Here is a 110,335-nt window from a genome sequence, read left to right as displayed (position 1 = left end):
CCGAGTCGATTCCCAAAAGGTTTACGCCGCGCAGCAGAAAGGGAACCACGGTGGCTGGCAGCGCCGCGCCGCCAGCCAGCCCGACTGCTGCAACCGAGGCGCCGTATTTCATCTGCCCCAGTACCCGGGCCAGCATGGCACCACCGACAGCATCTACGCAGCCCGCCCAGGTTTCGCTTTCCAGCGGGCGCTTGGTGGTCTCGTTGATCTCCTCACGGGCGACGATCTGGGTCGCACCCAGAGAATTCAGGTAGTCCGCGGTTTCGGGGCGGCCGGTCACACCTGCGACTTCATATCCCAGGTTTGCCAGAATCGCGGTGGCAACAGAACCGACACCGCCGGCTGCCCCGGTAACCAGGACCGGACCATGGCCGGGTTCCAGCCCATGATCCTCCAGCGCCATGACAGCCAGCATAGCGGTGAAGCCTGCTGTGCCCACGGCCATCGCCTGACGGCTGTCCAGCCCCTGAGGCAATGGCACCAGCCAATCGGCGCGCACGTTGGCCTTCTGGCTGTAGCCGCCCCAGTGGGCCTCGCCCACGCGCCAGCCGGTCAGCACCACCCTGTCGCCACGCTTGTAGCGGTCATCAGATGACGCCTCGACGGTGCCGGCAAAGTCGATCCCCGGCACGTGCGGGTATTTCCGCACCAATCCGCCACCCGGGCCTATGCACAGCCCATCCTTGTAATTCACGGTGGAGTACTCCACCGCCACGGTCACCTCGCCCGCTGGCAACTGATCCAGGCTGATCTGCTCCACCGCGGCAGAGGTCTTGCCGCTGTCTTCGTCCTTGTTCACCACCAGTGCATTGAACATCTTGCCATCCTTTCCTGTACCGCAAACCAGATCCCTTGTTCATCTGGCCGCCAATATCCCGAGGAAGCCGCAGCGGGGCAGCCCCCCTCGGGTGTTTCACATCAGCGCCAGAATTTATCCTGAACTGTAGCAGGCCGCATCCCTGCCGGGGTCTCGACTTCCAGCGCGGTGCCCGGTGCCCAATGAGACCGGCCGACCATACCGATCGCCGCGTTCACTCCGAATTCAGGCGAAAAGATTGCCGACCCAATCGCCCCGACCCGTCGGCCATCGGCATACAGCGGCCAGGCGTCCAGGCAGGGCGGGATCTCTCCACCGATCAGCAGCGGGCGGATCTGTCGGGCGGGGCCGTTTGCGGCCTGCTCTGCTAGGGCTGCCTTGCCGATGTAGTCCTCGGGTGAATTGCAGAATTTGCCAAGACCGCATTCATAGGGCGTGTTTTCGCGGGTCATGTCATTGCCGTAGCTCAAGAGCCCGCTTTCGATCCGCTCGATCGCGTTCGGGCAGCCTGCTCGCACATTCAGGTCTGCGCCGGCCGCAAACAGCGCGTCCCACAGCGGCATCCCCAGTTCGCCGCCTTCGACATAGACCTCGAAGCCGCCCTGTTTGGACCACCCGGAGCGCGCCACCACCAGTTCCACTCCCCGGAAGGCCAGACGCTTGTAGCGGAAGAAGCGGATATCGCGCACCGCGTCGCCAAAGACTCGGGCCATCAGATCGTCCGCCTTGGGACCTTGCACTGCCAGCGGCGACACGTCGGGCTCCACTATCTCCACGTCGAACCCTTTGGCGATGGCAATGCCCAACGCGAACTGCAGCAGGTCGCCGTCGGCAAGCGACAGCCAGTAGTGGTCCGCTGCCAGTTTCACGGCCACAGGGTCGTTCAGCATCCCCCCGTTCTGATCTACAGTCGGCACGTAGTAGCACTGGTCATCCGCCATCTTGTCCATGTCGCGCGGGCTGATCAGTTTCATCAGCCGCAGCGCGTCCGGCCCCTTGATACTCACTTGGCGCTCGCAGGCCACATCCCAGACCTGCACGTGCTCTTTCAGGTGGGCGCAATCGTACTCCAGGCTGTCGAACACCGTGGCCAGCAGCATGTGGTTATAAACCGTGTAACCCCTTACGCCCGCGGCCTCTACGCCGGGGGAAAAGGGGGTGCGCCGGATGCGGCGGGAAGGAAATATGCTTGCCATGCTCAAGTCTCCGTTTGAGCGTTTCCGAAAAGTGGCTGCACGCGGCAAAACTGATGCCGCAAAAGCCCGCGTACAGAGGTTCCAAGCATTGCCCTCCCCCGACTCAAGCCTTAGGCTCTAAATGTCAGACTTTTAAATGTCAGACAAATGATTTCTTGCCGCCACCGCCCCGGCGCAGCACATTATCAGGACCAAAGGCATGAAAATTGACCCCAAAAGCTCCGCCGATTTGTCGGTTCAGATAGCCCAGGCCATTAAAGATGCCATCATCTCGGGCGAATTGATCGTGGATGAGCGGCTGCCGTCGGAGGCGGAGTTGTCGGACCATTTCCAGGTGTCCCGCCCGACGGTTCGCGAGGCACTGAAGCGGCTGGCGGCGCAATCGCTGATCCGCACCCAGCGCGGCGCCTCCGGCGGGGCCTTTGTGAACCGCTTGAGCTTTGAGGATGCCTATGCGCAGCAGGTCACCACCTCGACCCTGCTGCTGAGCATGAATGAAGTGAGCTTTGATACCGCCTGCGAAGCGCGTTATGCACTGGAGCGCGCCTGCGCGCCGCTGTCGGCAGAGCGCCGCAGCGCTGACCACCTTGCCACCATGCGGGCGGAGATTTTCCGCCAAGGCCAGCCAGGGCTGACGGACGTGGCCTTCTGCGCCTCGGATGTGGCTTTTCACCGGGCGCTAGTGGACGGGGCCCGCAATCCGGTGCTGTCCTACCAGTTGGCAGGCGCAGTGGAGGCGATGCAGCCGTTGATGAATATGGTCACATTTACGGCACGGGACCGCGCCGTGATTACTGGGCTGCACAGCCGTATCGCCGATGCCATCGAGACTGGCGACGGCAATGCAGCCGCTGCAGGGCTGAAGGATCTGGAGAACGAGACCCGCAAGCTGGCGGCCGATGTCTTTGCTGCCCGGGCGGCAAAGTAGGAACTGCTAATCCATGAACCGGGTGTCCCCAAGCATGGTCAATTCCGGCTCCGCCCTCTCCCCCGATAATTGGCTGCGCGATATCTTTGCCTGCAAGGCGGTGCGGAACGGCCAAGATTCCTGTGAGGAGTTTCGGGCCGCAGCGGGTCCCGCAATAGCCGGTTTGCCGCGCCGGAAAACTGGCCGGAATCTTCGCAGGATTCCGGTTCCCCCTTTGCAACCGCCCATAAGCCGACTATATGACTTCTGTTCCCATGAGGAACTATGGACATAAACGCGCTCGTAATAAGCGGATCGGACCCGGGGGCGGTACCCGGCGGCTCCACCAACATCCTTCGTTTGGGGATCATGGGGCCGAAACAGGATCGACGGACGTCTAAAGGGGTTTGCTTTGTCTCGGCGGGGTGCCACCGTACCGGCCCAAACAGTACAATTGCAAACGACAATCGTGCTCCGGTTGCTCTGGCTGCGTAAGCAGTTCGAGGAATCGAAATCTAAGCCCTTGCGCCTAGCCGCGTAAGGCGGGGTTCGCAGGTACCTGGCAACAGAAACCTGCACTTTACCTTTCCCCGGATATTATGATTGTTTGACGCAACCGGATGCAGCCGCGATTTTGGCCAGACACCGGCTCCCTGAGGGTGAACAAGACCAAAACCGCCAGCACACTCCACGTTTCGCCGCGCCGGGCATCCCCGGCGGACAGCCCGGCTCAGCCTTCTGCAGAGGGATACCCGAACATGTCGGCACCGTTCGACCCGGATGGCCGCACAGACCTGCCGCTGACAAGTCTTCTGCATTTCTGGTTTCAGGAGGTCTGGTGCAATGGCAACCTTGATGCCGTCGACGAGGTGATGACTGCAAAAACAGTGATCTCGGGCGCGGTCTCAGCCCTCGCCGAGCCGGAATGCGACTACAGCGAGGTGGTCGCCGCCCTGCGTAACCTATTGGGCCCCATTTATGTGACTTTCAGCCATGCGATGGAAACCCGTGACTGGGTGTCGGTCCGGCTGCAGGTTGATACCAGCGATCCCAAAGACGGACACAGCTTTCAGATTACCGGGCAAGTGATGGCACGCGTGGAGGACGGCAAGATCGCCGAGCTGCATTCCAACATGGATTATTTCAAGATGTTCGAGCAGCTTGGCCAGCTCCCGCCTGAGGCAATGGCCATATGCATGACCGGGGAACGGCTGCGGTAGCCTCCGCCTGCACATACTTGACAATAAGGGGGCAAACGCGCTTGTAAAGGCTTATGGGGAGAGACGCGAACGCCCCGTGAGGCGACAGCCCAAGGTTCGCATGTTAACCTTGCTCGCGAGGAGACATGCTCATGGCTGCCCCGAATGAAATCACCCCCGCCCAGCTGCTGCGCCTGATTGGCACACCGAACGCGCCGGTTCTTGTGGACCTCTGCACCGATGAAGACTTTGCCGCGGATCCCTATTTGATCCCCGGCTCCTACCGGCACCCGCATACCGCAATCGAAACCCTCAAGGCGCGCCTCGGCGGGCGGCGCTGCGTTGTGATCTGCCAGAAGGGCCTGAAGCTGTCGCAAGGCGCAGCTGCCTGGCTGCGCAGTGACGGGATCGAAGCGGAGTATCTGCAAGGCGGCATGTACGGCTGGCGCGATCTGCAAGGCGCGCCGCGGATCCCGGCCGGCGCTCTGCCTGCGCCTGTTGACGGCAGCACCCTGTGGGTGACCCGCCACCGCCCCAAAATCGATCGTATTGCCTGCCCCTGGCTGATCCGCCGCTTCGTTGACGCCCAGGCGCGTTTCCTGTTCGTGTCGCCATCCGAAGTTGCTGGGGTTGCAGAGCGTTTCGGCGCCACTCCCTTTGATGTCGAGGGGATGTTCTGGTCGCACCGCGGAGCGTTTTGCACCTTTGATACAATGCTGGATGAGTTCGGCCTCAGAACCCCGGCGCTTGACATCCTGGCCCGGGTTGTGAGAGGCGCCGACACCAACCGGCATGATCTGGCCCCCGAGGCAGCAGGGCTATTGGCCCTCTCGGTTGGTCTATCGCGCCAGTACAAGGACGACCATCAGCAGCTTGAGGCGGGCATGACACTATATGATGCGCTTTACCGCTGGGCCCGCGACGGGCGAGGCGAAGGCCACGACTGGCCCGCGGACCGCAAAGCATGATCCAGCCTTCCTGGACGGAGATGTTCCGTGTCTTCGGGCGCATCGGCGTGCTGAGCTTCGGCGGCCCTGCGGCGCAGATCGCAGTGATGCACAAGGAACTGGTGGAAGACCGTCCCTGGCTGAGCGAGGAGAGCTTTCTTCGCGGGCTCAGTTTCTGCATGCTGCTGCCGGGACCTGAGGCGATGCAGCTGGCGACCTATACAGGCTGGCGGATGCGGGGCACCGCAGGCGGGTTGCTGGCGGGCCTCTTGTTTGTGCTGCCGGGGGCGGCAGTGATTGCAGCGCTGGTCTGGCTCTATGCGCAATTCGGCACCCTGCCCGCGGTCCAGTCTGCCTTCCTTGGGGTGAAGGCAGCGGTGGTTGTCATCATCGTTCAGGCGTTGCGCCGGCTTTCCGGCAAAGCGCTGAAACATCCGCTGGACTGGGGGCTGGCGGGGTTTGGCTTTGCCGCCCTGTTCCTGCTCAACCTGCCATTCCCGCTTGTGGTGCTGGCCGCCGCCTGCATCGGACTGGTGCGCAAGGACGGGAGCATGACTGCAGCGGTCCACACCCCGCCTGCCCGAAATGGTAGCACGCTGCAATCCATCCTTGTCTGGGGCGCCTTGTGGCTGATGCCGCTGATCGCTCTGTCTCTGGCGGGGGCGGCGTTCCTGGCCGATATCGGCTGGTTCTTCTCAAAACTGGCGGTGGTGACTTTTGGCGGCGCCTATGCGGTGCTCGCCTACATCAGCCAGACCGTGGTCACCCAATTCGGCTGGATCAGCGCGGGCCAGATGATCGACGCGCTGGGACTGGCGGAAACCACCCCCGGCCCGCTGATCCTGGTCACCCAGTTTGTTGCCATGCTGTCCGGCCTGCAGGAGGGCGGTTTCGGGTTGTTTTTGGCGGCCGGGGCTGTGGCGCTTTGGGCCACCTTCATGCCCTGCTTCCTTTGGATTTTTGCCGCGGCGCCTTACGTGGAGCGCATCGCCGCGCACCCTCGCCTGGGGATGGCGCTGAAGGCGGTAACTGCCACGGTTGCCGGTGTCATTCTGAACCTGTCGGTGTGGTTCCTGATGCATGTGGCCTTTGCCGGAACCCGGATCATTGAGACCGGTATCCTGCACATTCCCGCACCCGTCTGGAGCAGCATGAACACCCCGGCAGTGCTGCTGGTTCTGCTTGCCCCGCTAGCGGCCTTAGCAGTGCGCGGCAATATGCTGCTTTTGCTGGCGGCGATGGCAGCAGCAGGTCTGGCCGTTGCAGAATTCCCGTTTGCAATCAGCTGACTGCGGCCTGTCGCCGGCCTTCCCCTGCGGCAAAAATAATTGAGCAGCCCACAAGGCTGCTCTTTTGTTTCCGGCAGAATCTCCTATGCTTAACTACAAATGAACAAAGGGTGACTGCATGTCCCGTGAAATCGACTATGGCAACCTGATGCACTCCGCCATGCGCGGCCTGATCCGGACCGTGCTGCAGGACGTCTCTGAAAACGGATTGCCCGGCAACCATCACTTTTTCATCACCTTCGATACCGCCCATCCGGACGTCGAACTGGCGGACTGGCTGTCCGACCGCTACCCCGGCGAAATGACCGTGGTCATGCAGCATTGGTTCGACAATCTGACCGTCGACGAAGATGGTTTTGCGGTTACGCTGAATTTCGGCGACTCGCCTGAGCCGCTCTACATCCCCTACGATGCAATCCGCACTTTTGTGGATCCGTCGGTGGAGTTCGGGCTGCGGTTCGAAAGCGCTGATGAAGACGCAGACGGCTATTCCGCGGAACCGGACGCTGAAGACGAACCGGTCAGCACCGAAGCGCAGCCGGAACCCAAGAAAAAGGATGCGGATGTGGTTTCGCTCGACAGTTTCCGCAAATAGGGTCCCCTTCCGGCAGCCAGATTAGGCAGCCCGCGGGCTGCCTTTTTGTTTTGCGGACAAATGAAGGCCCCTAGTGCCGGGCAAGGAAGGTCTGCAGCTGCCGCTGCGGCTCTCCGTTCAAACGGGCAGTATAGACCAGATCGAGCCCGCCCTCGGCGAGGGTCCGGTCGTATTGCTGCATCTCATAGTCACCGTTCGGATGTATGAACAGAGAGAAAACAGTCAGCGTGCCGCCAGTGATACGCCCCCAGACAAAGGGCTCGCCTTCCATTGGATCCAGCGGCACTGAATGGCCAAAGACATTTCGCGTCATGGCAGCGGAGTAGACACCATTGCGCCCAGTCTTTTGGAACTCGATCTCGTAAGTTTTGGACTTCCTGCGGCCGTCGTCCTTTTCCGTGGTCGAAGTCCATTTGATGGTAAACCCTTTTTTCATCTCACGGATCACCACGCTCATGTCGCGCGGATCGGTGTCACCGTCGGCCTTGACGATTTCGACACTGCCGGAATACTCGCCAACAAACTGGGAAATTCCAGCGGCAAGCCCCTGCCCGGCTGCAAGCAAAAGAATACCGCAGGCGGCAATCAGCCCGGCAAATGCTTTCAGTGACAGTTCAGGACACAAGCGGATCAGCACATTCATTTCCTTTCCGGATACAGCATATCCTGTTCCCCGCAGCTAAAGAATAGCATGATAGCACGCATTGACACATGCGGGGTTGCGCCAATTCACCACTATACCTTGCGGCCCTTTTGGCTATGCTGCGCGCAACTGGCCAATTGCGCCACAGTCCGGCACAGGCTAGACGGCATACAATCGCATACTCAACGGAGAGACAGACGGATGTCCGCAACCCGCACCGAAACCGACAGCTTTGGCCCGCTTGAAGTCCCGGCAGAGAAGTACTGGGGCGCGCAGACACAGCGCTCGATCATGAATTTCCCGATCGGCTGGGAAAAGCAGCCTGTGGCCATCGTGCGCGCGCTTGGCGTGATCAAGAAAGCCTGCGCCATGGCCAACAAGGCCTCCGGCAAAATGGACGCGAAAATCGCCGATGCGGTGATCCAAGCAGCCGGTGAAGTGATCGAGGGCAAGTTCGATGACAACTTCCCGCTCGTCGTGTGGCAGACCGGTTCCGGCACTCAGTCCAACATGAACTCCAATGAGGTGATCGCCAACCGCGCAATTGAAATCCTGGGCGGTGTGATCGGCTCCAAGGATCCTGTCCATCCGAACGATCACTGCAACATGGGTCAGTCCTCCAACGACACCTTCCCCACAGCAATGCATATCGCCACCGCAATGTCCGTGCGCGACGTGCTGGTGCCGGGTCTGACCAAGCTGGCGGAAGGGCTGGAAGCCAAGGCGGAAGAGTTCAAGGACATCATCAAGATCGGCCGCACCCACACCCAGGACGCGACCCCGCTGACCCTGGGCCAGGAATTCGGCGGCTACGCGCATCAGATCCGCCAGGGTCTGGCCCGGGTCGAGGCGGCAATGCCCGGCATTTATGAACTGGCCCAGGGCGGCACCGCGGTGGGCACCGGGCTCAACACCCAGAAGGGCTGGGGCGAGACCGTAGCCGCCAATATGGCCGAAATCACCGGCCTGCCCTTTGTATCCGCCCCGAATAAGTTCGAGGCGCTGGCAGCGCATGACGCCATGGTGTTCCTGTCCGGCGCGCTCGCGACCATCGCGGGCAGCTGCTACAAAATCGCCAACGACATCCGCTTCCTCGGCTCCGGCCCGCGCTCCGGCCTGGGCGAGCTGATCCTGCCGGAAAACGAGCCCGGCTCCTCGATCATGCCGGGCAAGGTGAACCCGACCCAGGCAGAGGCGCTGACCCAGGTGGCAGCACATGTGATGGGCAATGATGCAGCGATCAAGTTTGCAGGCTCGCAGGGCCATTTCGAACTGAACGTCTACAACCCGATGATGTCTTACAACCTGCTGCAGTCGATCCAGCTCTTGGGCGACGCCGCGGGCAGCTTTACCGAGCGGATGCTGAACGGCATCAAGGCCAACGAGCCGCGCATTGACAAGCTGATGAAGGAGTCGCTGATGCTGGTCACCGCACTGGCACCGACCATCGGCTATGACAACGCAACCAAAGTTGCCAAGACCGCACACAAGAACGGCACCACGCTGAAAGAAGAGGCGATTGCGCTGGGTTTTGTGGACGAGGCGACCTTTGACGCCGTGGTCCGCCCGGAGCAGATGATCGGACCCAAGGACTGATGGGCAAGCCGGTCAATCTGAACCGGTACAGGAAGGAAAAGGCGCGGGCCGAGAAGAAGGCCCGCGCAGACCAGAACGCCGTGACCTTTGGGCGGACCAAGGCAGAAAAGGACCTGGACAAGGCGCGCAACGCACAAGAGGTCAAACGCCTGGACGACCACAAGCGCGACGAATGAATTCCCGCCCCAAGAAGCATTCCCTGACCTTGCGCGGGCACCGGACTTCGGTGTCTCTGGAGGACGACTTCTGGGACGCATTCCGCGAGATCGCAGCCCGGGAAGGCAGGGCAATCAATGACTTGGCGGCAGAAATTGACGAGACCCGCGGCGAGGACTGCGGCCTGGCGTCCGCCATCCGGCTGTTTGTGCTGCGGCGGTTAAGGACACGTTAACCACAATCCCGCACAGTTCCTGCATGTCACAATTGTTTCGCACAGTTTCCCCTGAATTGTGGATGCAGCAGATCTTTGATGTGAAATCCGCCCGCCAAGGCGGTGTGGTCCGGCGCAAACTGCGGGATGTCGAACGCAACGTTGGCCTGGCAAAGCTGCAAAACGAAGTACAGCGCCGTGGTTATCATGCGGTATTGAACGGTAAACAGGTTGTCATCTTCTGCAACAACGAGCCCGTCCGCTTTCTGTGCTGACGCCAAAGTTTTCTGAAAACTTTGGCCAAAACTTTTCAGAAAAGTTTTGGCTAACGCTTCGACAATTTCAGCCAGATGCCATTTTTCGACCGCACCGTCAGATGCGCCACGGGCACCGGCGCCTTGCCAGCCACCGGTTCTATGCGGAACCGGCGCAGGATCATCGACAGGATCAGCGGCCCCTCCACCATGGCAAAGCCTGCGCCTGTGCAGACCCGGGCGCCTGCCGAAAACGGGATATAGGCCTCCCGCTGGCATTGCTTGCCGTTCTCCGTCTCCCAGCGCGCAGGGTCGAACCCGTCCGGGTTCTCCCACAGCCGCTCGTGCCGGTGCAGGTGCCAGGGGCTGAGGACCATCTGCGCGCCCTTCGGCACTGTGCGGTTGCGAAAGTGCTCGGGACAGGTGGCCTCGCGCACCATCATCGGCACCGGCGGGTAGAGCCGCAGGGTTTCGCGGAACACATCGCGGCTTATCTTCAGCTTCGACACCGCAGTAAAACTTTCATCTTCCAGAACCGAGGCTTCTGCCGCCACCTTCTCTTGCCACTCGGGGTAGAGCGCCATCAGGTAGAGCGCCCAGGCCAAAGCGGAGGCGCTGGTTTCATGCCCGGCGAGGAAGAAAATCGCCACCTGATCAACCATTTCAGCGGTGTCAAAGGTGCTGCCGGTTTCCGGGTCCTGGGTTGTCATGATCTTGGTTGCCAGGTCATCCGGCTCCCTGCCCGCCTCGATCGCTGCCATCCGCTCGGCCGTCAGCTGCGCGATCAGTGCCCGGATCGTCTCTGCGTTCCGGCGGGTGCCGCGGCGGAAGAACCGCGGCATCCAGCGCGGCAGCGGCACAAACGCGGCCAGGTTCAGCAACGGCTGGCTGCGCTGATAGTCGCGGAAGCGGGTAAAGACCTGTCCCGCCACCTCATGTTCGATCGGGATTGAAAATAGCGTCCGGAAAATCACATCTGCTGCTGCATGCGAGGTTTCCTCCTCGATCTCAACCGGCCCCTGCCGTCCTTCCAATCGGGATACAGCAGCCTCTGCCGCCGCACGCATTGCTGGAAAGGTGTCCTTCAGCCTGCCGCCTTCAAAGGCCGGGTCAATGATCCGCCGCTGCCGCTTCCAGGCCTCGCCATTGGTCAGGAACACCGAATTGCCAAGCAAGGGCTTCAACCCCTCGGCGATGCGGTCCGACTTTGGAAAATCATCCGGACGCTCCTTCAGCAGAAGCTTCACAAGATCCGGCTGGTTTACAAGAAAAGAGCGAAAGAACGGCGTTCGGAACTCCGCCATCCAGGCGCGGTAGAGCTTGGCGGGCTGCGCCGAGAGGATGTCCTGGCGGAACAATTTCACATAGCGCCATAGCGACACCCGGTCAGGCCGCGCGGATGGTTTCGGAGGCTTCACTTGGGTCATTCAGCGGCAACCGACGTGAACTTGGAAACCGGAAAGTCTATGCGCGACCGCGAAGGCTTGCGGTTCCCGTAGCGGTCTGCCAGCGTCAGCGGCCCGGCAGTGATACGGAAATAGTCATAGTCGCCGGGCTGGTCAAAGGCGCAGAGATACTGGAAATGCAGGCGGAAGAAGCGCCAGCGCAGCTGTTTCCAGCGTTCCGGGCTAAGGGTTTGGGTGAAGGCTGCGGAAAACACCAGCGGCCAGCGCTTACCATCAGGCGCCACGCCACTGACGGCCACCGGGTCACAGAGGGCAAAGGCGCAGCCATCGCCCGGTGCCGTGACATCCACCCAAGCAAGTTCCTTGCGCTGGCACAGGTACTTCAGATCGGCCCGCAGCCGCCGCGCCCGCGGCAGGAATGAGACCATCGGTACAACCTGTCCCAATGTCAGAAAGCCCAAGGCTGGCCGTTCCGGCGGCAACCCTTCCCGAATTAGATCAGCGAGCACCGACACCCCCAGATGCGCGCCCGAGGAATGGCCAACAATCAGCACCTCCTCCAGGCCCTCATCCTGCAAAGCTTCTGCAATTAGGGCTCGGAACTGGCCCATCCGGGCTTCCATCTCCGGCGCGATTGCACCACGGGTGGCAGCAGTATGCGCGTAGTCATGCATCAGGTAATAGGCAAAGAACTTGCCATCGCGCTTCCTGAACCAGCTAAGCAGCGCATAGCCCGCGCCTAGGCCCAAGGCCCAGCCGGGCAGCCAGGCAAAAGTGCCGTTCATCCCCACAGCGCCGGCAGCGAGACCATAGGCATGGGCCACACCCAAGGCCAGCAGCAGAGCCAGCAGCGCCTGCAAGAGCAGCATTCCCACCGGGTAGAGCGCCGCAATCACCGGCCCCTTGCGCAGCCTCATCAGCCGCCTGAGCGCACCGGTGGAGATGTAGATCCAGGCGGTGCTCAAGAGCTGCCAATAGGTGCCGGGGATGGTCGCCTCCATGCTGCCGCGCACGATGTCGGACCAGACCAGAACTTCGATATCCGCCCCGGTCCGCTGCCCGTCCATCTCCGCTTCAACATGCCAGCCATAGGGACCTTTGGTCCGTTTCGGGGATAGCGTCAGGCTGTAGCCAGAAATCTGCGCCTGCGCGGCGCCTTCCTTGCGGTAAAGCTCCCGGTAGCGGCGCGGGTGAATCGGGTCATAGCCGGGGATGTAGAACACCCGGCGTTTGCGCACCTGCTGGGGGTTGGAACCGATGTGAGCCACGCTGTCCTGCTTTGACGTTTCAAGGGCAGATTAGCAGCGCAATCCGGCAAGAGTAAGGCCGGGAGGGGCAAAGAAAAAGGGGCCCGAAGGCCCCTTGGAAATCCCGGGCTCAACCCAGTGCTGCCAGCGCCGGGAAGGTCTCCAGCAGCCACCAGGAGAAGGTGGTGAACAGGCCGGTGACCAGCATGATGCCGACGAACAGCAACAGGCCGCCCATCGCCTTTTCGATCAGCCCCATGTGGCGCTTCATCTTGTTCATCAGCGTCATCGAGCGGTTGAGGAACATTGCTGCCAGCATGAACGGCACGCCCAGGCCCGCGGCATAAACACCCAGCAGAATGGTGCCGCGGCTGACCGAAGCCTCTGACGCCGCCAGCGACAGGATCGCGCCCAGCTGCGGGCCGATGCAGGGTGTCCAGCCGAAGGCAAAGGCCAGCCCCAGAACATAGGCGCCCAGGGCGGAGCCGCCGGATTCGCCGGCCTCCATCCGTGCCTCACGGTCAAGCAGCGGAATGCGGAAGACCGACAGGAAGTGCAGCCCGAAAATGATCACCACGACTCCTGATACTTGCGCGAAAAGCTCTTGATTCTGCAGCACAAACGCGCCGAAAGCGGACGCCGTGAAGCCCAGCAGCAGGAACACCGTGGACAGCCCCAGCACAAAGAAGAGTGCGGCAATGACAGCCTTGCGCCGGGCGGCAACCGTGCCCTGCATCTCGCCGATGGTAACGCCGCTCATATAGGCCAGATAGGGCGGCACGATCGGCAGCACGCAAGGTGACAGGAAACTGATCACGCCGCCCAGCAGCGCCACCAGCATGGCAGGGAGCAGCCCTGCGTCGATGATCTCGATTCCAAACATGTCACAACACTTATGTCAGCAGGCGGCCAACGTCACGGGGACGGCTGGTCACATCCTTGTGGACAGCATGAAACATCCCCCTTATCTGAACACCATGAGCGAGATCAAAGAGACCCTTGATGCAATCGGGCTGCTGTGCCCCCTGCCCGTCCTGAAGGCGCGCAAGCGGCTGAAATCGCTGCAGCCCGGCCATGTGCTGCAGCTGCTGGCGGACGACCCGGCGGCGGTGATCGACGTGCCGCATTTCTGCAATGAGGCAGGGCATGAGTTCCTGGGCCACAGCGAAGGCGCAGGCCATCAGATCTACCTGATCCGAAAAGGCCGCTAGGCCGCGAATCTCTCCAGCGCCCGCAATTGGCGGCGCCGGAATTCTGCGAGAATTCCGGCTCGGAAAGCACGTGTTTTCCGGGCCGTTTCCCGCGCCGGGAAACGGTGTCCCGCACGCTGCCGGCAATTGCCGGATCGGTGGCAGTCTTGAATGAAAAAGGCAGGCCTGGTGGCCTGCCTTTTCCCTGGATCATGTGCCGGGCTCAACCGCCCATCGACCACCAACCGCGGCGTTTCGGCTTGGGCGGGGCTGCGGGTTCCGCCTCAGCCGCGGCGCCAGCCATGGCAGGCTCCGGCTGCTTTTCCTCTTCCGCAGCGACGGGTTCCGGCTGGGCTTCTTCAGCAGCGGCAGGCTGATCCTCTGCTGCTTCCGCAGCGGGTTCTTCAGCAGGCTGCTCTTCAGCCGTTTCAGCTGCTTCCGCAGGCTCCTCAGACGGTGCGGCATCTTCCGCAGCGGCCGCTTCTTCTGCCGGAGCGGTCTGTTCAGCTTCCGCAACGGGTTCTGCGTCCTGGGCGGCGGGTTCCTCCGCACTGTCTGCAGCCGCATCAGCCGCCTGTTCTGCCGTCTCCTCAGCCGGAGCCTCCGCAGCAGCCTCTGCCACAGGCGCTTCGGCAGCTTCAGCCTCGGCCGGCGCTTCCTCGGCGGCGGCTTCGGAGCCTTCAGCAGCAGCCGCGGCCTCTTCGCTGGTTTCCTCGGCTTCCGCCTCAACCTGCTTGGCCTTCGGCTTGCGCGAACGGGACCGGGTGCGGCTGCGCGAAGGTTTCTTCTCCTTCACCTCTTCCGCGGCAGGCTCTTCCGCGTCAGCGGCAGCTTCCTGCGCCTCGGCAGCCTCTTCCTTGGGCTGGTCCTGGTCTTCGGAGGTCTCTTCGCCGTTTTCGCCAGCCTGGGCCTGATCGCCCGCGCCGGACTTGCGGCGGCGGCGGCGGCGGCGCTTGCGCTTGGGCTTGTCGTCCTGCTGCGCAGCCTCTTCGGCGGCCTCTGCGGCAACAGCGTCCTCTTCCTCGTCCTGCTGCGCCTCGTCAGCGTCCACCTGATCCATGATCGAGGTGTCAACCGACACCACCGGAGCAGTGGCCGCAGGCACGGTGCGCGACGCGGTCTTGAACTTCTCCAGCACGAAGTCCGGGCTGACCAGATGCGGATCGCCTTCGATACGCACGGACAGGCCGTAGCGCGCCTCGATCTGGGCGATGTGCTCGCGCTTCTGGTTCATCAGGAAGTTGGCGATGGAGACCGGGCAGCGCACCAGCACTTCGCGCGAGCGGCGGCGGGTGCCCTCTTCCTCGATCTGGCGCAGGATCGACAGCGCCATCGAGTCATCGGAGCGGATCAGGCCGGTGCCGTGGCAGTGCGGGCACGGCGCGGTGGTCGCCTCTATCATGCCGGGGCGAAGGCGCTGGCGCGACATTTCCATCAGGCCGAAACCGGAGATCCGGCCCACCTGGATGCGGGCGCGGTCGGTCTTCAGCTTGTCCTTCATGCGCTTTTCGACGGCGGCGTTGTTCTTGCGCTCGTCCATGTCGATGAAGTCGATGACGATCAGGCCGGCAAGGTCGCGCAGGCGCAGCTGGCGCGCCACCTCTTCGGCGGCCTCCAGGTTGGTCTTGAGCGCGGTTTCCTCGATCGAGCCTTCCTTGGTGGCGCGGCCGGAGTTCACGTCGATCGCCACCAGCGCCTCAGTGACGCCGATCACGATGTAACCGCCGGATTTCAGCTGCACCGTCGGGTTGAACATGCCTGCCAGATAGCTTTCCACCTGAAAGCGCGCAAACAGCGGCAGCCCGTCCTGGTAGTGTTTCACGTTCTTGGCATGGGACGGCATGATCATTTTCATGAAGTCCTTGGCGATGCGGTAGCCGCGGTCGCCTTCTACCAGAACCTCGTCGATCTCACGGCTGTAGAGGTCGCGGATCGAGCGTTTGATCAGGTCGCCCTCTTCATAGATCTTGGCCGGCGCGATGGATTTCAGCGTCAGTTCGCGGATCTGCTCCCACAGGCGCTGCAGGTATTCATAGTCGCGTTTGATCTCGGACTTGGTGCGCTTGGCACCGGCGGTGCGCACGATCAGGCCCGCGCCGGTCGGCACGTCCAGCTCGGTTGCGATGTCTTTAAGTTTCTTGCGGTCGGCAGCGTTGGTGATCTTGCGGGAGATGCCGCCACCGCGGGCGGTGTTGGGCATCAACACGCAGTAGCGCCCGGCCAGCGACAGGTAGGTGGTCAGCGCTGCGCCCTTGTTGCCGCGCTCTTCCTTGACGACCTGCACCAGCAGCACTTGGCGCACCTTGATCACTTCCTGAATCTTGTAGCGGCGCGGACGCGGCTTGCGCGGCGGACGGATGTCCTCGCTGTCGTCCTCGTCGGCAACCGACTCGATGCTCTCATCCTTGGTCGCGGCATCAGCGCGGCCCGGCTTGCCTTCGTCGTCGCTGTCTTCAGCGTCATCTTCGGCTTTTGTTTCTTCAGCGGCAATCTCGGCATCCGCCGAAGCGGTTTCCGCCTCTGCCTCCGCTTCGCCTTCGCCGGTTGTTTCCGCCACGGCTTCCTCAGCCGGAGCCTCTTCAGCCTCCGGGACCTCTGCAGCGGCAGTCGTCTCTTCCGTCTCCGGTGCGGCTTCCGAAGCGTTGCCCTCTTCCGGCTCTTCCACCGGGGTCTCGGCGACACGTTCCATCGGCGAGGAGCCTTCCGGCACCTCGGCCAGCTCAGCCGGAACATCTGCAGCTTCAGAGCTGTCGGTCAGGTCGATCGTTTCCATACCGGCGATTTCGCCGGTGGCCGCGTCAGAGGCTTCGACCTCCTTGGTTTCCACGGCATCCTTGGACGATGCCTTGGCCGCCTTGGCAGAGGACTTGGAGCGGCGCGAGCGCTTGGGCTTGGCCGGTTTCTCTTCCTCGTCCTCATCGCGGGCGCGCATTGCCTCGGCATAGGCGCGCTCTTCCTCCATCAGGGCCTCACGGTCCGCAACGGGGATCTGGTAGTAATCCGGGTGGATTTCCGAAAACGCCAGAAAACCATGGCGGTTTCCGCCATAGTCCACAAAGGCCGCCTGCAGAGACGGTTCGACGCGTGTTACTTTTGCGAGGTAGATGTTGCCAGCGAGCTGGCGTTTGTTTTCGGATTCAAAGTCGAACTCCTCAACCTTGTTTCCATCGACCACCACAACGCGGGTCTCTTCCGCGTGGGTGGCGTCAATAAGCATCTTCTTTGCCATGGGTCCTTGGTGCACCTGCCCTGTGCGCCCGCAAGCCTTCTGCTTCCAGGCGGCCGCGCGCGTTTCGGGTGGTGTCTTGTCAGGGCGATCTTGGACGGCGCGGTGCAGCAGGTGGTCCCGGGTTCGATGCCCGGCCTTCCTGCCTCAGTGCTCTTCGCTCTCGCGCGCGTCATCGCGGTTCTTCTCCGGCAGACGGGGTCTGCCCGTGCCTGCCTTGTTATCCCTGCACCGGTGATAATTCCGGCTTGGGCGCTAAACTGCCCCCTTAGTTCAAGAGGGCCAATCGGTCAGGCTGCAGCTTTCTCGGATCGTGCCGGACAAAAGCCGAAGCCAGCGAAACTCATCAGAACGGGCGGAACCATTTGCTGAACTTCAGCCCGTTGCGCCAGCATAAGGCCTGTGGATAGGTAATGACAATGGACATTCGTCACCACCGGGCCTGAAAATGCAAACGGCCTGCCCTTATCAGGCAAGCCGTTATTTTCAGGTTAGTTTTCCAATCCACTCCGGCTCCAGACGCGAACTACGCCGCAGAAAACCCTGTTTCTCGGGCGGCTTCCCGCCAAGGGGAAGGGCTTGGGCCAGACGTCAGGCCAGGTAGTCGGACCGTTGCAGGCCGTATTTCGCCATTTTCTCGTTCAACGTCCGGCGCGGCAGGCACAACTCGTCCATCACACTGGCGATCGAGCCCTTGTGGCGGCGCATTGTGTTGTCGATCAGCATCCGCTCAAATGCTTCCACGTACTCCTTCAGCGGCTTGCCTTCCGTTGTCATCACCGGCTGCATCTCCTCGTGATCGGACATCAGAAGCGATGCGATGGTGCCGGAACCGCGGCGTGACTGCAGCACCGCGCGTTCGGCAATGTTGATCAGCTGGCGCACGTTGCCCGGCCAGGGCGCCTGCAGCAGCTGTGCGGCCTCCTGGGCACTCACCTGCGGCGCGTCACAGCCGTATTCCTCGGAGAACTGCTCAGAAAGACGGGTGAACAAGGTCAGGATGTCCTCGCCGCGCTGGCGCAGAGGCGGAACAGTGATGCGCAGCGCCGCCAGACGGTAGAACAGGTCCGGGCGCAGCGCGTCCTCGCAGGTCTTGCCTGCCTCCTGCAGGTTAGAAATGGCGATGATCCGGGTTTCAGCCGGGGTGCCCTGCTCGTTGATCACGCTCAGCAGCTTCGCCTGCAGGGTCTCAGACAGTGCGTCGATGTCTTCCAGCACCAGGGTGCCGCCGCGGGCTTCCTCAATCGCAGGCAGCATGCTGTCCTCCGGCAGCATCGGCCCGAACAAGCGCTTGGCCAGCGCTTCCTCTTCCAGAGCAGCGCAGGAAATCAGCACGAACTTTTTGCCTGCCCGGCTGCCGACCGCGTGCAGCGCGTGCGCGACCAGCGTCTTGCCGGTGCCGGTTTCGCCGTCAATCAGCACATGACCGTCGGCCTGGCCAAGATCCAGGATGTCCTCGCGCAGGCGCTCCATAACCGGACTTTGGCCGATCAGCTTTTTCATGATCTGGCCGCCGTCCGACAGTTCGCGCCTCAGCACCCTGTTGTCGAGCGTCAGGCGGCGTGCTCCGGTGGCGCGCTTGGCAAGCTCTGACATGCGGTCCGGATTAAAGGGCTTTTCCAGGAAATCGAAGGCACCAACGCGCATCGCCTCCACCGCCATCGGCACGTCGCCGTGGCCGGTGATCATGATTACCGGCAGCGCGCTATCGCTGCCCATCAGCTTCTTCAAAAACTGCATGCCGTCCATGCCCGGCATCTTGATGTCTGAGATCACGATGCCCGGGTAATCGGGGCCGAGCACCTTCAGGGCCTCTTCAGCGCTGGAGAAGGTTTCCGTGTCATAGCCGGACAGCGCCAGCCACTGGCTGATCGACTGCCGCATATCCTGTTCGTCGTCCACGATCGCGATTTTCATAGCCTGGGCCATGCGCGTTCACTCCTAATTACTCCGTGCTGCCTATTCGGCAGCTTCTATACCGTCCACCAGGACCGGCAATTGCATTTCAAAGACCGCACCGCCGTTCTGTCCGTTGCGTGCGGTCAGCCGCCCCCCAAGGTCGTTGACGATCCCCGAAGAGATAGCAAGCCCCAATCCAACCCCGTCGCCGGGCTGCTTGGTGGTGTAAAAAGGCTCAAACAGGTTGTCGAAGTCCTTGATACCCATCCCATTGTCGCGCACCGAGAGGGTCGCGGTCTCGCCCGCCGCCAGCAGGATTTCCACCTCCGGGTCCTCCACGGATTTGGTGGCGTCCAGCGCGTTGCGCAAGAGGTTGACCATCACCTGCTCCAGCCGCATCCGGTCGCCCATCACCATAACAGGTTCTTCCGGCAGGATACGGGTAATTTTCACGTGCCGCTGGCGCAGCTGCGGCTCCATCATCGACAGGCTGGAGGCCAGCGCATCACCCAAGTTTACAGGGCTGAAAGCATCGCCGCCCTTGCGGGCATAGGATTTCAGCTGGCGGGTAATCGCGCCCATCCGCTCAATCAGGTCATCAATGCGCCCAAAGGAGGCCAGCGCCTCATCCGGACGGTTGCGGTTGAGCAGCAGCCGGGCACCAGCCAGGTAAGTTTTCATCGCAGCCAGGGGCTGGTTCAGCTCATGGCTCACAGCCGCCGACATTTCGCCGAGAGCTGCCAGCTTCGAGCTTTGCGCAAGGCTCTGTTCAGCCACAGCGAGGGTCTTTTGCATACGCTCACGCTCGGCGATTTCCCGCTGAAGGCGAGCATTCAATACGCGAAGCTCTGCCGACTCGCGCTGGAACAGCGCCATGCGCAACGCGGTCTTGCGGCTGAGCGCATAGAAGGCCAGTGCCAGAAGGATGGCGAATCCCATGATTTCCAGCGCCAGTACCGCATTTACCCGTTCGCGGACGGATGAATAGGTGGTGAAGGTGGCCATGCGCCATCCCTGGAACGGGACGCGGGTTTCCAGCCGCATCACGGCTTCGCCCTGCAGGTAGGCATCCGGCGGCAGCGCCGTCCAGTCGGTGGTGGCGCGGATCGCCCGCTGGATGGCCCCTTCGGGTGTTTGCAGGGTCAGGGCGTCGGCCTCCTGCAACCCGCGCCACCGCGCCTCTGTTGCCAGGATGATATTGCCGGTGCTGTCGGTGACCAGAACCGCATCCGAGATCCCGGCCCAGGCGCGTTCGAACTTCTGCAGGTCGACCTCAACAACAATCGCCCCCAGCACCCCCGTCGCGTCGATCACACGGCGGGAATAGGTGAACCGGTACCCGCCCACTTCCCTTGGGATGACGGAAAACACTGTCGACTTTGCCCGCACCGCATCGACGAAATAAGCGGCGTTGCGGTGGCTCTCCCCCAGCCGGTTGCGGTCAGTTGCCGCCACCGTGCGGCCATCCTGCGCCAGCAGCATGATTGATGCGGCACCGATTTCATCAACAAAGGAAATCAGCCGCTGGGTGGACAAGGAGAAGTCGCTGGACTGAAGGGCTGAGATCAGCGTCTGGTCGCGGGCCAGCAGCTGCGGCACGATGGCGTGCTGGCGCAGCTCGCTCAGCAGGTTGCCGGAGTACAGCGCCAGCCGCAATTCCGCGCGGTTACGGGTGCTTTCGGTGAATCTGTGAGTCAGCGCCCGGTTGGTGGTCCAGACCGTGACCGCAGCCACAGCCATGAACAAAACAAGAGCCAGCCGCGCCCGCCACGAAATCGTGCGGGATCCTGACTTGGACTTGCCCTGGGTCATAGTAGAGCGCGGAGCGGTCATAAAGACACCCTATGACCGCCGCCGCATATCCTCAAGTCACGCAGCGGTGACCATCCCCGCCAATGCGCGGAAGACTGCCGCACCGTCGGTGCCGCCATGGCCCTCGTCCGCAGCCCGCTCCGGATGCGGCATCATACCGAGAACACGGCGGTTTTCCGACAGGATGCCGGCAATATCCGCTACCGACCCATTCGGATTTTCTTCGTATGTAAAGGCCACGCGATCCTGGTCCTGCAGCGCCTTCACGGTCTCTGCATCGGCAAAGTAATTGCCGTCGTGGTGGGCAATCGGCACGCCGATCACATCACCTGCATTATAGCCTTGGGTAAAGACGCTCTCGGAGGTCGCTACCTTCAGGTTCACGGTGCGGCAGATATACTTCAGACCTGCATTGCGCAGCAATGCGCCCGGCAGCACGCCGGTTTCGGTCAGGATCTGGAAGCCGTTGCAGACGCCAATCGCATAACCGCCGCGGTCCGCATGCTCGATCACTGCCTTGCAGATCGGGGACTGGGCCGCGATTGCGCCGCAGCGCAGGTAATCGCCATAGGAGAACCCGCCCGGCACGCCGACGATGTCCACACCCTCGGGCAGCGTGCTGTCCTTGTGCCAGACCATCGACACGTCGAAACCGGCCTGCTCAAACGCCACCGCCAGATCGCGGTCGCAGTTCGAGCCCGGGAAAACAACAACCGCCGCCTTCATCAGGCCATCTCGATGCTGTAGGATTCGATCACGGTGTTGGCCAGCAGCTTCTCGCACATCGCGGTCACGTCTGCCTCGGTGGCGCCCTCTGCCAGATCCAGGTCAATCACCTTGCCCTGGCGCACGCCTTCGACCTTGTCAAAGCCCAGAGCGCCAAGCGCGTGGCGCACAGCCTCGCCCTGCGGATCCAGAACCCCGTTCTTCAGCATCACATGCACCCGTGCCTTCATCGCATTATCCCTCAGGTTTTCGATGGCGAAGCCCTGCCGGGCTTCATTTTTCCAAAAATGCTCAAAGACCCGCGGCGCGGCAGGCGCTGCGGGTCCCTATCTCAGTTCACCAGCGTCGGCTTGCCCGGAGCAGGCGGATTGTTCGGCATTACACCCAGGCGGCGCGCGACCTCAGAATAAGCATCCGTCAGGCTGCCCAGGTCGCGGCGGAACACGTCCTTGTCCAGCTTCTGCCCGGTCTTGATGTCCCACAGGCGGCAGCTGTCGGGGCTGATCTCATCCGCGATCACCAGGCGCTGGAAGTCGCCCTCGTAAATCCGGCCGATCTCGATCTTGAAGTCGACCAGGCGGATGCCGACGGCCAGGAACACGCCGGACAGGAAATCATTCACACGCAGCGCCAGGCTCAGTATGTCGTCCATGTCCTGCTGGCTGGCCCAGCCAAAGGCGGCGATATGCTCCTCGGTGACCAGCGGGTCGCCCAGGGCGTCGTCCTTGTAGCAGTATTCCACCACCGGGCGCGGCAGCTGGGTGCCTTCGTCGATGCCCAGGCGCTTGGAGATCGAGCCGGCCGCATAATTGCGCACGATCACTTCCAGCGGAATGATCTCGCAGCTGCGCACCAGCTGTTCGCGCATGTTGAGGCGCTTCAGGAAATGGGTCGGCACGCCGATTTGCGCCAGCCCCAGCATGAAGAACTCGCTCAGGATGTTGTTCAGGACACCCTTGCCCTCGATCACGTCGTGTTTTTCGGCGTTGAAGGCGGTGGCATCATCCTTGAAGTACTGCACGATGGTGCCGGGCTCGGGGCCCTCATACAAAGTCTTGGCCTTGCCTTCGTAAATCTTCTTGCGACGCGCCATTGGGAACCTTTCGGGTCAATGCCGGGAATCCGGCCCTGCGATGTGCCGCTCTCATAGTGCAAGGGGGCCTCAGCCGCAAGCGTGCTGCAGTGCCAGGGTGAACGCCACCCCAGCTAGGAGCCGCAACGTCTGGTGCCCGGAGGATGGACCACMCCCCGCCACTCCGCTTGCACTGCTGTACAAGGGTCTAACCGAACACAATTTTTTCTTGCCCTAAGCTGCTATCATGCTCCTATCTTATATAGGGGTGCAACAGGTTTAATGAGGACGCGATATGACGACATTTGACGAGCGCGAGCAGGCCTTTGAAGCGAAGTTCGCGCATGATGAGGAGATGCAGTTCAACGCGCAGGCCCGCTGCAACAAGCTGCTGGGTCTGTGGGCTGCTGGCCTCCTGGGGCTCGGCAGCAAGGACGCCGAAGCCTTTGCAGGTAAAATTGTAGCGGCGGATCTGGAAGAAGCTGGCCACGAGGATGTTGTTCGCAAACTGGAAGGCGAGCTGCAGGGAAAAGCTTCTGCCGATGAGATCCGGGCGAAACGCGCGGAGCTGCTGCCGGAAGCCAAGGACCAGATACTGAGCGAAGCCGGCTGAGACTCTTTAGCCGTCTTCCACAAACCGCATTAGCTTTTTGTTTGCCGGCATTGCCGGAAACTCCGCCGGTCGCGGCGGCAACCGCACGGTATCATGACGCAATCTGCCGCATACCGCCATCTTTGCGGCAGCCGCGCAGCGCTCTCATAATGAAGATGAAGAAAATGAAATTGCCCTTGCCAGCGTAGCGTGAGACAGGGGAAGCAGACGAATTTGCCGCCCGGCGCGCCGGGGCGGCCTGCTGACACGGAATCCAACTGATGACAAACACCTTCAAACAGCTGCTGGACACCAACGACGTGCTGCTGGCGGATGGTGCGACCGGCACCAACCTGTTCGCCATGGGCCTGCAGTCCGGCGACGCCCCGGAGCTGTGGAACGTCGATGAGCCCAAGAAAATCCTGGCGCTGTACCAGGGGTCGGTCGATGCCGGCAGCGACCTGTTCCTGACCAATAGCTTTGGCGGCACCGCCGCGCGCCTGAAATTGCATGACGCGCAGGGCCGCGTGCGCGAGCTGAACCGCATCGCCGCCGAACTTGGCCGCGAGGTTGCTGACAAGGCAGAGCGCAAGATCGCCGTCGCCGGCTCCGTCGGACCGACCGGTGAAATCTTCGAGCCGGTCGGCGAAATGTCCCATTCCCTGGCAGTTGAGATGTTCCACGAGCAGGCCGACGCCCTGAAGGAAGGCGGCGCCGACGTGCTGTGGCTGGAAACCATTTCAGCGCCGGAGGAATTCCGCGCCGCCGCCGAGGCCTTCAAGCTGGCAGACATGCCCTGGTGCGGCACTATGAGCTTTGACACCGCAGGCCGGACCATGATGGGCGTGACCTCCTCGGACCTGGCCCAGTTGGTGGAAGAGTTTGAAAACACGCCGCTGGCCTTTGGCGCCAACTGCGGCACAGGCGCCTCCGACATTCTGCGCACCGTGCTCGGATTTGCGGCCCAAGGCACTGAGCGCCCGATTATCTCCAAGGGCAATGCCGGCATCCCGAAATATGTCGACGGCCACATCCACTACGATGGCACCCCGGAACTGATGGGCGAATATGCGGTGTTGGCCCGTGATGCAGGCGCCAAGATCATCGGCGGCTGCTGCGGCACTATGCCCGATCACCTGCGCTCCATGCGCGATGCCTTGGACAGCCGCCCGCGCGGCGAGACGCCGGCGCTGGAAAAAATCGTCGAGGTGCTGGGCCCCTTCACTTCTGAAAGCGATGGCACTGGCAAGGATGCTGCGGCCGACGGAGAGCGCCGCGGCCGCCGTGGCCGCCGCCGCGCCTGACCGTTGCAATGCGCGATTAAATGAAAGGCAACGCATTTTTCAATGCGGTGCCATGTTTGTTTGCCGGCTGAACTCCACAGTAACGGCTTACAGCTTGCCTAACCTGTGATGCTGAATCCGGTCACCGTAGGATCGGGATCGGTTCTTTCGGTCAGCACATCCTTGACTGAAGCAGCACCGGGGCCGCGGCCCATTCTGCGCACCATATCCGCGACGCTGGCTGCAGGCCCGATCAGCAAGGCCCGAACAGAGCCGTCCGGTTCATTACGGACCCAGCCCGACAGCCCGTGGCGCAACGCCTCCGCCCGCGCCCAGGTGCGGAAAGCCACGCCCTGCACGCGCCCCGTGACACGCGCCTTCACAGCTACAGAAGCCATGGGACACCTTCCTTTCCGTCATGAAGAGCTTCAGCATAACACATTCAGCCGCACTTTCTGATCAAGAAAGGGTCAATACAGGGCCAGCTGATTGCCCGCCTGCGGAGGGCAGGCAAACAAGTCGCAGCGCAGCGCCTCTGTCCGCTCCTGCAGCCCCAGCCGCTTGCAACCCGCCCTGAACCGCTGCGCGATCAGTTCGGCATACTGCCCTTCGCCCCGCATCCGATGGCCCCAGCGCGGATCATAGTCGCGCCCGCCGTGCATCTCCCGCAGCCGCGCCATCACTTTGGTGGCGCGGCCCGGTTCGTGCTCGGCCAGCCAATCCTGCCAGAGCTCCGACACCTCCCTCGGCAACCGCAGCATGATCCAGCTGGCCGCATCAGCCCCCGCCTCTGCTCCGGCGGCCAACAGCGCCTCCAGCTCATGATCTGTCAGCCCCGGCACCACCGGAGAAGTCATGACCCGAACCGTCACCCCTGTAACCGCAGGCGCTACGCTGCCGCAAGGCCGGTTGGATCGAGCAGCAACGTTTACTGAAGGATTCTTTGGGAAAAAACGCCGGAACAGGCTGCCTAATCAATAGCCAAAGCAGTCCGGTATTCTTCCGAGGTGATCCAGCTGCCGAGCCGGTCGAGAATTCCGTCAAGCGTTGCAAGCTCCTGTTCCGACAGAGGTTCAGTCAGAATTACCTCAAGACGGTCAGATAACTGGCGGGCGATGCGACGGATATTTTGCCCTTTGGGCGTTGTAGTCAGCAGAAACACCCGGGCGTCTTCGAGAGAGTTCTCCCTCACAATCAGGCCGTTGCCCAACAGGGTTTGAATGATCCTCGACGTAAGGCTGCGCTCCAATCCCGTCGCCTTGGCTATCTCCGCAAATGTGGTGCCAGGTGTGTCGTCAATTAGCCTTAAAACCCGCAGTTCCCGGATCCGGAAGCCCGTTTCGCGCAAGAATATCTCGTCATTGGCGCTGATCGCTTCCTGCGCCACGAGCTCGAGCCGGTAAGTCAATCTTTCGTTCCTGAAGGCTTTGTTCATCTTCATTTAGATCCGTATCTACTGAGCCGCAGTGCAGGAAAAGTATCAAGCGACACCCTGATTTCATCAAGCAATATTCTTAAACTCCAGCTAGTTTGCAAATTTAATCTCACGGCGCAACCATCTTGCCGTGAGATATAATGGAGACCCGTCGCATGTTTGCAGAGTGGTATAGCATCCAGAAGCCCATTTCTGAGAGCTGGCTCCACGATCTTCACAGCCATCCCGAAACTGGCTTCGAAGAAACCAAGACCGCTGCCTTCGTAGCCAGCCGTCTAACGGAATTCGGCTATGAAGTTGCCACTGGCCTCGGCGGCACTGGTGTCGTCGGAACCTTGCACGGTGCAGGCGCCAGTGATGCTGCACCGGGCCGCCGCATCGGCTTTCGCGCTGAACTGGATGCACTGCCGATGGCAGAAGAGGCCGACGTGCCCTACCGTTCAAAGGTGGAAGGGAGGTTTCATGGCTGCGGCCATGACGGCCACACCGTCACCGCGCTCACTGCAGCCGCCTATCTGGCGCACAGCCCAGATTTCGAAGGCACCGTACATTTCATCTTCCAGCCTGCCGAGGAATTGCTGACCGGTGCCCGCGCAATGCTGGCCGACGGCCTGTTCGAGCGTTTTCCCTGCGACGAGATCTACGCCCTGCACAACCTGCCCGGCCTGCCGGCGGGCAAAGTCGGCATACCATCAGCTGCAGCAATGGCCTCAGCTGACAACATCGACGTCACCATTCGCGCCAATGGTGCCCACGGTTCGATGCCGCATACTGGCGAGGACGCCATTGCTGCGGCCTCGGCCTTCATCGGTTTGGTACAGCAAACGTCGACCCGGATCATTGATGCGCGGGAAGCCGGTGTGATCTCCTTTGGCGTTCTCACGGGTGGCACGGCTCGCAATGTGTTGCCTGCTGAGGTCTCCATCGAAGGCACAATGCGCACCAACGCGCCCGACGTACGCGACAGGCTGGCCACCCTGCTTCAGGAAGCCGCCACTGCGGCCGAGCACCTCTACGGCGTCGCCGTAGAGCTTCAGGTCACCAAAGTTGCTCCTGTGACTTTCAACAATAGTGACGCCGTCGCCGCAGCGACGGCCTCGGCCAGGCGGGTCGCCGGAGCAGACAAAGTTATTGCGGATGCCCGAAATCTGATGGCCTCCAAGGATTTCTCGGAATTTCTGAACCGGGTGCCGGGCAGCTACTTCTTCATCGGCCAGGACGGCCGTGCACCGCACCACCCCGAATTCGCCTTCGACCCGGCGGTCATTCCGCTGGGCGCTGCAATTTTTGCAGACCTAGCCAAATGCCGGACCCGCAAGCCTGAATAACCACGATCATTCATCCAAGGGAGGAAACAGATGATCAACCTTGCCATCAAACTACTCAAGGGCGCGGCGGCTGCTGCCGCAATCCTGACCGCCACGGTTCAAGCCGCCAGCGCGGAAAACCTGACGATGTCATCCTGGGTGCCGCCGACCCATTTCGTGCATACCGACTTTCTCGTACCCTTTACCGAAAAGGTAGCTGAGGTCACAGAAGGCCGTGTCACCGTGACCATCCTGCCCGCGCCGCTGGCCAGCCCGCCGCAGCACTGGGAGCTGGCCCGCAATGGCGTCGCGGACATCACTTGGGGCAATTTCACTTACGAGCCGGAGCGTTTCGTACCGTTGTGGTTCGCAGAATTTCCCAACGCCGGCACCAACGCTGCGGCACAAAGCCGAGCGCTTTGGCAAACCTACGAGAAGTTTCTGGCCGGCAATCCTGCTTTTGATGGAGTCAAGATGCTGGCCGTAGGCATGTTTGGAGGCGGCCAGTTGCACCACGGTAGCGCCGCTGTGACCACACCCGAGGATGTGAGCGGTCAGAAGTTCCGCATGGGTGGCCCGATCCAGGAGCAGCTGCTGACCAAACTGGGTGCGGTTCCGGTCGCGGCGCCCGCCACCAAAGCCTACGAAATGCTGGAAAGCGGAGTCATCGATGGCTCGCTGCACACCATGGAATCTGTGGTCAACTTCAGGCTCGAGGACAGCCTCAAGCATCACACAATTTTCCCCAACGGTTTTTATGACGCGACCTTCTTCGTGGTTATGAACGGCGCCAAATGGGACCGGCTCAGCGATGCCGACAAAGCGGCGATCGAAGCCGTCACCGGTGAGGCCCTGTCGGCGGCATGGGGAAAGAACTTCGATCACCAAAATCCAGCTGCATCGGAGAAGCTGGCTGCTGAAGGTCACGAAATTGCCGAAGCCGCACCCGAGCTGATTACCGCGGTGAACAATATCTACGACGAGATGGTGTCGGAGTGGACCGAGAAGGCAAAGGCTGCCGGCGTGGAAGACCCGGCTGCGATGCTTGGCTTCTACAGAGAGACCTACACCGAATTGGCTGCGGAATAACCCTCTCCGGGCAAACCACTCGGGGACGGTGCGGCCGTCCCCCTTTCTGCAATAGGAGGCCGCAGGATGCGCTCTTTGGCTTTGAAAATCCGCCGGACAGTAGAAACGGCAATGGCACTGTTTCTGCTGGCCATGGTGGCTCTCACCTTCACCGATGTGATCGGACGCCGCCTGTTCGGCGAACCGGTTTACGGCGCAAATGACATTACCGAACACCTGATGGCGCTGACAGTCTTTGCCGGCTTGCCTTTGGTGACCGCCGCGGGGGCGCACCTGACAATCGATCTTCTCGACAAACTGCTGGACCGCCCCGGGTTGGCATGGTGGCGCGTGCTGACCGGGCTTCTGGTGGCAGCTGTGCTCGGCATGATGGCCTGGTTGTTCGTCAAGCACGGCCTCAATGCCTCGAGCATTTCTGAGGTCAGTCAAGCGCTTCGCGTGCCGCGCGCACCGCTCTATTTCTTCATGGCACTGAGCTGCGCGCTGTCTGCACTGGCTGCTTTTGCCGTGGTCCTCGGCAGCCCACTTGCCGACGCCGCAACTGCGCATAAGGAGGAAGTGTTGTGATTGCCGGTTCTCTGTCCATGGCTGCGGCCATCCTGCTTGCCTTTCTCAGGATCCCGCTGGCCTTTTCGCTGCTCGCTGTTTCGGTCATAGGCATCGGGCTGGCGATCAACTGGCACATTGCTCTGAAGCTGGTGCCGCTGACGATCTCGGACGCGGTGCTGTCCTATGACCTTGCCGTGGTGCCCATGTTCATCCTGATGGGCAACGTCATCTCCAAGACCGGCATCGCCCACGATCTGTTCCGCGCCGCCTATGCCTTTGTGGGCAACGTGCGCGGCGGGCTGGCGCTGTCCGCCATGGCCGCCTGCTCCGGCTTCTCCGCGGTCTGCGGCTCCAGCTACGCCACCGCCGCCACCATGGCCAAGGTGTCCTATCCCAGCATGAAAAAATACGGCTACTCCGACGAGCTGGCGGCCGGCACCATTGCCGCCGGCGGCACACTCGGCATCCTGATCCCGCCCTCGATCATCATGGTGGTCTACGGAATTCTGACCCAGACCAACATCGGCGACTTGTTTATTGCCGGAGTGGTGCCGGGGCTGATCGGTCTGGCCGCCTACATGGTGGCAATCCGCATCATTGCGGCCCTTGACCCAAGCCATGCCCCGCGCGGGGAAAGCACCCCCTGGCCGGAAAAGCTCCTGGCGCTGTCCGGCGTCTGGCCTTTCCTGCTGTTGTTCGGGCTGATCATCGGCGGGCTTTATGCCAAGCTGTTCACCCCCACTGAGGCCGCTGGCATGGGAGCTGGTCTTGCCATCCTGATCGCGGCCTTTCACGGGCGGCTCGGCTGGAGCGTGCTGCGCACCATCATCATCGATACCGCCTATACCTCGGTATCGCTTTACACTGTGCTTTTCGGCGCACTGATGCTGTCCAAGCTGCTCACTCTGTCCGGGCTTGCCGCGGGTGTTTTGGGGCTGGTCGAGTCGACCGGGCTCGAAGGCCTCGCGCTGATCTTCGTTATCATGGCGGTGTTCCTTGTTCTGGGCTGCGTGATGGATTCTATGGCCATCATTCTGATCTTCGTTCCACTGTTCGCACCGGTGGTGGTTTCCCAAGGCTTTGACCTGGTCTGGTTCGGCATCATTGTGATCGTGGTGACCGAAATCGCCCTTGTCACGCCGCCCGTCGGTATGAACGTCTTTGTACTCAAGGCCGTCCTGCCGGAAGTCCCGGTGGTCAAGATCTTCAGGGGGCTGGTGCCGTTCATCATCGCCGATGTAGCCAGGCTGGCGCTGCTGATCGCCTTCCCTGCCCTGACCCTGTGGCTGGGAAGCACGGTGGGATAAACTCCGAGACCCGTTCAGGCTCACATTGCCTGAACGGGACTTTCCCTATGGAAACTGCGCAGGGAGGCCACTAGCTTTGCAGCAATGTCAGCCCGTGGCACCAGGCTCTCTGCACAGGGCAAACAGTCCCGCACGCGAATTGATTCCCAGCTTGGCATAGGCGCGTTTGCGGTAGGTGATCACGGTATTGGGCGCGACCTCGAGAGCCGCTGCGATCACCTCCGCCTTCTGCCCCGCCAGAATACCCAGGCAGACCGCCCGCTCCCGCTCACTCAACGCGTCCAAAGCCGGCGGTGTGGTGCTGCCGGACGTCCGCTCGAAATGCATAAGCGCCAACCGGCCTGCAATTCGCGCTAAATCCGCGTCGCAGTCCGGCTGTGCCCCGCCCGTCTTGTACAGGCTTACGAAAAGCCTCAGCCGCACTCCGGCGGCCAGCACCGTGGTCTTGGCCCGCAGCCCCGGCGTGTCGAAGAAAATCCGCCGGTAGTCGCTACCCATCGTTTCGGCAATCGTCTCCAGCCGCCTCAGCCGGACTGTGCCTGGCTGCGCCTGCATCAGTTCAGGCAAAAGCGGATCCTGCAGATACCAGCCATCCAGATATTGCGCTGACAGTTCCTCGGCTAGCGCTGCACTTCGGTAATGGCGCGAGAACAGGCAGCGCGCATTCCCTTCAGTGATCGCAAATACCATGACCTGATCGGCCCCCAACGTTTCCATGAACTCTGAAAACGCCGGCGCAAAGCCACCGCTGCCCAGCAGCGCAAGACAAGTATCGATATGCCGGATACAGGATGCCATCGCCACAAGCTATCATGTCCCCCCTCAAGGAGGACAGACAGGACACCTGCCGGGCAACTATGTTTTCCCAATCAAGGAGGAGCTTACCTATGAGACCGGCAGGCCGCGGCGACACCGACTCGCTCTACTTCACGTACCCGCATTTTGATCCGCCGGAATACCGCAGCAATCTATCAGATGATGTTCCGGTCGCAATCGTGGGCGCCGGTCCTGTGGGCATGACAGCAGCACTCGCACTGGCCCGCCACGGCGTGCCATCGATGCTGTTTGACGCTAAGTCCACCTTCAACGACGGAAGCCGCGCCATCTGTGTCGCCCGCCAAAGTTTTCGCATCTTCGATCGCATCGGCGCAGTGGTGCCCTTCCTGGAAAAAGCGCTGCCCTGGACCACAGGGCGCAGTTTCTACCGCGGCCGCCAGATCCTCGAGTTCGCAATGCCGGACAGCCCAGCCGAGAAGTACCGGCCGATGTACAACATCCAGCAGCAGTACATCGAGCAGTATCTTTGGGACGCCATCGCCCGCGAGCCGCTGATCGAAACCCGCTGGCAAAGCCGGATCACCGGGGCCAGTGATACCCGCGATGGCGTCACCCTAACGGTTGAAGACCCGCACGGTATCTATACGCTCAACGCGGCTTGGGTGCTGGCCGCGGACGGCGCCCGCAGTGCCATCCGCAAACTGCGCGGCCTTCGCCTGAAAGGTGAGAACTACGAGGGCCGCTATGTCATCGCCGATGTGCAGATGAAGCACGGTTACCCAACCATCCGCCGGGCACTGTTTGACCCTGACTGCCGCCGCGGCGGTACAATCCTGGTACACAAGCAGCCAGATGATATCTGGCGCATCGACTACCAGCTTCACGATGGCGAGGATGAGAAGAAAGCTATCCGCGAGGAGACTGTGCGCGCCTCGGTCAGCGCAGTGCTGCGGGAGATTGGCCATGACGGCGACTGGGAGCTGGAATGGTGGAGCGTCTATTCCGCCAACACGCTGGCGCTTGATGATTATCGTGACGGACGCGTGTTCTTCGTCGGCGACAGCGCCCATATCGTGCCGATCTTCGGCGTGCGCGGCCTGAACAACGGCTTGGCCGACGCCTATGACATCGCATGGAAACTGGCCTGGGTGCTGCAAGGAAAAGCCGGGACAGCGCTTTTGGACAGCTACACGCCGGAACGCCGCGGCGCGACGCTGGATGTCTTCGCCAATGCATCCAAGTCGGCCCGATTCATGACCCCGCCCAGCCCCGGTTGGCAGTTGATGCGAGACACGGCGCTGAACCTCGCGCTAAGCCATCCGTTCGCAGGCGAGCTGGCCAACCCCAGGCAGATGACTCCCTACAGTTATGCCGCCAGCCCCGCCGTCCAGGCCGACGATACGGGCTTCGAAGATGGCCCGCAGCCTGGCACGGTGTTGCCCGACGCCCGCACCTCAGACGGGTTTCTCTCCGGCATTCTGGGCCCCGGCTTCAGTCTCGTCACCTTCGGGGAGGCGTTGGCCGGGACTGCTGCTGAGCTGGGTCTGACACATATCGTATTGCCACCGGGTTCCGACGCCGCGCGGTTGCTTTCTGCCTCTCCGGACAGCGCCTATCTCATCCGGCCCGACACCCATATTGCCGCCCGCTGGCGCCGGGCCACACCTGGAGCGCTGCGGCAGGCTCTCGCCTGCGCCACAGCAGGAGAAATCAAATGACACCGGAAGACCTCGAATCCGTTTTTGAAACCCTGGCCCGTGCGCTGGACGCCGCAGGAGAAGAACAGCACGCTGCACTGCTGGCGAAACTGGTTCTGCTGTTGTCCCGCGATTTGGATGACCCCGACCTGGTCTGCCGGCGCATCATGGAAGCGGGCAAGAATCTTGCCGCTTAGCGCTGCCACTTTCAGTCCGGTGCGTTGCCCCCGCAGGCTGGCTTCGTCGTGCAGCCGGCGGGCATACTGAAATTTGCTAAATCAACGGGGACTCTGATCTTAACCGCATCACCTCTCGGCCCGGTTTCTACGCTGGGGAAGAGCAACCAGAAATAACAGCATGAATGCGCTGGCCAACCGGAATGGTATGTATACATACCTTACTTGAGGGGGGCGCTGAATAATACAATCAGTAATAACCGTTCAGAAAGCGGTGAAGCGGAGAGTTGGCCATGCAGTACTACGTTGACGGGTTCAAACCTGGTGATCCCGATATCAAACCATCAGCACCAGGCCTTGGTCGTGCCACCTCGAACGCAAACGATATCCCGCAAAAGGTCGATGTACTGATTGCCGGGTGCGGACCCGCAGGGCTGTGCCTCGCGGCACAGCTGGCGGGTTTTCCAGAAATTTCGACTATGATTGTCGAACCAAAACACGGGCCTATGGAAAAAGGGCAAGCCGATGGTATCAGCGTCCGCTCGATGGAAATGTTTCAGGCCTTTGGCTTCGCGGAAAAGGTAAAGCGCGAAGCCTACTGGGTGAACCAGACGGCATTCTGGAAACCGTCCCCCGCCAATCCGAGCCACATCCACCGCGCCGGGATCGCCCAAGACGTAGCCGATGATCAGTCGGAGATGCCGCATACAATCGTGAACCAGGCGAGGATTCATCAGCTATTCCTCGACGTGATGAAAAACGCACCAACACGTTTGGAACCCCATTACGGGCTGCGTCTCAATGACCTGGTGATTGACAGCGGCAGAGACGATCACCCCGTTACTGTTTCCCTGGAGCACGTGACCGAAGATGGCAGTGCTGGTGACACCGTCACGGTGCAAGCAAAATACGTCGTCGGTTGTGACGGTGCGCGCAGCACAGTGCGCAAGTCGATCGGGGGCGAATTGCACGGGGATGCGGCGCATCAGGCCTGGGGCGTGATGGATATTCTGGCGAATTCCGATTTCCCGGATCTGCGCAGGAAATGCCTGATCCAGTCGGCGAAAGAAGGCAATATCCTGATCATCCCGCGCGAAGGCGGCTATCTTTTCCGGATGTATGTCGAACTCGACAAGCTCAATCCGGATGAGCGGGTGTCGAACCGCAACCTGACAGCCGATGATATCATCGCTGCGGCAAACCGGATCATGACCCCCTACCTCATCGACGTCAAAGAAGTGGTCTGGTGGTCAGTCTACGAGATCGGCCACATGCTGACCGACAAGTTCGATGATGTCCCCGCGGACGAAATCGCCCGCCGCACGCCCCGCGTTTTCACTGCGGGGGATGCCTGTCACACCCACAGCCCCAAGGCGGGTCAAGGCATGAATGTGTCCATGGGCGATACCTTCAACCTCGGCTGGAAACTGGCGCATGTTCTGACCGGCCGGTCAGACCCGGGCCTGCTGCATAGTTACTCGGCCGAACGCCAGCTGGAAGCCAAGCGGTTGGTTGAGACTGATCACAAGTGGGCGCGCATCATGAGCGCTCCGCCAGGCGAATCCGAACTCGATGGCAGCGAAATGCCCCGGTTTCAGAAGCAGTTCATCGAAAACCTGGAGTTTACCGGCGGGCTTGCCGTGCACTACGAACCTTCAAGGATTATCGCCGCGTCGGCGCACCAGTCGCTTGCCACGGGCCAAATCGCGGGCAAGCGCTTCCATTCGGCGCCGGTTCTAAGGCTATCCGATGCGAAGCCCATGCAGCTGGGCCATGTTGCCGAGGCGGACGGGCGCTGGCGCATCTACGCCTTTGCAGGACAAGATGACGATGGAACCGAAGGCGGTGCGATTCATAGCCTGTGCGCCGATCTGGAAAATGACCCTTCGTCACCGATCCGGCGGTATACCGGTGCAGCTGAAGATATCGATGCCCTGATCGACCTGCGCGCCATCTTTCAGCAGGATTTCAAGGCGCTGAACTTTGAGGACATGCCGGGCCTGCTTCGGCCTGCAAAGGGCCGCTACGGGCTGCGCGACTTCGAGAAGATTTTCTGCGTCGATCACAAACTTGGCGACGACATCTACGCGATGCGCGGCATTGACCGCACGCATGGATGCATGATCATCGTGCGGCCGGATCAATATGTGGCCCAGATCCTGCCGCTTCGGAGCTTTGGCGAGCTGTCAGCCTTTTTCGAGGGGGTTCTCCAAGCCCAACCAGAGCGCTAACACAGCTCAACCGCTCCATGGAAAAGCGCTCCTTCAACTGGGGCGCACACTCCTCGGCGCCAGTTCAACAAACCTCTCCAGAAACACAGGCAGATCCCATCTTTTACTTTTCCGAGCGGCCGTCTGCACTGCCTAACCTATTGTTGATGCGACCTATAATCATGATAGTTGCAAAAGGCGGCCTTTTTAGCGTCTCGCGACTGACTGCCGAAGGGCGGCTTGCCGGTTCTGACGCAGTAGCCGAGTGAACCCCACCTTTCAGAAGCCCCTTGCCCCTCCCAACTGGCAGTGAACCGGCAGGTGAACCGTTTCAGGACGTGAAACGCGATGCCGGCCATGACACCCCAAAAGCCGCGCCGGTCCCAAACAGCGATACGCCCGAAGCAGCGAAGATGACGGTGATCAGCCCAGCCTGCGCATTTTCAGATGCCCGCATACCGTTGGCTACGGCGGGCGGAAGGGCTCTCACGAGACGCTCGAACAGGCCAGCGATTCTGCAGCACCTGGACAGACCGGCAAGGGACCGGAAGGGGATACAAGGACCGCCAGGAACCGGCCCCGCCAGCGGAGCCGGAAATGTTCCCCGGCCGCAGCCGCCGGTATCCGGCCGCGTCAGACAATAGTCGCAGCTTCGGACTTTTCGGTTTTGCCGCGGGTCATGCCGACTTTGGGTAAGCGCAGCCCGAGAATGCGCCGCGCCTCTTGCCAGGTTGCGACGGGGCGGTTGTTCTTTGCGCAAATTTCCGCGGTCCGGCGCACCAGCGCGGCGTTTGACGGGGCCAGCGTATCCCGGTCGAGGCGGACATTGTCCTCAAGCCCGGTCCGCGCGTGCCCGCCCGCAGATATCGCCCATTCGTTCAGCGTAAGCTGATTGGCCCCGATGCCGGCCGCGCACCACGGCGCATCTTCGCCGAACAGCCGGTGAACGGTGCGGATGTAGTAGTCGAACACATCCCGATCGACCGGCATGGCGTTCTTCACACCCATTACGAATTGGATGTAGGGGGTTCCGGGCAGCAGGCCTTCATCGGCCATCTGCTTGGCCTTCAGGATGTGACTCAGATCGAACGCTTCGATCTCGGGCTTGACGTCGTGGGCTGACATTTCCGAGGCCAGCCAAGCCACCAGATCGGGCGGGTTCTCGTAGACACGGGTTGGGAAATTGTTCGACCCGACCGAAAGCGAGGCCATGTCGGGCCGCAAGGGCAGCATCCCGCCGCGCGTCCTGCCCGCGCCAGACCGCCCGCCGGTCGAGAACTGGATGATCATGCCCGGGCAGTGCTTCTCGATACCTTCCTTCAGAGCCGCGAATTTCTCCGGATCCGACGAGGGCGTCTCATCCTCGTTGCGCACATGGGCATGAACGATGGCGGCGCCAGCTTCAAAGGCTTCCTGGGTCGATTCCACCTGTTCCGATACGCTGATCGGCACAGCCGGGTTGTTGGCTTTGGTCGGCAGGCTGCCGGTGATCGCCACGCAGATGATGCAGGGGGTTGTCATTGATATGTTCCGGTTTTGACGCGTTGCGGCGCGTGCGGCGCGCCTGGTTTGTATCCGCTCAGGAGCGAGCCTCGGCCGGTGCGGAAGCTTTGCCTGCCTGCCGCATACTCTCGACGGCAGCGCGTTCTTCTTCGGTGAAGAACATCCAGGCAGCCTCTGGCTTCTTGTGCTTCTTGCACCCCGGACAGGGATTGTCGGCGTTCTTGCACATGGTTCCTCCTCCCGTGCGATTTCGGGTGTCAGGCCGCCTTGGCGGCCGGTTCCGGCATTTTCCCAAGCGCTTCTACAAAGAAGGGACGGAACCCCTCCGGGTGTTCGCTCATCGGGAAATGCCCCAGCTCATCCATCACGGCCAGCGTTGCGCCGGGGATCGCCCTGGCGGTCCGCTCCGCATCCTCCGGCGTGCAGGTCAGGTCATAAGCGCCGACGATGATGTGAACCGGGGTCTTGCCAGTGTCGATCCTGGCCAGGCGCGGGATGAGGCTGTCGTCCTTGGTGTAAAAGCTCAGATCGCCGCGGAACACGCCAGGGCCGCTCTGCATGAACATCCAAAGCGTGTTCCAGCGTTCGGCATCCGGCGCGAATGGCGAGATATTGGCCGAAACCAGCGCCGCCCCCATTTCGCCGCCATGGGCGTCCGGGCGGTGGAACCAATCGATGTCATACCAGGCGGGCTGGAAATCCGAGGCTTCGATGGCAATGAAGCCGCTGAACTTTTCCGGATGCAGGGCGGCAAGCTGCAGCGCGATGCGCCCGCCCATGGAACAGCCCGCCAGCACCGGGCGGACCAGCCCCAGCCCGTCGATGACCGCCAGAACGGTTTCGATATAGGCTTCGGTGGTCAGCAGGTATTCCTGCGTTTCAAAGCCTTCGGGCGGCAGCGACTTTCCATGCCAGGGCATGTCGAAGGCGATCAGCCGGTTCGAGGCGGTGATCTCTGCGTCGTTCATCAGGTGCCGCCACTGGCGGGTGTCGGCCCCGGCGGTGTGCAGGCAGATGACCGGACGGCCCTGCCCTGCTTCCTCGAAATAGATCCGGCGGGGCGTGCCGCCCACGGTGACCGTGACATAGCGGCCGGTAATCGGTTCGATACTCATGCGGCCAGCTCCTCTTTCGCGCGGGGCAGTGTCAGCACTTCCTTGAAGAAACGCAGGTTCTTGACGAGGCTCAGGATGTCGCCGTCGATCCGGCCGCGGCCTGCCTTCACCAGCCCGAAAATGTCATGGAACCCCGGCTCGGGACGGGCCTGCCAGAACTTTTCCAGTGCTTCGGCATCTGTGCGCAGGGCGAACCGCCAAGGCGTCTTGCGGCTCGGGCCTTCGGTGACGGACACGATGTGCCCCTTGTCGAACGACAGGTAATACTCGCTGCCGCCGATCTCGATCAGCACCGTTTCGGAAAACAGACGGCCAAGGCGCAGCAAGTACGGCGCCGCCTCAAGGCTGGTCTGAATATGCTTGAAAGTTTCGATCACCTGCACCTCCCGCAATCTCCTAAGCTGGGGAAGTGTTGCCACAGCGGGATGCGCTGCGGCCATGCCAGCGCGGGTATCGGGCAATACTCGCGGGCCATGCGCCGGAGGCGCGTCCGGCGATCCGCGGTATCACCTGATACCGCCGCAGGCATTGGGATAACCGGCCGTATTGGCAAAGCTCGGCTGCGAGTGAGGGACGGTGGAGCGTCCTGCAACCGACCCAGCCTGCCAGGAGGAGAAAGAACCCATGGGCATCGTCAACCAAGACAACATTACGGACGTCGTGATCAGCAGCCTTGGCCAGCATGGCACCATCACGGACCGCGAGCGCGAGATCGCGACCGGCATCATCAAGCACATGCATGCCTTCATCAAGGACGTGAAACTGCAGCATCACGAGTTCCTGGCCGCCTGCGATTATCTCGCCCGCGCTGGCAAGCTGTGCGACGACAACCGCCAGGAGTTCATCCTGCTGGCGGACATCCTGGGCATCGAGGTCCTGGTCGACATGATGACCAACCCGGTCGAAGGCAACGAGAGCGAGTCGACCGTTCTTGGCCCGTTTTACCGCGAAAACCCGCCGGTCCTGCCCAAGGGGGCGTCGACCATCCAGAAGCATTTCGACAACGAGGAAACGGCTTATTTCGAGGGTTATATCAAGGACGAAAACGGCAACGGCATCGCCGGTGTGACGATCGACGTCTGGGAAGACGCCCCGAACGGCGTCTATGAAAACCTCGACCCGGACCAGCCCGAATACAACCTGCGCGGCCGCTTCGAGACCGACGAGAACGGCCACTACGCCTTTGTCGCGGTCCGCCCCGTCCCCTACCCGATCCCCGATGATGAAACCGCAGGCGAGCTGCTGCGTTTCATGGGCCACCACCCGAACCGCCCGGGGCACGTGCACTTCATTATTTCCAAGGACGGCTACCGCCCGCTGATCAGCCAGATCTACGACGCCGACAGCAAATGGCTGGAGAACGACAGCGTCTTCGCCGTCAAGGAAAGCCTGATCGGCAAGTTCAAGCCCGCGGCCAAGGAACTGGGCACGGACCTGCACTTCGAGTTCGACTTCGTGCTCAAGGAAGGCGCCGCTGCGCAGTCCGTCGCCGCCGAGTGAAACCCCGATACCTCCCACCAGACTGGCCTCCGATATTCGGGGGCCTTTTTTCACCTGCCAGGATCTCCTAACGTAAAACGTGGGGGAGTACCGGAAAATGAACTTCAAACAGCTGTCCTATTTCATTGCGGTGGCAGAAGAGTTGCATTTCGGACGGGCGGCAGAGCGTCTCGACATGGCGCAGCCGCCGCTCAGCCGCCAGATCAAGCAGCTCGAGGAAGAGCTGGGCGCAGTCCTGTTCAACCGCGGCCGCAGCGCGATCACGATGACCCAGGCAGGGGAGCGGCTGCTCGCACGCGGGAAATCCATCCTGGCTCAGATTGAAGATACTCAACTGGAAGTGCGCCGTTTGGGCCAGGGGGCCGAGGGGCGTCTGCGCATCGGCTTCGTTGGATCTGCAACCTTTGGCATTCTTCCGAACATCATTCGGTCATACCGGGCAAATTACCCGGAAGTGAACCTTAGCCTTATCCCCATGAACAATGCCGATCTGCATAGGGCCTTGGTATCGCGTGAACTCGACGTGGTTTTCGCCCGCCCAACGCTTAAGGATCCAGAGTTCCTCTCGAAACACTTGGTAGAAGAACGGCTAATCCTGGCATTACCCGATATTGTGGACACGGGGACACGCTCAGTCGCAAAGCTTGAGCGCCTGAAGACGCACCATCTGATCCTTTACCCCGAGAAGCCCCGCCCGAGCTATGCGGACATGGTTCTGAAAGCTATCGAAGAAGCCGGTTTCGAAGCGCCGCTACGCATCTGGTGCATGGATCTGCAAACCGCGCTCGGCTTGGTTGCCGTCGGCGAGGGCGTTTGCATCGTGCCGGAGTCAGTTGCAAACGCCCCGCGGAAAGGTATGAAATTCCTCAGGATCGAACCCGAGTTCGCGCGCACCGAACTGTCTGTCAACTACCGGCTGGACGAGCAAGGCCTGCATGTGAAGAACTTCGTCAACATCGCGCAAAAGGTGGCCCGCAAGGTTTTCTAGTCGGACGGCCGGTGTACAAAGCGGCCCAATTACACACCAAGCCAGGTATGCTGCGCGTCCTCGTCTGCCTTGATTTCTTCTGCACTGCCAGTCCAGACGACCTGGCCTTTGCCGACCACCACCACGTCATCGGCAAGCGAGGTTGCAAAACCAAAATTTTGCTCCACGATGATCATCGAAAGCCCGGCTGCCTTCAGGTCCTGGAGCTTGTCGTGGATCAGTTTCACAATGATCGGCGCCAGGCCCTCGGTCGGTTCATCGAGGATCAGGAGGCGGGGATTCATCAGCAAACCGCGTGCAATCGCCAGCATTTGCTGCTCGCCGCCTGACAGTTGGGTGCCGCCGTTGTCCATCCGCTCCCCAAGACGGGGAAAGAGATCCAGAACCCTTTCCATCGTCCATTCGGTCTTGGTTCCGCCAAATCGCTTAGCCGCTATCTCCAGGTTTTCGCGCACTGTCAAAGACGCAAAGATGTCACGCGTTTCAGGAACATAAGCGATACCACTCTTGGCGATGTCGAATGGTTGCCTCGCGATCGGCTTACCCTCGAAGGCGATCGCGCCGGACTTGATCGGAAGGAACCCCATGATGGTTTTCAGCGTTGTGGATTTTCCTGCGCCATTGCGGCCCAGGATGGCCAGCACCCTGCCCTTTTGCGCTTCCAGCGAAAGGCCATAGAGAACTTGCGTTTCGCCATAACCGGATTCGATGGCCCTCAGTTCAAGCATCTTCCCAGCTCCCCAAATAGATTTCCTTTAGCAGGCTTGACCCGCGGGCCTCCTCCGGTAAGCCGTCAAAGACAACTTCGCCGTAGTTGAGAACAGTGATCGTGTCCGCCACGTCGAAGGCGAGGTCCATGTCGTGCTCGATGATGAGCATTGTCAGGTCACGCGGCAGATTGTTCAGCAAGTCGTGAAACCCCTTCGACATCTCTGGCCCGACACCGCTAGTGGGTTCGTCCATCAGCAGTACAAGCGGCCTTGTGGCGAGCGCGACGCCAACTTCGAGCTGGCGGCGCACGCCGTAGCTAATCTCAGATACTTTGGCGTGAATGAACGGCATCAGGTTGACCTGTTCCGCCACCTCCTCGACGATCTCGCGAACGTCGGGCTTTGCCAGGCTGTCCGACCAAAGCTGCGTCGCGTTGCCGGTATGCACGGCAGCGGCAAGCCCAAGATTTTCCTCAACCGTCAGCCCGTCGAACAGCGTATTCTTCTGGTAGCTGCGCGACAGGCCGCGGCGGGCGCGTTTCGCAACCGGCAGGGCGGTCACATCCTCGCCCGCCAGATGAACCGATCCGTTGTCGGGTGTGAGTTCACCCACCAGTTGGTTGAACAGCGTCGTCTTGCCTGCGCCATTGGGCCCCAGGATCACGCGGCGCTCTCCGCGCTCCAGTTTCAGCGAGACGTTGCGGGTGACGTGCACGGCGCCAAAGCTCTTGTCCAGATTGCGTGTCTCAAGCATCGCTCAGCACCTCCTTGGTCTTCTGCTTGCGCGCGGCCTTTACCGCCCGGCGCTCGGCCCGCCCGTCCCAGCGGGCCTCGATCCAGCCGAAGATCCCGTTGGCGCGGCTCATCACCACGGCGATCAGGATAACACCGACGACAAGGTGCCAATGGGGGGTCAGCGCGCTGAGCTCATGCTTCAGCAGCACAAAGGCAGCAGCACCCACCAGCGGGCCAACCAGAGTTCCCAGCCCGCCAAGGATGACAACCACCAGCGCCTCGCCGGACACCGTCCAGCTGAGCAGACCGGGCGAGATATACATGATGTGCTGCGCCGCCAGCGCCCCGGCGAGACCCGCGATCAGGCCCGACAGCCCGAACACATCCGCCTTGACGCGCCAGACCGTCAGGCCAAGCGCCCGCATCCGCTGCTCGTTGTGCATCACGCCGGCCAGCGACCGGCCCAGGCCGGACCGCAGGATCAGCACCGACGCGCCATAGACGGCACCAAGCGTGGCGAGGCAGAACAACGCAAAGCTGCGGCTGTCATTCAGGTCAACGCCGATGAAGCTCAGATCCAGCCGGGAAATACCACCTAGCCCATCGTCTCCGCCGAAGACCGGTGCTTCGAAGACGTAGGAATAGGCCATCTGGCCGAAGGCGAGCGTCGCCATGATGAAATAGATGCCGTGGCTGCGCGAGCAGATTGCGCCGATGATCCAGGCGGCGGAACCGGTCAGCACGATGGCAGCCGCCATGGCCACGGGCGGCGCAAGCCCCGCCTTGGCCGACAGGATGGCGTAGGCATATGCGCCAACGCCCATCAATGCGCCGTGGCACAGCGACACCATCCCGCCAAAGCCCGCAGCTATATCGAGCGCCAGCACAAGAATGGCGAGGATCAGAATTTCGGTCAGGATTTCCAGCCCGAAATACCCGGCGGTCAGGGCCTGGAACAGGGCAGCTGCGGCCAGCAGCACCAGAACCGTGCAGCGAAGCGCGTTGTGACGAAACATCGGCTTATCCTTTCGCGGGAAACAGGCCCACGGGCTTGATCACAAGGACCGCCGCCAGCAGGGCATAGATGAGGACAGAGGCAAGCTGCGGTGCCAGCACCGCACCGAAGGTCTGAACGAAGCCATAGATCAGCGACCCGGCAATCGCGCCTTTGAGCGAGCCGAGGCCGCCGATGACGATCACGATCAGCGTCGGGATCAGGATCTGCAGCCCCATGTCCGGCGTGACGCTGAGAAGCGGCGCTGCGACAACCCCGGCAAGCCCCGCCAGCGCGCAGCCGACACAGAAGACGATGAAGAACAGCCGCTCGACGTTGATCCCGAGACAGGACGCCATGGCATCATTGTCGACCCCGGCCCGGATCATCGCCCCGATCTGGGTGCGGCCCAGCACAAACGCCAGCGCGGCAAAGATCGCCAGCCCGAGAACGATGATGAACAGCCGGTAGGCCGGATACTCGATGCCCAGCAATTCCACACGGCCGGACAGCAGCGCGGGCACGTCGATGGCCAGCGCCAGATCGCTCCAGAAGATCCGTGTCAGATCGAGCAGCACGAAGATCAGCCCGAAGGTCACAAGAACCTGCGCCATCGGACCGGACTTGCGCATCCGCTTGATGAGCCTGGAATAGAGCAGAACGCCCACCCCGGCCACGGCCACGGGCGCCAGAAAGAACCCCATCCAGTAGCCGCCGATGGCAGCCAGCGAGGCGGCAAAGTAGGCGCCCAGCGCGTAGAGCGATCCATGCGCAAGATTGACGAAATGCATCAGCCCGAAGATGACCGTCAAACCAATAGAAAGCAGAAAAAGCAGCATGGACAGTTGCAGCGCATTCAGCGCCTGAAGCGTCCAGAAACCAAGATCATGTGCCATGAGAGGCCCTCCTCGGAGAGTGGGCCCGGCCGCACGGGGACGGCCGGGTTGCAGTGTCAGTTGGAGACGGGGGCCATCTTGCAGCCGTTGGCCGGGTCGGCCTCGGCGGGCAGTTCGGCAAGCACCTTCTGGGTCAGCCCGTTTTCGCCCGCCACGGTCTCGTAGACATAGACCGGCTGGACGATGTTGTTGGTGGCCGGATCGATCGACAGCTTGCCGCGCGGCCCGTCAAAGCTGACCTGGCGCAGGGCCTCGGCCAGCGATGCGCGGTCGCGAGCGCCGGTTTTTGCCGCCTCGACCAAGGCGCGGGCCGCGTCATAGCCATGCACGGCGAATTCCGACGGCAGGCGCCCGGTCCTGGCCTGGAAGTCGGCGACAAAGGCAGCATTGGCCGCATTGTCCAGCGTCGGCACGTAATGCAGCGCGGTGATCACGCCCTCGGCCGCCGGGCCTTCGGCGTTGACATAGAGCGGCGAGGTCAGGAAGCCGGATCCGTAGAGCGGCAGATCCGCCTTCAGCCCGAAACTGTCGTATTGTTTGACGAAGGAAATCGCCTCGCCGCCGGCATAGAACACATAGACCGCATCGGCGCCGCTGGCCTTGGCCTGCGCCAGGTAGGGGCCGAAATCCTGGGTTTTCTGAAACGGCGTGAAATCCTGCCCGGCGATCTCCCCGCCCGCGGCGGTGAAGGTCTCGACAAAGCCCCCGATCATCTGGCGGCCCGCCGCATAGTCCGGCGCCAGCGTATAGACCTTGCGGATGCCCTGATCATGCATCCATTGCCCCATCGGGCGGTTCACCTGACCGTTGGAAAAGGACATCCGGGTGATAAAGGGCGAGCAGCTGGTGCCGGTGGCTTCATCATTGCCCGCATTGGCCACTATCAGCGGCACGCCGGCGCCATGCACCATGTCGCGCACGGCCCCCAGAACACCCGAGCTGACGACGCCCGCCATCACGTCCACCTTGTCCTGCAGGATCAGCTTCTTGGCCTTGCCAAGCGCCACCGGCGGCTTCACTTCGGTGTCCTCGCGGACGATGTCGAAGCCGGTACCGGCTTCGCTGCCGAACTGTTCCAGGGCGACGCTGAACCCCGCCTCGATGTCATTGCCAAGCGCGGCATAGACGCCCGAAAACGGCAGCAGCAGGCCGACCTTGATGTTCTCCTCGGCAGCTGCAGGCACAGCGAGGCTGGTGGCGAGCCCAAGGGCCGCCAGGATTGCGCGTTTCATTGTGAGTTCCTCCTAGTGGTTTTGAGGCCCCTCCTCAGGACCTGCCCGGCTCGGCGCTAGCCGAGATCTCCGCCCCCCACCGGCACCGTGACGCCGGTGATGTAGGATGCGTCCTCCGACGCCAGGAACAGGATCGGGCCGGCCTGTTCATCGAGCGTTCCGTAGCGTTTCATCAGCGACGACTGGATGGTCTGATCGACGATGGTCTTGTACCAGTCCTCGCGCTGTTCTTCCTCGGCATTGGGGTTGCGCGGCACGATGCGCGGCGGCGCCTCGGTGCCGCCGGGGGCGGCGGCGACGACGCGGATGCCGCGCTCGGCCACTTCCCAGGCCAGGCTCGCCGTGATCGCATTCACCCCGCCCTTGGCCGCCGCGTAAGGCACCCGGTTCAGCCCCCGCGTGGCGATGGACGACACGTTGACGATCACGCCCGAGCCCTGCGGCAGCATATGCTCAATCGCGGCGCGGCAGCAGTACAGCGTCGGGAACAGCGACCGGCGCACCTCGGCGTCGATCTGCCCGGGCTCGTAATGCTCAAAGGGCTTGGCCCAGATCGTACCGCCGACATTGTTGACCAGAATGTCGATCCGGCCCCAGAGGTCCACGGCCGCCTGCATCGCCTCCGCGCAGCCCTCCCAGGTTTCCAGGTCAACCGGGATCGCCTGCGCCGCGCCGCCCGCGCTGCGGATCGCCTCCGCCGCCTCATCGCGGGCGGGGGACCGGTCCACGATCAGCACCCGGGCGCCCTCTGCCGCTGCCCGTTCGGCAACCCGGCGGCCGATGCCTTGGGCCGCGCCGGTCACAACCATCACCTTGTCCTCAAACCGGCGGCTCATGCGGCTTCCGCCTCTGCTTCGGTCGGGTTGAACTTCTCAAAGTAGAAATTCGCAGGCTCGACCCCCAGCTTGCCGAAGTGACCCCGCACCGCATCGACCATCGGCGGCGGGCCGCAGAGATACACATCGCAATCGCCGCCGTTCAGATCGCCGGCAGTGAGATGATCGGTGACAAAGCCCTTGCGCTCATGCGCGTCTTCCTCGGCGGCCAGAATGGTAATGACGGTGACATTGCCGATCTTCTCGGCCAGGTCCTGCACGCGGTCCAGCTCCACCAGATCGGCAGCGCGGGTCACCGCGTAGTACAGCACGATGGGATGATCCGTCCCCTGCTCCGCCGCCTGCTCCAGCATCGACAGGAACGGCGCGAGGCCGGTGCCGCCGGCCAGCCACAGCTGCGCGCGCTCGATCGGGCGCAGGTAAAACGCGCCCATCGGCCCGGTCAGCGTGACGCTGTCGCCGGCCTTGGCCCGCTCGCCCAGATAGCTGCTCATCACGCCCCCGGGCAGATTGCGGATCAGGAAGGTGGCCTCCCCGGCACCGGGTGCAGAGGAGAAGGAATAGGAACGGTGCTTGCCGGTGCCCGGAACTGTGACGTTCACGTATTGGCCGGGCAGAAAGCCGACCGGTTTGGCCAGTTTCACTCGCAGCCCGAAGGAGGTCTCCGACAGGGTGTCCACCCCCAGCACCTCGCCCTCGACGGCCTCCGGCGCGGTCTTGCAGGCGGCGGAGGGCACCGGGACGCGCACCACGCAGTCGCTTTCCGGCGTCATCTGGCAGGTCAGCGCGTAGCCCTGTTCCGCCTCCTCGTCGCTCATGGACTCGTCCATGTAGAATTCCAGATCGTACTCGCCCTTCTCAACGAAGCACTTGCAGGTGCCGCAGACGCCGTCGCGGCAATCCATCGGCAGGTTGATCTTCTGGCGGAAGGCCGCGTCGGTCACCTTCTCGTCGTCATCGCACTGGATGACGCGGGTGACGCCATCCTCGAAATTCAGGGCAACGTTGTAGCTCGTCATGGCATGCTCCTCCCTTGGCCGCGCACCCTGCCGTGGATGCGCGGAGGTCTTTGGGCTCCCGGAATGGCCCGGATCAGATGTGGTAGACGTCGATCACGTGGTGGATGTGATCGTTCTTCAGAACCACCTTCTTGTCGGTGATCAGCGGTCTCGCGCCGCTGGCGTCGATCGTGTAGAAGGACGTGCCCCAGTGCTGGTCGGTCTTGCCGTAGCGGAAGCTCAGCGTGTGCCAGTTGAAGCGCAGCTTGATCTGCGTGCCCTCGCGGCTCAGCACCTCGATCCCCGACAGGTAGTGGCAGGTGCGCGGTTCCGGCAGCGAGGTCGCCGACGAGCGGTCGGTCTTGATGCGGAACACGCGGTCCTCGATGCCCTGCTTGTTGGGGTAGTACATCAGCGACATCTCGTTCTGCGGATCTTCCGTCAGCGTGTCGTAGTCATCCCAGGCCGGCATCCAGAACGGGCAGTCTGCGTGATAGAACGTCAGCCAGGTGTCCCAGTCCCGGTCATCCAGCGCACGGGCCTCGGCAAAGAGAAAGGCCTGGATGGTTTCGTAATCCATCGCCGGGCCGGTAGCGGCGGCGGTGGTTCCGGTGGTGCGTTCAAGCGTTTCGGTGGTCATGTCTTCTCCTCCTCACTCGGCCGCAGTGCGGGCCTCAGGCGCCGTGGCGCGTTCCTTGGCGATGGCTTCGCCCATGCGCTCGGACCAGTTGCTGTGCTGGATGACGAAGAGCCCCTCGTCTTCGGTGCGGGCACCCGAGAGAACAGGGTTGATGCCGAGCGCCTTGGCGTCCTCGTCGGGGCCTTCGATCCATTGGGTCGCGCCGCGGGTCAGGTCGTTCCACTGGGCATGGGCCGCCCCGGCATAGCCGCGCTGCGTGGCCCGGAATTCCTCGGTGTCATCCGGCGTTGCCATGCCGGAGGCGTTGAAGAAGTCCTCGTACTGGCGGATGCGCCGGCTGCGGGCCTCCTGGCTCTCGCCCTTGGGGGCGATGCAATAGATCGTCACCTCTGTCTCGTTCACGCTGACCGGACGGAACACGCGGATCTGGCTGCTGAACTGATCCATCAGGAAGACGTTCGGGTACAGGCAGAGGTTGCGCAGAACGCCCACCATCCATTCCGCCTTGGTCTTCCCGTATTTTTCGGTCCATTCCGCCAGCCGCGGATAGTTCGGACGGTTGGTCGGATCGGCCCATTCCGTCCACAGCAGGATGTGGCCGTTGCCGTAGGCGTGGAAGCCGCCGCGCTGCTTGGCCCATTTCGAGGCATCGGTCGCCTTGATCTGGTCCTCCTTGCCATCGTCAGTGCGGTGCGCCGTGGTCGCGACGTAGTTCCAATGGACAGCCGATACGTGGTAGCCATCCGCGCCGTTCTCGGCCTGCAGCTTCCAGTTGCCGTCGTAGGTATAGGTCGAGGAGCCGCGCAGCACCTCCAGCCCTTCGTCAGCCTGATCGACCATGATGTCGATCATCTTCCGCGCCTCGCCGAGATACTGCTCCAGCGGCTGCACATCCGCATTCAGCGAGCCGAACAGGAAACCGCGATAGTTCTCGAAGCGGGCAACCTTGGTCAGATCGTGGCTGCCGTCCTTGTTGAACTGCTCGGGGTAGCCTGCGCCCTTCGGGTCCTTGACCTTCAGAAGTTTGCCGGTGTTCGAGAAGGTCCAGCCGTGGAACGGGCAGGTAAAGGTCTTCTGGTTGCGGCGCTTGAACCGGCACAGCTGCGCGCCGCGGTGCGAACAGGCGTTGACCAGCGCGTGCAGTTCGCCCTCCTTGTCGCGGGTGATGACCACCGGTGTGCGGCCCATCGTCAGGGTGAAATAGTCTCCCGGCTCCGGGATCTGGCTTTCATGCGCCATGTAGATCCAGTTGCCCTCGAAGATATGCTTGATTTCAAGCTCGAACAGCTCTTCGTCGGTGAAGATGTCCCTCCGGCAGCGGAACACGCCGTTTTCGGGATCATCCTGGATCGCCCCGTTGAGACGGGCCTCGAATGCGTCGAGATTGGATTGCGTGAACATCAGTCGTCCTCCTCCTGACAGCCCTGCGCCGGTCAGGCGCCAGGCTGGCTTTGATGTCGTGCCGCGGGCTATTGCCCGGCGGCGGCTCTCATGGTCCGGCCGCCGTCCCGGCGGAAAAATGCGATCTTGTCGGGGTCCAGCGCCACGCCGATGCCAGGGCCGCGCGGGATCTCGACGCAGAAGTCGCGATAGGTGATCGGCTCGGCCAGGATCTCCCCGGTCAGCAGCAGCGGGCCAAAGAACTCGGTGCCCCAATGCAGGGTCTCGACGGTGGAAAACAGCTGCAGCGCCGCAGCGGTCCCCAGCCCGGTTTCCAGCATCGTGCCGCCATAAAGGCCGCGGCCGGCCGCCTCAGCGATGGCAATCACTTCCGAGGCCCGCTTCAGCCCGCCGGACTGCGCCACCTTGACGGCGAAAACATCCGCAGCATGGGCATCGGCAACCGCCAGGGCATCCTCCGGCCCGTTCAGCGCCTCGTCAGCCATTACCGCGATCTCGTAGCCGCGGGTCAGCTCCGCCATGGCGCGGCGACAGCGGGCCGGCACCGGCTGCTCGACCAGCTCGCAGCCCGCCTCCTGCAGCCCCTTCAGCCCCCAGCGCGCATCCTGCAGCGACCATGCGGTGTTCACATCGACGCGGATGCTGGCGGCATCGCCGACGGCTTTCTTGATCCGGGCCACATGGGCCACGTCTTCCCGCACGGTGCGTTTGCCGATCTTCAGCTTGAAGATGTTGTGGCGGCGCGCCTCGATCATCTCCTGGGCTTCCGCGATATCGGTCTCGGAATTGCCGGAAGCCAGGGTCCAGGCAACCGGCAGCTTGGCATGCACGGCCCCGCCGAACAGCTGCGAGACCGGCACGCCAAGGCGCTTGCCAAGCCCGTCCCACAGCGCGATTTCCACGGCCGTCTTGGCGATCCGGTTGCCCTTTACCACCTTGTCGATCCGCTGGATTGCCGCGTTCACGTTGTCCGCGTCACAGCCCAGCAGCGCCGGTGCGATATAGGTGTCGATCGCAGACTGGATGCCCTCAGGGCTTTCAACGCCATAGCTCAGCCCGCCGATGGTGGTGCCCTCGCCAATACCCTCGGAGCCGTCAGAGAACGAGATCCGGACCAGAACAGCCGTTTGCACCCGCATCGTCGCCATGGACAGCACGTGGCCGCGGATCGTGGGGATATCGAGGATCATCGTCTCGATCTGGTCGATCTTTGTCACGGAGGTCACCACATCTGCATGTTTCGTTGAGAAGCAGATTGCCCGCGGCAGCCGGATTCTGTCGATGATGGCGCGGGTCTTGGGTGATACCCTTCGGCATGTGGCTCAATAGAAGGTACAAGCAGCTATCAGTGCTCACTATGGTAACAGCGGAAAAGTGCCTGAGCGGTCTTTTACAAATTGTCGGCCCGGAACCTGGAAGACAGAAGTCAATTTCTGAAGGAGTGTCAGCGCTGCTCCGCTATTAGCACAGCATGCGAATTTTCTGCGGTCACAAGTGGTGACTTATGGGCACCGAGGCCTCGACATTGGCCAGAAGATCATGCAGCTCCGCCCCAATCGCACGCGCGATAACGATCAATTCAACGACATCAATCCTGCGCTGTTCGCTTTCAATCCTCGCAACCATGGATTGCTGGCAATTTAGCTTTTTCGCAAGTTCCACCTGCGACAGGCCAGCCGCCTTTCTGGCATCGACCAAGACTTGGCAGAGAACCTGCTGACCTTTGCTGTGAATCGTGTTGCTCATTGCCGCTTCGCCTTGCTCAGCGGCACAATGATCTATAAATCAGATTATCTAAAATTTAGATATTTTGCAAAACCGGAGCGAACGTGATCGACTACCCCACTGGTTTTGAACCGAAATTCTTGTTGGAATGCGAACTGCATCTCAGCACCGCACGAGAGGAATCGCTTTGGAACGACAGACTCCGGAATTCGATCAACGTTCGCACGCGGCGTTACTTGTCCGATCCGTTCTTACGTCCGATCTGTGAACTGAAGTGCAACGAAGCAACCGATTTCCAATCTGCGCTTTTGCTTAAACAGGTAGGTATGGTTGAAATTGATACCTTTGTCACACGGCAGCTCGAATTTCACAACCAAGTCATGCTGGTAGTACGGCTGACACACAAGGCCCTGTCATACTTGGAGGAGTTCAGCCATCAAAACCACGAAGATGAAAACTCACCTGCGCCCTTTGACGCCTTTGATGCCCTTGTGTCAGGAGTGTGCTCATACCTCTGCATCGACAGAGGCAACGGAATTGTTGTCACTCGCGATTTGGCAGAAGTCGCGTTGGACCTTCATGACGTAGACGTTCTTTCGAGAACGATGAATCTAACATCCTTGAATAGGCAGTTTGATTTTTCTCTTCAGAGATTTGCAACAGAAACAGAACGCTTGGAGGTCGAAGACCATTGGTCCTGTAGCTACAATCTTCACAAGAATGGGGCCGCCGTCGTGGACCTGCAAGAATTTGCCAGCACAAACTCCAAGCCCGGGCGCGTGGACGCAAAAGCTTTTGCCTAGGTAATACAATGTCCAAAATACCCTTTATCGAGGCCCGGTTCTTTAACCCCCATGAAACTCGCCCGGCCCTTGAAAGTCGTCTTACTAAGCACCTAAAAACTTACGAAAAAGGAAACTGCCACCTCCACCTTTTAAGAGCGATGGAGAAGGTATTTCCGCCTTGGAAATAGAGAAGCAGCAGGAGCGGCACTTCAGCGTGCGTCTCAGTGACAAGGACAGAAACCGAGTCAACCGGCGTGTTAAGTGCATCCTCGATGGCCGTAAAGCCGCCTCCGGCCTAAGCCATTTGAAGTACGATGATCTGGAAAAGCTCGAAACCCAACGGGATGGTGTACGCTTGATCGGAATCCCCAACGGTCATCGCGCCGATGAAATTGCCGTTGAGTTGCATCAGGAAATGCCATGGATGGCGCCTGCGACTGAAATTATCTGGCGCGCGATGCGCCGATCTTTGCGGGAAGGGTGGCCTGGCCTGCGGATGCCGCCAATTCTGCTTGACGGCCCACCAGGTATCGGAAAGAGCCACTGGGCAAGACGGCTTGGGCAGATAATTTCCACCCCATCCGCAGTAATCGAAGCGACAGCCGAAAACGCGACCATCAGCGTGGTCGGCAACCAGCGCGGCTGGAACGGATCTTAGCCGCCATAGGTCATCGCAATTGATACGTGATGAAAATGCGCTTGGAGAACCGGCAACATCGTCGGGTCAACCATGTAGGTGAAGTGCGCGAAACTCTTTCGCCACTGTAGGTGATCAGAGTGCGCGCCGTTTCCTGACGCACCTCAGTGGGAATCACCGTCTCCGACACCTCCTGGAACCAGCCGTAGTCCACGGCCTCCCGCAGCATGTCGAACCGGCCTGCCGCATTGCTGAGGCTCGCGCGTGTTTTGCGGCGCATGGTTTGTGGCGTGTTTTCCGGCGGCATGGACGCAAATTAGCCGCCCAAAGAGAACAAATAAAGAACAAATGGGCAATTTCGAAGATTTCCATGTGGAATCTTCATTATTCTTGCGCCGGAATTGTCTCTATACGTCGGTTAGAAACGCGGCAATGTCGCAAATAATGCAGTTCGCAAACTGCATTCTGTCACAAAAGCCTCAGAAATAGGCCAACACCGGGGATTCCCCCGTCAGCAAGGATTAGGCGCATGTCGGACGAAGAAGACATCATCCTCTCGGAACTCGATGACGAGGAACTTGTTCAGCAAATGTTTGACGACCTCTACGATGGTCTCAAAGAGGAAATCGAAGAAGGCGTGAACATCCTTCTGGAGCGCGGCTGGGCTCCCTACGACATCCTGACCAAAGCGCTGGTTGGCGGCATGACTATCGTTGGCGCGGACTTCCGCGATGGCATCCTATTCGTTCCCGAGGTGCTGCTGGCGGCAAACGCGATGAAGGGCGGCATGGCCATCTTGAAGCCGCTGTTGGCCGAAACCGGCGCCCCGCGCGTCGGCTCCATGGTCATCGGCACCGTCAAGGGCGACATCCACGACATCGGCAAAAACCTGGTTTCCATGATGATGGAAGGCGCAGGCTTCGAAGTTTACGACATCGGCATCAACAACCCGGTCGAGAATTACCTGGAGTCGCTGGAAGAGCACAAGCCAGACATCCTCGGCATGTCGGCTCTGCTGACCACCACCATGCCCTACATGAAGGTGGTTATCGACACCATGGTCGAACAGGGCCTGCGCGATGACTACATCGTGCTGGTTGGCGGCGCGCCGTTGAACGAAGAGTTCGGCAAGGCAATCGGCGCCGACGGCTATTGCCGTGACGCAGCCGTGGCCGTGGAAATGGCCAAGGACTTCGTTGCGCGCAAGCACAACTCGATGAGCGCCTGATTTGGCACGCAAAGGACGCGCAGCCCGCTTAACAGAGCGGGCTGCCTTCCGCCCCCCGACAGGGCGGACGCTTGAGGAAAACTCTCTCACCGAACAGGGCCTGGCCGCCCCTGAGAAAAAAACCGGCCGTATCCTGCTGATCGCCTGCGGCGCGCTTGCGCGCGAGATCCTTGCCATCAAGGACGCAAACGGCATGGATCACATCGACCTCACCTGCCTGCCCGCCAAGCTTCACCTCTACCCGGAGCAGATCACCGATGCCGTTGATGGCGCCGTGGCCAAGCATTCAGCGGTCTATGACAAGATCTATGTAGTTTACGCCGACTGCGGCACCGGCGGCGCGCTAGAGCGCAAATGCGCGGAGCTTGGCGTGGAGATGGTTGCGGGCCCGCATTGCTATTCCTTCTTCGAAGGCAATGAGACCTTTGCCCGCCATTCCGAAGAAGGTGAAATTACCGCCTTCTATCTCACGGATTTCCTGGTCAAACAGTTCGACGCCTTTGTCTGGCGCCCCATGGGGCTCGACAAGAACCCAGAGCTGCGGGACATGGTGTTCGGCAATTACACCAAGCTGGTCTACCAATCGCAGGTGAACGACCCCAAGCTGGTCGAAAAGGCGCAGAAATGTGCAGACCGCATGGGGCTGGCATTTGAGCACCGCCACACCGGCTACGGTGATCTGGAAACCACCATTTCGCGTTGGGCCAAATAGGCCCTTCATCGATTCGGAAATACTCCAGGCAGCGCAAGGGGCCGGCCCATCGCCCGCACTCCTCAGGCTTGTGCCATCGCGGTTTCGCGGATGCGCTCGATCATCGCCCTCAGGCCATTGGACCGCTGCGAGGACAGATGCTCATTCAGCTCCAGCCGCCCCAGCTCTGCCTTGGCGTCCACCGACGCCACCTGCTGTAAGGGCAGGCCGTTGTAAAGGCGGCGCAGCACCGCGATCAGCCCGCGCACGATCATCGCGTCGCTGTCACCGTCGAACCGGAACACCCCGCCCTCGACCGTGGCGTGCAGCCAGACCTGGCTGGCGCAGCCGTCGACCTTGGTCGCAGGCACCTTCAGCGCCTCGTCCATCGGCTCCATTGCCTTGCCCAGATCGATCACATGGCGGTAGCGGTCCTCCCAGTCCTCCATGAACTCGAAGTCCTCCACGATCTCTTCAAAGGCGGCTGTGGCCATCGTCCGTCTATCCTCAAAATCCGCATTCCGGGGCTGATCAGCACCTAAGCCCCTGCCCGCCCCTTTTCAACCGCTTTTCAAGCTGCAGCCAATCGGGTAATCCGTTGCAAAGGCATTTTGAATGGGCGGGGACGGATGCAAAAACCATTGGCACTTACATTGGCCTGCGCGCTGGTGCTTTCAGCGTGCGGCTGGCGGGATTCACGGCTGAACCCGAGCAACTGGTTTGGCAGCTCCGAACCGGCAGAGGTTGAGGTGGCCGCGAACGTCAACCCGCTGCTGCCGCAGGAAAGCAATGCGCGCGGCATCTTTGCCAAGAAACCGCCCGAAGACAAAAGCGTCCTGGTCAACCGGATCGACGGCCTGGAAATCGAGCGGACCAGCACGGGAGCCATCATCCACGCAACCGGCATCGCTGCGCGCCAGGGTGCCTTCGACGTTGAGCTGCGCCAGGTCGAGGGCACTGAGGAGGGTGTTCTGACCTATGATTTCCGGATCGTATACCCGGAGGAGCCGACGATCACCGGCAGCGAATTCAGCCGCACTCTGCACGCCGCCCGCACCCTGTCGAACCAAGACCTGCAGGAGGTGCGCCTGGTGCGGGTAAACGGCGAAACCAACGCCAGGGAAAGCCGCCGCCGCTAACCCAATCCTTCTAAAAAAGAAAGCGCCCGCGGATGCGGGCGTTTTTTGTGGTCACACGCTTAGGCAGGGCGATCAGAGTTCGACCACCTTCACCTCCTGGCCTTTGGCAGCCAATCCGATCTTGCCCTCGCACAGCCGCAGCGCATCCGCTCCGAAGACTTCGCGCCGCCAGCCGCTGAGGGCCGGCACATCGCGCAGGCCAGCCGCAATGGCGTCCAGATCGGCGCTCGGTGCGATCAGCTTGGCAGCAACGCCTTCTGATTCCGTCTTGGCCTTCAGCAGCACCCGCAGCAGGTCCGCCAGCGCCGAGTTCACCTGCAGCTTCTCCTTGCTGCGGTCCATCTTGGGATGCTTCTCAGCCGGGCAGGCAACGCCCTTAGCCACGGCTTCCAGAATACCCTCGGCAATCGCTCCCTTGCGCGCCTCGCGCAGCAGCAGGCGGGAGCCGCCCAGATCCCCCGGATTGCGCGGCTTGGTTGAGGCCAGCTCGACCAGCGCATCATCCTTGAAAACCCGGTTGCGCGGCACGTTGTTGGACTGCGCATAGGTCTCCCGGAAGGCGGCCAGTTCGCGCACAACGGCAAGGAACTTGCCAGAGTTGGTGCGGGTTTTCACCCGTTTCCAGGCGTCTTGGGGCTGAATGTCATAGGTCGCAGGGTCGGTCAGCACCTGCAGCTCCTCAGTCACCCAATGGGCGCGGCCGCTTTTGTCCAGTTCCGCAGCAAGGAATTCATAAATCTTGCGCAGGTGGGTCACATCGGCCAGCGCATAGGTCTTCTGCGCTTCGCTCAAGGGGCGGCGCGACCAGTCGGTAAAGCGCGAGGTTTTGTCCAGCCCCTGCTTGACGATCTTGCGCACCAGCGTCTCATAGCCCGCCTGCTCGCCAAAACCGCAGACCATCGCCGCAACCTGGGTGTCGAACAGCGGCTTCGGAAAGACCTGCGCGTCGACCCAGAAGATCTCCAAGTCCTGGCGTGCGGCGTGAAACACCTTGACCACGTTCTCGTTGCGGAACAGGTCATAGAGCGGCTCCAGCGAGATCCCGTCCGCCAGCGGGTCGACCAGAACCGCGTCTTTCTCCCCATCGCCGGAAAAGGCCAGCTGGATCAGGCAGAGCTTTGAATAATAGGTCCGCTCCCGCAGAAACTCGGTATCCACCGTGACATAGGCGTGCTGCGCTGCAGCTTCGCAAAAGGCCTGCAGTTCTTCGGTAGAGTTCAGAGTTTTCATGAATTACGGCTTTTTGTTTATCGGTATGACCGGCCCGTGATACGCGCTTGTTTCAGCCAATGCAAACAGGTGCCAGATCGGGCCGGGCATTCTGACGGCCCTGCTGTGGCTCCCGGCACACGGGCCTCCCATCAGCTCACATTCTGTGATATTCCACGCCGCAAACATTCATTTTAATAATGATCGCCGCACTCGTAGTTTGAGGGCACACTCTTCACAGGAGGAAAGACGATGACCGTTCTTGATCTTTTTCCCGCGAAAACCGGTGGTTTCACCCTGTCCCGCGGGCTGATTCCGCTCCTGGCGGCGGCATTGCTGCTGGCGCTGGTCGGCCTGCCCGCTTTGATGGCACCGGCGCCGCAAGCAGAGCGGCTGGATTGGCGCGGAAACAGCGCGGCCGTGCAGGAAGTCCGTTAAGGCAGCCGCACCGGCGTCTTGTCGCCCGCGGCAAAGCGGCGCAGCACCGCCGGATAGAGCTTGTGCTCCTGCACCAGTACCCGCGCAGCCAGCGCATCCGGTGTGTCATCCGCCAGCACAGGTACCCTCGCCTGGCCCAGGATCGGGCCGTCGTCCAGCAGCGGCGTCACCTCATGAACGGTGCAGCCATGCTCAGCATCACCCGCCTCCAGCGCGCGGGCGTGTGTGTGCAGCCCCTTGTATTTCGGCAGAAGGGAGGGGTGGATGTTCAGCATCCGCCCCTCGAACTGCGAAACGAACCCGGCTGTCAGCACGCGCATGAAACCGGCCAGGCAGACAATATCGGCGCCCGCTTCAAAGATGGGTTTCACCAGCTCAGTCTCAAATGCTTCCCGGTCGCCCTGGAACGGGCGGTGGTCCACCACGGCGGTTGCCACACCAGCCGCAGCAGCCTTGGCCAACCCGCCGGCATCCTCATTATTGGACAGCACAAGGCAGGCGCGTGCCGGGTGATCGCCGGTCATGCTTTCCAGCAGCGACACCATATTGGAGCCGCCGCCGGAAATCAGGATCGCGACCTTCTTGTGGCTCACAGCAGCTTGCCCGAATAGCGCATGCCGGCACCTGCGGTGACGGAGCCCAGACGGGCCACGGTCTCGCCTTCGCCCTCCAGAACCTTCACCAGCTCATCAGCGCGGTCTGCAGAGACGGACAGGATCATGCCGATGCCGCAATTGAAGGTCTTCAGCATCTCCGCCTCGGCAATGCCGCCGGTTTCCGCCATCCATTTGAACACGGGCGGCAGGTCCCAGGCGTTCAGGTCGATATCGGCGCCCAGGTCCTCGGGCAGGACCCGCGGCAGGTTCTCGGTCAGGCCGCCGCCGGTGATATGGGCCAGCGCATGAACGCCCCCTGCCCGCACCGCCGCCAGGCACTGTTTGACGTAAAGGCGGGTCGGGGTCAGCAGCGCCGCACCCAGCGAGCCTTCGCCGAACGGGCAGTCAGCCTCCCAGCCGAGACCGGAGACCTCAACCAGCTTGCGCACCAGCGAGTAGCCGTTGGAGTGCACGCCGTCGGACGCCAGCCCCAGCAGCACGTCGCCTTCCTGAACACCGTCGGGCAGCGCAGTGCCGCGTTCCATCGCCCCCACGGCAAAACCAGCTAGGTCAAAGTCGCCTTCGGGGTACATGCCCGGCATTTCCGCGGTCTCACCGCCGATCAGCGCGCAGCCGGAGCGCACGCAGCCCTCGGCGATGCCTTCGATGATGCGGGCCGCGACGTCGGTTTCCAGCTTGCCGGTGGCAAAATAGTCGAGGAAGAACAGCGGCTCGGCGCCCTGGCAAACCAAGTCGTTCACGCACATGGCCACCAGATCGATGCCGACGCCATCCACCACACCGGTGTCAATGGCGATCCGCAGCTTGGTGCCGACGCCGTCAGTGGCGCCGACCAGGATCGGATCGTTGTAGCCGGCAGCTTTCAGATCGAACAGCGCGCCGAAACCTCCCAGCCCGCTGGCCACGCCGGGGCGGTTGGTGCGCTTGGCGGCCGGCTTGATCCGGTCAACCAGGGCGTTGCCCGCATCAATGTCCACACCTGCATCTGCATAGGTCAGGCCGTTCTTGCCGCTGGTCATCACATGGCTCCTTCCAACACGTTGCGGCAGCCTTTAGCGCAAGGCGGAACGGAAGGAAACAAGCGATTGCACCGCACCCCGATTAAGGGGCGAGGCGCGGGGTTTTACCGGCTCAGAGGCCGAACTGCCAGGGCGCCGGCTGATAGGCAAAGGCCTCCCCCTGCGGCAGCACCCGGCCCAGCGCCGGAAAGTCCAGATGCGCGCCGGTGACCAGCAGATTGTCCGCCGCCGCCCGGTCCAGCGTCCGCCGCCGGGTCTGGGCGGTCAGGCCAGGGTCGGTGTCAAAGGCGATGGTCCAGTCCGGCAGCGCAAGCTGCAAGGCGGCGCTGTGGATCAGGTCGCCCCAGAACAGAAGCCCCTCGCTGCCCGCATCCAGCATAAACCCGGTGTGGCCCGGTGTGTGGCCCGGCAGCTCCAGCGCGGTGAAACCGGGTGCGGCCTCGCCTTCCCCCTGCAGCAGCTGCAGCCGGTCCGAATAGGGCGCGACAGAGCGGCGGGCCATGTCAAAGAAACCACGGCTCCCCTCAGGCACGCCGGCCACTATGGCATCGTCATGCCAGAAGTCCCATTCCCGCTGCGCCACCACCAGCTCTGCATTGGCAAAGGCCGCGGCTCCGTCCGGCGTGATCAGCCCGCCGGAATGGTCCGGGTGGATATGGGTCAAGAGCACAGTATCAATGCTCCCCGGCGCAACCCCGGCCGCCGCCAGCCCGGCGCCCAGCGCTCCCAGGCCCGGCCCCATCAGCTGGGCGGTGCCGGTGTCGATCAGCAGCTTTTTCCCGCCGCGCTCTATCAGGTAGCCATTGACCGGGATCTGCAGCGCATCGTCCTGCATCCGGTGCAAGCCCTGCGCCAGCACGGTTTCCGCCTTGGCAGCGTCATAGGTGTTGAACAGCTGGGTGCCCAGCGGCAGGTGCCCGTCCAGCAGCACCGTGACCCTGGCATCCCCAAGGGTGAAGGAGTGGATGACCGGGGTAGCCGCCGCTGCGCCTTCGGCGGCCCAAGCCCAACTGCTGCCTGCAAACCCGGTGGCCAGCGCCGCCGCCGGGGCCGCTGCCAGCCCGCCCAGAAATGCCCTGCGATTGATTGTCATAAGAAACTCCAATATCTGTTTCAGGAAATACTCCTGTGCAACGGACTTAACCGCGCGTTTCTGCGGCTTGCAGCCCGGCAGCACCGATAACAGTTATTAGCAACCCTTATAGGCTGAACATGGATAAGCTGACGCTGCTGGAGACATTCACCATCGCCCTGGACGAAGGCAGCCTGAACCGCGCCGCCCAGCGCCGCGGCATCACCCAATCTGCGGTCAGCCAGCAGATCAAGCAGCTGGAGGCGCTGATGGGCCAGCAACTGCTGCACCGCACAGCCAAGGGCATCCACGCCACCCGCGCGGGCGATCTGGTCTACAGCCACGCGCAAACGCTGCTGTCCGGATACAACCGCATGACAGCGGAGGTAGACGCGCTGGAAGGCAGTGTCTCCGGCACCTTCCGCATCAGCGTGAACTCCTTTCTGGGGCGCAGCGTGATCGGGCCGATGCTGCTGGACCTGAACCGAGAGCACCCGGATCTGAACATCGTGATGCGGCTGGAGGACCGGCTGGTCGATGTGGTGCGCGAAGGCTACGACCTGGCAATCCGCACCGGGCAACTGGGCGACACCGACGGCTTTGGCCGCAAGATTTCCACCCTGGAAACCGTGCTGTTTGCAACCCCGGACTACCTGGACCGCGAAACCCGGCCGCAAACGCCGGAGGAACTGAAGCGGCTGAAGTTCATCCAGCATCACGAGGACCAGACCCGCGGCTTCTTCCCCCTGCGCCGCGGCGGGCAGGAATATCCGGCGCCGGTGCAGGTGGGTTTCACCGCCGATGACCCCGACCTGATCATGCGCGCCGTCAGCAGCGGCTCCGGCTACACCCGCGCACCCCGCTTCATGGTCGAGGCGCAGCTTGCCAGCGGCGAATACGAACAGGTGCTGCCCGGCTATGAGGCGCCCCTGAAGGACGTGTTTGCCGTCTACCCCTCCCGCCGGACACCGGACCGGCGCCGGGATCTGACCATCCAGCACACGGTGGCCCGTCTGGAAGCCCTGCACCGGACCCCGGCAGCGAAATCGCCCGCCGCTTCTGCAATCACCGCTTGACCTTGCCCGCCCCATTTCCTAACCACAAATCAATGGCGGGCCTGTAGCTCAACGGTTAGAGCAGAGCGCTCATAACGCTTTGGTTGCAGGTTCGAATCCTGCCGGGCCTACCATTTCCGCCGCCCCTATAACAAACGGCATTTTTTTGGTGGCAGCGCCTTGCTCGCCCTAGACGCGCGCCAGTTAAGTCCGCCTTCATATGCAGCCCAGCTTTTGCTTTCATATATTCTGCAACCCGTTAACTTAGCCACGGGCAGCCCCGCTCAATTGTTCCATAGCGATTTTGTTTCCATTTCCAGATCCTGCCCACGCCAGAAAACACATTTAGAGGCACGACATTTATGGCGACCGAAAAACTCACCATCATCAAGGCAGACGTCAAGAATGAGGTCACCAAGAAGGTCAAACCCAAGTTCGTACAGCTCGGCAACATGAACTTCGCCGCCGCCGTGGAAGTTGACAAAAAAGTGGCCACCGAACTCGACACGGACGCCCGCTTTGTTGCCAAGCTCTATGATAATGCCACCAAGGAATACAAAAAACTTCTGAACGAATGCTGCCTGCGGGTCGATGCAGCGAACAATCTTGGGGCTGTGATGCCGCTGAGCGACAAGGAATGCAAAGAGCTGGACGCCGACATCCAGAAAATCTTTGCCAAGTACCAGAAGTCGATCGAACAGGTGACGAACAAGCATTTCGACAAGTGGAAGCAGGCCAACAAGGACCGCAAGAAATACCGCATCAAGGTGGTGGGCGCGATTGTGCTCGGCAGCGCCTGCGCCATCGGCTCCACCGCTTCGCTGGCGGCCGGTGCGGTGACCGGCGGCGCGTCCATTGCTGCCAGCATTTACGGCATCGCGCAAAGCATCGTCTCGGTGGCGCGCGCTGTGCAGAAGGTGACATCCGACATCGTCAAGATCCACGGTGAGCTTGAGAAAGCGCTGAAGCAGCTGGTCTTGGCCTATGAGAAACAGTCCAAGGCCAAGGTGAAAGCGAAGGAGATCGGCAAGGAATTCCTGGCGGACTTTCTGATGATCGAAACCGCCGGCTTCAACCGCGTCGACAAGCATCTGGAGACCTACAAGGCCAAGCTTAAGAACATCGATCTAGAAATCGCTGCCCTCGGCAAGGAACTGAACAAGCTCCTCGACACGCAGAGCAAGCTCGACAAGGAAATCGAGAAGAAACTGGGCAAGATGGCCAAGGACCGGGGCCACAAAAGCAAGAAGCTGGACGGGCTGTTTGCCGCCATGGAGGCCACCCGCAAGGAAACCGCCAAGCTGATCAAGAGCATTGAGGCCTATCACGTCAGCATCAAGCCAGCCGAGAAATTCCGCGACAACTCGCAGAAAGCCGTTGATGCCCTGCGCTACAAGGATCCGGTCTGGGCAAAATGGGTGATCTGGGTCGGCAGCCTGGGTCTCAGCACCACGGTTACCAGTATTGCCTCTGGCGGCGAGAACCTAGTCAAGGCCGCGTCGGCAATCGAAACCGGCTTTAATAGCCTGTCCAAAGAGTTTGCATAACTGTCGGCTGGCCAGCAGGCGCAGATCACTAGAAATTCCAACTGGCAGCCATTTCAGGACTGCCAGTTTTCATTGGCCGGGGCGGTATTAGCGGGCGATGACGATGTCCGCTTTCAGCCCGCCCAGATCGGCGCTTTCGCCCAGCCGCAGGGTGCCGCCATGCGCGCGCGCGGTGTCCGCCACAATGGCCAGCCCTAGCCCGACGCCGGAGCCCCGGTTCTGATTGCGGGCCGGGTCCAGGCGGGTGAAGGGGCGGACCGCGTCGCCGCGCTGCTCTGCAGGGATGCCCGGCCCGTCATCCTCGACTCGGATCCGCATGGACTTATCGGTCACTGCAACCGAAACCCGCGCCCGGGTGCCATAACGCACTGCATTGGAAATCAGATTCGACACCGCCCGCTGCATCGGCTGGCGGCGCAGCATCACCTCCCCCTCGCCGGTCATCTCGCCCATTGTCACCTGCTGCTCCTGGCGCTGCCAGTCGCTGATGATATCCCGGACCAGCTCCTGCGGGTCCACCGGCTCCGGCTCGCTGACCGCCGCGCCGCGGGAGAAATCCAGAAACGCGTCCAGCAGCGCCTGCATCTCGTCAACGTCGCGCAGCATCGCGGCCGCATCCTCCTCGTCCAGCATTGCCAGTTCCAGCTTCATCCGCGTCAGCGGCGTGCGCAGATCGTGGCTCACCCCGGACAGCATCAGCGTGCGCTGCTCGATCTGCCGTTCGATCCGGGCGCGCATGTCCAGAAAAGCGCTGCCCGCGGCCCGCACCTCGGTTGCGCCGGATGGCGAATACGGCACCGCCCGCCCGCGCCCGAACGCCTCTGCCGCGTTGGCCAGCCGCTTTATCGGACGCAGCTGATTGCGCATGTACAGGAAGGAGATCATCATCATGAAAAAGCCGAACAGCAGCATGGTGACAATCAGCTGGTGCGGCGCCGCCGCAGTCAGCCTGCGGCGGTCAAAGCTCAACTCCAACAGCCCGTGCGCGGTGCCGAAATAGATCTGCACCACCCGGTCCGGCAGGAACCGCGCCGCCAGGAAGCCCGGAAAAGTCTTCTCCATTTCCTCCCGCACCACCCGCCCGGAAAACTCGATCAGGCTGAATTCATCCTCGGGCAGCGGTGCACCCGGCGGCAGAAACCGCGCCTGCATTTGCAGCGGCTGCAGCACCGGCGCGATCTGCACCAGTGCTGCATCCTGGTCCGGCGCTGCATCCGCGATCTGGCGCAGCAGTTCCATCTCGCGCTGGATGGTCGCCGTCATCTGCACCGTCACATCCTCCAGGTCGCGCTTGATGAACACAACAGAGATCACGATCTGCAGCGCCACAATCGGCACCACCAGGATCAGGGCCGCCCGGGCATAAAGGCTGCGTGGCATATATCGTTTGAGCCATTGGAAGAACATGGGCTAAGCCTATAGGGCACCGGGGAAAGAAGGAAGATTGCCCGGGCCAGGAAACAGCAATGGGGCAAGACAATGCAGGCACCGGAAGACTTCAACCCGCAACCCGGACTGGCGGAGGTGCTGGAGCCGGGGCTGCGCCGCATCCTGGCGCCGAATCCCTCGCCGATGACCTACCGCGGCACCAATACCTATGTGCTGGGCACCGGCGGGCTGGCGGTGATTGACCCGGGGCCGGATTCGGACACGCATCTGAAGGCAATCCTTGCCGCGGTGCAGCCCGGCCAGCAGATCACCCACATCATCGTCACCCACAGCCATCTGGACCATTCGCCGCTGGCCCGCGGCTTGAGCCAGGCCACCGGCGCACCTGTCTATGCCTTTGGCGGGCCGCAAGCGGGGCGCAGCGAAGTGATGTCCGGCCTCGCCGCTGACGGGCTGGCCGGCGGCGGCGAGGGCATCGACAGAGAGTTCTCTCCCGATGTCACCGTTGCCGACGGCGAGGTCATCAGCGGGAGCGGCTGGGAACTGGAGGTGATCCACACGCCCGGGCACCTGGGCAACCACATTGCATTGGCCTGGAAGGATGCCTGCTTCACCGCCGATCACGTTATGGGCTGGGCCAGCTCGCTGGTATCGCCTCCGGACGGAGACCTGACCGACTTCATGGCCTCATGCCGCCGCCTCCGGCAACGCGATTGGCGGATCTTTCACGCAGGCCACGGCGCGCCCATCTCCGACCCGGCCAGGCGGCTCGACTGGCTGATTGCGCACCGGGAATCGCGCGAGGCCGCGATTCTGGCGGCCTTGGCACAGGCCCCCGCCACCGCCCGCAGCCTTGCGGAGCAGATCTATACCGACACCCCGCCCGCATTGCTGAAAGCCGCGGAACGCAATGTTTTTGCTCATCTCGTGGACCTCACAGGCCGCGGCCGGACAGCACCGCAAAGTCCCCTGTCAGCATCGTCGGTCTTTGCGCTGAGCAGCGGTTGAATTTTTTCAAAAAATTGCCTGCTGCCCACTGGACGCCCAATCCTGGGAACGCTATACGGCACGGACCGTTCCGGCGTAGCTCAGCGGTAGAGCAGTTGACTGTTAATCAATTGGTCGTAGGTTCGATCCCTACCGCCGGAGCCATGATAAGCCCTCAAGCCTCAGCCGCTTGAGGGCTTTTTTGCATTTTCACGCTCCCTGCACCGCAAACCGCAAGGCACGCGGCGACAGGCTTTGCACGGCCGGTTATGTCTATATATATAAGCATTAAGACATTTTATTGGAGGCAGCATGGCCGCACCCCGGGCAAACATGAGCTACCGCGACATCAAGCAGGTGGTGCTGGACCGAATCCACAACAAAATCTGGGCGCCGGACAGCCTGCTGCCCAGTGAAACCGACCTTGCGGAAGAATTTTCCAGCACCCGCACCACCGTCAACCGGGCGCTGCGGGAACTGGCAGAGGAAGGCTATCTGGAGCGGAAGCGCAAGGCCGGCACCAGGGTTCTGAATGCGCCGGTTCGAAAAGCCCAGTTTTCGATTCCGCTGGTCCGCGATGAGATCACGGAAACCGGGTCTGAGTACCGCTATGCACTGGTCGAGCGTGCCGTCATGCCGGCCCCGGCCTGGCTGTCGGCGCGGATGAACATCCCGCAAGGCCGGGACGTTCTGCACTTGCGGTGCATGCATTACGCGGACAATGCGCCTTTTCAGTATGAGGTCCGCTGGATTGTTCCGGACAGCATTCCGGAGGTTCTGACGGCGGATTTTTCCCGCTCCGGCCCTAACGACTGGCTGGTGCAGAAGGTGCCGTTCACCAATCTGGAGCTGAGCTTTCTGGCGACCAAGGCAGACCAGGCCGTGGCCGAATTTCTGGACACCCAGGCGGGCGATCCGATCTTCACCGCCGAACGCATCACATGGCTGCGCGGCCAGCCCGTAACGCTGGCCAAGCTGTTCTTTGCACCTGGTTACAGGATGACAACCCACCTTTGATAAGGTTGCGACGAGGGGTCTCATCGCAACCTCCCGGCCGCCGTCGGCACACCGTCATGCGCATCGAAAAAAATTCGCTTTGCGTGAGAATTTCCTCTGGACGCCGCAGGCCGGAAATCCTATACGACGCCACATGTTCCGGCGTAGCTCAGCGGTAGAGCAGTTGACTGTTAATCAATTGGTCGTAGGTTCGATCCCTACCGCCGGAGCCAAAGAATTCAAGGGCTTAGCGATCTCTCGCTAAGCCCTTTTCTTTTACGTCATTGGCCCGGGAAAGGCGGTTGAGGGCCGGTCTTACAGTTCAGGCCCCCTCCTCAAATGCGCACCGCCAAACAGCCTTGCCCATAGCGGTGCGCCTTCCAGGGTCAGCTGTTGGGACGCACCCGGGCGGCGGTCTTGTTGGCAAAGGCCTCCAGCCGTTCCCGCGCCGCGGGCTGGGTGTTCACCACACCGGCCACAACCGCCTCCGCATAGGCTGCATCCATGCCGGACATGTTGTTCAGATGGCTGATTGCCGAACAGATCGCATAATTGGTCAGCGGCAAGTTTTCAGCAATCTTGTCCGCCAGTTCCAGTGCCTTGTCGAAACTGGAGCCTTCGGTGATGTATTGCGCCAGACCCAGTTCAACCGCCTCCTGTCCCTGATAGACGCGGCCGGTCAGAATCATGTCGATCATCCGGTATTTCCCGATCATATCAGAGACCCGGATGGTGGCGCCGCCGCCAGTGAAGATACCGCGCTGGCCTTCGGGAAGCGCAAAATAGGTGCTCTGGTCGATCACCCGGATATGGGCCGCACTGGCCAGTTCCAGCCCGCCGCCGACAACCGCACCCTGCAGCGCCGCGATGACCGGAACACCGCCGTATTCCATCTTGTTGAAGGCCTCATGCCAGCGCAGGCACACATGCATGAAATCGTCGGGGCTGCGGTCTGCCTTCCAATGCTCGACCAGGTCGAGCCCGGCGCAGAAGTGGTCGCCCTTCCCGGCCAGCACCACCGCCTTCACACCGTTGCGATGGGCGCTGCTGAAAAAGCTGACCAGTTCCTCGATGGTGGCGGTATCCAGCGCGTTGCGCTTGGTCGGCCGGTTCAGCCGGACGATGCTGACGCCGTTGTCCCGCTGTTCGACTTCAAGGTTTTCGTAAGTTTGCGCATTTGCCGCTTGGGTCATGGGTTCAACCCTTTCTTTGTTTTCCAGCACAGAGCCGTGCCACTGTTGTTCAATGTTCAGAGGTTAACCGCGGCATCGCCCAAGCTGGCGCTGCCTTCAGTGATACGCAGGCCTTCGGCGCCGCATTCCACAAGGATGTGCTGGGCGTAGAAGACTGCCGTAGCGATCTTCTGCGTCATGAAGGCCGTGTCTTCGCCCTGCTCCAGCTTGGCGCTGGCCGCCAGTACGGACCGGCCCAACTGCCAAGCCGTAGCGAGGTTGCCGGTCAGCATCAGGAACGGGACACTGCCGCCATAGGCCGCATTCGGGTCCGCCGCTGCATTGTCCAGCAGCCAGGCAAGGCTGGCTTCAAACATCCGGCGCGCCTCGCCCAGGCGTTTTGCCACGGCCTGCGCCTGTTCAGATCCCTGCTGCAGATCCTGTTCGGTCTCCTGCACCAGCCCGGCAAAGCGGCGTGCGGTTGCACCGCCGTCCCGCAGCACCTTGCGGCCCAGCAGGTCGTTTGCCTGGATCGCAGTGGTGCCCTCATAGATCGGCAAAATCCGCGCATCGCGGTAGAACTGGGCGACACCGGTCTCCTCGATGAAGCCCATGCCGCCATGCACCTGCACCCCCAGCGAGGTGACTTCCAGCGACCGCTCGGTGCAGAAAGCCTTGACCAGCGGCACCAGGAATTCGGCCATATCCACTGCGTCAGAGGCGCCCTGCGTCTCAGCCTGCTTAGCCAAATCCAGCCAGCCCGCAGTGGCAATCGCTAGCGCCCGGCCGCCTTCGGTCAGCGCCCGCATCCGCAGCAGCATCCGCTGGACATCCGGGTGCCGGATGATCGGCGCCGCATCTTTGGTGCTGCCATCCACCGGACGGCTTTGCACGCGGTCCTGTGCATACTGCAATGCGTGCTGACAGGCCCGCTCCGACACCGCCACGCCCTGCACGCCAACGGCAAAACGCGCGGCGCGCATCATCACGAACATGTACTCCAGCCCGCGGTTCTCCTCTCCCACCAGGAAACCGGTCGCGCCATCGTATTCCAGCACCGCGGTCGGGCTGGCCCGGACGCCCAGCTTGTGCTCCAGGCTGACACAGGTGACCGCGTTGCGGCGGCCGAGCGTGCCGTCTTCCTCCACCAGGAACTTGGGCACGATGAACAGGCTCAGCCCCTTGGGACCGGCCGGAGCATTTGGGGTGCGGGCCAGCACCAGGTGGATGATGTTCTCCGTCAGCCCGTGCTCGCCGTAGGTGATGAAGATCTTGGTGCCGGAAACCGCATAGGTCCCATCCGCAGCCGGCTCCGCCTTGCAGCGCACCCGTCCCAGGTCGCTGCCGGCCTGCGGCTCTGTCAGGTTCATGGTGCCGGACCACTGGCCGGAAATCATCGGCTCCAGGTACTTCTGTTTCTGGGCATCCGACCCGGTCAGCAGCAGCGCCTCCACCGCGCCGTCGGTCAGCAGCGGGCACAGGCCGAAACTCAGATCAGAGGCATTCAAAATCTCGGTCGCTGCCGCCGCTGCCGCCCGCGGGAGACCCATGCCGCCGAACTCTTCCGGATGCGGCAGACTTTGCCAGCCCATCTCGGCAAACTGCGCATAGGCCTGCGCGTAAGGTTCGGGCAGTACAGCCTCCGCCCCCTCCAGCCGCGCGCCGGCCTCATCCCCCGTCCGGGACAGCGGCGCAATAACGTCCGAGCAGAAGCGCCCCAGCCCTTCCAGCGCTGCCTCGATATCCGACAGCTCAATCCCGCCGCCTGCTGCCGCCGTTTTTTTGGCCGGCAGGTGTTCAATGTTGAACATGATATCGCGAATAGGCGCCTGGTAGGTCATTTCCGTCGCTCCGGATTATTGTTCCTTCATGCCAGATACTCGTTGCAAGGAGGCTGCTCCACGTTCATTACAGACATTATCCTATCCAAAAGTGACAAATCGCCCTGACGCCAATGCAGCTCCTCACACCAGACTCTTCCAGCCTAGCAACGGTTTCGCCGCAGTTGGCCGGGGATTGGATACTGGCGTTGCGGCACTGCTGCACGGATGCCCAGCTGGCGGCCTTTCTGCAGCGGGCGGGATTGCACCTGTCAGAGGGGCAGCTGACCCACCGGGTTACCCTGGATCAGATCGTCCGCCTGTACCAGATAGCCGCCGTCGAGACCCAGGACGAAATGACGGGTCTTTGGAGCCGGCCGGTCAGGCCAAGAGCTCTGCAGCACCTTTTAACCACGGTCCGCGAAGCCGGCACGCTGCCCGCCGCCCTGAACCGGTTCTCCACTTTCTGGAACCTGCTGCTGGACGACTACAGGATCGATCTGACAGAGGACAGCACAAGTACCGGCCTGCAGCTGGTGCCGCAGGGCGGGCAGCCCGTGCAGCGGTTCGGCCACATGCTGATCCTGAAGCTGGCGCATGGGCTGCTCTCGTGGCTGGCAGGCTACGAAGTGCCGGTCCGCGCGGTGCACTTTGCCTTTGAACGGCCCGCGTTTTCGCAGGATTACTCGGTCATTTTCCCAGCCCCGGTGAGTTTCAAGGCGCCCTGTTCGGCAATTGTCTTCGAGACCGGCAAGTTGGGCCTGCCCGGCCACCGCACCAATGCAGAGCTGAACGAGTTCCTGGCCCGCGCCCCCCGCGACTGGATCTTTACCGGGTTCCGCGAGCATACCCAGTCGCTGAAAGTGCGGGAATTCCTGTACCGGTCCAGCTGGGAGAACTGCCATCTGGCGGATGCGGCGCAGGCGTTGAGTGTCACCCCGCGAACGCTGATGCGGCGGCTGGATGCGGAGGACACCTCGTTTCAAGCCATCAAGGACGGGCTGCGCCGTGACCTGGCAATCCGCGACCTGCAATCCGGCCTGAAAAGCATCGAAGAAATATCGCAGGATACCGGGTTTTCTTCCGCGGCGAACTTTCACCGGGCGTTCCGCCGCTGGACCGGCGCACCGCCAAGCGCCTACAGATCACCCGGGGCCTGAACGCGGGCGCCGCGTCACCCCGGTTCCGCAGGCAAGGCCGCATAGCCGCGGAACCTGATCCGCCCGCCAGGCACCCGCCCGGGCAAAATGCGGTAATCCGGGAACCGGCGCAGCAGGCGCTCAATGGCAATCTTCCCCTCCAGCCGTGCCAGCGTCAGGCCTACACAGACATGCGGCCCGCCAGCAAAGGCCAAGTGCCGGTTCGGTGCACGAGTGATGTCAAATTCCCCTGGCTTCTCAAACACGTCCGGATCGCGGTTCGCCGCCCCGATCACCAGATGCAGGTTGGTTCCCGCGGGCACCCGGATGCCGCCAATCTCCGCCTCGGCGGTGGTTTCGCGGTTGCCCAGCTGGTTCGGAGAGCGGAACCGCAGCATCTCCTCCACTGCGGGCTTGATCAGCTCCGGCTCCTCCAGCAGTCTCTGCTTCTGGTCCGGATGATCATTCAACAGCGCCAGCCCGTTGCCGATCAGGTTGGTGGTGGTCTCATGGCCCGCATTCAGGATGAAGATGCAGTTCTGGATCAGCTCGATCTCGCTCAGGGTCCCGTCCGCGCCCTCGCCCCGGATCAGCCGGGTCAGCACGTCAGTCTCGATGTCGCCGGGTTTGGCCCGCCGCCGGGCGATCAGGTCCTGCAGATAGGCCTTGAACTCCTCCACCGCACGGTGTCCGGCCGCCAGTTGCGCCTCGCTCAGCGCTGGTTCCAGCGCCCCCAGGATCGCCAGCGACCAGTCGCGCAAGGGCGCCCGTTCCTCCATCGGCACATCCAGCAGGTTGCCGATGATCTGGATCGGTATGGAGGCGCCAAAATCGCCGATCAGATCCACATTGTCCCGGCCCGTCATGGCGTCCAGCAGATAGTCAACAGTCTCAACCAGGCCCGGTTCCATTTTTGCAATTGCCCGCGGTGTCAGCGCCGACGTCATGATCTTGCGCACACGCGTGTGCAGCGGCGGGTCCGAGAACACCAGCGAGGTGGTGTGATGCTCAAACAGCGGCGACCCCTCGCCGTATTTGGGGGCAAAGGCGCGTTTCTTGTCCGAGGAAAACAACGTGGTGTCACGGTAGATCCAGTCCAGGTCCGCATGGCGGCAGACCAGCAGAGAGCCGTCCGGCTGCGGCAGAAACGGTGCTTCGCACAGAAGGGCATCGTAGTAGGGAAAGGGATCCTCCACAAAGCCCTCAGGAGGATTTGCAAGATCAAATCCCTCAATATTCACAGCCACATGCGCCCCATCACTCATCCGTCGTCCTCCCCTCGGCCCCGGTGTCAGCGTTTCCGGCGCAAATGCGACTGTCAATCACCCAATCTGGTGCGGAACCCAGCGTCAGTGCGCTGGAGCGCGTTTTACGACGATACCGGATTTCCGCGTGACAACGGACCAAGGCAGGGATAGAAACAAACCATGAACACGGCCATTTCCTCCATCCGAAACCTTGGCCCCGCCTATGAGGAAGCCTGCCACCGCGCTGGGATCACCTCAGCTGAGGACTTGCGCGCGATCGGCGCCGATGCGGCCTATGCCAAGCTTCTGCAAACCGGCACCCGGCCGCATTTTATCGGCTATTACGTGCTGGTGATGGCGCTGCAGGGACGGCCCTGGAATGATTGCAAGGGCAAGGAGAAGGAAGAGCTTCGAAAACGCTTTGATGCGATCAAGGCAGAGACCCGCCCGCAGCACAGCTCGAAGCTGCTGGCGGAACTGGACGCCATTGGTGTGCGGGCCACGCCCGCGGATCTGAAAGTCACCTAGGCATCCCGGCGCCGACACTCTCACATGAGAAAGGAAAAGGCCGCCCCTGAACGGGGCGGCCTCAAAACTTTCGGTAAGCCCTGAAGCTTAGCCGACCAGCTCGGTGCCGGAGAAGAAGTAAGCGATTTCCACGGCAGCGGTTTCCGGCGCGTCGGAGCCGTGCACGGAGTTTTCGCCAACCGATTCAGCGAATTCGGCGCGGATGGTGCCGGCGGCTGCGTCTGCCGGGTTGGTGGCGCCCATCACTTCGCGGTTCTTGGCGATGGCGTTCTCGCCTTCCAGAACCTGCACAACCACCGGAGCGGAGGACATGAATTCGCACAGTTCGTCGTAGAACGGGCGCTCGGCGTGCACTTCGTAGAACTTGCCTGCCTGCTCTTTGGTCATGTGGATGCGCTTCTGCGCCACGATGCGCAGACCGGCTTCTTCAAACTTGGCGTTGATCTTGCCGGTCAGGTTGCGGCGGGTTGCATCGGGCTTGATGATCGAGAAAGTGCGTTCCAGTGCCATGGGGCAGACTCCTGTGCTGAAAAGCCGGACGTCATGCCCGGCCCGTTACGAATTGCCGCCCCGATAGCATGGCTCTGTGACAGGATAAAGAGGCGATTGCGCAGCTTTGACGCAGCTGCAGATTCGGGGTTGCAATTACTTGATTATTTCAGTCAGGTACCGCGGCGCGAACAGGATTGAAACTTGAAACAAGGTTGAACAATGAAACCTGCATTTGCTCTGATCGCCTGCCTGGCAGCCGCACCGGCCTTTGCCGCTGAAACTCCCCTGCCGATGACCTATGGATTGTTTGAAACTGCAATAGCCCACACTGACCTGGACAGCTGCCCCGCCCAGCTTGCGAAGGAGGGCACCTTTTGCCGCGCCACCCTGCGCCATGACGAAATCCATGTCTTCGCCTTCAGCCGCGAGGATGGCAACCCGCTGGTCGGCTTTGCGTCCTACTCCTTCGACGAACTCGAACAGCACTTGAACTAACACCTGCACCTAATGGGGCCGCCAGCCGCCGCCAGCGCCCTCCCCCATTGACAAGACCGCAGCACTGCCGCAGTGCTCCGTCCATGTTACGCATTCAGGACATTACCTATTCGGTCGAAGGCCGCCCGCTGATCGAAGGCGCCTCTGCCACCATTCCCACCGGACACAAGGTCGGGCTCGTCGGGCGCAACGGCACCGGCAAGACGACGCTGTTCCGGCTGATCCGCGGTGAGCTGGCGCTGGAGGCCGGCAGTATCTCACTGCCCTCCAAGGCCCGCATCGGCGGTGTCGCCCAGGAGGTGCCATCGTCCAATGTCTCGCTGACCGATACGGTGCTGGCCGCCGACACCGAACGCGCCGCCCTGCTGGCCGAGGCGGACAGCGCCACCGACCCGGCAAGGATTGCCGAAATCCAAACAAGGCTCTCGGACATCGACGCTTGGTCGGCTGAGGCCCGCGCGGCCTCCATCCTCAAGGGACTGGGCTTTGACGACGAGGACCAGAAACGCCCCTGCTCCGATTTCTCCGGCGGCTGGCGGATGCGGGTGGCGCTGGCTGCCGTCCTGTTTGCCCAGCCCGACTTGCTGCTGTTGGACGAACCAACCAACTACCTCGACCTCGAAGGCGCGCTGTGGCTGGAAAGCTACCTGGCCAAATACCCGCACACCGTGGTGATTGTCAGCCACGACCGGGGCCTGCTGAACCGGGCGGTGGGTGCGATCCTACATCTGGAAGACAAGAAGCTCACACTCTACCAAGGCAACTACGACACCTTTGCCGAGACCCGCGCCGCCCGCATTCTGGCGGCCCAGTCCGAAGCCAAGAAGCAGGAGGCCCGCCGCGCCCACCTGCAAAGCTTCGTTGACCGCTTCCGCGCCAAGGCGACCAAGGCGAAACAGGCTCAAGCCCGCCTCAAGATGATCGCCAAGATGAAGCCGATCACCACCCCGCAAGAGGCCGCCCTGCGCGCCTTTACCTTCCCGGAGCCGGAGGAAATGTCGCCGCCAATCATACATGTCGAGGGCGGCATCACCGGCTATGGCGACACCGAAATCCTGAAGCGGCTGAACCTGCGCATCGACCAGGACGACCGCATCGCACTGCTGGGCAAGAACGGTCAGGGCAAGTCGACCCTGTCGAAGCTGCTCGCGGACCGGCTGCCATTGATGGCGGGTAAGATGACCCGGTCCTCCAAGCTGCGCATCGGCTATTTCGCTCAGCATCAGGTGGATGAACTTTACGTCGATGAAACACCACTGGACCACCTGCGCCGCTTGCGCCCGGACGAAGCGCCGGCCAAATGGCGCGCGCGGCTGGCCGGCTTCGGCCTGGGGGCTGCGCAAGCGGAAACCGAAGTGGGACGGCTGTCCGGCGGCCAGAAGGCGCGGCTGTCGCTGCTGATCGCCACCATCGACGCACCGCATATGCTGATCCTTGACGAGCCGACCAACCACCTCGACATCGAAAGCCGCGAGGCGCTGGTCGAGGCGCTCACCGCCTACTCCGGCGCGGTGATCCTTGTCAGCCACGACATGCACCTCCTCAGCCTGGTGGCAGACCGGCTGTGGCTGGTTTCGGACGGCACCGTCAAACCCTATGACGGCGACCTGGAAAGCTACCGCAACTTGCTGCTGGCGCGCGAAAAACCCGCCGCCAAAACCGAGGCGCCGAAACTCGCCAAGCCCAAACGCGCATCCCGCGATGTGCTGATCTCCCTGCGCTCCGAGGTCCGCAAATCCGAGGCGCGGGTGGAGAAGCTCAGCGAAATGCGCGAAAAGCTTGACCAAAAGCTTGCCGACCCTAGCCTGTACGAGCCGGGCAAAGCTGGCGATATCGAGGTCTGGCAGAAGAAACACGCCGAGTGCATCGAGGCGCTGGAACGGGCCGAGGGCCTGTGGATGGAAGCGCTGGAAAAACTGGAGCAGGCAGAGGCATAATGATCGACACCGCATTCCTGATCACCTCCTTTGTGACACTGTTCGTGATCGTCGACCCGATCGGCCTGACGCCGGTTTTCATTGCGCTCACCCAGGGTATGTCCTCCACCCGCCGCCGCTCCATCGCGCTGCGGGCGACGATCACTGCCGCGGTCCTGCTGGCGATCTTCGCCGCCCTGGGCGAAGCGGTGCTGGGCTTCATCGGCATTTCCATGCCCGCTTTCCGGGTGGCCGGCGGCGCGCTGCTGTTCCTGACGGCGCTCGACATGCTGTTCGAACGCCGCAACAAGCGGCGCGAAGACCGCAGCGAGGAAGATGACTTCGACGACCCCTCTGTCTTTCCGCTGGCAATCCCGCTGATGGCAGGCCCCGGCTCCATCGCGACCGTGATCCTGCTGACCGGCCAGCAGCCGGGCTTCGCAGGCTTTGCCATGGTCATGGGCGTGGTTATTGCGGTGCTGGCGATTCTCCTGGTGATGTGCCTGTTTTCCGGTCTGTTCGAGCGGATGCTGGGCAAGACCGGCATCACCGTCGTCACCCGGCTACTGGGCATGCTGCTGGCAGCGCTTTCGGTGCAGTTCGTGCTGGACGGCCTGCGCGACTTCGGTTTCGCAGGCTAGTATAACGCCCCGGCCCGCCTACATCATAATCAGGAGGTGAGCGCATGGGCGAATACGAAATCGGACGGTTTATCTATCTGATCATCCTGCTGGTTGCGGTCGGGTCCTGGGTCTTTGTCCAGAACCGCCAGAGCATCGGCAAAACGCTGCAGATGTTTGCGGTCTGGGGCTTCATCTTCCTGGGCGTCATCGCCTCATACGGGTTGTGGGAAGACATCCGCCAGACTGTCCGCCCGCAGCAAAGCGTCGCCATTGACGCTGGCCGGGTCGAGGTGCCGCGCGCACCGGACGGCCATTATTACCTGACACTGGACGTGAACGGCGCCCCGGTGGAGTTTCTGGTCGATACCGGCGCCAGCCAGGTTGTCCTGAATGAGCGCGACGCCCGAAGCGCGGGCGTCGACACCGGTAGCCTCGCCTATCTCGGCCGCGCCAGCACCGCCAATGGCGAGGTGCGCACCGCATCGGTCTGGGTCGATGAGATTTCGCTTGGCGGCATCACCGACACGGACGTGCGCGTCTGGGTCAATCAAGGGGAACTGGAGCAGTCTCTGCTGGGCATGGGGTATCTGCAGCGCTGGTCCAGCATCGAGATCCGCAACGGTGCGCTGGTGCTGACACGTTAAGGTCACCCCCATTCATCCTGCGCGCCATGAAACCATGGTTTGCAACGTATTGAGGCGGATCAAGGAAAGACACCTGTTTGGCCCCTAGATTGGTCGTGATCAATCCAATCAAACAGGAGGAAAACAAGCCAGTGAACGAAGCAGAACTGAAACAGCTGCAGGACAGCTACAGCAAGCTGAAAGATGCAGCCGACAAGGCGCCTACGTATTTCTATGACGCGCTGTTCCGCCGTGCGCCCGAACTGCGCCAGATGTTCCGGGAAGACCTGGAAGGCCAGGGCATGAAATTCATGACCACGCTTGGCGTCATTCTGGCCAAACTGAATGATGAGAGTGCCGTGAGCACGCAATTTCAGGAGCTCGGCAAGACGCATGCGTCTCTTGGCGTCCTAACCCCTCACTTTGCCCCGATGGAAGAAGCTCTGATCGACACTCTGCGCAATGCCCTCGGTAAGGAGATGACACCTGAACTCGAAGGTCTCTGGCGCGTTGCCTTCAAGGAAATTGCCGGCAAGATGATCCAGCGCGGCAACATTCCAGGCAAATGACCCAAGCCGGGGCAGCGGTTCTATCCGTTGCCAGGCTCTGCTGCAATGAACCCCTTGACGGGATAGACCCGCCCGAACGCGCCCGGATAGCTCTCCAGGCGGACCGCGGACCAGTCGTTCTTTTCAGACACATCAATCACAGCCATGCCCAGCGAGATCTTGTTGCGGTGCCAATTGGCGTGGTTGACCCGGATTCTGCGCGCATCCTCGACCTTGGACACAACAGCAACATGACCCAGCGGGTTGGAGCGGGTGGCGCTGAACGCCATCACGGCGCCGGGCTGCGGCTCCCTGCTGCGGGCAAACTGACCCTTTGCCTGCGACCACCAGGTCTTGGCATTGCCGAAGATCTCGATCCCGCTGGCATTGCGGGCAAAGGGTACGCACCACACGCGGCGACCCTTGGATTGCAGGTACTGAACTTCCTGAACCGCATATTCCAGCCGCGCGGCCTCAGCCTCTGCCCGGCTTACTGGTCCGTTCTGCATGTCGCCGCAATTGGCCAGAAAAAGAAGGCCAGCGCCGGCAATAGAAAGCAGCCGCAGCCGCTTGACCGCACGTCCAAATTCCATCTGTCCCCCCAGTGTCCTGGTTGTTTTTCCGGTGGTCCGGTTATTGTGCTGGCAGGGATAAAGGCCGAGTGACAAAAAATCGAGCATTTGCTGCCCTTGTGAAACAATTCACACAGGCCGTCGGCGATTTTTCGCCAACACCAGACATCGCCACCGGATTTCCGCCTATTTCTCGGCCTTCTTTTCCCAGCGGCCGCTTTCCTCGGACCAGTACTGGGCGGAACAGCCCGCATCAGTCAGGGACTTCCACTGGGTGCGGGCGTGCTGGACGGCCTCGGGATCGGTGCCGTCAAACAGGATGCAGACACGGCTCAGCGCCTGCACTTCCTCTGCGCTGACGGCGGCGCCATCGACCGCCATCACGCATTCAGGATTATTGGCCGCTTCCAGCCCTGCTGTCAGCAGGATGGGCTGCAGCGCGTCATGGGGGCCGCCCGCCAGGCCATGGGCCAGAAAGCTCTCCTCCGCCCCCTGCCACAGGCGGTCATCCAGCCAGGCCATGCGCTCCGGGTCGCGCCCGCGCACCGCAATGCGCCAGCCCGCCCCCCGCGCCTTGTCCAGAAGCACCGGCAGGGTCTCCTCCAGCGGCCTGCGCGTCAGATGATAGAAATAGGCGGCCCCCATTGGTGCTTATTCCGCCTCGAACTTGTCCGAGACCAGCCGGTTCAGCGCCATTACGCCCCAGCCAGTGGCGCCTTTGGGCGCAAAGTCCGTGTCTTTGCTGACCGAAGCTACACCGGCGATATCCAAGTGGATCCACGGCATATCGTCCTTGATGAACCGCTGCAGGAACTGCGCCGCGGTGATCGAACCCGCAGGACGGCCGCCCACGTTCTTCATGTCGGCGATGCGCGATTTCAGCTGCTCGTCATAAGCTTTGCCCAAGGGCATCCGCCAGGCGCCCTCGTCCTCCGCCTTGGCGGCCTTCAGGAAGGCATTGCAGAGATCATCGTCGTTGGAGAACACGCCGGCATTTTCATGCCCGAGCCCGATGATGATCGCGCCGGTCAGGGTTGCCAGGTCAATCACACCCGCGGGCTTGAACCGCTCCTGCGCGTACCAAAGGACGTCGCACAGCACCAAACGGCCCTCGGCATCGGTGTTGATGATCTCGACGGTGTCGCCCTTCATCGATTTCACCACGTCGCCCGGGCGGGTGGCATTGCCCGACGGCATGTTTTCTACGAGACCAACCAGGCCAACCACATTTGCCTTGGCCTTGCGCAGCGCCAGCGCCCGCATGGCACCGGCCACGACGCCTGCGCCGCCCATATCCATGGTCATCTCTTCCATGCCGGCGGCGGGCTTCAGGGAAATGCCGCCAGTGTCGAACACCACGCCCTTGCCGACCAGTGCCAGCGGCGCGGCATCCTTGGCGCCGCCCTTCCATTGCATCACCGCCACTTTGGACGGGCTGTCGGAGCCTTGCCCGACGCTCAGCAGCGTGCGCATGCCCAGTTTTTCAAGGTCTGCCTCCTCCAGGATCTCGACCTCCAGGCCGATCTCTTTCATTTCCTCAATGCGGCGGGCAAATTCCGTGGTGGTCAGGACGTTTGCGGGCTCATTGACCAGATCCCGGGTCATATGCACCCCCTCGGCCACCGCCAGCAGCGGTGCGCAGGCGGCCTCCAGTTCCGCCGGCGACTTGGAAGCAATCACCACTTCGCCCTCCGGCTTGTCGTCCTTCGGCGATTTGTGGTTGTCAAAGGTATAGTCCCGCAAGGCCATTCCCATGGCCAGATCCGCGGCCTTGTTCATGCTGCCGGCCATAACGGTCAGCCGCTTGCCAGCGGCCGCCTTCACCAGCTTGGCGCCCGCCTGGCGCGCTTCCACCGGCGTCAGCTTGCGCGGCAGCACCAGCACGTCCAGTGCCTCCGCCTTCATGCCCGCGGGCCAGTTCAGCGATATCACATCCCCTGCCTTCGCCTTTTTGAACCCGACCGAGTCGATCAGCCTCGCGATCGCGCCTTTGGCCATCCGGTTGGCGCTGCGCGCAGCCTGGTCCAAGCTGCCGTCCGGCGTCACCATGACCGCAACCCGGCCGGTCATCTCTGCCATCGCCTTGGGGTCGTATTCGGCAAAACGGATCGGGGTGAGGCTGGTCATATGCGCGCGCTCCTGCTGAAAATCATTTGGTTCTTGGCACCAGAGGTATCCTGCAGAGCGGCGGTTGGAAAGACCCGGTTGCGCAGGCCGACACCTGCGGTCCGCCGCCGATTGCCGGGCCGGGCGAGAATGCAGTTTTCCCCGCCAGTCAAATCCACTAAGGTCCGCCAAAACAACAATGGCAAGATCTGGGGGGATCGGGTGTCACGCTACGACAGATATGTGCTGTCACAGTATCTGCTCTTCTTCGGCTTCTTTGCCCTGATTCTGGTGGCCGTGTTCTGGGTCAACCGGGCCGTTGTCCTGTTTGACACGCTGATCGGCAACGGGCAGTCCGCGCTGGTATTCCTGGAGTTCACCGCGCTCACCCTGCCTAACCTGATCCGCATGGTGTTGCCAATTGCCGCCTTCGGCGCCGCGGTCTGGGTCACCAACCGGCTGAACAGTGAAAGCGAGCTGACCGTGCTGCGCGCCACCGGGACCAGCCCCTGGCAAATGGCCCGGCCGGCATTTGTATTCGGCCTCATCACCGCGCTGATGATGTCGGCGCTGACGCATTACCTGCTGCCAGCCTCGATCAGCCAGCTGGAACTGCGCGAAAGCGAAATCTCGCGCAACATCACCGCCAAACTGCTGAGCGAAGGCGATTTCCTGCATCCCGCTGATGGTGTCACCTTCTACATCCGGCAGATCGAGCCGGACGGCACCCTGAAAGATGTTTTCCTTTCGGATCGCCGCGACCCGGAAGTGACAGTCACATACACCGGCAACCACGCGTTTCTTGTACGCGACGGCGAAAGCGCGCACATGATCATGGTGGAAGGCATGGCGCAGCGGCTCGACAACAAGTCGCAACGGCTCTCGACCACGTTCTTTTCCGATTTCTCATATGATATCAGCTCCCTGGCCCGCCAAGCTGAGAACCCGCCCCGCAACATTCGCGCCATTCCCAGCCTGGAACTGATGAACAGCACCGCGGCTGTCACCCAAAGCGATGGTTACTCCGCCGGCGCCCAGGCCGAAGAACTGCACCTGCGCTTCGCCCGCGCGCTGGTCTGCATTGCGGTAACGCTGATTGGATTCTCCGCATTAATGCTTGGGACATTCTCGCGTTTTGGCGTCTGGCGGCAGGCGATGCTGGCCTTTGTTATCCTGATCTTTGTTGAAGGCCTGCGCGGAGTGGTTTCCGAACCTGTTCTTCAAAATCCCAACCTTTGGCCGCTGATCTATCTGCCCACCCTGCTAGGCTTGGCGGTGGCGCTGGCCTTTCTGATTCTGTCCGCCCGCCCCAAACGGATCCGGGCAACGGCACCGGAGACCTTGGCATGAAGCTGGATCTCTACTATGCGCGCCGTTTCCTGCAATGGTTTCTGGTGATTGTTGCGGTGCTGATGACACTGGTGGTGCTGATCGACCTGAACGAACAGATCCGCCGGTTCGAGTCTATCGAGCTCAGCCTGGCGCAGCTGGTTGGGCTGACCCTGCTGAACATCCCGGCAGCACTCAGTGAATTTCTGCCGCTGATCATGATCCTGTCGACCATCGTGCTGTTTGTTGGCCTGGCCCGCAGCAGCGAGCTGGTGGTGACCCGTGCCATCGGCCGGTCCGGCATCCGTGCGCTGGCAGCACCAGTGCTGGTGGCGGCAGCCATCGGCGGCCTGGCTGTCACCATGCTGAATCCCATCGCAGCCGCCACCGCCAACCGCTATCAGGATCTGGCAGAGACCTATCACAACGGCGGGCCCTCCGCCTTGTCATTGAGCGGCGAGGGCCTTTGGCTGCGCCAGGGCGGCGCCCGGGGCCAGTCGGTCATCCACGCCAAAGGTTACAGTGGCGACGCTGCTGACATCACCCTGATTGACGTTTCGATCCATGCCTACACCAACGCTGGCGTACCGGTGCGCCGCATAACAGCCGAAACGGCACGGCTGGACGGCAGTCAGTGGGTCCTGACCAACGCCAAGGCCTGGCCGCTGGCCGCCGGCATCAATTCCGAAACCGGCGCTGCCCGGCATAAAGAGCTTCGGCTGCCAACCACGCTGACCACAGACCGCATCCGGGGTACGCTGGGCAGCGCCAGCGGCATTTCGATCTATGACCTGCCTTCCACCATCCGTGAACTGTCAGCCGCCGGTTTTACAACCAAGCGTTATGAAGTCCGGCTGCAGGCGGAACTTGCCCGCCCCCTGTTTCTGATTGCAATGGTGCTGGTCGGCGCATCCTTCACCATGCGGCATGCCCGCTTTGGCGGCACCGGCCTCGCTGTGCTGATGGCAGTGCTGCTGGGTTTCGGGCTTTATTTCATCCGAAATTTCGCGCAAATCCTTGGCGAGAACGGGCAAATCCCGGTGGTGCTGGCCGCCTGGGCGCCGCCCGCTGCCGCGATACTTTTGACTTTGGGACTGCTACTACATGCCGAAGACGGGTAACTTGCGCCGGGCGCTGCTTATTACCGCTGTACTGCCCTGGCTGGCGCTGTCTTCTGCGGCCCCTCAGGCTCAGACTGCGACGCCGCCGGATCCGGCCCAGCCTGCAATGCTTGTCGCCGACCAGGTGTTCATCACCCCGGACCGGACACTTGTGGCAGAAGGCAATGTGGAAGCCTTCCAGGGCAATATCCGACTGCGCGCGCAAAAGATCATCTTTGACCGGACCACCGGCACCCTGCAGATCGAAGGCCCGATCCGCATTGACCAGAACGGCGACTTCACCATTCTGGCCAATGCCGCCGAGCTAGATCAGGATCTGCGCAACGGCCTGCTGACCGGCGCACGCATGGTGTTCCAACAGCAGCTGCAGCTGGCCTCACTGCAGATGACCCGCGTCAGCGGCCGCTACACGCAGCTTTACAAGACCGCCGTCACCTCCTGCGATGTCTGCGATGACGGCCGCCCGCCGCTCTGGCAGATCCGCGCCGAACGGGTGACCCACGACCAGCAGGAACGGCAGCTCTATTTTGAAAGTGCCCAGCTGCGAGTGCTGGACGTGCCGGTTTTCTATTTTCCAGCAATCCGCCTGCCAGACCCCTCTCTGGAACGGGCCAATGGTTTTCTGGTTCCCTCGGTTCGCTCGACTTCGAACCTTGGCACCGGGCTGAAGATCCCCTATTTCTTCACGCTCGGCCCGCACAGGGACCTGACCCTGGCGCCCTATATTTCGTCCAGCACAAAAACCCTGGACCTGCGTTACCGACAGGCCTTCCAACGCGGCCGCATCGAGTTCAACGGTGCCTATACGCGCGACGATCTGTACCCGGATCAGGACCGCGGCTACATCTTCGGAACAGGCCAGTTCGAATTGCCGCGCGACTACCGCCTGACCTTCGACGCAAAGATGGTTTCAGACGATGCCTATCTGGCGGACTACGGCCTGCCTGACCTCGACCGGCTGCGGTCCAGGCTCGAGCTGTCAAGGGTCCGCAGGGACAGCTTGCTCCGCGCATCGCTAACCCACTACAAAACCCTCCGTTCCAGCGAAGACCCCGACGAGATCCCCTCCGGCATTCCCGAAGCGCTTTTTCAGAAACGCTATTTCCCCAGCCTTACGGGTGGAGAAATCCGGCTGACGCTTGAAGGAAACGGGCGTTACAGGCGCTCAACAAACCGGGGCGACGGGCTGAGCGAGGACTCCGCCACCGGCCGGGACGTGGTCCGGCTGACCGCTGACCTGAGCTGGCACCGCACCTGGATACTAGGCTACGGGGTCTTGGCAGAAGCGGAGCTGGGCACCGCGGCAGACGCCTCCAGAGCATATGATGATGCCTACTTCACCGACGAAGTCACCCGCCTGACGCCCCGTGGTGCAATGACCTTCCGCTTGCCCATGACCCGCCGCGAGGTCAATGGTGCCATCCAGTATCTGGAGCCGATCCTGCAGCTGGGCTGGCGCAACGAAGGCAGCGGCGATGTGGTCAGCGAGGAAAGCAGGTTTGTCGAGTTCGACCAGGGCAACCTGTTGTCGCTGTCCCGTTTCCCGGCAACCGATGCCCGCGAGGACGGATTTACTCTGGTCTATGGCGCCAATTGGGCACGCTACTCTCCCCACGGCTGGCAGGCCTACGCAACTATCGGCCAGGTGTTGCGCAGCGAGGGCGACACCCGTTTCACCAAAAGTTCGGGGCTCAGCGGCACTTCGTCAGATCTTCTGCTGGCCGGCCAGATCAAATTCGGCGACGGTCTGGCGATCTCCACCCGCGGTCTGCTGAATGGCTCGCTGAACTTCTCCAAGGCCGAAGTCCGTGGCGAATGGCACTCGGACCGCTCCAGCCTTTCCGGCACCTACCTGTGGCTCGGCACCGACCCGGACGAGGACCGGACAGAGGAAAGCTCGGAAATCTGGGTCGACGGGCGCTACGACATCAATCCCACCTGGTCTGCCAGCGCCCGGCTGCGCTACGACATTTCCGGCGCCCGTGCGACCCGGGCAGGCCTGGGTCTGGCCTACCAGAACGAATGCGTAACGGTCGACCTTTCGGTCAACCGCCGCTATACCTCTACAACAAGTGTTGAGCCAACAACGGATTTCGGCTTTACCATCTCGCTCAGCGGTTTCTCCGTGAAGAGCGGCAACAAACAGTACAGGCGGTCATGCAGCAAGACGTGAATACCCGGTTCCCGGCTCCCTTCCTTTCCCGTGCTCTCAAGTCCGCAGCCGCACTGGCGCTGGCCGCGGGTCTTTCCCTGACCGGCCTGCCGGCCGGGGCACAGAACCTTTTTGCCCCCGCTATCACCGTGAATGACGAGGTCATCACCCGCTACGAGCTGGAACAGCGCGCCCGCTTCCAGTCCGCGCTGCGGGTTCCGGGCGACCCGCTGGAAACCGCCCGCGATGAGCTGATCAACGACCGCCTCAAACTGGAAGTGCTGGAACAGGCGGGGATTGAACTCTCCGACGAGGATGTGACCGCCGGCATGGAAGAACTGGCGGGCCGCGCCAACCTGTCGCTGAACGACTTCCTGACCGCGCTTCAGCAACAGGGCGTCGCCCCGCAGACCGTGCGCGATTTCACTAAGATCGGCCTGGGCTGGCGCGAATACTCCCGCGCCCGCTTCCTGTCCCAGGCCCGCCCCACGCCCGAGGAGATCGACCGCGCGATGGGCAGCGCGGGCACCGGCAGCGTCCAAGTGCTGCTGAGTGAATTCATCGTACCGATCAACGAGCAGAACGCCGCCCAGGTCGAAGAGCTGATCGAGCAGGTTTCGCGGCTCAAGGGCTACGACAGTTTTGCCGCCGCAGCCACTCAGTACTCCGCCGCAGCCAGCCGCAACGAGGGCGGCCGCCTGCCGTGGATGCCGCTGACCAAACTGCCGCCCCAGCTGCAGGAAATCGTACTGGCGCTGAAGCCGGGTGAGATTTCCGAACCGCTGCCGCTGCAGAACGCCGTCGCACTGTTCCAGATGCGCGGCGTGCGTGAGGTCGAGGGCGCCGCTCCGCGCTATACCGCAATCGAATACGCCACCTACTACCTGCCCGGCGGGCGAACACCGGAAAGCCTGGCGGCAGCGCAGCAGGTCGTGAACAGCGTCGACACCTGCGAAGACTTTTACGGCCTGGCGCAGGGCCAGGACCCTTCGGTGCTGGACATCCAAAGCCTGCCCCCCGCGGACATCCCCCGCGACATCGCGCTGGAACTTGCCAAGCTCGACCCCAGCGAAACCTCCACCGCGCTGACCCGCAACAACGGCCAGACGCTGATGGTTCTGATGCTTTGCGGCCGCACCGCCGACCTCGGTGAAGGCGCCAACCGCGAAACCGTGGCCAATGCGCTTACCGGGCAGCGGCTGACTTCGCTGACTGACAGTTTCCTGGAACAGCTGCGCGCAGACGCCCGGATCGACATCAAATGACCTCCTCCGGGCCTATTGCTCTCAGCTGCGGTGAACCCGCAGGCATCGGCCCGGAGATCGCCGTCAAGGCCTGGGAAACCCTGCGCGCCGCCTGCCCGTTCTTCTGGATCGGCGACCCGCGCCACCTGCCCGCCGGCACCCCGGTCAAGGAAATCGCCGCCCCGGCAGAGGCCGCGGCAGCCTGCGCGGACCACTTCCCCGTGATGCCGCTCGCCTTCGGCGGCAGCGCCGCGAAGGGGACTGCTGACCCGGCCAATGCCGCCGGAGTCATCCAATCCATCGAAACCGCCGTGCGGCTGGTCCAGCAAAGTGAAGCCTCTGCCCTTTGCACCGCCCCCATCCACAAGAAAGCGCTGATTGACGGCGCAGGATTTGCTTACCCCGGCCATACCGAGTTCCTCGCGTCTCTTGCGGGCCGGGACCGCGTGGTGATGATGCTGGCCAGCGAGCAGCTGCGGGTGGTGCCTGCCACCATCCACATTGCCCTGTCGGACGTGCCAACGGTGCTGACCCCGGGCCTCCTGCGCGAAACCGTTGAAATTACCGCCGCAGGCCTGCGCGGCCAGTTCGGCATCGCCGCGCCGCGCATCGCGGTTGCGGGCCTCAACCCGCACGCAGGCGAAGGCGGCGCCATGGGCCGCGAAGAACTCGACTGGATCAACGCGCTGGTCGTTGAGATGCAGAATGAAGGGTTGAACATCACCGGTCCGCACCCCGCCGACACCATGTTCCATGCCGCCGCCCGTGCGCGCTACGACGCGGCCGTCTGCATGTACCACGACCAGGCGCTGATCCCGATCAAGACGCTGGACTTCGACCGCAGCGTCAACGTGACCCTGGGGTTGCCCTTCATCCGCACCTCCCCCGATCACGGCACCGCCTTCGACATCGCAGGCACCGGTCAGGCCAACCCCTCCAGCCTGATCGAGGCGCTGAAGCTGGCGCAAGCCATGGCCGCCAGCACTTGATTCTTCTACTGGCGGCAAATATCCCCGCCGGAGGCATGAAAATTCCGGCGCGCCCCCCGCGCCCTGTCCCAAGGTCCAGATGACATGAGCGCCATCGACTCTCTCCCTCCCCTGCGTGAGGTGATCGCCACCCATCAGCTGTCGGCGCGCAAATCGCTGGGCCAGAACTTCCTTCTGGACCTCAACCTCACCGCCAAGATCGCCCGCCAGGCAGGCGACCTCACCGGCTGCGACGTGCTGGAGATCGGCCCCGGCCCCGGCGGCCTGACCCGCGGCCTGCTGGCCGAAGGTGCCCGCCGCGTGCTGGCGGTGGAGAAGGACCAGCGCTGCCTGCCCGCACTGCAAGAGATCGCGGATGCCTATCCGGGCCGCTTCGACGTCATCAACGGCGACGCGCTGGAAATCGACCCGCTGGAGCATCTCACTCCGCCGATCCGCATCGCTGCCAACCTGCCCTACAACGTCGGCACCGAACTTCTGGTGCGCTGGCTGACGCCCAAGGCATGGCCGCCGTTCTGGCAGAGCCTCACCCTGATGTTCCAGCGAGAGGTGGCCGAGCGCATCGTCGCGCAGCCCGGCACCAAGGCCTATGGCCGCCTGGCGATCCTGGCGCAGTGGCGCGCGGATGCAAAGATCGTGCTGTCGCTGCCCCCAGGCGCCTTCACCCCGCCGCCCAAGGTCTCCAGCGCCGTGGTGCATCTGGACGCCCTGCCGGAACCGCGTTTCCCGGCCGACGCCGCGATCCTGTCCCGCGTGGTGGCCGCCGCCTTCAACCAGCGCCGCAAGATGCTGCGTGCCTCGCTCAAGGGCATCTCGCCCGATATCGAGGCGCATCTGACGGCGGCAGGCATCCCTCCGACTGAGCGTGCCGAGCAGGTGAGCCTGGAGGCCTTCTGCGCCCTGGCCCGCGAAGTGGCCAAGGCCTGATCCTCATTCCCCAAAGAACTTGCCGGAGCATGATTTCCCGATGACCCAGCCCGTCGCCCCGCGCCCGACCCTCCTGTCCGTGAACGTCAACGCGGTCGCCTATTTGCGCAACCGTCGCGAGGTGCCCTGGCCCGACCTGATCGACATCTCCCGCGCCATCCTGCAGGCCGGCGCCCACGGCATCACCGTGCATCCGCGCCCGGATGAGCGCCACATCCGCTTTTCCGACCTGCCCGCCCTGGCGCGGCTGATCGCCGAGGAATTCCCGCAGGCCGAGTTCAACATCGAGGGCTACCCGACCCGCCATTTCATCGACCTGGTGCTGGAAAACAAGCCGCATCAGGTGACACTGGTTCCTGACACCCCGGAACAGTCCACCTCCGACCACGGCTGGGACTTTGCCGCCGACGGCGAAATGCTCCTACCCATCGCCGAGGAGTTCAAGGCAGCCGGCATCCGGGTCTCCTACTTCGTGGACGCCAGCCCGGCTGACCCCGCGCTGGCGCGGCAGGCGGGTGCCGACCGGATCGAGTTCTATACCGGCCCCTACGCAGAACAAACCACGTCCGGCGCCGTTGCGCAGGAGCTTGGCAAGATCAAGGACACCGCCGACGCCGCCCGCGCGTTGGCCGCGGACGGCAACGGCGCGCTGATGATGAACGCAGGCCATGACCTGACCGTGGAAAATCTCCCCGGCCTGCGCCAGGCCATCCCCGATCTGGCCGAAGTCTCCATCGGCCATGGCCTGACTGCCGACGCCCTGATGCTGGGCTTCCCCGAAGCCGTCCGCCGCTACTTGCGGGTGCTTGGCCACGAGGCCTGAACGGCGCCACAGCGGACCACCTTCACGAAAAACCCCCGGGGCCAGCGGCTCCGGGGGTTTTGCAAATCTGACTGAAACCGGCTTACTCGGCGGCTTCTGCCGGGCCATCCTCTGCCTTCGGCTTCGGTTTGGCGCGCGGCCGGCTTGGCTTCTTCGGCGCCGGGGCGTCGCCGCCCTCGCCTGCCGCTTCAGGTCCCTCAGCCTTGGCTGCGGGTTTGCGGGCGCGGGGCTTGCGGGCCGGGGCTTTCTTCGGGGCCGCTTCCTCTCCGCCTTCTGCCGGAGCCGCGCTCTGGCTTTCCGGAGTTTCGACGAGGCCGCTGTCCTGGCCGTTGCCGTTGTCGCCGCGCGGATCAATCACCTCCGGCTGGGGCGCGCTGGCCGGGTCGCTGTCTGCCGCGGCAGTGGCTGCCGCCTCGCGCTCCTGACGCTCCAGCCGTTCCGCGCGCTCGCGGTCGCGCTCGGCCTGGCGCTCGCGGTTCTGGCGCTCCTGCTCCTCGCGGCGCGCCTCGATCTCGCGCTGCGCTTCGTTCAGCATCCGCAGGTAATGCTCCGCGTGCTGCTGAAAGTTCTCGGCCGCAACCCGGTCATTGCCCAGCTGCGCATCGCGGGCCAGCTGATTGTATTTGTCGATGATCTGCTGCGGGGTTCCGCGCACCTTGCCTTCGGGACCAGAGCTGTCGAACACCCGGTTGACCACATTGGCGCCGTTCGGGCGATTTCGGTTCGACTTGGAGCGTGAACGTGATTTGGACGATCTCATATGCCTATCATAAGCCTTGAGTTAATGCGCCGTTGACCCTGTGCAGCGCGCCTCAGCGCCGGATCGTTAGCTTTTTGGGCTTGATGCCGTGGGAATGCTTGAAAAGCGTTCACCTCTATACGGCTCATCTTGAGTAACCATGTTCCGAAGCGCCAGACAAGGGGGCCAAAGGAACTTTCTGAGCTTTTTCGGTCGAATCTGCGGTTTACCGCGTCAAAATCCGCGATTTGAGGGGGAATGCGCCCGTACCACCCTGTCACGCCCGTCCAGGTCCGGCAGCACCGCGATACCACTGAAACCTGCTGCCTCCAGCAATGCGCTGACCGCCTGGCCCTGGGACGGGCCGATTTCCAGCAGCACCCGCCCGCCCGGTGCCAGATGCGCGGCTGCCTGTGCGGCAATCTTCCGGTAGGCCCCCAGCCCGTCCCCGCCATCAGTCAGGGCAATGCCCGGCTCATGCCCGCGCACCTCGGCTGACAGCCCCTCCATCTCATCCAATGCGATATAGGGCGGGTTCGACACGATCAGGTCAAACTGCCCCTCAACGTTTTCAAACCAATCCGATTGCTGGATATCGGCGCGCGCCTCCACCCGGTGCAGCACCGCGTTGGCGCTGGCCTGCAGGCAGGCCGCCTCGCTGATGTCGACCCCCAGCGCGGTGGCCTCCTGCCGTTCCGCCAACAGCGTCACCAGAATGCAGCCGGAGCCGACGCCCAGATCCAGCACCCGTGCGTAAGGTTCCGCCAGCGCTGCCTCGATCAGGATCTCGGTCTCAGGACGCGGATCCAGCACATCGCGCGAGACCTTGAAACGGCGGCCGTAGAACTCCCGCTCGCCGATCAGATGCGAAACCGGAACCCGCACGGCACGCAGCGAAATCAGCTGCTCATAGCGTTCCGCCACTTCCGCCGCTAGTTCCTCCGGCGCGATCAGCGTGACCCGGCTGGCCTCAATCCTGGCCGCATGCGCCAGCAGCACCCGAGCATCGCGCGCCGGGTCCGGCACCCCGGCGGCCCGGAGCTTGGCCGTTGCTGCCGCCATTGCCTGTGCCGCGGTCTCAGTCATACCTATTGGCCCATCTCGGCCAGCAGCCGCGCCTGATTGTCCGCAGTCAGCGCGTCGATGAACTCGTCCAGATCACCGCCCATCACCTGATCCAGCTTGTAAAGCGTCATGTTGATGCGGTGATCGGTCATGCGGCCTTGCGGAAAGTTGTAGGTGCGGATGCGCTCGGACCGGTCGCCCGAGCCCACCTGGCTGGCCCGGTCCGCCGAGCGTTCGCTGTCGATCCGCTGGCGTTCCAAGTCATAAAGACGCGTCTTCAGCACCTGCATGGCGATCTCGCGGTTGCGGTGCTGGGACTTTTCCGACGAGGTCACAACCAGCCCGGTCGGCAAGTGGGTGATCCGCACCGCCGAGTCGGTGGTGTTCACATGCTGCCCGCCTGCGCCGGACGCGCGCATGGTGTCGATACGAATGTCGTTGGCGTCGATATGTATATCCACATCCTCCGCCTCCGGCAGCACCGCCACGGTGGCGGCCGATGTATGGATCCGCCCGCCGCTTTCGGTCGCTGGCACCCGCTGCACCCGGTGCACGCCGGATTCGTACTTCAAGCGGGCAAAGACGTTTTCGCCCTTGATATGGGCAACCACTTCCTTGATGCCGCCCAGCTCGGTTGCCTGCTCCTCGATGATGTCGAACTTCCAGCCCTGCCCCTCGGCATAACGCTGGTACATGCGCAGCAGGTCGCCCGCGAACAAAGCCGCCTCATCGCCGCCGGTGCCGGGGCGGATTTCCAGAATCGCCGGGCGGCTGTCCGCCGCGTCCTTGGGCAGCAGTGCCAGCTGCAGTGCGTGCTCAGCTTCAGGAATGGCCGCCTTCAAGGCCGGGATCTCCTCCGCGGCCAAATCCTTCATGTCCGGATCGGCCAGCATCAACTCGGCCTCTTCCAGATCGCCCAGCAGCTTGCGGTAGGCCGTCACCTGCTCCGCCACCGGCCGCAGGTCGGAATATTCCTTGGCCAAAGCAGCAATTTCCCCGCCCCCGGCACCATCCGCCATCGCGGCTTCAAGATACTGAAACCGCTGCAGGATCTGTTCCAGCCGTTCTTCGGGGACCATGGGTGCGCCTATTGCTGTTCATGTTTTGGCCAAGTGGCCCCCATGTGATATGCTAGACCCATGCGACATGCCAGAGCCCTTATTGCCACAATCCTCCTCACCCTGCCCAGCACGGGGCTGGCAGATGTGAAGGGGCCAGGCGGCAAGACCATCGATTGTTACTGCACCGACAAATCCGGCGCCCGGGTGGAACTGGGCGAACTGCGCTGCCTGCAAGTTGACGGCCGCATGTTCATGGCGCAATGTCAGATGTCGCTGAACGTGCCGATGTGGCGCGAGGTGCAAAGCAGCTGCCTATCGGCCTCGCTGGACCCGCTGCCTGGCAATTCAGGCGCCCCCCAGTGCTGCCGCGGCTCTGATTTGCGTCGTCCCAGCTGCATTACGGTTCATACACAGAAAAGCAGGTGTCCCGGAGATACTCCTTATTTTGACTTAACCCATTTTTCCAGCTCGCTATCGTAGCGATAGGTCACCACCACGCCGCCGAGACTGATCGGATAGAAAACGTCGATAGTGGCGTCATCGATTCGGGAATAGTGCTGGGCCCACTTGGATTTTGCCGCGTCAATACCCCTGCAGTGTATCCGCCGGCCGTCGCCAAGATCGAGCACTGCAATATTATCCAACCGGCTTGTCCTCCCTGGCTGGTGCAATCCAACTGGCACCTGAAGCGCTTCTCAACAAACTAAGGCTCTACCGCCGGAGGCGGAAGAGCCCGCGCCGCGCGAGAGCACGGCGCCCGGCCCAACTGTAAGGGGCTTTTTCAAAAGCCCGCGAACAGGCGGGAGCCCCGCATTATTCCCCCGCAGAAACAGCCTGCGCACCCTCTTCCATCTCCGCCAGCCAGCTGTTGATGCGTTCCTTGTTAGCCCCCAGGTCAGAGCGGCCGAATCGCAGCCTCGCGTAGACCTTCAGCAGATCACCGTCCTGCGCCGCGGTGGTGTAGTCGGGAAAGCCCAGCACCTGGGTGCGGGTGATATAGGTCACCATGCCATCGTCCGGGCCGCCCGCCAGCACGCTGGTGCGCGGCGCGTGGCTGGCGATGCGGTGGAACCGTTCCAGCCCTTCCGGCCCGGTTCGGATCACCCGGAAAACGCCGCCGCGGAACTCCTTGTCCTCGCTCAGCTCCGGCTGGGTGTTCCAGTCCAGCGGATCGCTCGGCGCCAGCCGGATGAACCCCAGTCCGGCGACAATCGCGGCCAGCAGCAGCCAGCCCAGCAGCATCAGCCGCCTCAACGCGGTTTCAAGGTCACCCCTTGCCTCCTCCTCACGCGCGGCCCTCCGCCGGCCTTCCGTGTGAGGCCGGACCGCTTATCTCGTTGCCACGCCCGGCAGCACGCACAACAGCTCATAGAGCAGGTTGGCGCCCACAAGGGCGGTGTTGCCCGACGGGTCATAAGGCGGCGACACCTCCACAAGATCGCAGCCCACGATGTTGACCCCCTTCAGGGACCGGATCAGCTCCAGCGCCTGCGGCGTTGTCAGCCCGCCGATTTCCGGCGTGCCGGTGCCCGGCGCATAGGCCGGATCAAGACTATCAATATCATAGGAGACATAGACCGGCCTATTGCCGATATCGCGGCGAATTTCCGCACCCATCTGGTGCAGCGAGCGGTTCCACAGCTCCTGCGCCGGGAAGTGCTGGAACCCCCAGCCCTGCGCCTCGGAAAAATCGGTGGCGGCATAGCCGGTGCCGCGGATGCCGATCTGATAGGTCTTGTCCGGGACGATTAGCCCCTCCTCATAGGCGCGGCGGAACACGGTGCCATGGGTCTCCCGCTCGCCGAACATCTCGTCGTTCACATCGGCATGGGCATCCACATGCACCAGCGCCACGGGGCCGTATTTCTTGGCAATCGCGCGCAGGATAGGCAGCGTGATCGAATGATCGCCGCCCATCGCCACCGGGATCACCCCGCCCGACAGGATCGCGTCATAGCTTTCTTCGATGATCCGGAGCGAATCCGGCAGCGAAAACGTGTTGATCGCCAGATCGCCGATGTCGGCAATGTTCAGGCTGTCAAACGGCGCCGCCCCGGTTGCCATGTTGTAGGGCCGCAGCATCGCGCTCTCGGCGCGGATCTGCTTGGGGCCGAAACGGGTTCCGGACCGCCAGGAGGTTCCGATATCCATCGGAACGCCCAGCACTGCCACATCCAATCCATCCAGCGAGGTCGCCTGCGGCAGCCGCATATAGGTGTTCGGCCCAGAAAACCGCGCCAGGTCGTTTCCGCTGATCGGTTGATTGAAGTCAGTCATTGTCTCTCACGTTTCCGCCAACGCGCCGGATGCATCCCGCCGCTGCATGCTCCGGCATAGCACCTGCGCCACCCGTGTCAAAGGGCGGAGGCGGCCGCCGCGCCAGCGCCCGCGGAACTGGTGCAGACACGCCGCGCCCTATCCGTTCAGCGGCTGCGCGCGCTCCACCAGCCGGGCGAAGAAGGACGCCCCCACCGGCGAGATTGCGTCGTTAAAGTCATACTTCGGGTGATGCAGCCCGGCGCTGTCACCCTGGCCCAGGAACAGGTAGGAACCCGGCCGCGCCTGCAGCATATAGGCAAAGTCCTCCGCCCCCATCTCGCGGCTGCCGTCCGCCTCAACATTGCCCGCGCCGGAGATTTCGCGGGCAACCTCCACCGCAAACCCGGTCTTTTCAGCGTCGTTGTAGGTCGCGGGGTAACCGACCTCGTAGTCCAGTTCCGCCTCGACGCCATAGCTTGCGGCCTGCCCCGCAACGATCTCCTTCATCCGCCGCATCACCATCTTCTGCACCTCCGGGTTGAAGGTGCGCACGGTGCCGTTGATGTAGGCGGTGTCGGGGATCACGTTGTCGACGGTGCCGGTATGGATCTGGGTGACGGAAACCACCAGATCCTCCAGTGTGTGGTGATTGCGGCTGACGATGGTCTGGATCGCCTGCGCAATGCCGCAGGCCGCCATCACCGGATCACGGGTCTCATGCGGCATGGCGCCGTGGCCGCCCTTGCCCTGGATGTGGATATCGAAGGTGTCCACCGCCGCCATCAGGGCGCCCGGCGTGGTCAGGAAATGACCTTCGGGCAGCCCCGGCGCATTGTGCAGCGCATAGACCTCGCCGATATCGAAGCGGTCCATGATGCCTTCCTCAACCATGATGCGGGCACCGCCGATGGCCTCCTCCGCCGGCTGAAAGATCAGCGCAGCCCGGCCCCGGAAGTTGCGGGTTTCCGCCAGGTATTTCGCAGCCCCCAGCAGCATCGCGGTATGGCCGTCGTGGCCGCAGGCATGCATGTTACCCGCATGGCCGGAGGCGTATTCAACCCCGGTTTCCTCCGGGATCGGCAGCGCATCCATGTCGGCCCGCAGGCCAATCGTCGGCCCCTCTCCCTGCCCGTTGATGATCGCCACCATACCGGTCTGCGCGATGCCCTCGTGCAGCTCATCCACCCCGAACTCCCGCAGCCGCTCCGCCACGAAGGCTGCCGTCTTGGGCAGGTCCAGCGCCAGTTCCGGGATCTGGTGCAGATGCCGCCGCCAGGCCTTCATCTCCTCGGCATAATCGGCAATACGGTTCACAACGGGCATTGGGGTGGACTCCTGCTTCAGACTCGGGATGATGCATCTGACACCGGAACAAGAGCAGCCGCAATGCAAGAAACAGACCTGATCCACGACCAGACCGCAGGCATCGAGCGCCTGCTGGAAATCATGGCACGCCTGCGCGACCCCGAAACCGGCTGCCCCTGGGACATCGAACAGGATTTCGCCAGCATCGCGCCTTACACCATTGAAGAGGCTTACGAAGTTGCCGACGCAATCGAACGCGAAGCCTGGGAGGAGCTGAAGGGCGAGCTGGGCGACCTGCTGTTCCAGTCCGTGTTCCACGCCCGGATGGCGCAGGAGGCGGGCCACTTCACCTTCCAGGACGTGGTCAGGACCATGTCGGACAAGATGGTCTCCCGCCACCCGCATGTGTTCGGCGGCGAAAGCCGTGAGAAATCCGCCGAACAGCAGACCCGGGACTGGGAGGCGATCAAGGCCGCCGAGCGCGCCGGCAAGGAGCAGCAGGGCACGCTGGACGGGGTCGCCGTCGGCCTGCCCGCCCTCTTGCGCGCTTACAAGCTGCAGAAACGTGCCGCCCGGGTCGGCTTTGACTGGCCGTCGGCAGACAATGTCATCGCCAAGATCACCGAGGAATGCGCCGAGCTGGTCGAGGCCCGCGACAGCCTCTCCCAGGCGGAAGTCGAGGAAGAATTCGGCGACCTCTTGTTCGTGATGGCCAACCTGGGCCGCCATCTGGGGGTTGAGCCCGAAGCCGCCCTGCGCGCCGCCAACGCCAAATTCACCCGCCGCTTCGAGGGCGTGGAGACCAAGCTCGCCGCCCGCGGCAAACGCCCCGAAGACAGCGACCTGGCGGAAATGGACGCGCTCTGGGACCAGGTGAAAGCTGACGAGCGCGCCTAAGCAAAGCCCTCCTTCATCTTTCCCCAAATACTCAAGCCCCGGTGGCCCTGCCGCCGGGGCCCGCCGGATTCGGGATCAGACCAGGCTCGCCTTTTTCAGCGCCGAGGACATCGCCTTGAAATCCTCGATGATCTTTTCCTTCTTCATCAGCTCTTTCCAAAGCTTCTCGGCAGTCTTCTTGTCATCGACCGCGACGTTGACCATCACGTCTTTCAGCTTCTTCACGTCTGTGATGCCCAGCAGCTTGGCTGCCTTCTTGGGATCGCCCATGCCGTTTTCGGCGACGTATTTCTTATATTCGTCGCTGCCGGTGAACCCCATCACATCCTTGTTCAGCATCTTCACGACCTCATCCTTGCCGGTCGCGATGATCTTCTTCCAGTCGCCGTTCTTGAAGTCGCCCTTGTCGGCCAGCGCCTTGGCCGCCAGATGGGTCTTGGAGGTGATGTTAACCGGCTCCTTGCCCTTCTTCTGGTCCATGTATCGGGTCCAGAGCGATTCCGGATTGCCCTTATTCTGGGTGAACATGAACTCGTTCAGGCAGTAGCGCCGCTTGCAGTAATCCATGTACGCGGCGGTCATCTTCTTGTCTTTCAGGATATCGCCAACAACTTTGGGCTCTTTGGGCATGTTTTGTTTCCCCCATGCAAATCAATGTGTTTCCGGCCAACCAATGCCGTACCAATAAGGCCCTGAATCCGGGCCAAGAAATTACGGCCTGTGCCTGCGGACCATCCCGTCCGTGACGCAGCGTCAGGCAACTATAGAAAGCAAACGCAGGGGCGGCAAAAGTCCGTCGCAGAAAATCTCCGGAAATTTGCAAAGGTTGGCGCCGCACCGGTTCAATCCCGGAACCGCAGCGCGTAGTCTCACAGCTCACGACCAGCGGAGACCGCCATGAGCGCCAGAAAAATCATCATCGACACCGATCCCGGCCAGGACGATGCCGTCGCCATACTGCTGGCGCTGGCCAGCCCGGAAAACCTCGACCTGCTTGGCATCACCTGCGTGGCTGGCAATGTTCCCCTGTCACTGACCGGCAAGAACGCCCGCATCGTCTGCGAAGCGGCAGGCAAGACGGACGTGCCCGTCTACGCGGGCAGCGTAGCGCCGCTTGCCCGCCCGCTGATCACCGCTGAACATGTGCATGGCCAGACCGGGCTCGACGGCCCGGACTTGTGGGAGCCGGCGATGCCTCTGGCCGATGGTCATGGCGTCGATTTCATCATCGAATCCCTGCGCCGCCACGAGCCCGGCACCGTCACCCTCTGCACTCTGGGACCGCTGACCAATGTTGCCGCCGCCTTCAACACCGCGCCCGACATCATCGACCGGGTGCAGGAAATCGTGATGATGGGCGGTGCCTATTTCGAGGTGGGCAACATCACCCCGGCGGCGGAATTCAACATTTACGTCGACCCGGAAGCCGCTGAAATTGTGTTCAGTTCCGGCGCACCGATCACCATGATGCCGCTGGATGTGACGCATAAGGTGCTGGCCACCAAGCCGCGCGTCGAAGCAATCCGCGCCCTCGATACCCAGGTCGGCCGTTTCACCGCGGACATGCTGGATTTTTTCGAACGCTTCGATGTGGAGAAATACGGCTCAGAGGGCGGCCCGCTGCACGACCCCTGCGTCATCGCCTGGCTTCTGCAGCCAGAGCTTTTTTCCGGTCGCCATGTGAACGTCGAAATCGAAACCAAATCGGATCTCACGCTCGGCATGACCGTCGCCGATTGGTGGGGCGTCACGGACCGCAAGCCCAATGCCCTGTTCATCGGCGATGCCGACGCGGATGGCTTCTTCAAACTCCTGACCGAAAGGCTCGCCCGCCTATGAGCGCTGCCCTACACCTGGCCAAACCCGAACACCTGAACACCGTGCTGGCCCTGGTCGCCACCTTCCATACCGAATCCGGACTGGACAGCAGCGACGAGCACCGCCGCGCAGGCATTGAGCCCTTGCTGAACGGCCACCCGTACGGCGCCGTCTACCTGATTGGCCCGACCCGGGCACCGATAGGCTATATCGTCATCACCTTCGGATGGTCGGTGGAATTCGGCGGCATGGACGGGTTCGTTGATGAGCTGTACATCCGCCCCGCCGTGCGCGGCCGCGGCATTGCCACCGAAGTGTTGACCGAACTGCCGAAAACTCTCGCAACGGCGGGCATGCGCGCCCTGCACCTTGAGGTCGACCGCGAGAACGAGACCGCCCAGAGGCTCTACTTGCGCACCCGCTTCCAGCCCCGCAAGAACTACATTCTAATGTCCAAGCAGCTCTGACAGGCCAGCCCCGCAGATCGTTTTCTGTATTGTGTCCGGCTTGGAAACCACTCAGCTTCCGGGCCTGAGATAGAGCCGAGCTCCAGCAAGCACTTAACGGCGGGCTTCCACTCTTCCCCGGCAAAAGCCCGCCGCTGTGCGCACCCCTCCGGCGGAACTGCGCTGCTGCCCTTACTGTGCGCATATATGCGGAACCATCCTGCCGGGGCCGGCGTTATAATGCAGTCTGCGGCCCGCGATAAGGCCGCCTCGGACCTGAAAATGGAGATATCAAATGACTTTCCGCTGGATCCCTGCACTCGCAAGCTCCGCCGTACTGGGCCTGGGCGCCTGCACCAACCTGACCCCCGAACAGCGCACTGTTGCCGGTGTGGCAGGCGGCGCCGCTGCTGGTCTGATCGCCGCTGACGCGCTCAAGGCTGACGACGACTGGCGCCTGATCGCGGCCCTAGGCGGCGCTGCCGCTGGCACCCTGGTTGCGCAAAACAGCCAGTCCAATCAGTGCGCATATTCCCGCGGCGACGGCACCTATTACACCGCCGCCTGCTAAGGCTTATCCGAACTGGCGCCCTCCCCCCGGCCGGGGCGCCAGATCTCCGGCTGCAGCACGCTATCGCACCGCAGCCCTGGTATCAGCGTATTTCCCCGCCAAGGTTCAGCCGCTGGACCGGGTCATCCGGTGACGCGGCCTGACCACTGAACGGGTAAATCCCCGGTCCGCTGCACCCCAAAAGGGTTGAAAGAACTGCACAGATTGCCACTGTGCGCAACATCCGCATCGTCATGGCCTGTTCCCCTTTCCCGCAGCACCTTTGCACCGCGCAGGGACACGCTAACATAACGCCCGCGTGAGCGTCTGTGATCCGGGCCACACATGCCGTTGCCAGCAGGTATGCTGTCAGATAGACCTGTAATCCCGGAAACTTGCCGCCTCGCCCAGCTTCTCGCCGTCCGGCGCCAGCAGCGGCCAGATCAGCGCACCCCGGATCTCGAACCGCCGCCCCGAGGCGCTAATCCTGGCGCCTGCATAATCCTCGATGAAGCCTTTGGCCCGCATCTCGGCAAACATCGCCTCCCGCTGCTCCCGGTGCGCAGGCTCCGCCGTCGGCCGTGACGGCATCGCCGTCAGCTGCTCCCAGCCCAACCCCACAGCGGATGGCCTGTTACCTGATAAAAGGAGCTCAGAAGCAGCTCTATATGGGGGGACTGGTATAGGTTGTCACGAGCGGGTTTGCTCAACGTTATCTCCACTAATTGGGACCCAATCCAAGAACAAAGCGATCAAAGTTCTGCCTCAGCCCTTTGTTTTACTTATCCTAGTCGAATCCACAGTGCCACCCGTTCCGAAACAGTCAACCAGGAGATAACCCGTACCACAAAAAAACAGTTTTTAGTTGCATAAAAAAATAAAAACCGCCAACCTCGCGCTATTCCACCATATCGAGAGACAACCATGAGATTTTTACTTTCAATTGCAGCCGCGCTTGCATTGGCTGGCTGCGATCAACAAGATAAGCTGACAGGAGAACGAGAGCTAGTTCCGCCGAGAGAAGGCATTCACGTCGGCTCTCTTTATTTTGCAAGAGAAAAGCAAACCGACGCGCTCAGCACTCCAGTCAACCTAGAAAGTCTATGTTTTTTTGACCTCGAAGAATCCGGTCTAACTTTGGAACCCAATCGACGCGTGGCCGACATTGATCTTTTGAAGAAAATTGAGGCCAAGGGAAAACTGGATGGCCTTAAAGTAAAATTTGCAGAAGCTGGGCTAAGTGGTAATATTTCCAAGTACTATTCGTATAAGCTGACAAATGCATACCGGTCTTCGATTTCTCTTGTGGACGCAGGAGAACTCTTTGAATCTCAAAGCAACGGCCCGCGTTGCAGAAACTGGAGAAAGAACGTCGATCAATTTGGATGGGCGGCTTATCAGATCAAGTCGGTCACCAGCGGTGATATTGTGTTGGCGCGCAAGACGGGAGGTGCCGCAGGCGCTGAGATTAGCGCCAAACTGGAATTGCTGGAGCCGGAACTGTCCGCGTCACTTAGTAAAGAGACCAGTTCCTCCATCACAGGAAAAAGCCTGGTTGTAAGCTTCTCACCAATTCCCCGCTGAGAAAGTTGGTAATTCTGCCGTTTCTTGAGGCAACCGAATCCGGGTAAGAGCCTAGTTAAATCACCGAAGCAGAGATTGCGATATGGCGGGATTTTYCCGCCATATCCTTGTAGTCAATCAGCGCTTCAGGATCGAACGGCCCGCGTATTCGGCCACTTCGCCCAGCGCTTCTTCGATGCGGATCAGCTGGTTGTACTTGGCAAGCCGGTCAGAGCGCGCCAGCGATCCGGTCTTGATCTGGCCGCAGTTGGTGGCGACGGCGAGGTCCGCAATGGTGGCGTCCTCAGTCTCGCCCGAGCGGTGCGACATCACATTGGTGTAGCGCGCGCGGTGGGCCATATCGACGGCTTTGAGGGTCTCGGTCAGGGAGCCGATCTGGTTCACCTTCACCAGCATCGAGTTCGCCACGCCGCGTTCGATGCCTTCGGCCAGGCGCGCCGGATTGGTCACGAACAAGTCATCGCCCACCAGCTGCACAGAGTTGCCGATCTTGTCGGTCAGCAGCTTCCAGCCATCCCAGTCGTCCTCGGACATGCCGTCTTCGATGGAGATGATCGGGTAGTCATTGACCAGCGCCGCCAGATAGTCGGCATTTTCTTCGCTGGACAGCGACTTGCCCTCGCCGGACAGCACGTATTTGCCGTCCTTGTAATACTCGGTCGCCGCGCAATCGAGCGCCAGGTAGATCTCTTCGCCGGGCTTGTAGCCTGCTTTCTCGATCGACTTCAGGATGAAGTCCAGCGCCTCGCGGGAGGAGCCGATGTTGGGGGCAAAGCCGCCCTCGTCGCCGATCCCGGTGGACAGACCCGCTGCCGACAGCTCTTTCTTCAGAGTGTGAAACACTTCGGAGCCCATGCGCACGGCTTCACGGATGTTCTCCGCGGCCACCGGCATGATCATGAATTCCTGAATGTCGATCGGGTTGTCGGCATGCTCGCCGCCATTGATGATGTTCATCATCGGCACCGGCAAAACCCGGGCCGACGTGCCGCCGATATAGCGGTAGAGCGGCTGGGTGGTGAAATCGGCCGCTGCCTTGGCCACCGCCATCGACACGCCCAGGATTGCGTTGGCACCCAGGCGGCCCTTGTTCTCGGTGCCGTCCAGTTCGATCATTGCCTGATCAACCGCAACCTGCTCAGTCGCGTCAAAGCCCACCAGCTCCTCGGCGATCTCGCCGTTCACCGCGGCGACTGCTTCCAGCACACCCTTGCCCATGTAACGGGACTTGTCGCCGTCGCGCTTCTCCACCGCCTCATAGGCGCCGGTCGAGGCGCCGGAGGGCACGGCTGCGCGGCCCATGGTGCCGTCTTCCAGGATCACGTCGACCTCAACCGTCGGGTTGCCCCGGCTGTCGAGGATCTCACGGGCGTGAATGTCGATAATGGTGCTCATCTGTCCATCCTTGGTTTGGCCTGAAAGCGGCGCGTTTTGCTGCCAGCGTCATACCAGCCGCTGCAGGAAAGTAAACCGGGATCGTTATCGCTAACACGCATAAAAGCGGCAGGTTAGGGCTAACAAGGCGCTGTTTGCGCCAACAAGGCAGAGGAATTATGCCAGCCGGGACGTCAGGCCGCAGCTGCCGCTTCCCTGCGCGCCCGCCGCGCCAGCCTCTGCTCACGCACAAAAGTGTAAAGACCGGATCCGATGATCAGCGCAGCCCCTGTCAACATCAGCGCATCGGGCCGCTCGCCAAAAACCAGCACGCCCGCCAGGATCGAGAACAACAGCCTAGTATAGCGGAACGGCGTCACCGCCGAGGCATCCCCCACCCGCGTTGCGGTGACAATGCCGTAATACCCCAGCACGCCGAACAGCACACCGCCTGCCAGCATCAGGTATTCATTCTGCTCCATCACCTGCGCCTCGCCGGGGGTGAAGGCCAGCAGCAGCAGACCCGCAGGAATGACCGCAAGGAACGCCTGGAAGCTGACAACGGTGGAGGGCACCGCGCTGTCCATCACCCGCGTCATCAGGTCCCGCGCCGCGACGCCGAGCACCGCAATCACCACCAGCAATGCGGCGGGTTCAAAACTGTCTAAACCCGGGCGGATGATCAGCAGAACCCCGGCAAAGCCCACACAGATTGCCAGCCAACGGCGCCAGCCCACGTCCTCGCCCAGAAACAGTGCCGCGCCCATGGTGATCACCAGCGGAGTTGCCTGGAACACGGCGGCCACAACAGAGATATCGACCAGCGCCAGCGCCGAGGCGAACCCCATCGCCGAAACCGCCTCGGTCCCAGCCCGCAGCACCGGCCGCAGCCGCCAGGAGCGCGGCGCAAACAGACGGTGCCCCTGCATCTTCGCCATCACCGCAAAGACCAGCCCGCTCCCGATACCGAGGAAGATCAGGATCTGCCCGACCGGCAAGGTGCCAGACAACTGCTTGATGAACATGTCTTCAAGCGTGAAAAATGCCATCGAGGCAATGACCAGCAGAATGCCGTGCAGGTTGTTCATGAGCGCGCGTCCATCGTTCCGCCCAGCGGGGCTGCCGGGCTTCGGAGGACAAAAGCGGCAAAATACCCCGGCGGCAACTCCGTTTCCGACGCCCTGCAATGACAAGACGTGAGCGCACTCATCAATTTTCGTGATGCGTGGCGCAGTCGCCGCCATCCACGCAACCGGAATTTTGCAAAAATTCCGGCCAGGAAAACGGCTCCACCGCCTCAGTCCTGCTTGCGCGGCACCCCGTAAAGCTCCAGCTTGTGCCCGCGCAGCTCATAGCCCAGCTTGCGGGCGATCCGCTCCTGCAGCTCCTCGATCTCCGGGTCGCAAAACTCGATCACCTCGCCCGAGTTCATGTCGATCAGGTGGTCGTGATGCTCGCGGTCGGCATCCTCATAGCGCGCGCGCCCGTCGCCGAACTCCAGCCGCTCCAGAATGCCCGCTTCCTCGAACAGCTTCACGGTGCGGTAGACGGTGGCAATCGAAATCCCCGCATCCATCGCACTGGCACGAGCATACAGCTCCTCGACGTCAGGATGATCATCGCTGTCCTGCAGCACCTGGGCAATCACCCGGCGCTGGCCGGTCATGCGCAGGCCCTTGCGCTCGCAGCGGGCGATAATCGTCTTTGCCATTTGCGTCCTCGCGGTTTTCTGGGCTTCCTCTTTAGCGGATGCAAAAGCCCGCGAAAACCGGCTTTTCATATGCATCAGCAGTTGACAATCGGCTTATCCACAGCCATTTGGCACCCAGGCATCCCTCCCTGCCGCGTGAGCAGAGACCAATGACCGGACGCGCATGATGCGCATGACCAATGTTCCGGGGTCTAGTGATATGCCGCCATTCCCAAAATCACGCGTGGGGATTGCAGAGGCCAGCGGCCTGGCATCCGGCCAGCGCGCGCCCGAGGTCCCTGCCCCGCATGAAACCGCTGCCCAAGCAGCGGACCCGGCCAGTGCATTTCGCAGGGCCGTGAAAGGACGATACGTGACTGAATTTTCGACTATGGGGCTGCCTGAGAAGCTCCTCGCCCGCCTCAAGGACATGGGTCTCAATGACCCCACCCCGATCCAGGCGCGCGCCATTCCCCATGCCCTCAACGGCAAGGACGTGCTGGGCCTGGCGCAGACCGGCACCGGCAAGACCGCAGCCTTCGGCGTGCCGCTGGTGGCACGGATGCTGGAATACGGCCGCAAGCCCGCGGCGATGACCGTGCGAGGCCTGGTGCTGGCGCCGACCCGCGAGCTCGCCAACCAGATCGCCGACACCCTCAAGGGCCTGACCGAAGGCACCCCGATGAAAGTCGGCCTGGTAGTCGGCGGCGTCTCCATCAACCCGCAGATCGCCCGCATCGCCAAGGGCACCGACATCCTGGTCGCCACTCCGGGCCGCCTGATCGACATCCTCGACCGCGGCGCGCTGGATCTCGGCTCCTGCGACTTCCTGGTGCTCGACGAGGCCGACCAGATGCTGGACCTCGGCTTCATCCACACCCTGCGCAAGATCGCGGCGCTGATCCCGCAGGAACGCCAGACCATGCTGTTCTCGGCCACCATGCCCAAGCAGATGAACGAGATCGCCAACTCCTACCTGCAGAGCCCGGTCCGGATCGAGGTCTCGCCCCCGGGCAAGGCTGCCGACAAGATCACCCAGTCGGTGCACTTCATCGCCAAGGCCGCCAAGCTGGACCTGCTGAAGGAACTGCTGGACCAGCACAAGGACGAGCGCACCCTGGTCTTCGGCCGCACCAAGTGGGGCATGGAAAAGCTGATGAAGACCCTCGAAAAAGCGGGTTTTGCAGCGGCATCCATCCACGGCAACAAGAGCCAGGGCCAGCGAGAGCGCGCTCTGGCGGCCTTCAAGGCAGGCGAAATCAAGGTGCTGGTCGCCACCGATGTGGCGGCCCGCGGCCTCGACATTCCGGACGTGAAATACGTCTACAACTACGAACTGCCGAATGTACCGGATGCTTATGTGCACCGCATCGGCCGCACCGCGCGTGCGGGCAAGGACGGCCAGGCAATTGCGCTGTGCGCCCCGGATGAGATGGAAGAGCTGAAGGCAATCCAGAAGGTGATGAAGATCACCATCCCCACCGCCTCCGGCCGCGCCTGGGAAGCAATGCCCGATCCGGCAGCCCCCGCAGGCAAGCCCGGCGGCCGTCCCAATGGGCGCCGCGGCGGTGGCAAACCCGGCGGCCAGCGCCGCCGTGGCGGCGGCGGCGGCAACAGCCAGGGCAAACCCCAGGGCAGCAAGCCCGGCAACGCCCAGCGCCGCGGCCAGAAACAGCGCGCGCGCTAAGCCTTCCCCGCCAGCGCCGGGTCAAGGGTCCCGCAGGGACCGCGCGGCTTCCCTTGACCCGGTGCTGGCGCAACACACACTTGAAATGGCGCTTCAGGGCAAACCTGCCCTGAAGCGCCTCTCAGCAGAAAATATTCCGCGCTGCGCAGCAGCGCTCGGCCCAAGCCTGACGGCAAGTTGCCCAGGCAATTTTCCTGGAAAGGCGCGGGAGCTCCCTCGCCTCGCTAGACCGCCCGCAAGTCCGCCCAGACCGGCAAATGGTCCGAGGCGATATGCGCCGGCCGCGCGCCATGCACCCCATGCCCAACTGCCTTCAGCCGCTTGCAATGGGCAATCCGGTCCAGCGCCCCCAGCGGCCGCACCGCCGGAAAGCTCGGTTTCGGCGGCAGAAAATTCAACCCGGGGGCAATATGCTCCAGCACCGGGGTGCGCGACCATTCGTTGAAATCCCCCGCCAGCACCACTGCTGCGTCCTCCCGCTTTGCGGCCCGCGCCAGCGCATGCATCTGCTCGCGCCGCGCCCGGCCGGTCAGCCCCAGATGGGCGCCGATCACCCGCACCGGCCCCACCGCCGTCTCCAGCACCACCCAGACCGCGCCGCGCGGCTCCAGCCCCGGCAGCGCGATATGGCCCTTGGCCCGCAGCTGCACCCCGTTGCGGTACAGCACCGCGTTGCCATGCCAGCCCAGCGATCCCGCGCCGCCCAGATCGGCGGCCCGCCAACCGGTCTCCTCGACCAGAAAATGCGGCAGCGCTGCGGGGCGCGGCGGCAGCCGCTTGTCGGCTTCCTGCAGCACGGCCACATCCGCCTTCAGCCCGGCCAGCACCTGCAAAATGCGCTCCGGCCGCCGGCGCAGGTCCAGACCGACGCATTTCTGGATGTTGTAGGTGGCAATCCGCAGCGAGTCCGGTGAGGGTATCTTTGGCATCTGCTTGTCCCGGGTCCTGCCGCAAGTGTGGCCGGATCACGGCCTGAGCACAACCGGCAACACGCCGCAGGCTGCGTATGGGCGGGCCGCCTGCCTCTTCTTAAGCCAGTGGCTCCAGTCACCCTTGAGGATATCCTGGGCCGAATAACCGGATCAGGTGCCGCAGAAGGTCGCCTGCACCACTTCCTCCGGCAGCGGCGGGTGCTGCAGATCGCTGTGCTCCGGCTGGTCCTCGTACGGGGTGGCCAGCACCGCGCTCAGCCGGTGGAACAGCGCATAGTCGCCGGCCACCGCGCCTGCAATCATCTCTTCGATCCGGTGGTTGCGCGGGATGAAGGCGGGGTTGGCTGCACGCATCACCGCCTGCGGATCCGGCTCCTCTTCCAGCCGCGCCTGCCAGCCCTGCTCCCAGCTATCAAAGGCCGCCGGATCGGTGAACTGGTCCCGCGCCGAGCCACCGGCAAGGGCGCGGAAGGTGTTGGTGAAATCGCTTTGGTTCTCCGCCATCCGGCCCAGCAGCGCTGTAATCAGCTCCAGGTCCCCCTCCCGCTCCGAGGTGATCCCCAGCTTGGCCCGGAAGCGCCGCAGCCAGGCCGACTCGGTCAGCGCGGGCATCGCATGCACGATCTCCGTCGCCTGCTCGACCCCGGCCTGCGGGTCGTCCATCTGCTGGATCAGCGCGGTCGCCAGCTGCGCCAGATTCCAGACCGCTATAGTGGGCTGGTTGGCATAGGCATAGCGCCGCCCGCGGTCGATAGAGGAAAACACAGTATGCGGGTGATAAACATCCATGAAGGCGCACGGGCCATAATCGATGGTCTCGCCGGAGATCGAGAAATTATCGGTGTTCATCACCCCGTGGATGAAGCCCACCGCCATCCAGGCGGCAATCAGCTCTGCCTGCGCATCGCGCACCGCGCTGAGCAGCCCAATCGGCCCGTCCGCATCCGGATAATGGCGGGCAATGGCATATTCTGTCAGCCGCTGCAGGCTAACCTTGTCTCCGCGTGCGGCAAACACCTGGAAGGTCCCCACCCGCAGATGGCTCGCCGCCACCCGGGTCAGCACCGCACCGGGCAGGCCGCCCTCGCGCCAGACGGTCTCGCCGGTCTCCACAGCCGCCAGCGCCCGGGTGGTCGGGATGCCTAAGCTGTGCATCGCCTCGCTCACCACATATTCGCGCAGCACCGGTCCCAGCCAGGCCCGCCCATCACCGTTCCGCGAATAGGGCGTACGGCCCGAGCCCTTCAGCTGGATATCCCGGCGCTTGCCGTCCGTGCCCACCGTCTCCCCCAGCAGGATCGCGCGCCCGTCGCCCAGCTGCGGATTATAGGTGCCGAACTGATGTCCGGAGTAAAGCTGCGCCAGCGGATCAGCCCCTACTGGCACCTGATTGCCACCGAACACCTCTGCCATCTCCCCGGCCTCACCGGGCGTGATCCCCATGATCCGCGCCAGGTCCTCGTTGAACGCCGCCAGCCGCGGCGCCTTCACCGCCTGCGGCGGCAGTTTGGAGTAGAACTGCCCCGGCAGGGCGGCATAGGTGTTGTCAAAGGGGATCGTGAGTGTCATGGCCCAAACATATGACTGGGATAGAGATTTACCAGCACCAATAATAGGGAGAGCTGTAATGGACGCAGACCGGATCATTCAACACCTGGGCCTGCAGCAGCACCCGGAGGGCGGCTGGTACAAGGAAACCTGGCGGGCAGAGAATGAAGGCCGCCCTACAGGCACCTGTATTTACTTCCTTTTGAAGGCGGGCGAGGCCAGCCACTGGCACCGGGTGGATGCCGCCGAGATCTGGCTCTACCACGCCGGCGCGCCGCTGGTGCTGTCGATGGCGGCCACCGATGAAGGCCCGGCGCAGGACCATCTGCTGACCCCGGACATGGCCAAGGGCGCCCCGCAACTGATCGTGCCGGAAGGCCACTGGCAGGCCGCCCGCGGCACTGGGGACTACACGCTGGTCAGCTGCACGGTGTCGCCGGGGTTCGAGTTCGAAGGGTTTGAACTGGCTGCCCCTGGTTTCGACATCCCGCGCGGCTGACCCGCCCCCTTGCAGTGAATCGCCAGTCTGGACAAGACTGTCCATATGTCTGCACATATAGATCACACCTCCCTGATCAAGGCGCTTCCGCCGGACACCAAGGCCGCCCTGACCTCGCGTTCCGACGTGGCCGGACTGCGGCATCTGGCGCTGTATCTGACGGCTCTCGGCGTTTGCACGGCAGGCATTGCGTTGCAAGTGCCCCTCTGGCCGCTTCTGATGCTGCCGCAAGGCATTTTGCTAGTGTTCCTGTTCACCCTCAGCCATGAATGCACTCACCAAACACCGTTCCGCAGCAAGCGGCTGAATGAGGCCCTGGGCCATTTCTGCGCCCTCGCCATCGCGCTGCCTTTCACCTGGTTCCGCTATTTCCACCTGGCGCATCACAAATACACCAACGATCCCCAGCGCGACCCGGAACTGGAACACGGAGGCCGGCCGGAGACCTACGCCCAATGGCTGACATACCTCAGCGGCTGGGGCTACTGGCGCGGCATGGCGGTAACCCTCTGGCGCAACGCCTTCGGCACCATCAGCGCACCCTACCTGCCCGAACGCCGCCACGCTGACATGCGGCTGGAGGCGCGCCTGCTGCTGGTGATCTACGCCGCCGCGCTGCTGAGCCTGCTGGTCTCTCCGATGGTGCTGTGGCTGTGGATTGTGCCGCTGCTGATCGGCCAGCCTGCCTTACGCGCCTATCTGCTGGCGGAGCACGGCCTCTGCCCCCCGGTGGCCAACATGCTGGAAAACTCCCGCACCACCTTCACCAACCGGCTGGTGCGCTTTGTTGCCTGGAACATGCCCTATCATGCAGAGCATCATTCCTTCCCGAATGTGCCTTTCCACCAGCTGCCGGCGTTCCACGCGATCACACAAGCGCATCTGAAATCGACGTCGCACGGGTATGGAGAATTCACCACGGACTACGTGAAGCAACTCACCCGCTGACCGCCCCAGCGCCGGCCCAAATTTCTTCTGAAGAAATTTTCCAAGAATTTTAAGAAAATTCCCGCGCCCGGCCGCCTCCGGATCACTGTCCCGGCACGCTGACTACTCCGCCGCCCACGCAGGCCCTGACGCCGGTGGTCCCAGGCGCCGAAGTCGGGAGGCCCCGCGCCACCCGCACCGCCAGATGGGCAAAGGCCTGCGCCTCCAGCATGTCGCCGTCCAGACCAGCATCCTCCACCGGTTTCACCGGGCAGTCCAGCGAAACCCGCAGCATTTCCATCAGCACCGGATTGTGCCGCCCGCCGCCGGTGACCAGCACCACTTCCGGCGGCTCCGGGCAATGCTCCATGCCCTGCGCCACGGCAGCGGCGCACATGGCAATCAGGGTAGCTGCCGCGTCCGCATCATTCAGCTCGTTCACCAGCCCAACCATCTCGGCAAAATCATTCCTGTCCAGAGACTTAGGCGGCATTCTTGCAAAATAGGGCTCGGCCAGGAACAGCTCCAGCGCGCCGGTTTCCACAGTGCCGGAGCGCGCCACTTTGCCATCCGTATCCCAGGGAATGCCCAGCCGCTCCTGCACCAGATCATTGACCGGCGCATTGGCAGGCCCGGTGTCGAACGCCAGAAGCGCCCCCGGCTCCTCCGGCCGCTCAAACCGCGGGTCCACGTAGGTAAGATTGCCGACCCCACCCAGGTTCAGGAAGCACAAGGGCCGTTCGGCGCCGATGTATTTGGCGCAGGCAAAGTGAAAGAACGGTGCCAGCGGCGCGCCCTCGCCGCCCATCGCCACATCGTCAGAGCGGAAATCCCAGACCACCGGCTTGCCCAGGTGTTCGGCCAGCGCCGCGCCGTCGCCCACCTGCAGGGTTCCCTGCAGCCGCGGCGCATGGGCCAAGGTCTGGCCGTGAAAGCCGATGATCTCCACATCCCGGAACTCCGCCAGCGCCGCCGCATGGGCTGCGTCGCAGACCGCTGCCGCGGCATCCACCTCCTGCCCCGTCCATTTGCCCAGGCCCGCTCGCAGCACGCTGCGCTCCTCCGCGGAATACTCGCGGTAACTGCTCTCGCCGAACCCGTGAATGCGCGCGCCGTCGGTCACCACCACAGCCGCATCCACCCCGTCCAGCGAGGTGCCGCTCATCGCGCCCAGCGCCCTGACCGCACCCGTTTTTGCAATGGCCTTGCTCATCGCCCCTGCCCCTTCAACAGAACTGGGCCGTCCCGCCCGTTTGCGCGCCACAATACAGCGCATATTTTGCCGGGAAAACAGGTTCCAACCGGCGCCAATGCGATTTATAGGGCATGGTGCAAAACCATAGACCGAGGCATGCTATGACCTACACACCGAAATCGGATTTCGTCGCAGTCATGATGGAACGCGGGTTCCTCGCGGACTGCACCGATTATCAGGGCCTGGACGAGGCTCTGCTCAGCGGTGTGCGCCCGGCCTATATCGGCTTTGACGCAACAGCCCAGTCGCTGCACGTCGGCTCGCTGATCCAGATCATGATGCTGCGCTGGTTCCAGAAGACCGGCCACCAGCCGATCACCCTGATGGGCGGCGGCACCACCAAGGTGGGCGACCCCTCCTTCCGCGCCGATGAACGCCCGCTGCTGACCGAAGCGCAGATCGACGACAATATCGCCGGCATCAAGAAGGTGTTCTCCGCCTACATCGACTATGAAACCGACGCGCCGAACAAGGCGCTGATGCTGAACAACGCCGAATGGCTGGACGGCTTGAACTACCTGGAATTCCTGCGCGACATCGGCCGACATTTCTCGGTGAACCGGATGCTGTCGTTCGAGAGCGTGAAATCCCGCCTCGACCGCGAGCAGTCGCTCTCCTTCCTCGAATTCAACTACATGATCCTGCAGGCCTATGACTTCATGGAGCTGAACCGCCGCTACGGCTGCATCCTGCAGATGGGCGGCTCGGACCAGTGGGGCAATATCGTCAACGGCATCGACCTCACCCGCCGGGTGATCGACAATGAGGTCTATGGCCTCACCTCGCCGCTGCTGACCACCTCTGATGGCAAGAAAATGGGCAAAACCGCCGAGGGCGCGATCTGGCTCAATGCCGACATGCGCTCCCCGTATGAATTCTGGCAGTTCTGGCGCAACACCACCGATGCGGACGTTGGCCGGTTCCTCAAGCTCTACACCGAACTGCCGGTCGCGGAATGCGAGCGCCTGGGCGCGCTGGCGGGTTCCGAGATCAACGCCGCCAAGGTGATCCTGGCCAATGAGGTCACCACCCTCTGCCACGGCGCCGAAGCCGCGGCGGCGGCGGAAGCGACCGCGCGCGAGGTGTTCGAGAAAGGCGGTGTCGGGGACGACCTGCCCACCCTATCGCTGTCGCCCGCCGACCTGGGCGATGGCATCTCGATCGTGCAGCTGATCGTGAAATCGGGCCTCGCCAAATCCGGCAAGGACGCCAAGCGCCTGATCGCCGAAAATGGCGCCAAGCTGGACGACCAGCCGCTCACGGACGCAGGGCTGATGATCGACGCAGGCGCGCTCTCGTCGCCGATCAAGCTGAGCGCCGGCAAGAAACGCCACGCCCTGGTGCGGCTGGACGGCTGATCCATTTTACATGAACCGGAAAAAGGGAGCCGCTGCGCTCCCTTTTTTGCTGCCCGCATGCGCTCCCGCCCATTCCAGCCCCGTCAAAGACGGGCCCTCACGTTTGGGCCGGGCGCCGCTGCGCGCCGCGCCAGAGGTTTCACACAACTGCTCTTCAGGCCAGCCCCGGGTCAAGTGCCGCAAATGCGACCGTGCGCAGCACGGTTCACCCTTGAGGCAGGGATGGCCTGATCCAGTGTATCCATCTCCAGCGCCGCGCAGCGGCGCCCGGCCCAAGGCCGTCAAGGTTCAATTGGCAAGGCCAATGCACCTGCGGGCGCGGGAGCTTTCCCGCGTGTCAAAACACCACCGCTTCCACCAGCGTCAGCACCAGAAACATCGGCACCGACAGGCCGATGGCAATCAGCAGCGCCGCCGCCTTGGTCATCCGCGGGGCCGCTGCCGCCTGCCCCATGATCCGTTTTGCTTTCCTCATGCTGGAAATTAACCATGATTTAGGTTTCCAGCGCGTTAATGGAGCCATGTTCGACAGCGCCCCTGATCCCGATCTGCCCGCAGCGGCAACCAACCACCCCCAGCC

113 protein-coding genes, 3 tRNA genes, 1 other RNA gene and 2 pseudogenes (1 of these 119 cut by a window edge) are annotated in these 110,335 nt (G+C 62.4%); 59 read left to right on the top strand and 60 right to left on the bottom strand.

What is annotated here, in order from left to right; translation table 11 throughout:
- Together acuI and GKC28_RS07965 are read right to left on the bottom strand one after the other, a co-directional pair.
- Nucleotides 1-817: the 5' portion of an acryloyl-CoA reductase gene (acuI, locus tag GKC28_RS07970; RefSeq protein WP_174146372.1), read on the bottom strand. Its footprint begins 176 nt before the window's first position; the window shows 817 of its 993 coding nt (coding positions 1-817); it begins with the start codon at nt 815-817; its stop codon lies off the left edge, out of view.
- A gap of 101 nt (nt 818-918) precedes the next feature.
- Complete coding sequence (locus tag GKC28_RS07965; RefSeq protein ID WP_174146371.1) at nt 919-2,013, bottom strand: dimethylsulfoniopropionate demethylase; 1,095 nt, start codon at nt 2,011-2,013, stop codon at nt 919-921.
- 199 nt (nt 2,014-2,212) lie between these two features.
- On the opposite strand from GKC28_RS07965, the gene GKC28_RS07960 reads away from it, so the two are divergent.
- The 6 genes from GKC28_RS07960 (at nt 2,213) to GKC28_RS07935 (ending at nt 6,950) form a co-directional block, all read left to right on the top strand.
- The gene (locus GKC28_RS07960; RefSeq protein WP_174146370.1) at nt 2,213-2,941 is read left to right on the top strand and encodes a FadR/GntR family transcriptional regulator; all 729 of its coding nucleotides are present in this window, start codon (nt 2,213-2,215) and stop codon (nt 2,939-2,941) included.
- Between the two features lie 209 nt (nt 2,942-3,150).
- Nucleotides 3,151-3,500, top strand: a transfer-messenger RNA (tmRNA) gene (gene ssrA, locus GKC28_RS07955).
- A 178-nt stretch (nt 3,501-3,678) separates the two neighbouring features.
- On the top strand, nt 3,679-4,140 hold the full coding sequence (locus GKC28_RS07950; RefSeq protein WP_174146369.1) for a nuclear transport factor 2 family protein: 462 nt from the start codon (nt 3,679-3,681) through the stop codon (nt 4,138-4,140).
- Nucleotides 4,141-4,271: 131 nt separating this feature from the next.
- Nucleotides 4,272-5,087 carry a sulfurtransferase/chromate resistance protein gene (locus tag GKC28_RS07945; protein WP_174146368.1) on the top strand — a complete coding sequence of 272 codons (816 nt, stop codon included), beginning with the start codon at nt 4,272-4,274 and terminating at the stop codon, nt 5,085-5,087.
- Nucleotides 5,084-6,355 carry a chromate efflux transporter gene (gene chrA / locus GKC28_RS07940; protein ID WP_174146367.1) on the top strand — a complete coding sequence of 424 codons (1,272 nt, stop codon included), beginning with the start codon at nt 5,084-5,086 and terminating at the stop codon, nt 6,353-6,355. Before GKC28_RS07945 ends, chrA begins: the two co-directional genes overlap by 4 nt.
- 118 nt (nt 6,356-6,473) lie before the next feature.
- Nucleotides 6,474-6,950, top strand: coding sequence for an SspB family protein (locus GKC28_RS07935; RefSeq protein WP_174146366.1), 477 nt, complete (start codon nt 6,474-6,476; stop codon nt 6,948-6,950).
- A gap of 70 nt (nt 6,951-7,020) precedes the next feature.
- On the opposite strand, the gene GKC28_RS07930 is transcribed toward GKC28_RS07935, so the two are convergent.
- Nucleotides 7,021-7,593, bottom strand: a complete 573-nt coding sequence (locus GKC28_RS07930) for a hypothetical protein (RefSeq protein WP_174146365.1) — start codon at nt 7,591-7,593, stop codon at nt 7,021-7,023.
- A gap of 201 nt (nt 7,594-7,794) precedes the next feature.
- Here GKC28_RS07930 and fumC point away from each other — a divergent pair, with 201 nt between their 5' ends.
- From fumC to GKC28_RS07910, 4 genes are all read left to right on the top strand, one after another.
- Complete coding sequence (fumC, locus tag GKC28_RS07925; RefSeq protein WP_174146364.1) at nt 7,795-9,189, top strand: class II fumarate hydratase; 1,395 nt, start codon at nt 7,795-7,797, stop codon at nt 9,187-9,189.
- A complete protein-coding gene (locus GKC28_RS07920; RefSeq protein ID WP_174146363.1) occupies nt 9,189-9,365 on the top strand; it encodes a DUF4169 family protein in 177 nt (58 codons plus the stop codon). Before fumC ends, GKC28_RS07920 begins: the two co-directional genes overlap by 1 nt.
- Nucleotides 9,362-9,580 carry a ribbon-helix-helix domain-containing protein gene (locus GKC28_RS07915; RefSeq protein ID WP_174146362.1) on the top strand — a complete coding sequence of 73 codons (219 nt, stop codon included), beginning with the start codon at nt 9,362-9,364 and terminating at the stop codon, nt 9,578-9,580. Before GKC28_RS07920 ends, GKC28_RS07915 begins: the two co-directional genes overlap by 4 nt.
- 62 nt (nt 9,581-9,642) lie before the next feature.
- On the top strand, nt 9,643-9,834 hold the full coding sequence (locus GKC28_RS07910; protein WP_254604185.1) for a hypothetical protein: 192 nt from the start codon (nt 9,643-9,645) through the stop codon (nt 9,832-9,834).
- A gap of 50 nt (nt 9,835-9,884) precedes the next feature.
- Here the strand turns inward: GKC28_RS07910 and GKC28_RS07905 are convergent, their stop codons facing one another.
- From GKC28_RS07905 to GKC28_RS07895, 3 genes are all read right to left on the bottom strand, one after another.
- Nucleotides 9,885-11,240: a cytochrome P450 gene (locus tag GKC28_RS07905; protein WP_174146360.1), complete on the bottom strand. Its 1,356-nt coding sequence runs from the start codon at nt 11,238-11,240 to the stop codon at nt 9,885-9,887.
- Entirely contained in the window at nt 11,237-12,478 is a 1,242-nt protein-coding gene (locus GKC28_RS07900; RefSeq protein ID WP_174146444.1) for a hypothetical protein, read from the bottom strand. The genes GKC28_RS07905 and GKC28_RS07900 overlap by 4 nt, the downstream gene beginning before the upstream one ends.
- 118 nt (nt 12,479-12,596) lie before the next feature.
- Nucleotides 12,597-13,349 carry a cytochrome c biogenesis CcdA family protein gene (locus GKC28_RS07895; RefSeq protein ID WP_174146359.1) on the bottom strand — a complete coding sequence of 251 codons (753 nt, stop codon included), beginning with the start codon at nt 13,347-13,349 and terminating at the stop codon, nt 12,597-12,599.
- Between the two features lie 94 nt (nt 13,350-13,443).
- Between GKC28_RS07895 and GKC28_RS07890 the strand changes: the two genes are divergently transcribed.
- Entirely contained in the window at nt 13,444-13,677 is a 234-nt protein-coding gene (locus GKC28_RS07890) for a sulfurtransferase TusA family protein (protein WP_174146443.1), read from the top strand.
- Between the two features lie 202 nt (nt 13,678-13,879).
- Here GKC28_RS07890 and GKC28_RS07885 read toward each other — a convergent pair whose 3' ends face one another.
- The 6 genes from GKC28_RS07885 to purC form a co-directional block, all read right to left on the bottom strand.
- A complete protein-coding gene (locus tag GKC28_RS07885) occupies nt 13,880-16,885 on the bottom strand; it encodes a ribonuclease E/G (protein WP_174146358.1) in 3,006 nt (1,001 codons plus the stop codon).
- 588 nt (nt 16,886-17,473) lie between these two features.
- Nucleotides 17,474-18,811, bottom strand: a complete 1,338-nt coding sequence (locus tag GKC28_RS07880; protein WP_174146357.1) for a sigma-54 dependent transcriptional regulator — start codon at nt 18,809-18,811, stop codon at nt 17,474-17,476.
- A gap of 30 nt (nt 18,812-18,841) precedes the next feature.
- Nucleotides 18,842-20,614, bottom strand: a complete 1,773-nt coding sequence (locus GKC28_RS07875; RefSeq protein WP_174146356.1) for an ATP-binding protein — start codon at nt 20,612-20,614, stop codon at nt 18,842-18,844.
- Between the two features lie 36 nt (nt 20,615-20,650).
- Nucleotides 20,651-21,319, bottom strand: coding sequence for a phosphoribosylformylglycinamidine synthase subunit PurQ (purQ, locus tag GKC28_RS07870; protein ID WP_039178401.1), 669 nt, complete (start codon nt 21,317-21,319; stop codon nt 20,651-20,653).
- On the bottom strand, nt 21,319-21,549 hold the full coding sequence (gene purS / locus GKC28_RS07865) for a phosphoribosylformylglycinamidine synthase subunit PurS (protein ID WP_019297460.1): 231 nt from the start codon (nt 21,547-21,549) through the stop codon (nt 21,319-21,321). The genes purQ and purS overlap by 1 nt, the downstream gene beginning before the upstream one ends.
- A gap of 101 nt (nt 21,550-21,650) precedes the next feature.
- Nucleotides 21,651-22,412 (bottom strand): phosphoribosylaminoimidazolesuccinocarboxamide synthase, encoded by a 762-nt coding sequence (gene purC, locus GKC28_RS07860; protein ID WP_019297459.1) that lies wholly within the window; start codon nt 22,410-22,412, stop codon nt 21,651-21,653.
- 274 nt (nt 22,413-22,686) lie between these two features.
- Here purC and GKC28_RS07855 point away from each other — a divergent pair, with 274 nt between their 5' ends.
- Complete coding sequence (locus GKC28_RS07855; protein WP_174146355.1) at nt 22,687-23,004, top strand: DUF1476 domain-containing protein; 318 nt, start codon at nt 22,687-22,689, stop codon at nt 23,002-23,004.
- A 260-nt stretch (nt 23,005-23,264) separates the two neighbouring features.
- Nucleotides 23,265-24,287, top strand: a complete 1,023-nt coding sequence (gene bmt, locus GKC28_RS07850) for a betaine--homocysteine S-methyltransferase (RefSeq protein ID WP_174146354.1) — start codon at nt 23,265-23,267, stop codon at nt 24,285-24,287.
- 98 nt (nt 24,288-24,385) lie between these two features.
- Here the strand turns inward: bmt and GKC28_RS07845 are convergent, their stop codons facing one another.
- From GKC28_RS07845 to GKC28_RS07835, 3 genes and pseudogenes are all read right to left on the bottom strand, one after another.
- Nucleotides 24,386-24,664 (bottom strand): acylphosphatase, encoded by a 279-nt coding sequence (locus GKC28_RS07845; protein ID WP_174146353.1) that lies wholly within the window; start codon nt 24,662-24,664, stop codon nt 24,386-24,388.
- A 72-nt stretch (nt 24,665-24,736) separates the two neighbouring features.
- A pseudogene (locus GKC28_RS07840) lies at nt 24,737-25,141 on the bottom strand (radical SAM protein); the annotation flags it as partial.
- 95 nt (nt 25,142-25,236) lie between these two features.
- A complete protein-coding gene (locus GKC28_RS07835) occupies nt 25,237-25,707 on the bottom strand; it encodes a MarR family winged helix-turn-helix transcriptional regulator (protein WP_174146352.1) in 471 nt (156 codons plus the stop codon).
- A gap of 149 nt (nt 25,708-25,856) precedes the next feature.
- Here GKC28_RS07835 and GKC28_RS07830 point away from each other — a divergent pair, with 149 nt between their 5' ends.
- The 4 genes from GKC28_RS07830 (at nt 25,857) to GKC28_RS07815 (ending at nt 29,953) form a co-directional block, all read left to right on the top strand.
- The gene (locus GKC28_RS07830; protein WP_174146351.1) at nt 25,857-27,029 is read left to right on the top strand and encodes an amidohydrolase; all 1,173 of its coding nucleotides are present in this window, start codon (nt 25,857-25,859) and stop codon (nt 27,027-27,029) included.
- A 30-nt stretch (nt 27,030-27,059) separates the two neighbouring features.
- The gene (locus tag GKC28_RS07825; protein ID WP_174146350.1) at nt 27,060-28,097 is read left to right on the top strand and encodes a TRAP transporter substrate-binding protein; all 1,038 of its coding nucleotides are present in this window, start codon (nt 27,060-27,062) and stop codon (nt 28,095-28,097) included.
- 111 nt (nt 28,098-28,208) lie between these two features.
- A complete protein-coding gene (locus GKC28_RS07820; RefSeq protein ID WP_254604184.1) occupies nt 28,209-28,664 on the top strand; it encodes a TRAP transporter small permease in 456 nt (151 codons plus the stop codon).
- Entirely contained in the window at nt 28,661-29,953 is a 1,293-nt protein-coding gene (locus tag GKC28_RS07815; protein ID WP_174146348.1) for a TRAP transporter large permease, read from the top strand. The genes GKC28_RS07820 and GKC28_RS07815 overlap by 4 nt, the downstream gene beginning before the upstream one ends.
- A gap of 87 nt (nt 29,954-30,040) precedes the next feature.
- Here GKC28_RS07815 and GKC28_RS07810 read toward each other — a convergent pair whose 3' ends face one another.
- Nucleotides 30,041-30,751, bottom strand: a complete 711-nt coding sequence (locus GKC28_RS07810) for a helix-turn-helix transcriptional regulator (protein ID WP_174146347.1) — start codon at nt 30,749-30,751, stop codon at nt 30,041-30,043.
- 89 nt (nt 30,752-30,840) lie between these two features.
- On the opposite strand from GKC28_RS07810, the gene GKC28_RS07805 reads away from it, so the two are divergent.
- From GKC28_RS07805 to GKC28_RS07795, 3 genes are all read left to right on the top strand, one after another.
- Nucleotides 30,841-32,448 carry an FAD-dependent monooxygenase gene (locus GKC28_RS07805; RefSeq protein ID WP_174146346.1) on the top strand — a complete coding sequence of 536 codons (1,608 nt, stop codon included), beginning with the start codon at nt 30,841-30,843 and terminating at the stop codon, nt 32,446-32,448.
- Nucleotides 32,445-32,624: a DUF2783 domain-containing protein gene (locus GKC28_RS07800; protein WP_174146345.1), complete on the top strand. Its 180-nt coding sequence runs from the start codon at nt 32,445-32,447 to the stop codon at nt 32,622-32,624. The genes GKC28_RS07805 and GKC28_RS07800 overlap by 4 nt, the downstream gene beginning before the upstream one ends.
- 272 nt (nt 32,625-32,896) lie before the next feature.
- Nucleotides 32,897-34,834, top strand: a complete 1,938-nt coding sequence (locus GKC28_RS07795; RefSeq protein ID WP_174146344.1) for an FAD-binding monooxygenase — start codon at nt 32,897-32,899, stop codon at nt 34,832-34,834.
- Nucleotides 34,835-35,446: 612 nt separating this feature from the next.
- Here GKC28_RS07795 and GKC28_RS07790 read toward each other — a convergent pair.
- From GKC28_RS07790 to GKC28_RS07775, 4 genes are read right to left on the bottom strand one after another with little or no spacing between them, the layout of a single operon-like run.
- Nucleotides 35,447-36,334, bottom strand: coding sequence for a 3-keto-5-aminohexanoate cleavage protein (locus tag GKC28_RS07790; protein WP_174146343.1), 888 nt, complete (start codon nt 36,332-36,334; stop codon nt 35,447-35,449).
- A 58-nt stretch (nt 36,335-36,392) separates the two neighbouring features.
- On the bottom strand, nt 36,393-36,545 hold the full coding sequence (locus GKC28_RS07785; protein ID WP_174146342.1) for a DUF1289 domain-containing protein: 153 nt from the start codon (nt 36,543-36,545) through the stop codon (nt 36,393-36,395).
- Nucleotides 36,546-36,573: 28 nt separating this feature from the next.
- Complete coding sequence (locus GKC28_RS07780) at nt 36,574-37,431, bottom strand: alpha/beta fold hydrolase (protein ID WP_174146341.1); 858 nt, start codon at nt 37,429-37,431, stop codon at nt 36,574-36,576.
- Nucleotides 37,428-37,808: a hypothetical protein gene (locus GKC28_RS07775; RefSeq protein WP_174146340.1), complete on the bottom strand. Its 381-nt coding sequence runs from the start codon at nt 37,806-37,808 to the stop codon at nt 37,428-37,430. The genes GKC28_RS07780 and GKC28_RS07775 overlap by 4 nt, the downstream gene beginning before the upstream one ends.
- A 247-nt stretch (nt 37,809-38,055) precedes the next feature.
- On the opposite strand from GKC28_RS07775, the gene GKC28_RS07770 reads away from it, so the two are divergent.
- The gene (locus GKC28_RS07770) at nt 38,056-38,931 is read left to right on the top strand and encodes a dioxygenase (protein WP_174146339.1); all 876 of its coding nucleotides are present in this window, start codon (nt 38,056-38,058) and stop codon (nt 38,929-38,931) included.
- 97 nt (nt 38,932-39,028) lie between these two features.
- Nucleotides 39,029-39,919 (top strand): LysR family transcriptional regulator, encoded by an 891-nt coding sequence (locus GKC28_RS07765; RefSeq protein WP_174146338.1) that lies wholly within the window; start codon nt 39,029-39,031, stop codon nt 39,917-39,919.
- Between the two features lie 29 nt (nt 39,920-39,948).
- On the opposite strand, the gene GKC28_RS07760 is transcribed toward GKC28_RS07765, so the two are convergent.
- The 11 genes from GKC28_RS07760 to GKC28_RS07710 form a co-directional block, all read right to left on the bottom strand.
- Nucleotides 39,949-40,647, bottom strand: coding sequence for an ABC transporter ATP-binding protein (locus tag GKC28_RS07760; protein ID WP_174146337.1), 699 nt, complete (start codon nt 40,645-40,647; stop codon nt 39,949-39,951).
- Complete coding sequence (locus tag GKC28_RS07755) at nt 40,640-41,383, bottom strand: ABC transporter ATP-binding protein (RefSeq protein WP_174146336.1); 744 nt, start codon at nt 41,381-41,383, stop codon at nt 40,640-40,642. Before GKC28_RS07755 ends, GKC28_RS07760 begins: the two co-directional genes overlap by 8 nt.
- On the bottom strand, nt 41,376-42,380 hold the full coding sequence (locus GKC28_RS07750; protein WP_174146335.1) for a branched-chain amino acid ABC transporter permease: 1,005 nt from the start codon (nt 42,378-42,380) through the stop codon (nt 41,376-41,378). Before GKC28_RS07750 ends, GKC28_RS07755 begins: the two co-directional genes overlap by 8 nt.
- 4 nt (nt 42,381-42,384) lie before the next feature.
- Nucleotides 42,385-43,254, bottom strand: coding sequence for a branched-chain amino acid ABC transporter permease (locus GKC28_RS07745; RefSeq protein ID WP_174146334.1), 870 nt, complete (start codon nt 43,252-43,254; stop codon nt 42,385-42,387).
- Nucleotides 43,255-43,310: 56 nt separating this feature from the next.
- A complete protein-coding gene (locus tag GKC28_RS07740; protein ID WP_174146333.1) occupies nt 43,311-44,486 on the bottom strand; it encodes an ABC transporter substrate-binding protein in 1,176 nt (391 codons plus the stop codon).
- 56 nt (nt 44,487-44,542) lie between these two features.
- Nucleotides 44,543-45,322 carry a benzoate diol dehydrogenase BenD gene (benD, locus tag GKC28_RS07735; RefSeq protein ID WP_174146332.1) on the bottom strand — a complete coding sequence of 260 codons (780 nt, stop codon included), beginning with the start codon at nt 45,320-45,322 and terminating at the stop codon, nt 44,543-44,545.
- Nucleotides 45,319-46,341 carry a benzoate 1,2-dioxygenase electron transfer component BenC gene (benC, locus tag GKC28_RS07730; protein WP_174146331.1) on the bottom strand — a complete coding sequence of 341 codons (1,023 nt, stop codon included), beginning with the start codon at nt 46,339-46,341 and terminating at the stop codon, nt 45,319-45,321. Before benC ends, benD begins: the two co-directional genes overlap by 4 nt.
- 73 nt (nt 46,342-46,414) lie before the next feature.
- Entirely contained in the window at nt 46,415-46,900 is a 486-nt protein-coding gene (gene benB, locus GKC28_RS07725; RefSeq protein ID WP_174146442.1) for a benzoate 1,2-dioxygenase small subunit, read from the bottom strand.
- A 72-nt stretch (nt 46,901-46,972) separates the two neighbouring features.
- Nucleotides 46,973-48,361 (bottom strand): benzoate 1,2-dioxygenase large subunit, encoded by a 1,389-nt coding sequence (gene benA / locus GKC28_RS07720; protein ID WP_174146330.1) that lies wholly within the window; start codon nt 48,359-48,361, stop codon nt 46,973-46,975.
- Nucleotides 48,362-48,429: 68 nt separating this feature from the next.
- Nucleotides 48,430-49,578: a muconate/chloromuconate family cycloisomerase gene (locus tag GKC28_RS07715; protein ID WP_368041103.1), complete on the bottom strand. Its 1,149-nt coding sequence runs from the start codon at nt 49,576-49,578 to the stop codon at nt 48,430-48,432.
- A gap of 271 nt (nt 49,579-49,849) precedes the next feature.
- On the bottom strand, nt 49,850-50,107 hold the full coding sequence (locus tag GKC28_RS07710; protein WP_174146328.1) for a helix-turn-helix transcriptional regulator: 258 nt from the start codon (nt 50,105-50,107) through the stop codon (nt 49,850-49,852).
- Between the two features lie 83 nt (nt 50,108-50,190).
- Here GKC28_RS07710 and GKC28_RS07705 point away from each other — a divergent pair, with 83 nt between their 5' ends.
- Nucleotides 50,191-50,889 (top strand): hypothetical protein, encoded by a 699-nt coding sequence (locus GKC28_RS07705; protein WP_174146327.1) that lies wholly within the window; start codon nt 50,191-50,193, stop codon nt 50,887-50,889.
- 160 nt (nt 50,890-51,049) lie between these two features.
- Nucleotides 51,050-51,529, top strand: coding sequence for a hypothetical protein (locus GKC28_RS07700; protein ID WP_174146326.1), 480 nt, complete (start codon nt 51,050-51,052; stop codon nt 51,527-51,529).
- A 10-nt stretch (nt 51,530-51,539) separates the two neighbouring features.
- On the opposite strand, the gene GKC28_RS07695 is transcribed toward GKC28_RS07700, so the two are convergent.
- Nucleotides 51,540-51,815, bottom strand: a complete 276-nt coding sequence (locus GKC28_RS07695; RefSeq protein ID WP_174146325.1) for a hypothetical protein — start codon at nt 51,813-51,815, stop codon at nt 51,540-51,542.
- A 222-nt stretch (nt 51,816-52,037) separates the two neighbouring features.
- Here GKC28_RS07695 and GKC28_RS07690 point away from each other — a divergent pair, with 222 nt between their 5' ends.
- Nucleotides 52,038-52,736, top strand: coding sequence for a B12-binding domain-containing protein (locus GKC28_RS07690; protein ID WP_174146324.1), 699 nt, complete (start codon nt 52,038-52,040; stop codon nt 52,734-52,736).
- A 1-nt stretch (nt 52,737) separates the two neighbouring features.
- Nucleotides 52,738-53,448 carry a DUF1638 domain-containing protein gene (locus GKC28_RS07685; protein ID WP_174146323.1) on the top strand — a complete coding sequence of 237 codons (711 nt, stop codon included), beginning with the start codon at nt 52,738-52,740 and terminating at the stop codon, nt 53,446-53,448.
- Nucleotides 53,449-53,510: 62 nt separating this feature from the next.
- On the opposite strand, the gene GKC28_RS07680 is transcribed toward GKC28_RS07685, so the two are convergent.
- Nucleotides 53,511-53,921, bottom strand: a complete 411-nt coding sequence (locus tag GKC28_RS07680) for a SufE family protein (protein WP_174146322.1) — start codon at nt 53,919-53,921, stop codon at nt 53,511-53,513.
- A gap of 147 nt (nt 53,922-54,068) precedes the next feature.
- Here GKC28_RS07680 and GKC28_RS07675 point away from each other — a divergent pair, with 147 nt between their 5' ends.
- Nucleotides 54,069-54,566 (top strand): hypothetical protein, encoded by a 498-nt coding sequence (locus tag GKC28_RS07675; protein ID WP_368041102.1) that lies wholly within the window; start codon nt 54,069-54,071, stop codon nt 54,564-54,566.
- 72 nt (nt 54,567-54,638) lie between these two features.
- Here GKC28_RS07675 and rnd read toward each other — a convergent pair whose 3' ends face one another.
- Nucleotides 54,639-55,796, bottom strand: a complete 1,158-nt coding sequence (gene rnd, locus GKC28_RS07670; protein ID WP_174146320.1) for a ribonuclease D — start codon at nt 55,794-55,796, stop codon at nt 54,639-54,641.
- Between the two features lie 231 nt (nt 55,797-56,027).
- Between rnd and GKC28_RS07665 the strand changes: the two genes are divergently transcribed.
- Nucleotides 56,028-56,213, top strand: a complete 186-nt coding sequence (locus GKC28_RS07665; protein ID WP_174146319.1) for a hypothetical protein — start codon at nt 56,028-56,030, stop codon at nt 56,211-56,213.
- Here GKC28_RS07665 and purN read toward each other — a convergent pair.
- The 3 genes from purN to GKC28_RS07650 form a co-directional block, all read right to left on the bottom strand.
- A complete protein-coding gene (gene purN / locus GKC28_RS07660) occupies nt 56,210-56,806 on the bottom strand; it encodes a phosphoribosylglycinamide formyltransferase (protein WP_174146318.1) in 597 nt (198 codons plus the stop codon). The two genes, GKC28_RS07665 and purN, sit on opposite strands and share 4 nt — an antisense overlap.
- Nucleotides 56,803-57,849, bottom strand: coding sequence for a phosphoribosylformylglycinamidine cyclo-ligase (gene purM / locus GKC28_RS07655; protein WP_174146317.1), 1,047 nt, complete (start codon nt 57,847-57,849; stop codon nt 56,803-56,805). The genes purN and purM overlap by 4 nt, the downstream gene beginning before the upstream one ends.
- Nucleotides 57,850-57,961: 112 nt before the next feature.
- Nucleotides 57,962-58,942 carry an MBL fold metallo-hydrolase gene (locus tag GKC28_RS07650; protein ID WP_174146316.1) on the bottom strand — a complete coding sequence of 327 codons (981 nt, stop codon included), beginning with the start codon at nt 58,940-58,942 and terminating at the stop codon, nt 57,962-57,964.
- Between the two features lie 119 nt (nt 58,943-59,061).
- Between GKC28_RS07650 and GKC28_RS07645 the strand changes: the two genes are divergently transcribed.
- The 3 genes from GKC28_RS07645 to GKC28_RS07635 all read left to right on the top strand — a co-directional run bounded on the left by GKC28_RS07645 (nt 59,062) and on the right by GKC28_RS07635 (nt 61,523).
- Nucleotides 59,062-59,997, top strand: coding sequence for a LysR family transcriptional regulator (locus GKC28_RS07645; protein WP_174146315.1), 936 nt, complete (start codon nt 59,062-59,064; stop codon nt 59,995-59,997).
- A 37-nt stretch (nt 59,998-60,034) separates the two neighbouring features.
- A tRNA-Ile gene (locus tag GKC28_RS07640) sits at nt 60,035-60,110 on the top strand.
- A 228-nt stretch (nt 60,111-60,338) separates the two neighbouring features.
- Nucleotides 60,339-61,523: a hypothetical protein gene (locus GKC28_RS07635; RefSeq protein ID WP_174146314.1), complete on the top strand. Its 1,185-nt coding sequence runs from the start codon at nt 60,339-60,341 to the stop codon at nt 61,521-61,523.
- A gap of 87 nt (nt 61,524-61,610) precedes the next feature.
- Here the strand turns inward: GKC28_RS07635 and GKC28_RS07630 are convergent, their stop codons facing one another.
- Nucleotides 61,611-62,930: an ATP-binding protein gene (locus tag GKC28_RS07630; protein WP_174146313.1), complete on the bottom strand. Its 1,320-nt coding sequence runs from the start codon at nt 62,928-62,930 to the stop codon at nt 61,611-61,613.
- A gap of 72 nt (nt 62,931-63,002) precedes the next feature.
- Between GKC28_RS07630 and GKC28_RS07625 the strand changes: the two genes are divergently transcribed.
- The 4 genes from GKC28_RS07625 (at nt 63,003) to GKC28_RS07610 (ending at nt 65,128) form a co-directional block, all read left to right on the top strand.
- Nucleotides 63,003-63,920 (top strand): MBL fold metallo-hydrolase, encoded by a 918-nt coding sequence (locus GKC28_RS07625; RefSeq protein ID WP_174146312.1) that lies wholly within the window; start codon nt 63,003-63,005, stop codon nt 63,918-63,920.
- Nucleotides 63,921-63,989: 69 nt separating this feature from the next.
- A tRNA-Asn gene (locus GKC28_RS07620) sits at nt 63,990-64,064 on the top strand.
- Nucleotides 64,065-64,211: 147 nt separating this feature from the next.
- Nucleotides 64,212-64,916, top strand: a complete 705-nt coding sequence (locus tag GKC28_RS07615; RefSeq protein WP_254604183.1) for a GntR family transcriptional regulator — start codon at nt 64,212-64,214, stop codon at nt 64,914-64,916.
- A 137-nt stretch (nt 64,917-65,053) separates the two neighbouring features.
- Nucleotides 65,054-65,128: transfer RNA gene (locus GKC28_RS07610), tRNA-Asn, on the top strand.
- Nucleotides 65,129-65,281: 153 nt separating this feature from the next.
- Here GKC28_RS07610 and dmdD read toward each other — a convergent pair.
- Both dmdD and GKC28_RS07600 read right to left on the bottom strand, forming a co-directional pair.
- Nucleotides 65,282-66,088: a methylthioacryloyl-CoA hydratase gene (dmdD, locus tag GKC28_RS07605; RefSeq protein ID WP_174146311.1), complete on the bottom strand. Its 807-nt coding sequence runs from the start codon at nt 66,086-66,088 to the stop codon at nt 65,282-65,284.
- A 56-nt stretch (nt 66,089-66,144) separates the two neighbouring features.
- Nucleotides 66,145-67,908, bottom strand: a complete 1,764-nt coding sequence (locus GKC28_RS07600) for an acyl-CoA dehydrogenase (protein ID WP_174146310.1) — start codon at nt 67,906-67,908, stop codon at nt 66,145-66,147.
- A 113-nt stretch (nt 67,909-68,021) separates the two neighbouring features.
- Between GKC28_RS07600 and GKC28_RS07595 the strand changes: the two genes are divergently transcribed.
- Complete coding sequence (locus GKC28_RS07595; protein ID WP_174146309.1) at nt 68,022-69,047, top strand: AraC family transcriptional regulator; 1,026 nt, start codon at nt 68,022-68,024, stop codon at nt 69,045-69,047.
- A gap of 14 nt (nt 69,048-69,061) precedes the next feature.
- On the opposite strand, the gene GKC28_RS07590 is transcribed toward GKC28_RS07595, so the two are convergent.
- Nucleotides 69,062-70,291, bottom strand: a complete 1,230-nt coding sequence (locus GKC28_RS07590; protein WP_174146308.1) for a cytochrome P450 — start codon at nt 70,289-70,291, stop codon at nt 69,062-69,064.
- 162 nt (nt 70,292-70,453) lie between these two features.
- Here GKC28_RS07590 and GKC28_RS07585 point away from each other — a divergent pair, with 162 nt between their 5' ends.
- Entirely contained in the window at nt 70,454-70,801 is a 348-nt protein-coding gene (locus GKC28_RS07585; protein WP_174146307.1) for a TfoX/Sxy family protein, read from the top strand.
- Between the two features lie 87 nt (nt 70,802-70,888).
- Here GKC28_RS07585 and ndk read toward each other — a convergent pair whose 3' ends face one another.
- Nucleotides 70,889-71,311 (bottom strand): nucleoside-diphosphate kinase, encoded by a 423-nt coding sequence (ndk, locus tag GKC28_RS07580; protein WP_174146306.1) that lies wholly within the window; start codon nt 71,309-71,311, stop codon nt 70,889-70,891.
- Between the two features lie 201 nt (nt 71,312-71,512).
- Between ndk and GKC28_RS07575 the strand changes: the two genes are divergently transcribed.
- From GKC28_RS07575 to GKC28_RS07555, 5 genes are all read left to right on the top strand, one after another.
- Nucleotides 71,513-71,788: a hypothetical protein gene (locus GKC28_RS07575; RefSeq protein WP_174146305.1), complete on the top strand. Its 276-nt coding sequence runs from the start codon at nt 71,513-71,515 to the stop codon at nt 71,786-71,788.
- Between the two features lie 83 nt (nt 71,789-71,871).
- Nucleotides 71,872-73,725, top strand: coding sequence for an ABC-F family ATP-binding cassette domain-containing protein (locus GKC28_RS07570; protein ID WP_174146304.1), 1,854 nt, complete (start codon nt 71,872-71,874; stop codon nt 73,723-73,725).
- Nucleotides 73,725-74,345 (top strand): MarC family protein, encoded by a 621-nt coding sequence (locus GKC28_RS07565; RefSeq protein ID WP_174146303.1) that lies wholly within the window; start codon nt 73,725-73,727, stop codon nt 74,343-74,345. Before GKC28_RS07570 ends, GKC28_RS07565 begins: the two co-directional genes overlap by 1 nt.
- 44 nt (nt 74,346-74,389) lie before the next feature.
- Nucleotides 74,390-74,971 carry a TIGR02281 family clan AA aspartic protease gene (locus GKC28_RS07560; protein ID WP_174146302.1) on the top strand — a complete coding sequence of 194 codons (582 nt, stop codon included), beginning with the start codon at nt 74,390-74,392 and terminating at the stop codon, nt 74,969-74,971.
- A 95-nt stretch (nt 74,972-75,066) separates the two neighbouring features.
- Nucleotides 75,067-75,519, top strand: a complete 453-nt coding sequence (locus GKC28_RS07555) for a globin domain-containing protein (protein ID WP_368041105.1) — start codon at nt 75,067-75,069, stop codon at nt 75,517-75,519.
- A gap of 20 nt (nt 75,520-75,539) precedes the next feature.
- Here GKC28_RS07555 and GKC28_RS07550 read toward each other — a convergent pair whose 3' ends face one another.
- From GKC28_RS07550 to GKC28_RS07540, 3 genes are all read right to left on the bottom strand, one after another.
- Nucleotides 75,540-76,091, bottom strand: a complete 552-nt coding sequence (locus GKC28_RS07550; protein ID WP_174146301.1) for a CHAP domain-containing protein — start codon at nt 76,089-76,091, stop codon at nt 75,540-75,542.
- Nucleotides 76,092-76,256: 165 nt separating this feature from the next.
- Nucleotides 76,257-76,715, bottom strand: a complete 459-nt coding sequence (locus GKC28_RS07545) for a DNA polymerase III subunit chi (protein WP_174146300.1) — start codon at nt 76,713-76,715, stop codon at nt 76,257-76,259.
- 6 nt (nt 76,716-76,721) lie between these two features.
- The gene (locus tag GKC28_RS07540; RefSeq protein WP_174146299.1) at nt 76,722-78,197 is read right to left on the bottom strand and encodes a leucyl aminopeptidase; all 1,476 of its coding nucleotides are present in this window, start codon (nt 78,195-78,197) and stop codon (nt 76,722-76,724) included.
- A gap of 201 nt (nt 78,198-78,398) precedes the next feature.
- Between GKC28_RS07540 and lptF the strand changes: the two genes are divergently transcribed.
- From lptF to GKC28_RS07505, 7 genes are all read left to right on the top strand, one after another.
- Entirely contained in the window at nt 78,399-79,526 is a 1,128-nt protein-coding gene (gene lptF / locus GKC28_RS07535) for an LPS export ABC transporter permease LptF (protein WP_174146298.1), read from the top strand.
- The gene (gene lptG, locus GKC28_RS07530; protein ID WP_174146297.1) at nt 79,523-80,626 is read left to right on the top strand and encodes an LPS export ABC transporter permease LptG; all 1,104 of its coding nucleotides are present in this window, start codon (nt 79,523-79,525) and stop codon (nt 80,624-80,626) included. The genes lptF and lptG overlap by 4 nt, the downstream gene beginning before the upstream one ends.
- A complete protein-coding gene (gene lptD, locus GKC28_RS07525) occupies nt 80,610-82,799 on the top strand; it encodes an LPS-assembly protein LptD (protein WP_174146296.1) in 2,190 nt (729 codons plus the stop codon). Before lptG ends, lptD begins: the two co-directional genes overlap by 17 nt.
- Nucleotides 82,784-84,043, top strand: a complete 1,260-nt coding sequence (locus GKC28_RS07520; RefSeq protein ID WP_174146295.1) for a peptidylprolyl isomerase — start codon at nt 82,784-82,786, stop codon at nt 84,041-84,043. Before lptD ends, GKC28_RS07520 begins: the two co-directional genes overlap by 16 nt.
- Nucleotides 84,040-85,011 carry a 4-hydroxythreonine-4-phosphate dehydrogenase PdxA gene (gene pdxA, locus GKC28_RS07515; RefSeq protein ID WP_174146294.1) on the top strand — a complete coding sequence of 324 codons (972 nt, stop codon included), beginning with the start codon at nt 84,040-84,042 and terminating at the stop codon, nt 85,009-85,011. Before GKC28_RS07520 ends, pdxA begins: the two co-directional genes overlap by 4 nt.
- Nucleotides 85,012-85,095: 84 nt before the next feature.
- On the top strand, nt 85,096-85,938 hold the full coding sequence (rsmA, locus tag GKC28_RS07510; protein ID WP_174146293.1) for a 16S rRNA (adenine(1518)-N(6)/adenine(1519)-N(6))-dimethyltransferase RsmA: 843 nt from the start codon (nt 85,096-85,098) through the stop codon (nt 85,936-85,938).
- Between the two features lie 40 nt (nt 85,939-85,978).
- Complete coding sequence (locus tag GKC28_RS07505) at nt 85,979-86,761, top strand: pyridoxine 5'-phosphate synthase (protein ID WP_174146292.1); 783 nt, start codon at nt 85,979-85,981, stop codon at nt 86,759-86,761.
- Nucleotides 86,762-86,843: 82 nt separating this feature from the next.
- Here GKC28_RS07505 and GKC28_RS07500 read toward each other — a convergent pair whose 3' ends face one another.
- The 3 genes from GKC28_RS07500 to prfA all read right to left on the bottom strand — a co-directional run bounded on the left by GKC28_RS07500 (nt 86,844) and on the right by prfA (nt 89,644).
- Complete coding sequence (locus tag GKC28_RS07500) at nt 86,844-87,521, bottom strand: DUF4167 domain-containing protein (protein WP_174146291.1); 678 nt, start codon at nt 87,519-87,521, stop codon at nt 86,844-86,846.
- 213 nt (nt 87,522-87,734) lie between these two features.
- The gene (prmC, locus tag GKC28_RS07495; RefSeq protein ID WP_174146290.1) at nt 87,735-88,586 is read right to left on the bottom strand and encodes a peptide chain release factor N(5)-glutamine methyltransferase; all 852 of its coding nucleotides are present in this window, start codon (nt 88,584-88,586) and stop codon (nt 87,735-87,737) included.
- A gap of 2 nt (nt 88,587-88,588) precedes the next feature.
- The gene (gene prfA, locus GKC28_RS07490; RefSeq protein WP_174146289.1) at nt 88,589-89,644 is read right to left on the bottom strand and encodes a peptide chain release factor 1; all 1,056 of its coding nucleotides are present in this window, start codon (nt 89,642-89,644) and stop codon (nt 88,589-88,591) included.
- Nucleotides 89,645-89,704: 60 nt separating this feature from the next.
- On the opposite strand from prfA, the pseudogene GKC28_RS26350 reads away from it, so the two are divergent.
- A pseudogene (locus GKC28_RS26350) lies at nt 89,705-89,953 on the top strand (hypothetical protein); the annotation flags it as partial.
- Between the two features lie 113 nt (nt 89,954-90,066).
- On the opposite strand, the gene GKC28_RS07485 reads toward GKC28_RS26350, so the two are convergent.
- From GKC28_RS07485 to GKC28_RS07470, 4 genes are all read right to left on the bottom strand, one after another.
- Entirely contained in the window at nt 90,067-90,270 is a 204-nt protein-coding gene (locus GKC28_RS07485) for a hypothetical protein (RefSeq protein WP_174146288.1), read from the bottom strand.
- Between the two features lie 169 nt (nt 90,271-90,439).
- On the bottom strand, nt 90,440-90,880 hold the full coding sequence (locus tag GKC28_RS07480; RefSeq protein ID WP_174146287.1) for a DUF1499 domain-containing protein: 441 nt from the start codon (nt 90,878-90,880) through the stop codon (nt 90,440-90,442).
- Between the two features lie 75 nt (nt 90,881-90,955).
- Nucleotides 90,956-91,903 carry an agmatinase gene (gene speB, locus GKC28_RS07475; protein WP_174146286.1) on the bottom strand — a complete coding sequence of 316 codons (948 nt, stop codon included), beginning with the start codon at nt 91,901-91,903 and terminating at the stop codon, nt 90,956-90,958.
- A gap of 138 nt (nt 91,904-92,041) precedes the next feature.
- Nucleotides 92,042-93,208, bottom strand: a complete 1,167-nt coding sequence (locus GKC28_RS07470) for a M20 aminoacylase family protein (protein WP_174146285.1) — start codon at nt 93,206-93,208, stop codon at nt 92,042-92,044.
- Between the two features lie 63 nt (nt 93,209-93,271).
- On the opposite strand from GKC28_RS07470, the gene mazG reads away from it, so the two are divergent.
- Nucleotides 93,272-94,087 carry a nucleoside triphosphate pyrophosphohydrolase gene (mazG, locus tag GKC28_RS07465; RefSeq protein WP_174146284.1) on the top strand — a complete coding sequence of 272 codons (816 nt, stop codon included), beginning with the start codon at nt 93,272-93,274 and terminating at the stop codon, nt 94,085-94,087.
- Between the two features lie 75 nt (nt 94,088-94,162).
- Here mazG and GKC28_RS07460 read toward each other — a convergent pair whose 3' ends face one another.
- Nucleotides 94,163-94,717, bottom strand: coding sequence for a hypothetical protein (locus tag GKC28_RS07460; protein WP_174146283.1), 555 nt, complete (start codon nt 94,715-94,717; stop codon nt 94,163-94,165).
- A 267-nt stretch (nt 94,718-94,984) separates the two neighbouring features.
- Between GKC28_RS07460 and GKC28_RS07455 the strand changes: the two genes are divergently transcribed.
- The 3 genes from GKC28_RS07455 (at nt 94,985) to GKC28_RS07445 (ending at nt 96,922) form a co-directional block, all read left to right on the top strand.
- The gene (locus GKC28_RS07455) at nt 94,985-95,926 is read left to right on the top strand and encodes a nucleoside hydrolase (RefSeq protein WP_174146282.1); all 942 of its coding nucleotides are present in this window, start codon (nt 94,985-94,987) and stop codon (nt 95,924-95,926) included.
- Nucleotides 95,923-96,372 (top strand): N-acetyltransferase, encoded by a 450-nt coding sequence (locus GKC28_RS07450; RefSeq protein WP_174146281.1) that lies wholly within the window; start codon nt 95,923-95,925, stop codon nt 96,370-96,372. The genes GKC28_RS07455 and GKC28_RS07450 overlap by 4 nt, the downstream gene beginning before the upstream one ends.
- Before the next feature lie 274 nt (nt 96,373-96,646).
- Nucleotides 96,647-96,922: a glycine zipper 2TM domain-containing protein gene (locus tag GKC28_RS07445; RefSeq protein WP_174146280.1), complete on the top strand. Its 276-nt coding sequence runs from the start codon at nt 96,647-96,649 to the stop codon at nt 96,920-96,922.
- A 348-nt stretch (nt 96,923-97,270) separates the two neighbouring features.
- On the opposite strand, the gene GKC28_RS07440 is transcribed toward GKC28_RS07445, so the two are convergent.
- Entirely contained in the window at nt 97,271-97,492 is a 222-nt protein-coding gene (locus GKC28_RS07440) for an MEKHLA domain-containing protein (protein WP_254604182.1), read from the bottom strand.
- Nucleotides 97,493-97,825: 333 nt separating this feature from the next.
- Between GKC28_RS07440 and GKC28_RS07435 the strand changes: the two genes are divergently transcribed.
- Nucleotides 97,826-98,485, top strand: coding sequence for a hypothetical protein (locus tag GKC28_RS07435; RefSeq protein WP_174146279.1), 660 nt, complete (start codon nt 97,826-97,828; stop codon nt 98,483-98,485).
- Between the two features lie 117 nt (nt 98,486-98,602).
- Here the strand turns inward: GKC28_RS07435 and eno are convergent, their stop codons facing one another.
- From eno to GKC28_RS07420, 3 genes are all read right to left on the bottom strand, one after another.
- Nucleotides 98,603-99,880: a phosphopyruvate hydratase gene (gene eno / locus GKC28_RS07430; RefSeq protein WP_174146278.1), complete on the bottom strand. Its 1,278-nt coding sequence runs from the start codon at nt 99,878-99,880 to the stop codon at nt 98,603-98,605.
- Nucleotides 99,881-100,053: 173 nt separating this feature from the next.
- Complete coding sequence (locus GKC28_RS07425) at nt 100,054-100,947, bottom strand: DMT family transporter (protein ID WP_174146277.1); 894 nt, start codon at nt 100,945-100,947, stop codon at nt 100,054-100,056.
- Nucleotides 100,948-101,156: 209 nt separating this feature from the next.
- A complete protein-coding gene (locus GKC28_RS07420; protein WP_174146276.1) occupies nt 101,157-101,570 on the bottom strand; it encodes a Fur family transcriptional regulator in 414 nt (137 codons plus the stop codon).
- 352 nt (nt 101,571-101,922) lie between these two features.
- On the opposite strand from GKC28_RS07420, the gene GKC28_RS07415 reads away from it, so the two are divergent.
- On the top strand, nt 101,923-103,236 hold the full coding sequence (locus tag GKC28_RS07415; protein ID WP_174146275.1) for a DEAD/DEAH box helicase: 1,314 nt from the start codon (nt 101,923-101,925) through the stop codon (nt 103,234-103,236).
- 224 nt (nt 103,237-103,460) lie between these two features.
- Here GKC28_RS07415 and GKC28_RS07410 read toward each other — a convergent pair whose 3' ends face one another.
- A complete protein-coding gene (locus GKC28_RS07410) occupies nt 103,461-104,165 on the bottom strand; it encodes an endonuclease/exonuclease/phosphatase family protein (protein WP_174146274.1) in 705 nt (234 codons plus the stop codon).
- 153 nt (nt 104,166-104,318) lie between these two features.
- Entirely contained in the window at nt 104,319-105,737 is a 1,419-nt protein-coding gene (locus GKC28_RS07405; RefSeq protein WP_174146273.1) for a YdiU family protein, read from the bottom strand.
- 58 nt (nt 105,738-105,795) lie between these two features.
- Here GKC28_RS07405 and GKC28_RS07400 point away from each other — a divergent pair, with 58 nt between their 5' ends.
- Entirely contained in the window at nt 105,796-106,215 is a 420-nt protein-coding gene (locus GKC28_RS07400; protein ID WP_174146272.1) for a cupin domain-containing protein, read from the top strand.
- A gap of 45 nt (nt 106,216-106,260) precedes the next feature.
- Nucleotides 106,261-107,163 (top strand): fatty acid desaturase, encoded by a 903-nt coding sequence (locus GKC28_RS07395; protein WP_174146271.1) that lies wholly within the window; start codon nt 106,261-106,263, stop codon nt 107,161-107,163.
- A gap of 82 nt (nt 107,164-107,245) precedes the next feature.
- Here GKC28_RS07395 and GKC28_RS07390 read toward each other — a convergent pair whose 3' ends face one another.
- Nucleotides 107,246-108,355 (bottom strand): anhydro-N-acetylmuramic acid kinase, encoded by a 1,110-nt coding sequence (locus GKC28_RS07390; protein WP_174146270.1) that lies wholly within the window; start codon nt 108,353-108,355, stop codon nt 107,246-107,248.
- Nucleotides 108,356-108,498: 143 nt separating this feature from the next.
- Here GKC28_RS07390 and tyrS point away from each other — a divergent pair, with 143 nt between their 5' ends.
- On the top strand, nt 108,499-109,755 hold the full coding sequence (gene tyrS / locus GKC28_RS07385) for a tyrosine--tRNA ligase (protein ID WP_174146269.1): 1,257 nt from the start codon (nt 108,499-108,501) through the stop codon (nt 109,753-109,755).
- The last annotated feature ends 580 nt before the right edge of the window (nt 109,756-110,335 follow it).

Source organism: Leisingera sp. ANG59 (assembly GCF_013317235.1).
Classification (GTDB): Bacteria; Pseudomonadota; Alphaproteobacteria; order Rhodobacterales; family Rhodobacteraceae; genus Leisingera.
This window is presented reverse-complemented; position numbering and strand designations above follow the sequence as displayed.

Coding starts and splice junctions, on each gene's coding strand:
- GKC28_RS07965 (WP_174146371.1), bottom strand. CDS start 2,013: ATGGCAAGCATATTTCCTTCCCGCCGCATCCGGCGCACCCCCTTTTCC.
- GKC28_RS07960 (WP_174146370.1), top strand. CDS start 2,213: ATGAAAATTGACCCCAAAAGCTCCGCCGATTTGTCGGTTCAGATAGCC.
- GKC28_RS07950 (WP_174146369.1), top strand. CDS start 3,679: ATGTCGGCACCGTTCGACCCGGATGGCCGCACAGACCTGCCGCTGACA.
- GKC28_RS07945 (WP_174146368.1), top strand. CDS start 4,272: ATGGCTGCCCCGAATGAAATCACCCCCGCCCAGCTGCTGCGCCTGATT.
- chrA (WP_174146367.1), top strand. CDS start 5,084: ATGATCCAGCCTTCCTGGACGGAGATGTTCCGTGTCTTCGGGCGCATC.
- GKC28_RS07935 (WP_174146366.1), top strand. CDS start 6,474: ATGTCCCGTGAAATCGACTATGGCAACCTGATGCACTCCGCCATGCGC.
- GKC28_RS07930 (WP_174146365.1), bottom strand. CDS start 7,593: ATGAATGTGCTGATCCGCTTGTGTCCTGAACTGTCACTGAAAGCATTT.
- fumC (WP_174146364.1), top strand. CDS start 7,795: ATGTCCGCAACCCGCACCGAAACCGACAGCTTTGGCCCGCTTGAAGTC.
- GKC28_RS07920 (WP_174146363.1), top strand. CDS start 9,189: ATGGGCAAGCCGGTCAATCTGAACCGGTACAGGAAGGAAAAGGCGCGG.
- GKC28_RS07915 (WP_174146362.1), top strand. CDS start 9,362: ATGAATTCCCGCCCCAAGAAGCATTCCCTGACCTTGCGCGGGCACCGG.
- GKC28_RS07910 (WP_254604185.1), top strand. CDS start 9,643: ATGCAGCAGATCTTTGATGTGAAATCCGCCCGCCAAGGCGGTGTGGTC.
- GKC28_RS07905 (WP_174146360.1), bottom strand. CDS start 11,240: ATGACCCAAGTGAAGCCTCCGAAACCATCCGCGCGGCCTGACCGGGTG.
- GKC28_RS07895 (WP_174146359.1), bottom strand. CDS start 13,349: ATGTTTGGAATCGAGATCATCGACGCAGGGCTGCTCCCTGCCATGCTG.
- GKC28_RS07890 (WP_174146443.1), top strand. CDS start 13,444: ATGAGCGAGATCAAAGAGACCCTTGATGCAATCGGGCTGCTGTGCCCC.
- GKC28_RS07885 (WP_174146358.1), bottom strand. CDS start 16,885: ATGGCAAAGAAGATGCTTATTGACGCCACCCACGCGGAAGAGACCCGC.
- GKC28_RS07880 (WP_174146357.1), bottom strand. CDS start 18,811: ATGGCCCAGGCTATGAAAATCGCGATCGTGGACGACGAACAGGATATG.
- GKC28_RS07875 (WP_174146356.1), bottom strand. CDS start 20,614: ATGACCGCTCCGCGCTCTACTATGACCCAGGGCAAGTCCAAGTCAGGA.
- purQ (WP_039178401.1), bottom strand. CDS start 21,319: ATGAAGGCGGCGGTTGTTGTTTTCCCGGGCTCGAACTGCGACCGCGAT.
- purS (WP_019297460.1), bottom strand. CDS start 21,549: ATGAAGGCACGGGTGCATGTGATGCTGAAGAACGGGGTTCTGGATCCG.
- purC (WP_019297459.1), bottom strand. CDS start 22,412: ATGGCGCGTCGCAAGAAGATTTACGAAGGCAAGGCCAAGACTTTGTAT.
- GKC28_RS07855 (WP_174146355.1), top strand. CDS start 22,687: ATGACGACATTTGACGAGCGCGAGCAGGCCTTTGAAGCGAAGTTCGCG.
- bmt (WP_174146354.1), top strand. CDS start 23,265: ATGACAAACACCTTCAAACAGCTGCTGGACACCAACGACGTGCTGCTG.
- GKC28_RS07845 (WP_174146353.1), bottom strand. CDS start 24,664: ATGGCTTCTGTAGCTGTGAAGGCGCGTGTCACGGGGCGCGTGCAGGGC.
- GKC28_RS07835 (WP_174146352.1), bottom strand. CDS start 25,707: ATGAAGATGAACAAAGCCTTCAGGAACGAAAGATTGACTTACCGGCTC.
- GKC28_RS07830 (WP_174146351.1), top strand. CDS start 25,857: ATGTTTGCAGAGTGGTATAGCATCCAGAAGCCCATTTCTGAGAGCTGG.
- GKC28_RS07825 (WP_174146350.1), top strand. CDS start 27,060: ATGATCAACCTTGCCATCAAACTACTCAAGGGCGCGGCGGCTGCTGCC.
- GKC28_RS07820 (WP_254604184.1), top strand. CDS start 28,209: ATGGCACTGTTTCTGCTGGCCATGGTGGCTCTCACCTTCACCGATGTG.
- GKC28_RS07810 (WP_174146347.1), bottom strand. CDS start 30,751: ATGGCATCCTGTATCCGGCATATCGATACTTGTCTTGCGCTGCTGGGC.
- GKC28_RS07805 (WP_174146346.1), top strand. CDS start 30,841: ATGAGACCGGCAGGCCGCGGCGACACCGACTCGCTCTACTTCACGTAC.
- GKC28_RS07800 (WP_174146345.1), top strand. CDS start 32,445: ATGACACCGGAAGACCTCGAATCCGTTTTTGAAACCCTGGCCCGTGCG.
- GKC28_RS07795 (WP_174146344.1), top strand. CDS start 32,897: ATGCAGTACTACGTTGACGGGTTCAAACCTGGTGATCCCGATATCAAA.
- GKC28_RS07790 (WP_174146343.1), bottom strand. CDS start 36,334: ATGACAACCCCCTGCATCATCTGCGTGGCGATCACCGGCAGCCTGCCG.
- GKC28_RS07785 (WP_174146342.1), bottom strand. CDS start 36,545: ATGTGCAAGAACGCCGACAATCCCTGTCCGGGGTGCAAGAAGCACAAG.
- GKC28_RS07780 (WP_174146341.1), bottom strand. CDS start 37,431: ATGAGTATCGAACCGATTACCGGCCGCTATGTCACGGTCACCGTGGGC.
- GKC28_RS07770 (WP_174146339.1), top strand. CDS start 38,056: ATGGGCATCGTCAACCAAGACAACATTACGGACGTCGTGATCAGCAGC.
- GKC28_RS07765 (WP_174146338.1), top strand. CDS start 39,029: ATGAACTTCAAACAGCTGTCCTATTTCATTGCGGTGGCAGAAGAGTTG.
- GKC28_RS07760 (WP_174146337.1), bottom strand. CDS start 40,647: ATGCTTGAACTGAGGGCCATCGAATCCGGTTATGGCGAAACGCAAGTT.
- GKC28_RS07755 (WP_174146336.1), bottom strand. CDS start 41,383: ATGCTTGAGACACGCAATCTGGACAAGAGCTTTGGCGCCGTGCACGTC.
- GKC28_RS07750 (WP_174146335.1), bottom strand. CDS start 42,380: ATGTTTCGTCACAACGCGCTTCGCTGCACGGTTCTGGTGCTGCTGGCC.
- GKC28_RS07745 (WP_174146334.1), bottom strand. CDS start 43,254: ATGGCACATGATCTTGGTTTCTGGACGCTTCAGGCGCTGAATGCGCTG.
- GKC28_RS07740 (WP_174146333.1), bottom strand. CDS start 44,486: ATGAAACGCGCAATCCTGGCGGCCCTTGGGCTCGCCACCAGCCTCGCT.
- benD (WP_174146332.1), bottom strand. CDS start 45,322: ATGAGCCGCCGGTTTGAGGACAAGGTGATGGTTGTGACCGGCGCGGCC.
- benC (WP_174146331.1), bottom strand. CDS start 46,341: ATGACGAGCTACAACGTTGCCCTGAATTTCGAGGATGGCGTCACCCGC.
- benB (WP_174146442.1), bottom strand. CDS start 46,900: ATGGATTACGAAACCATCCAGGCCTTTCTCTTTGCCGAGGCCCGTGCG.
- benA (WP_174146330.1), bottom strand. CDS start 48,361: ATGTTCACGCAATCCAATCTCGACGCATTCGAGGCCCGTCTCAACGGG.
- GKC28_RS07710 (WP_174146328.1), bottom strand. CDS start 50,107: ATGAGCAACACGATTCACAGCAAAGGTCAGCAGGTTCTCTGCCAAGTC.
- GKC28_RS07695 (WP_174146325.1), bottom strand. CDS start 51,815: ATGCCGCCGGAAAACACGCCACAAACCATGCGCCGCAAAACACGCGCG.
- GKC28_RS07690 (WP_174146324.1), top strand. CDS start 52,038: ATGTCGGACGAAGAAGACATCATCCTCTCGGAACTCGATGACGAGGAA.
- GKC28_RS07680 (WP_174146322.1), bottom strand. CDS start 53,921: ATGGCCACAGCCGCCTTTGAAGAGATCGTGGAGGACTTCGAGTTCATG.
- rnd (WP_174146320.1), bottom strand. CDS start 55,796: ATGAAAACTCTGAACTCTACCGAAGAACTGCAGGCCTTTTGCGAAGCT.
- GKC28_RS07665 (WP_174146319.1), top strand. CDS start 56,028: ATGACCGTTCTTGATCTTTTTCCCGCGAAAACCGGTGGTTTCACCCTG.
- purM (WP_174146317.1), bottom strand. CDS start 57,849: ATGACCAGCGGCAAGAACGGCCTGACCTATGCAGATGCAGGTGTGGAC.
- GKC28_RS07650 (WP_174146316.1), bottom strand. CDS start 58,942: ATGACAATCAATCGCAGGGCATTTCTGGGCGGGCTGGCAGCGGCCCCG.
- GKC28_RS07645 (WP_174146315.1), top strand. CDS start 59,062: ATGGATAAGCTGACGCTGCTGGAGACATTCACCATCGCCCTGGACGAA.
- GKC28_RS07635 (WP_174146314.1), top strand. CDS start 60,339: ATGGCGACCGAAAAACTCACCATCATCAAGGCAGACGTCAAGAATGAG.
- GKC28_RS07630 (WP_174146313.1), bottom strand. CDS start 62,930: ATGTTCTTCCAATGGCTCAAACGATATATGCCACGCAGCCTTTATGCC.
- GKC28_RS07625 (WP_174146312.1), top strand. CDS start 63,003: ATGCAGGCACCGGAAGACTTCAACCCGCAACCCGGACTGGCGGAGGTG.
- GKC28_RS07615 (WP_254604183.1), top strand. CDS start 64,212: ATGGCCGCACCCCGGGCAAACATGAGCTACCGCGACATCAAGCAGGTG.
- dmdD (WP_174146311.1), bottom strand. CDS start 66,088: ATGACCCAAGCGGCAAATGCGCAAACTTACGAAAACCTTGAAGTCGAA.
- GKC28_RS07600 (WP_174146310.1), bottom strand. CDS start 67,908: ATGACCTACCAGGCGCCTATTCGCGATATCATGTTCAACATTGAACAC.
- GKC28_RS07595 (WP_174146309.1), top strand. CDS start 68,022: ATGCAGCTCCTCACACCAGACTCTTCCAGCCTAGCAACGGTTTCGCCG.
- GKC28_RS07590 (WP_174146308.1), bottom strand. CDS start 70,291: ATGAGTGATGGGGCGCATGTGGCTGTGAATATTGAGGGATTTGATCTT.
- GKC28_RS07585 (WP_174146307.1), top strand. CDS start 70,454: ATGAACACGGCCATTTCCTCCATCCGAAACCTTGGCCCCGCCTATGAG.
- ndk (WP_174146306.1), bottom strand. CDS start 71,311: ATGGCACTGGAACGCACTTTCTCGATCATCAAGCCCGATGCAACCCGC.
- GKC28_RS07575 (WP_174146305.1), top strand. CDS start 71,513: ATGAAACCTGCATTTGCTCTGATCGCCTGCCTGGCAGCCGCACCGGCC.
- GKC28_RS07570 (WP_174146304.1), top strand. CDS start 71,872: ATGTTACGCATTCAGGACATTACCTATTCGGTCGAAGGCCGCCCGCTG.
- GKC28_RS07565 (WP_174146303.1), top strand. CDS start 73,725: ATGATCGACACCGCATTCCTGATCACCTCCTTTGTGACACTGTTCGTG.
- GKC28_RS07560 (WP_174146302.1), top strand. CDS start 74,390: ATGGGCGAATACGAAATCGGACGGTTTATCTATCTGATCATCCTGCTG.
- GKC28_RS07550 (WP_174146301.1), bottom strand. CDS start 76,091: ATGGAATTTGGACGTGCGGTCAAGCGGCTGCGGCTGCTTTCTATTGCC.
- GKC28_RS07545 (WP_174146300.1), bottom strand. CDS start 76,715: ATGGGGGCCGCCTATTTCTATCATCTGACGCGCAGGCCGCTGGAGGAG.
- GKC28_RS07540 (WP_174146299.1), bottom strand. CDS start 78,197: ATGACCAGCCTCACCCCGATCCGTTTTGCCGAATACGACCCCAAGGCG.
- lptG (WP_174146297.1), top strand. CDS start 79,523: ATGAAGCTGGATCTCTACTATGCGCGCCGTTTCCTGCAATGGTTTCTG.
- lptD (WP_174146296.1), top strand. CDS start 80,610: ATGCCGAAGACGGGTAACTTGCGCCGGGCGCTGCTTATTACCGCTGTA.
- GKC28_RS07520 (WP_174146295.1), top strand. CDS start 82,784: ATGCAGCAAGACGTGAATACCCGGTTCCCGGCTCCCTTCCTTTCCCGT.
- pdxA (WP_174146294.1), top strand. CDS start 84,040: ATGACCTCCTCCGGGCCTATTGCTCTCAGCTGCGGTGAACCCGCAGGC.
- rsmA (WP_174146293.1), top strand. CDS start 85,096: ATGAGCGCCATCGACTCTCTCCCTCCCCTGCGTGAGGTGATCGCCACC.
- GKC28_RS07505 (WP_174146292.1), top strand. CDS start 85,979: ATGACCCAGCCCGTCGCCCCGCGCCCGACCCTCCTGTCCGTGAACGTC.
- GKC28_RS07500 (WP_174146291.1), bottom strand. CDS start 87,521: ATGAGATCGTCCAAATCACGTTCACGCTCCAAGTCGAACCGAAATCGC.
- prmC (WP_174146290.1), bottom strand. CDS start 88,586: ATGACTGAGACCGCGGCACAGGCAATGGCGGCAGCAACGGCCAAGCTC.
- prfA (WP_174146289.1), bottom strand. CDS start 89,644: ATGGTCCCCGAAGAACGGCTGGAACAGATCCTGCAGCGGTTTCAGTAT.
- speB (WP_174146286.1), bottom strand. CDS start 91,903: ATGACTGACTTCAATCAACCGATCAGCGGAAACGACCTGGCGCGGTTT.
- GKC28_RS07470 (WP_174146285.1), bottom strand. CDS start 93,208: ATGCCCGTTGTGAACCGTATTGCCGATTATGCCGAGGAGATGAAGGCC.
- mazG (WP_174146284.1), top strand. CDS start 93,272: ATGCAAGAAACAGACCTGATCCACGACCAGACCGCAGGCATCGAGCGC.
- GKC28_RS07460 (WP_174146283.1), bottom strand. CDS start 94,717: ATGCCCAAAGAGCCCAAAGTTGTTGGCGATATCCTGAAAGACAAGAAG.
- GKC28_RS07455 (WP_174146282.1), top strand. CDS start 94,985: ATGAGCGCCAGAAAAATCATCATCGACACCGATCCCGGCCAGGACGAT.
- GKC28_RS07450 (WP_174146281.1), top strand. CDS start 95,923: ATGAGCGCTGCCCTACACCTGGCCAAACCCGAACACCTGAACACCGTG.
- GKC28_RS07445 (WP_174146280.1), top strand. CDS start 96,647: ATGACTTTCCGCTGGATCCCTGCACTCGCAAGCTCCGCCGTACTGGGC.
- GKC28_RS07440 (WP_254604182.1), bottom strand. CDS start 97,492: ATGCCGTCACGGCCGACGGCGGAGCCTGCGCACCGGGAGCAGCGGGAG.
- GKC28_RS07435 (WP_174146279.1), top strand. CDS start 97,826: ATGAGATTTTTACTTTCAATTGCAGCCGCGCTTGCATTGGCTGGCTGC.
- eno (WP_174146278.1), bottom strand. CDS start 99,880: ATGAGCACCATTATCGACATTCACGCCCGTGAGATCCTCGACAGCCGG.
- GKC28_RS07425 (WP_174146277.1), bottom strand. CDS start 100,947: ATGAACAACCTGCACGGCATTCTGCTGGTCATTGCCTCGATGGCATTT.
- GKC28_RS07420 (WP_174146276.1), bottom strand. CDS start 101,570: ATGGCAAAGACGATTATCGCCCGCTGCGAGCGCAAGGGCCTGCGCATG.
- GKC28_RS07410 (WP_174146274.1), bottom strand. CDS start 104,165: ATGCCAAAGATACCCTCACCGGACTCGCTGCGGATTGCCACCTACAAC.
- GKC28_RS07405 (WP_174146273.1), bottom strand. CDS start 105,737: ATGACACTCACGATCCCCTTTGACAACACCTATGCCGCCCTGCCGGGG.
- GKC28_RS07400 (WP_174146272.1), top strand. CDS start 105,796: ATGGACGCAGACCGGATCATTCAACACCTGGGCCTGCAGCAGCACCCG.
- GKC28_RS07395 (WP_174146271.1), top strand. CDS start 106,261: ATGTCTGCACATATAGATCACACCTCCCTGATCAAGGCGCTTCCGCCG.
- GKC28_RS07390 (WP_174146270.1), bottom strand. CDS start 108,355: ATGAGCAAGGCCATTGCAAAAACGGGTGCGGTCAGGGCGCTGGGCGCG.
- tyrS (WP_174146269.1), top strand. CDS start 108,499: ATGACCTACACACCGAAATCGGATTTCGTCGCAGTCATGATGGAACGC.